The 112842-nt window shown below is 72.1% G+C and carries 100 protein-coding genes, 3 pseudogenes and 1 riboswitch (2 of these 104 only partly in view); of the genes and pseudogenes, 48 read left to right on the plus strand and 55 right to left on the minus strand.

From position 1 onward, the window contains the following. Nucleotides 1-176: the 3' end of a ketopantoate reductase family protein gene (locus LIV37_RS06100; protein WP_020866223.1), read on the plus strand. It extends 763 nt beyond the left edge of the window; 176 of the gene's 939 nt are visible here — the last part of the coding sequence; its start codon lies beyond the left edge, outside the window; its stop codon occupies nucleotides 174-176. Between the two features lie 46 nt (nucleotides 177-222). Here the strand turns inward: LIV37_RS06100 and LIV37_RS06105 are convergent, their stop codons facing one another. Then, complete coding sequence (locus LIV37_RS06105) at nucleotides 223-687, minus strand: DUF2000 domain-containing protein (protein WP_020866224.1); 465 nt, start codon at nucleotides 685-687, stop codon at nucleotides 223-225. A 99-nt stretch (nucleotides 688-786) separates the two neighbouring features. Between LIV37_RS06105 and LIV37_RS06110 the strand changes: the two genes are divergently transcribed. Beyond that, nucleotides 787-1281 carry an Lrp/AsnC family transcriptional regulator gene (locus tag LIV37_RS06110; RefSeq protein WP_020866225.1) on the plus strand — a complete coding sequence of 165 codons (495 nt, stop codon included), beginning with the start codon at nucleotides 787-789 and terminating at the stop codon, nucleotides 1279-1281. A gap of 80 nt (nucleotides 1282-1361) precedes the next feature. Here the strand turns inward: LIV37_RS06110 and LIV37_RS06115 are convergent, their stop codons facing one another. Both LIV37_RS06115 and LIV37_RS06120 read right to left on the minus strand, forming a co-directional pair. After that, complete coding sequence (locus tag LIV37_RS06115) at nucleotides 1362-2789, minus strand: purine-cytosine permease family protein (RefSeq protein ID WP_020866226.1); 1428 nt, start codon at nucleotides 2787-2789, stop codon at nucleotides 1362-1364. An 81-nt stretch (nucleotides 2790-2870) separates the two neighbouring features. Continuing rightward, nucleotides 2871-3788 (minus strand): flavin reductase, encoded by a 918-nt coding sequence (locus LIV37_RS06120; protein WP_020866227.1) that lies wholly within the window; start codon nucleotides 3786-3788, stop codon nucleotides 2871-2873. 181 nt (nucleotides 3789-3969) lie between these two features. Between LIV37_RS06120 and LIV37_RS06125 the strand changes: the two genes are divergently transcribed. The 13 genes from LIV37_RS06125 (at nucleotide 3970) to LIV37_RS06185 (ending at nucleotide 17216) form a co-directional block, all read left to right on the plus strand. Then, nucleotides 3970-5148 (plus strand): LLM class flavin-dependent oxidoreductase, encoded by a 1179-nt coding sequence (locus LIV37_RS06125; protein WP_185057949.1) that lies wholly within the window; start codon nucleotides 3970-3972, stop codon nucleotides 5146-5148. Next, nucleotides 5141-5749 carry an amino acid synthesis family protein gene (locus tag LIV37_RS06130; RefSeq protein ID WP_121826209.1) on the plus strand — a complete coding sequence of 203 codons (609 nt, stop codon included), beginning with the start codon at nucleotides 5141-5143 and terminating at the stop codon, nucleotides 5747-5749. Before LIV37_RS06125 ends, LIV37_RS06130 begins: the two co-directional genes overlap by 8 nt. Further along, nucleotides 5746-6297: an amino acid synthesis family protein gene (locus tag LIV37_RS06135; RefSeq protein WP_020866230.1), complete on the plus strand. Its 552-nt coding sequence runs from the start codon at nucleotides 5746-5748 to the stop codon at nucleotides 6295-6297. Before LIV37_RS06130 ends, LIV37_RS06135 begins: the two co-directional genes overlap by 4 nt. A 16-nt stretch (nucleotides 6298-6313) precedes the next feature. Continuing rightward, entirely contained in the window at nucleotides 6314-7243 is a 930-nt protein-coding gene (locus LIV37_RS06140) for an alpha/beta fold hydrolase (protein ID WP_020866231.1), read from the plus strand. Further along, nucleotides 7240-8727 (plus strand): aldehyde dehydrogenase, encoded by a 1488-nt coding sequence (locus tag LIV37_RS06145; protein WP_020866232.1) that lies wholly within the window; start codon nucleotides 7240-7242, stop codon nucleotides 8725-8727. Before LIV37_RS06140 ends, LIV37_RS06145 begins: the two co-directional genes overlap by 4 nt. A 117-nt stretch (nucleotides 8728-8844) precedes the next feature. Beyond that, entirely contained in the window at nucleotides 8845-9525 is a 681-nt protein-coding gene (locus tag LIV37_RS06150) for a GntR family transcriptional regulator (protein WP_086883139.1), read from the plus strand. Nucleotides 9526-9739: 214 nt separating this feature from the next. Then, nucleotides 9740-12025 carry a beta-glucosidase BglX gene (bglX, locus tag LIV37_RS06155; protein ID WP_020866234.1) on the plus strand — a complete coding sequence of 762 codons (2286 nt, stop codon included), beginning with the start codon at nucleotides 9740-9742 and terminating at the stop codon, nucleotides 12023-12025. 193 nt (nucleotides 12026-12218) lie between these two features. Beyond that, nucleotides 12219-13139 (plus strand): AEC family transporter, encoded by a 921-nt coding sequence (locus LIV37_RS06160; protein WP_020866235.1) that lies wholly within the window; start codon nucleotides 12219-12221, stop codon nucleotides 13137-13139. A gap of 190 nt (nucleotides 13140-13329) precedes the next feature. After that, nucleotides 13330-14148, plus strand: coding sequence for a SigB/SigF/SigG family RNA polymerase sigma factor (locus tag LIV37_RS06165; RefSeq protein WP_020866236.1), 819 nt, complete (start codon nucleotides 13330-13332; stop codon nucleotides 14146-14148). A 139-nt stretch (nucleotides 14149-14287) separates the two neighbouring features. Then, on the plus strand, nucleotides 14288-15127 hold the full coding sequence (locus LIV37_RS06170) for an SDR family oxidoreductase (protein ID WP_020866237.1): 840 nt from the start codon (nucleotides 14288-14290) through the stop codon (nucleotides 15125-15127). 46 nt (nucleotides 15128-15173) lie between these two features. Beyond that, the gene (locus tag LIV37_RS06175; protein WP_020866238.1) at nucleotides 15174-15815 is read left to right on the plus strand and encodes a C39 family peptidase; all 642 of its coding nucleotides are present in this window, start codon (nucleotides 15174-15176) and stop codon (nucleotides 15813-15815) included. Between the two features lie 125 nt (nucleotides 15816-15940). Next, nucleotides 15941-16768, plus strand: coding sequence for an LLM class F420-dependent oxidoreductase (locus LIV37_RS06180; protein WP_020866239.1), 828 nt, complete (start codon nucleotides 15941-15943; stop codon nucleotides 16766-16768). A 16-nt stretch (nucleotides 16769-16784) separates the two neighbouring features. After that, nucleotides 16785-17216, plus strand: a complete 432-nt coding sequence (locus LIV37_RS06185) for a TIGR03668 family PPOX class F420-dependent oxidoreductase (RefSeq protein ID WP_020866240.1) — start codon at nucleotides 16785-16787, stop codon at nucleotides 17214-17216. Between the two features lie 20 nt (nucleotides 17217-17236). Here the strand turns inward: LIV37_RS06185 and LIV37_RS06190 are convergent, their stop codons facing one another. After that, the gene (locus LIV37_RS06190) at nucleotides 17237-17614 is read right to left on the minus strand and encodes a DUF2267 domain-containing protein (RefSeq protein ID WP_020866241.1); all 378 of its coding nucleotides are present in this window, start codon (nucleotides 17612-17614) and stop codon (nucleotides 17237-17239) included. 148 nt (nucleotides 17615-17762) lie between these two features. Here LIV37_RS06190 and LIV37_RS06195 point away from each other — a divergent pair, with 148 nt between their 5' ends. Beyond that, nucleotides 17763-18479 (plus strand): HdeD family acid-resistance protein, encoded by a 717-nt coding sequence (locus tag LIV37_RS06195; RefSeq protein ID WP_020866242.1) that lies wholly within the window; start codon nucleotides 17763-17765, stop codon nucleotides 18477-18479. A 115-nt stretch (nucleotides 18480-18594) separates the two neighbouring features. Here the strand turns inward: LIV37_RS06195 and LIV37_RS06200 are convergent, their stop codons facing one another. The 3 genes from LIV37_RS06200 to LIV37_RS06210 form a co-directional block, all read right to left on the minus strand. Further along, entirely contained in the window at nucleotides 18595-18753 is a 159-nt protein-coding gene (locus tag LIV37_RS06200; protein ID WP_164502469.1) for a hypothetical protein, read from the minus strand. A 147-nt stretch (nucleotides 18754-18900) separates the two neighbouring features. Next, entirely contained in the window at nucleotides 18901-21666 is a 2766-nt protein-coding gene (locus tag LIV37_RS06205) for a glycoside hydrolase family 2 protein (RefSeq protein ID WP_020866243.1), read from the minus strand. Nucleotides 21667-22080: 414 nt separating this feature from the next. Next, nucleotides 22081-23175 carry a baeRF2 domain-containing protein gene (locus LIV37_RS06210; RefSeq protein ID WP_243146395.1) on the minus strand — a complete coding sequence of 365 codons (1095 nt, stop codon included), beginning with the start codon at nucleotides 23173-23175 and terminating at the stop codon, nucleotides 22081-22083. Between the two features lie 191 nt (nucleotides 23176-23366). Between LIV37_RS06210 and polX the strand changes: the two genes are divergently transcribed. Next, nucleotides 23367-25112, plus strand: a complete 1746-nt coding sequence (gene polX, locus LIV37_RS06215; protein WP_020866245.1) for a DNA polymerase/3'-5' exonuclease PolX — start codon at nucleotides 23367-23369, stop codon at nucleotides 25110-25112. After that, the gene (locus tag LIV37_RS06220; protein ID WP_020866246.1) at nucleotides 25109-25873 is read left to right on the plus strand and encodes a uracil-DNA glycosylase; all 765 of its coding nucleotides are present in this window, start codon (nucleotides 25109-25111) and stop codon (nucleotides 25871-25873) included. The genes polX and LIV37_RS06220 overlap by 4 nt, the downstream gene beginning before the upstream one ends. Before the next feature lie 86 nt (nucleotides 25874-25959). Here LIV37_RS06220 and LIV37_RS06225 read toward each other — a convergent pair whose 3' ends face one another. The 7 genes from LIV37_RS06225 to LIV37_RS06255 form a co-directional block, all read right to left on the minus strand. Further along, on the minus strand, nucleotides 25960-27546 hold the full coding sequence (locus LIV37_RS06225; protein WP_020866247.1) for a S1 family peptidase: 1587 nt from the start codon (nucleotides 27544-27546) through the stop codon (nucleotides 25960-25962). Between the two features lie 342 nt (nucleotides 27547-27888). After that, the gene (locus tag LIV37_RS06230) at nucleotides 27889-28260 is read right to left on the minus strand and encodes an L-rhamnose mutarotase (RefSeq protein ID WP_020866248.1); all 372 of its coding nucleotides are present in this window, start codon (nucleotides 28258-28260) and stop codon (nucleotides 27889-27891) included. Between the two features lie 88 nt (nucleotides 28261-28348). Beyond that, nucleotides 28349-30241 (minus strand): discoidin domain-containing protein, encoded by a 1893-nt coding sequence (locus LIV37_RS06235; protein ID WP_020866249.1) that lies wholly within the window; start codon nucleotides 30239-30241, stop codon nucleotides 28349-28351. A gap of 935 nt (nucleotides 30242-31176) precedes the next feature. Then, a complete protein-coding gene (locus LIV37_RS06240; RefSeq protein WP_020866250.1) occupies nucleotides 31177-32541 on the minus strand; it encodes a GH1 family beta-glucosidase in 1365 nt (454 codons plus the stop codon). A gap of 89 nt (nucleotides 32542-32630) precedes the next feature. Then, nucleotides 32631-33518, minus strand: coding sequence for a carbohydrate ABC transporter permease (locus LIV37_RS06245; protein ID WP_020866251.1), 888 nt, complete (start codon nucleotides 33516-33518; stop codon nucleotides 32631-32633). Beyond that, on the minus strand, nucleotides 33511-34509 hold the full coding sequence (locus LIV37_RS06250; RefSeq protein ID WP_020866252.1) for a carbohydrate ABC transporter permease: 999 nt from the start codon (nucleotides 34507-34509) through the stop codon (nucleotides 33511-33513). The genes LIV37_RS06245 and LIV37_RS06250 overlap by 8 nt, the downstream gene beginning before the upstream one ends. A gap of 13 nt (nucleotides 34510-34522) precedes the next feature. Next, complete coding sequence (locus LIV37_RS06255; protein ID WP_020866253.1) at nucleotides 34523-35845, minus strand: ABC transporter substrate-binding protein; 1323 nt, start codon at nucleotides 35843-35845, stop codon at nucleotides 34523-34525. Nucleotides 35846-36027: 182 nt separating this feature from the next. Between LIV37_RS06255 and LIV37_RS06260 the strand changes: the two genes are divergently transcribed. After that, the gene (locus LIV37_RS06260) at nucleotides 36028-37335 is read left to right on the plus strand and encodes an ROK family protein (protein WP_020866254.1); all 1308 of its coding nucleotides are present in this window, start codon (nucleotides 36028-36030) and stop codon (nucleotides 37333-37335) included. Nucleotides 37336-37467: 132 nt separating this feature from the next. On the opposite strand, the gene LIV37_RS06265 is transcribed toward LIV37_RS06260, so the two are convergent. The 3 genes from LIV37_RS06265 to LIV37_RS06275 form a co-directional block, all read right to left on the minus strand. Further along, complete coding sequence (locus LIV37_RS06265; protein WP_020866255.1) at nucleotides 37468-38508, minus strand: LacI family DNA-binding transcriptional regulator; 1041 nt, start codon at nucleotides 38506-38508, stop codon at nucleotides 37468-37470. 53 nt (nucleotides 38509-38561) lie between these two features. Continuing rightward, complete coding sequence (locus LIV37_RS06270; RefSeq protein WP_020866256.1) at nucleotides 38562-40310, minus strand: discoidin domain-containing protein; 1749 nt, start codon at nucleotides 40308-40310, stop codon at nucleotides 38562-38564. 166 nt (nucleotides 40311-40476) lie between these two features. Further along, nucleotides 40477-41595, minus strand: coding sequence for a DUF1996 domain-containing protein (locus tag LIV37_RS06275; RefSeq protein ID WP_020866257.1), 1119 nt, complete (start codon nucleotides 41593-41595; stop codon nucleotides 40477-40479). Between the two features lie 442 nt (nucleotides 41596-42037). Here LIV37_RS06275 and LIV37_RS06280 point away from each other — a divergent pair, with 442 nt between their 5' ends. Both LIV37_RS06280 and aroQ read left to right on the plus strand, forming a co-directional pair. Then, nucleotides 42038-43843, plus strand: a complete 1806-nt coding sequence (locus tag LIV37_RS06280) for a hypothetical protein (RefSeq protein ID WP_020866258.1) — start codon at nucleotides 42038-42040, stop codon at nucleotides 43841-43843. Nucleotides 43844-43920: 77 nt separating this feature from the next. Further along, the gene (aroQ, locus tag LIV37_RS06285; RefSeq protein ID WP_020866259.1) at nucleotides 43921-44394 is read left to right on the plus strand and encodes a type II 3-dehydroquinate dehydratase; all 474 of its coding nucleotides are present in this window, start codon (nucleotides 43921-43923) and stop codon (nucleotides 44392-44394) included. 36 nt (nucleotides 44395-44430) lie between these two features. Here aroQ and LIV37_RS06290 read toward each other — a convergent pair whose 3' ends face one another. After that, nucleotides 44431-45216: a DeoR/GlpR family DNA-binding transcription regulator gene (locus tag LIV37_RS06290; RefSeq protein ID WP_121826208.1), complete on the minus strand. Its 786-nt coding sequence runs from the start codon at nucleotides 45214-45216 to the stop codon at nucleotides 44431-44433. Between the two features lie 134 nt (nucleotides 45217-45350). Here LIV37_RS06290 and LIV37_RS06295 point away from each other — a divergent pair, with 134 nt between their 5' ends. The 4 genes from LIV37_RS06295 (at nucleotide 45351) to LIV37_RS06310 (ending at nucleotide 48620) form a co-directional block, all read left to right on the plus strand. Then, nucleotides 45351-46244 (plus strand): SIS domain-containing protein, encoded by an 894-nt coding sequence (locus LIV37_RS06295; RefSeq protein ID WP_020866261.1) that lies wholly within the window; start codon nucleotides 45351-45353, stop codon nucleotides 46242-46244. A gap of 106 nt (nucleotides 46245-46350) precedes the next feature. After that, the gene (locus LIV37_RS06300) at nucleotides 46351-47190 is read left to right on the plus strand and encodes a class II fructose-bisphosphate aldolase (protein WP_020866262.1); all 840 of its coding nucleotides are present in this window, start codon (nucleotides 46351-46353) and stop codon (nucleotides 47188-47190) included. Nucleotides 47191-47396: 206 nt separating this feature from the next. Then, a complete protein-coding gene (locus LIV37_RS06305; RefSeq protein ID WP_020866263.1) occupies nucleotides 47397-48098 on the plus strand; it encodes a glycoside hydrolase family 75 protein in 702 nt (233 codons plus the stop codon). A gap of 132 nt (nucleotides 48099-48230) precedes the next feature. Further along, nucleotides 48231-48620 (plus strand): STAS domain-containing protein, encoded by a 390-nt coding sequence (locus LIV37_RS06310; RefSeq protein WP_121826207.1) that lies wholly within the window; start codon nucleotides 48231-48233, stop codon nucleotides 48618-48620. Here LIV37_RS06310 and LIV37_RS06315 read toward each other — a convergent pair. The 4 genes from LIV37_RS06315 to LIV37_RS06330 all read right to left on the minus strand — a co-directional run bounded on the left by LIV37_RS06315 (nucleotide 48519) and on the right by LIV37_RS06330 (nucleotide 54847). Then, complete coding sequence (locus tag LIV37_RS06315) at nucleotides 48519-49520, minus strand: sigma-70 family RNA polymerase sigma factor (RefSeq protein ID WP_020866264.1); 1002 nt, start codon at nucleotides 49518-49520, stop codon at nucleotides 48519-48521. The genes LIV37_RS06310 and LIV37_RS06315 overlap by 102 nt on opposite strands. 123 nt (nucleotides 49521-49643) lie before the next feature. Then, nucleotides 49644-49883: a DUF6296 family protein gene (locus tag LIV37_RS06320; RefSeq protein ID WP_020866265.1), complete on the minus strand. Its 240-nt coding sequence runs from the start codon at nucleotides 49881-49883 to the stop codon at nucleotides 49644-49646. A 92-nt stretch (nucleotides 49884-49975) separates the two neighbouring features. Then, nucleotides 49976-54481 (minus strand): cation-translocating P-type ATPase, encoded by a 4506-nt coding sequence (locus tag LIV37_RS06325; RefSeq protein ID WP_243146393.1) that lies wholly within the window; start codon nucleotides 54479-54481, stop codon nucleotides 49976-49978. Between the two features lie 72 nt (nucleotides 54482-54553). Continuing rightward, nucleotides 54554-54847: a hypothetical protein gene (locus LIV37_RS06330; protein WP_148717869.1), complete on the minus strand. Its 294-nt coding sequence runs from the start codon at nucleotides 54845-54847 to the stop codon at nucleotides 54554-54556. On the opposite strand from LIV37_RS06330, the gene LIV37_RS06335 reads away from it, so the two are divergent. The 6 genes from LIV37_RS06335 (at nucleotide 54846) to LIV37_RS06360 (ending at nucleotide 61315) form a co-directional block, all read left to right on the plus strand. After that, complete coding sequence (locus LIV37_RS06335) at nucleotides 54846-55277, plus strand: hypothetical protein (RefSeq protein ID WP_148717868.1); 432 nt, start codon at nucleotides 54846-54848, stop codon at nucleotides 55275-55277. The genes LIV37_RS06330 and LIV37_RS06335 overlap by 2 nt on opposite strands. Nucleotides 55278-55574: 297 nt before the next feature. Further along, nucleotides 55575-56195, plus strand: coding sequence for a LuxR C-terminal-related transcriptional regulator (locus LIV37_RS06340; RefSeq protein WP_243146392.1), 621 nt, complete (start codon nucleotides 55575-55577; stop codon nucleotides 56193-56195). A 193-nt stretch (nucleotides 56196-56388) separates the two neighbouring features. Continuing rightward, entirely contained in the window at nucleotides 56389-57225 is an 837-nt protein-coding gene (locus LIV37_RS06345; protein WP_020866269.1) for a hypothetical protein, read from the plus strand. Then, nucleotides 57222-57983, plus strand: a complete 762-nt coding sequence (cseB, locus tag LIV37_RS06350) for a two-component system response regulator CseB (protein WP_020866270.1) — start codon at nucleotides 57222-57224, stop codon at nucleotides 57981-57983. Before LIV37_RS06345 ends, cseB begins: the two co-directional genes overlap by 4 nt. A 2-nt stretch (nucleotides 57984-57985) precedes the next feature. Beyond that, on the plus strand, nucleotides 57986-59296 hold the full coding sequence (locus LIV37_RS06355; RefSeq protein WP_020866271.1) for a sensor histidine kinase: 1311 nt from the start codon (nucleotides 57986-57988) through the stop codon (nucleotides 59294-59296). Nucleotides 59297-59434: 138 nt separating this feature from the next. Continuing rightward, nucleotides 59435-61315 carry a transglycosylase domain-containing protein gene (locus LIV37_RS06360; protein ID WP_020866272.1) on the plus strand — a complete coding sequence of 627 codons (1881 nt, stop codon included), beginning with the start codon at nucleotides 59435-59437 and terminating at the stop codon, nucleotides 61313-61315. Here LIV37_RS06360 and LIV37_RS06365 read toward each other — a convergent pair. Next, on the minus strand, nucleotides 61302-61649 hold the full coding sequence (locus LIV37_RS06365; RefSeq protein WP_020866273.1) for a hypothetical protein: 348 nt from the start codon (nucleotides 61647-61649) through the stop codon (nucleotides 61302-61304). The two genes, LIV37_RS06360 and LIV37_RS06365, sit on opposite strands and share 14 nt — an antisense overlap. A gap of 2 nt (nucleotides 61650-61651) precedes the next feature. Beyond that, on the minus strand, nucleotides 61652-63316 hold the full coding sequence (gene ctaD / locus LIV37_RS06370; RefSeq protein ID WP_020866274.1) for an aa3-type cytochrome oxidase subunit I: 1665 nt from the start codon (nucleotides 63314-63316) through the stop codon (nucleotides 61652-61654). A 104-nt stretch (nucleotides 63317-63420) separates the two neighbouring features. Between ctaD and LIV37_RS06375 the strand changes: the two genes are divergently transcribed. Next, the gene (locus LIV37_RS06375; RefSeq protein ID WP_020866275.1) at nucleotides 63421-64017 is read left to right on the plus strand and encodes an RNA polymerase sigma factor; all 597 of its coding nucleotides are present in this window, start codon (nucleotides 63421-63423) and stop codon (nucleotides 64015-64017) included. Then, nucleotides 64014-64991: a CU044_5270 family protein gene (locus LIV37_RS06380; RefSeq protein WP_020866276.1), complete on the plus strand. Its 978-nt coding sequence runs from the start codon at nucleotides 64014-64016 to the stop codon at nucleotides 64989-64991. The genes LIV37_RS06375 and LIV37_RS06380 overlap by 4 nt, the downstream gene beginning before the upstream one ends. 82 nt (nucleotides 64992-65073) lie before the next feature. On the opposite strand, the gene LIV37_RS06385 is transcribed toward LIV37_RS06380, so the two are convergent. Then, the gene (locus LIV37_RS06385; protein ID WP_020866277.1) at nucleotides 65074-65862 is read right to left on the minus strand and encodes an Fpg/Nei family DNA glycosylase; all 789 of its coding nucleotides are present in this window, start codon (nucleotides 65860-65862) and stop codon (nucleotides 65074-65076) included. Nucleotides 65863-65947: 85 nt separating this feature from the next. Between LIV37_RS06385 and LIV37_RS06390 the strand changes: the two genes are divergently transcribed. Together LIV37_RS06390 and LIV37_RS06395 are read left to right on the plus strand one after the other, a co-directional pair. Then, nucleotides 65948-67093, plus strand: coding sequence for a PP2C family protein-serine/threonine phosphatase (locus tag LIV37_RS06390; RefSeq protein ID WP_020866278.1), 1146 nt, complete (start codon nucleotides 65948-65950; stop codon nucleotides 67091-67093). A gap of 125 nt (nucleotides 67094-67218) precedes the next feature. Continuing rightward, nucleotides 67219-67365, plus strand: a riboswitch (SAM riboswitch). Between the two features lie 347 nt (nucleotides 67366-67712). After that, a complete protein-coding gene (locus LIV37_RS06395) occupies nucleotides 67713-68558 on the plus strand; it encodes a glutathione S-transferase C-terminal domain-containing protein (protein WP_020866280.1) in 846 nt (281 codons plus the stop codon). 62 nt (nucleotides 68559-68620) lie between these two features. On the opposite strand, the gene LIV37_RS06400 is transcribed toward LIV37_RS06395, so the two are convergent. Beyond that, nucleotides 68621-69562, minus strand: coding sequence for a LysR family transcriptional regulator (locus LIV37_RS06400; RefSeq protein WP_243146391.1), 942 nt, complete (start codon nucleotides 69560-69562; stop codon nucleotides 68621-68623). A 73-nt stretch (nucleotides 69563-69635) separates the two neighbouring features. Here LIV37_RS06400 and LIV37_RS06405 point away from each other — a divergent pair, with 73 nt between their 5' ends. Then, nucleotides 69636-69809, plus strand: coding sequence for a hypothetical protein (locus LIV37_RS06405; protein ID WP_020866282.1), 174 nt, complete (start codon nucleotides 69636-69638; stop codon nucleotides 69807-69809). 34 nt (nucleotides 69810-69843) lie between these two features. On the opposite strand, the gene LIV37_RS06410 is transcribed toward LIV37_RS06405, so the two are convergent. The 8 genes and pseudogenes from LIV37_RS06410 to LIV37_RS06445 all read right to left on the minus strand — a co-directional run. Continuing rightward, nucleotides 69844-70587, minus strand: coding sequence for a Mut7-C RNAse domain-containing protein (locus LIV37_RS06410; RefSeq protein ID WP_020866283.1), 744 nt, complete (start codon nucleotides 70585-70587; stop codon nucleotides 69844-69846). A gap of 93 nt (nucleotides 70588-70680) precedes the next feature. Further along, nucleotides 70681-71550 carry a YihY/virulence factor BrkB family protein gene (locus tag LIV37_RS06415; RefSeq protein ID WP_020866284.1) on the minus strand — a complete coding sequence of 290 codons (870 nt, stop codon included), beginning with the start codon at nucleotides 71548-71550 and terminating at the stop codon, nucleotides 70681-70683. A 138-nt stretch (nucleotides 71551-71688) separates the two neighbouring features. Beyond that, entirely contained in the window at nucleotides 71689-72549 is an 861-nt protein-coding gene (locus tag LIV37_RS06420) for a MauE/DoxX family redox-associated membrane protein (protein WP_121825763.1), read from the minus strand. Continuing rightward, nucleotides 72546-73181 carry a hypothetical protein gene (locus tag LIV37_RS06425; protein ID WP_020866286.1) on the minus strand — a complete coding sequence of 212 codons (636 nt, stop codon included), beginning with the start codon at nucleotides 73179-73181 and terminating at the stop codon, nucleotides 72546-72548. Before LIV37_RS06425 ends, LIV37_RS06420 begins: the two co-directional genes overlap by 4 nt. Nucleotides 73182-73194: 13 nt before the next feature. Beyond that, complete coding sequence (locus LIV37_RS06430; RefSeq protein ID WP_020866287.1) at nucleotides 73195-73617, minus strand: septal ring lytic transglycosylase RlpA family protein; 423 nt, start codon at nucleotides 73615-73617, stop codon at nucleotides 73195-73197. 152 nt (nucleotides 73618-73769) lie between these two features. Next, nucleotides 73770-74927: an acetyl-CoA C-acetyltransferase gene (locus LIV37_RS06435; RefSeq protein ID WP_020866288.1), complete on the minus strand. Its 1158-nt coding sequence runs from the start codon at nucleotides 74925-74927 to the stop codon at nucleotides 73770-73772. A gap of 35 nt (nucleotides 74928-74962) precedes the next feature. Next, a complete protein-coding gene (locus LIV37_RS06440; RefSeq protein WP_121825762.1) occupies nucleotides 74963-75598 on the minus strand; it encodes a TetR/AcrR family transcriptional regulator in 636 nt (211 codons plus the stop codon). Nucleotides 75599-75682: 84 nt separating this feature from the next. Further along, a pseudogene (locus LIV37_RS06445) lies at nucleotides 75683-76201 on the minus strand (SDR family oxidoreductase); the annotation flags it as partial. Between LIV37_RS06445 and LIV37_RS06450 the strand changes: the two are divergent. The 3 genes and pseudogenes from LIV37_RS06450 (at nucleotide 76143) to LIV37_RS06460 (ending at nucleotide 79389) form a co-directional block, all read left to right on the plus strand. Beyond that, nucleotides 76143-77179: pseudogene (locus LIV37_RS06450) on the plus strand (acyl-CoA dehydrogenase family protein). The pseudogenes LIV37_RS06445 and LIV37_RS06450 sit on opposite strands and share 59 nt — an antisense overlap. An 82-nt stretch (nucleotides 77180-77261) precedes the next feature. Further along, nucleotides 77262-78326 carry an acyl-CoA dehydrogenase family protein gene (locus LIV37_RS06455; RefSeq protein WP_121825760.1) on the plus strand — a complete coding sequence of 355 codons (1065 nt, stop codon included), beginning with the start codon at nucleotides 77262-77264 and terminating at the stop codon, nucleotides 78324-78326. Nucleotides 78327-78384: 58 nt separating this feature from the next. Further along, nucleotides 78385-79389: a LacI family DNA-binding transcriptional regulator gene (locus LIV37_RS06460; RefSeq protein WP_020866292.1), complete on the plus strand. Its 1005-nt coding sequence runs from the start codon at nucleotides 78385-78387 to the stop codon at nucleotides 79387-79389. Nucleotides 79390-79432: 43 nt separating this feature from the next. Here the strand turns inward: LIV37_RS06460 and LIV37_RS06465 are convergent, their stop codons facing one another. Continuing rightward, nucleotides 79433-80176: a PaaX family transcriptional regulator C-terminal domain-containing protein gene (locus tag LIV37_RS06465; protein ID WP_020866293.1), complete on the minus strand. Its 744-nt coding sequence runs from the start codon at nucleotides 80174-80176 to the stop codon at nucleotides 79433-79435. Between the two features lie 118 nt (nucleotides 80177-80294). Here LIV37_RS06465 and LIV37_RS06470 point away from each other — a divergent pair, with 118 nt between their 5' ends. The 5 genes from LIV37_RS06470 (at nucleotide 80295) to LIV37_RS06490 (ending at nucleotide 84507) form a co-directional block, all read left to right on the plus strand. Then, nucleotides 80295-81941, plus strand: a complete 1647-nt coding sequence (locus LIV37_RS06470; RefSeq protein ID WP_020866294.1) for an acyl-CoA dehydrogenase family protein — start codon at nucleotides 80295-80297, stop codon at nucleotides 81939-81941. Continuing rightward, entirely contained in the window at nucleotides 81938-82765 is an 828-nt protein-coding gene (locus LIV37_RS06475) for a crotonase/enoyl-CoA hydratase family protein (RefSeq protein WP_020866295.1), read from the plus strand. Before LIV37_RS06470 ends, LIV37_RS06475 begins: the two co-directional genes overlap by 4 nt. Nucleotides 82766-83206: 441 nt before the next feature. After that, nucleotides 83207-83563, plus strand: a complete 357-nt coding sequence (locus LIV37_RS06480; protein WP_020866296.1) for a hypothetical protein — start codon at nucleotides 83207-83209, stop codon at nucleotides 83561-83563. Further along, a complete protein-coding gene (locus LIV37_RS06485; RefSeq protein WP_020866297.1) occupies nucleotides 83550-83702 on the plus strand; it encodes a hypothetical protein in 153 nt (50 codons plus the stop codon). Before LIV37_RS06480 ends, LIV37_RS06485 begins: the two co-directional genes overlap by 14 nt. A 34-nt stretch (nucleotides 83703-83736) precedes the next feature. Further along, on the plus strand, nucleotides 83737-84507 hold the full coding sequence (locus tag LIV37_RS06490) for a bestrophin-like domain (RefSeq protein ID WP_020866298.1): 771 nt from the start codon (nucleotides 83737-83739) through the stop codon (nucleotides 84505-84507). On the opposite strand, the gene LIV37_RS06495 is transcribed toward LIV37_RS06490, so the two are convergent. Both LIV37_RS06495 and LIV37_RS06500 read right to left on the minus strand, forming a co-directional pair. Beyond that, the gene (locus LIV37_RS06495) at nucleotides 84470-85762 is read right to left on the minus strand and encodes a cytochrome P450 (protein ID WP_020866299.1); all 1293 of its coding nucleotides are present in this window, start codon (nucleotides 85760-85762) and stop codon (nucleotides 84470-84472) included. The genes LIV37_RS06490 and LIV37_RS06495 overlap by 38 nt on opposite strands. A gap of 72 nt (nucleotides 85763-85834) precedes the next feature. Beyond that, on the minus strand, nucleotides 85835-86686 hold the full coding sequence (locus tag LIV37_RS06500) for a metallophosphoesterase family protein (RefSeq protein WP_020866300.1): 852 nt from the start codon (nucleotides 86684-86686) through the stop codon (nucleotides 85835-85837). Between the two features lie 106 nt (nucleotides 86687-86792). Here LIV37_RS06500 and LIV37_RS06505 point away from each other — a divergent pair, with 106 nt between their 5' ends. Together LIV37_RS06505 and LIV37_RS06510 are read left to right on the plus strand one after the other, a co-directional pair. Continuing rightward, a complete protein-coding gene (locus LIV37_RS06505; RefSeq protein WP_121825759.1) occupies nucleotides 86793-87254 on the plus strand; it encodes a universal stress protein in 462 nt (153 codons plus the stop codon). Nucleotides 87255-87341: 87 nt separating this feature from the next. Next, nucleotides 87342-87578, plus strand: a complete 237-nt coding sequence (locus LIV37_RS06510) for a dodecin (RefSeq protein WP_020866302.1) — start codon at nucleotides 87342-87344, stop codon at nucleotides 87576-87578. A 7-nt stretch (nucleotides 87579-87585) separates the two neighbouring features. Here LIV37_RS06510 and LIV37_RS06515 read toward each other — a convergent pair whose 3' ends face one another. The 6 genes from LIV37_RS06515 to LIV37_RS06540 all read right to left on the minus strand — a co-directional run bounded on the left by LIV37_RS06515 (nucleotide 87586) and on the right by LIV37_RS06540 (nucleotide 95591). Continuing rightward, nucleotides 87586-88653 (minus strand): phosphatidylinositol-specific phospholipase C domain-containing protein, encoded by a 1068-nt coding sequence (locus LIV37_RS06515; protein ID WP_121825758.1) that lies wholly within the window; start codon nucleotides 88651-88653, stop codon nucleotides 87586-87588. A gap of 188 nt (nucleotides 88654-88841) precedes the next feature. Beyond that, complete coding sequence (locus LIV37_RS06520; protein ID WP_020866304.1) at nucleotides 88842-89930, minus strand: NAD-dependent epimerase/dehydratase family protein; 1089 nt, start codon at nucleotides 89928-89930, stop codon at nucleotides 88842-88844. A 98-nt stretch (nucleotides 89931-90028) separates the two neighbouring features. Next, a complete protein-coding gene (locus LIV37_RS06525; protein ID WP_020866305.1) occupies nucleotides 90029-91864 on the minus strand; it encodes a transketolase in 1836 nt (611 codons plus the stop codon). Nucleotides 91865-91881: 17 nt separating this feature from the next. Beyond that, nucleotides 91882-93207, minus strand: coding sequence for an NAD(P)/FAD-dependent oxidoreductase (locus LIV37_RS06530; protein ID WP_121825757.1), 1326 nt, complete (start codon nucleotides 93205-93207; stop codon nucleotides 91882-91884). Between the two features lie 165 nt (nucleotides 93208-93372). Further along, nucleotides 93373-94584, minus strand: a complete 1212-nt coding sequence (locus tag LIV37_RS06535; protein WP_020866307.1) for an FAD-dependent monooxygenase — start codon at nucleotides 94582-94584, stop codon at nucleotides 93373-93375. Between the two features lie 140 nt (nucleotides 94585-94724). Further along, nucleotides 94725-95591: an Fpg/Nei family DNA glycosylase gene (locus LIV37_RS06540; RefSeq protein ID WP_121826205.1), complete on the minus strand. Its 867-nt coding sequence runs from the start codon at nucleotides 95589-95591 to the stop codon at nucleotides 94725-94727. Between the two features lie 160 nt (nucleotides 95592-95751). Between LIV37_RS06540 and LIV37_RS06545 the strand changes: the two genes are divergently transcribed. Next, nucleotides 95752-98547: a peroxidase family protein gene (locus tag LIV37_RS06545; protein WP_020866309.1), complete on the plus strand. Its 2796-nt coding sequence runs from the start codon at nucleotides 95752-95754 to the stop codon at nucleotides 98545-98547. Between the two features lie 106 nt (nucleotides 98548-98653). Further along, nucleotides 98654-99435 (plus strand): annotated as a pseudogene (locus LIV37_RS06550) (LacI family DNA-binding transcriptional regulator). Between the two features lie 94 nt (nucleotides 99436-99529). On the opposite strand, the gene ccrA reads toward LIV37_RS06550, so the two are convergent. The 12 genes from ccrA to LIV37_RS06610 all read right to left on the minus strand — a co-directional run. Further along, nucleotides 99530-100870: a crotonyl-CoA carboxylase/reductase gene (ccrA, locus tag LIV37_RS06555; RefSeq protein ID WP_020866310.1), complete on the minus strand. Its 1341-nt coding sequence runs from the start codon at nucleotides 100868-100870 to the stop codon at nucleotides 99530-99532. 112 nt (nucleotides 100871-100982) lie between these two features. Beyond that, complete coding sequence (locus LIV37_RS06560) at nucleotides 100983-102392, minus strand: NDP-hexose 2,3-dehydratase family protein (protein WP_121826204.1); 1410 nt, start codon at nucleotides 102390-102392, stop codon at nucleotides 100983-100985. After that, a complete protein-coding gene (locus LIV37_RS06565) occupies nucleotides 102386-103372 on the minus strand; it encodes an aldo/keto reductase (protein ID WP_121826203.1) in 987 nt (328 codons plus the stop codon). Before LIV37_RS06565 ends, LIV37_RS06560 begins: the two co-directional genes overlap by 7 nt. After that, on the minus strand, nucleotides 103372-104337 hold the full coding sequence (locus LIV37_RS06570; RefSeq protein WP_020866313.1) for an NAD-dependent epimerase/dehydratase family protein: 966 nt from the start codon (nucleotides 104335-104337) through the stop codon (nucleotides 103372-103374). The genes LIV37_RS06565 and LIV37_RS06570 overlap by 1 nt, the downstream gene beginning before the upstream one ends. A gap of 92 nt (nucleotides 104338-104429) precedes the next feature. After that, nucleotides 104430-105092 carry a response regulator gene (locus tag LIV37_RS06575; protein WP_020866314.1) on the minus strand — a complete coding sequence of 221 codons (663 nt, stop codon included), beginning with the start codon at nucleotides 105090-105092 and terminating at the stop codon, nucleotides 104430-104432. Further along, nucleotides 105089-106351, minus strand: a complete 1263-nt coding sequence (locus tag LIV37_RS06580; RefSeq protein ID WP_020866315.1) for a sensor histidine kinase — start codon at nucleotides 106349-106351, stop codon at nucleotides 105089-105091. Before LIV37_RS06580 ends, LIV37_RS06575 begins: the two co-directional genes overlap by 4 nt. A 1-nt stretch (nucleotide 106352) precedes the next feature. Further along, nucleotides 106353-107090 (minus strand): ABC transporter permease, encoded by a 738-nt coding sequence (locus LIV37_RS06585; protein ID WP_020866316.1) that lies wholly within the window; start codon nucleotides 107088-107090, stop codon nucleotides 106353-106355. Between the two features lie 22 nt (nucleotides 107091-107112). Continuing rightward, nucleotides 107113-108027 carry an ABC transporter ATP-binding protein gene (locus LIV37_RS06590; RefSeq protein WP_020866317.1) on the minus strand — a complete coding sequence of 305 codons (915 nt, stop codon included), beginning with the start codon at nucleotides 108025-108027 and terminating at the stop codon, nucleotides 107113-107115. Between the two features lie 163 nt (nucleotides 108028-108190). Further along, the gene (locus tag LIV37_RS06595; protein ID WP_020866318.1) at nucleotides 108191-108787 is read right to left on the minus strand and encodes a dTDP-4-dehydrorhamnose 3,5-epimerase family protein; all 597 of its coding nucleotides are present in this window, start codon (nucleotides 108785-108787) and stop codon (nucleotides 108191-108193) included. Continuing rightward, nucleotides 108784-110016 (minus strand): activator-dependent family glycosyltransferase, encoded by a 1233-nt coding sequence (locus tag LIV37_RS06600; protein ID WP_202979653.1) that lies wholly within the window; start codon nucleotides 110014-110016, stop codon nucleotides 108784-108786. Before LIV37_RS06600 ends, LIV37_RS06595 begins: the two co-directional genes overlap by 4 nt. 35 nt (nucleotides 110017-110051) lie before the next feature. Next, a complete protein-coding gene (locus tag LIV37_RS06605; RefSeq protein WP_121825756.1) occupies nucleotides 110052-110837 on the minus strand; it encodes a thioesterase II family protein in 786 nt (261 codons plus the stop codon). A 12-nt stretch (nucleotides 110838-110849) separates the two neighbouring features. Then, nucleotides 110850-112842 carry the end of a type I polyketide synthase gene (locus tag LIV37_RS06610; protein WP_020866321.1) on the minus strand. The gene runs 4358 nt beyond the window's last position, so the window shows 1993 of its 6351 coding nt (coding positions 4359-6351); its start codon lies beyond the right edge, outside the window; it ends in the stop codon at nucleotides 110850-110852.

A 112842-nucleotide genomic window follows, 5' to 3' on the forward strand; every position in this document is an offset into this window, starting at 1 on the left:
CGTCCTCGATGCACAACGACCTCCTGCGCGGCAACCGCCTGGAACTGAGCTGGCTCAGCGGGGCCGTGGCCGGTCTCGGCGCCGAACTGGGGGTCGCCACCCCGCGCAACCGGGCCATCGCCGACATCCTCGCCCCCTACGCGCTGGGCGATCCGGCCGAGACGGGCGGCGCGTAGCTCAGAGCCTGTGTCATATCCCCAGCCGGGGATATGACACAGGCTCTCAGCGCAGCAGGGGGAGCTTCCCGATGAGCCTGCTCACCTTGTTCCGCGGGCCGACGATGCTGACCGCGAGACAGTCGAGATCCTCGGTCTTGGTGCCTGCCAGGCTGTCGAGGTACTCGTCGTAGACCCGTGAGGTCTGGGCCTGTCCGGGCATGTCGACGAGGAACAGGTCGTCCTTCTCGGCGGCCTTGGCCCGCAGCTCGCGCAGCGCCGCCGGCTCGGCCGCCAGGATCGAGCAGCCGGCCCACGGCAGCCCCGGGTGGCCGGCGCCGGAGCCGTCCGTGCCGTCCGGCCCCAGCAGCTCCGGCATCGCCCGGCCGACGGCGGCGGCCATGCAGGCCGCGGCGTTCACCGCCCGGCCCGCGGGCAGCTCCTCGTTCACGACGATCACCCACTTGAGCTTCGCCTGCCGGGTGGACTGATCGGTGCGTACGTCCTCGTCGGACAGCTGGGGAACGGACACGAGCGGTACTCCTTGTCGATGGCTAATGTGGTGGACGGTACCCATCCATCCGAGCCGGAGCACGGCTAGCCGAATTTCCTCAGGCAAGGGAGCGCTTTCGTGGAACTTGATGCACTCGACCGTGCTCTTCTGCGGGAGCTGCAGAACGATGCACGGCAGACCAATCGCGAGCTGGCCCTGCGCACGGGGGTCTCGCCGTCGACCTCCCTGGAGCGGGTCCGGGCGCTGCGGGAGCGCGGCATCATCAGCGGCTATCACGCCGCCGTCGACCTGGAGGCGGTCGGCCGCCCCGTGCAGGCGCTGATCTCGGTGCGGATCCGCCCGCCGTCCCGGCCGGTCATCGAGGGGTTCCGGGAATGGGCCGCCCAGCTGCCGGAGACCATCGGGCTGTTCGTCACCTCCGGCCCCCATGACTTCCTCATCCATGTGGCGGTGCCGGACACCAACGGACTCTACGCGTTCGTCATCGACCGCCTCACCGAGCGCCGTGAGGTGGCGGACGTGCAGAGCACGATGGTGTACGAACACGCCCAGCCGCGCTGTATCGACCCCGCCCCCGCCGAGCGCCCCGCGTCCTCCCGACGGAGGCGATGACGGGGAAAGGGCCAGGCGCGCCGAAGGGCGGGCGGCGTCGCCGTTCGCGACACCGCCCGCCCCGGTTCATCGACGCGGTGTCAGGAGCCCGCCACCGCCGCCGTCTTCTCCTGCTGGGGCTCGGCCGTGCCGGGGGTGTCCCGCGCCCACAGCGGCCGCAGCCGGTAGGTCAGCAGATACAGCACCGCCGAGGCGCCCGCCGCGACGAACATGCTCAGATCGCCCGCGTGCGGATACGCCGAGGCGAACGCCCCGGTGTAGAGGTCGGACTGCCAAAACGGCACCGAGGCCAGCACCCCGCCGACCCAGGCGACGAAGCCCCAGGAGAGCACCCGCCCGCGGTCGTACAGCTCGGCGATCCGGCTGCGGTCGGAGCGGCCGCCCAGGTGGTAGTCGAGCAGCAGCACGGTGGCGAACGGCGCGATGAAGTACGCGGTGAGGTTGAGGAACACCGAGAACTTGTCCTCGACCCCGGAGTGTCCCCACAGGCTGATCCCATACGCCAGCGCGCAGATGAGCGTGACGGCCTGGGTCCGGGTGACCGGCACCTTCAGCGTCTGGACGGAGATCGCGCCGCCGTAGACGTTGAGGAAGTTCTGCGCGAGCGCGGAGAGCCCGATGGCGATCAGCGCGGGGATGGCGAACGGCCCGGTCAGCTGGTGCAGGGCGGTGATGGAGTCGGTGCTGGTGGCGTTGGAGCCGAGCAGCACACCGAGGATGCCGAGCCAGCAGATGGTGACGAAGTTGCCGAGCCTGGTGAACCAGGCGGTGCGCTTCACCACGCTCGGCGAGTCGGGCAGATAGCGCGAGTAGTCCGAGGCGAACGGGGCCCAGGCGACGAGGAAGGAGAGGAACCAGCCGCCGAAGGTGATCCAGCCGCCGGTGGAGCCGACGAAGTCCGCCGCCTTCGGATCGGCGTCGAAGGTGCCCGCGCCCCGTACCAGGGCCACCACCGTGATCATCACGAACAGCGGGGTGAGGACGTAGGTCAGCACCCGCTGCAGGAAATTGATCATGTTGTAGCCGTAGATGGACACCACCAGCTCGACCAGGGTGAGTGCCAGTCCGCAGACCCAGAAGGGCAGATGGGTCAGCTCGGCGATGGCCTTGCCGCCGAGGATCACGGTCACGGCGGCCCAGCCGACCCCGGCGAACACGTTGATGTACGCCACCGGCAGGAAGTTGCCGAAGAAGCCGAGCGGGCCCCGCGCCTGGATCTGCTGGGGCACCCCCAGCCGTACGCCCATCCGGGACATCACGGCCATCAGCAGCGAGCCGAGACCCGCGCCGACCACGATGGCGGCGACGGCGGCGCCGAAGCTCAGGCCCAGCCCGACCGCGCTGAACCCGAGCAGGATGATGGGGAAGTTGAGACCGGCGGCGAACCAGACGAAGAACTGCGAACTGGGCTTGCCGTGCCGCTCGTTGTCGGGGATGTGGTCGACCCCGAAGGGCTCCACCTTGGTGACCGCGCTGCCGTACACCGGCGCCGTGTCATCGTGGGTCATGGGCGTGCTCCTGGGACGGGAGGAGTGGGCGTCAGGGGGTGACGGGGGGCCGGTGGCGCCGCGGATCGGGGCGGCGGTGTCTCACCACGGCAGCGGCGCGGTCTGGGAGATGTCGAAGAAGCCACCGCCGCTGTAGACCAGCGGGGCCAGCTCCTCATGGCGGGCGGACACCACCCGGCCGGTGAAGACGGTGTGGCTGCCGGCCTCCAGCCGCTCGCCGATCTCCACCTCGAGCTGGGCGCAGGACCGGTCGAGCAGCGGGACGCCGAACTCGCCGGGGGTCCAGGACAGCCCGGCGAACTTGTCGTCCGCCTTGGAGGCGAAGGTCTTGGCCACATCGAGCTGGCCGGCGGCGAGGATGTTGATCCCCAGATGGCTCGCCCGGTGCAGCGCGGGATGGGTCGTGGAGCTGCGCTGCACGCAGACCAGCACCATCGGTGGATCCAGCGAGATGCTGGCGAACGCGTTCACCGCCAGCCCCCGGGGTTTGCCGTCGTCGTCGCAGGTCACGACGGTGACTCCGGTGATGAACTTGCGGTGCACGCCACGGACCACATCGGCGTCCACGGCCGCCTGCTGGGTGGTGGTGATGATCCCGAGCGCCTCCAGCAGCTGGCGCGGGTCCCAGGTCACCCACTCCTCGCTGACCACACCGTGGTCGAAGCGGGTGAAGGTGGCGCCGGAGACCTCGACCGGCCTGCCGGTGGCCGGGACCCCGAGGAAGTCACCGGTGTGGCTGCCGGTGCTGCGCCAGCGGATCGCCAGCGATTCGCCGTCCTCGACGATCTCCTCGATCTCGGTGCGGAGATCGGGAAACGCCCGGCGGATGGCGCGGATGGACTCCTTGAACTGCTCCCGGTCCTGGGGGGCCGCGGCGGGCCCGCGGCGGCGTACATAGGCGGGGCCGAGCAGCTGGTCGAGCGCGTCGACCTCGCCCCGGTCCCAGACCGCCTGCCAGGTGGAGCGGAGGCGGGCGGTGCGGTCAAGAGTGTGCGTCATGACGTCTTCCCTCAGTCAGCTCTTGTATGGCAGAGGACCGTAGAAAGGCCATCGACGACTGTCAACACCCTGGGACAGATGAGCCGAGAAAGTTCCGGGTGCCCACTAAAGCCACAGGTCAAGGTTGTTTTCCTGAGGCCGGCCCTTGACGGGCCCGATATGGACTCCTAGCCTCCCTGCCATGGCACAGCGTGAGCCGGAAGAACAGGACGGACGCTGCATGCGCTTTTCGATATTCCACAACCTCGGTGCCCCGGGCCGTCTCGGTGAGTACGCCGAAGTCATGGACGAAGCCCGCGAGTTCGCGGTCACCGCGGACCGGGCGGGCTTCTGGTCCACCTGGTACACCGAACACCACTTCGGGCACGAGGCGATCGAGATCACCCCGAACCCGGTGCTGATGGGGGCGGACATCGCCGCCCGTACCGAACACATCCGGATCGGCCAGGCGGCCTCGATCGCCACCTTCTGGCATCCGCTGCGGCTCGCCGAGGACATCGCGATGCTCGACCAGCTCTCGGGGGGCCGGGTCGAGGTCGGCCTCGGCCGGGGGCTGTACGGCCGTGAGGCGCTCAACCTCAACGCCCTGGCCGATCCGCGCGACCAGGAGCAGAACCGCGCCCTGTACGACGAGACCGTGGAGGTCCTGCGCAAGGCGTGGAGCGGCGAGTTCTTCTCGCACCAGGGCCGGTTCTACGAGTTCCCCTCCCCCGGGGTGAAGTGGAACCACCCCCTCTCCCCCGCCACCCCGGAGTACACCGACGCGGGTGTCATCACGAAGATGCAGGTCACGCCGTTTCCTTTGCAGCGGCCGCACCCTCCGCTGTGGCAGGTGATCGACAGCCCCCGCTCGATCAAGTCCGCCGCGGCCGACGGTGTCCAGGGGCTCTTCTGGCTCCCTCCGGTCTCCGCGCTCAAGGAACGGTTCGAGCTCTACCGGGACACCGCGAGCCAGGCGTCCGGGCGCGAGTACGCGCTGGGCGAGGGCATCGGCCTGGTGCGCGATGTGTATGTCGCCGACACCATGGAGCAGGCACGCGCCGAATTCGAAGAGGCGGTGATGACCACCTACCGGTGGATCATGCACTGGCGGGGGCTGTCCAACCTCATGGAGGCGGGCGAGGAGCTCACCGACGCCCATGAGCTGTCCTTCGACTTCCTCCAGGGGCGCAATCTGCTGGTCGGCACCCCCGAGTATGTCTCGGAGAAGATCGCCGAGCTGCGCGACGAGGTGGGCCTGGAACATCTGCTGCTGTGGACCACCCACCCCGGTCTGCCGCACCGCAACGCCATGCGCAGCCTGGAGCTGTTCGCCGAGAAGGTCATGCCGCAGTTCACCACCGGTGGCGGTCATGGCTGAGGCACAGCTGCGCAAGGTCGTCACCGTCGCCGATGAGCTGCTGCTGGAGCTCGGCCGCCCGGTCGCGGCGCCGGTGCGCCGGGTCGCGGCGGCCGCGGTGATCAGCAACCCCTGGGCCGGCGGCGGCTTCGTCGCCGACCTGGGGCCCGAGGTCGAGCGGATCGCACCGGGGCTGGCCCGGCTGCTCACCGACCGGATCAGCGAGGCGCTGGGCGGGGTCGACCGGATCGAGTCCTTCGGCAAGGCCGCGATCGTCGGTCTGGACGGGGAGATCGAGCACGGCGGCGCGCTGATCCACACCCCGTTCTTCGGCAATGTCTTCCGCGAGCTGACCGAGGGCACCTCGATCATCGTCTTCAGCGACGACCGGCTTCCGGCCGGTGAACCGCTGACCGTGCCGCTGTGGCACAAGACCGCGGCCGCGACCCGCTCGCACTACCAGACCTGCCAGATCCGTATCCCCGACGCGCCCCGCCCGGACGAGATCGTCGTCATCGCGGCGGGGGCGTCCGGCCCCCGCCCGAACGCCCGAATCGGGGACCGCGCCACCGACCCCCTCATCCGCCTCGCCGATCTGGACGACCTGGAGACCGTGACATGAACATCCGCAAGATCATCACCTTCACCGAGGACATCCACAGCGAGGGCGGCCGCCCGGTGGACCCGCCCGCCCGTACGGCCGTGGTGCTCGCCGTCATCGAGAACCCCTGGGCCGGTCAGGGCTTCGTGGCGGATCTGCTGCCCGGGATCGACGAGGTGGCGCCGAAGCTGGGCGAGCTGCTGGCGCCCCGCGTGGTCGAGGCCCTGGGCGCGCCGGTGGAGGCGTACGGGAAGGCCGCGATCGTGGGTCTCGACGGGGAGGTCGAGCATGGCTCCGCGCTGATCCACACCCTCAAGTTCGGCGACCACTTCCGCCGCGCGGCGAACGCCACCACGCTGCTCCCGGCCGTGGAGAAGCGGGCCGCCGCGGGCACGGTCTTCGACATCCCGCTCAAGCACATCACCGACGCCACCATCCGCTCGCACCACCAGAGCATCGAGGTGCGGGTGGCGGACGGGCCGCGCGCCGACGAGATCGTCGTCGGGCTGGCGGCGGCCGCCCAGGGCCGCCCGCAGGCCCGGCTGGCGCCACTGTCGACGGAGCGGTGAGCAGGCGGTGAGTGACATGGGCAGGTCCGAGGCGGGTGCCCCGGCGCGCGTCCCGGCCTCCCGGGCCGGGGCCCCGGTGGCGCTGAGCCACGAAGCGCACGGCGACGGCCCGGAGCTGGTGTTGCTGCACGGCGTCGGCCTCGACCGCCGGATGTGGGACCGGTGCCTCCCGGCCCTCGCCGCCCGGCACCGGGTGACGCTGGTCGATCTGCGCGGCCACGGCGCCTCCCCGGCCGCGGCGGCCGGGGTGTCGCTCGCCGAGCTGGCCGCCGATGTCGGGGCGCTGCTGAGCGGCCCCACACATGTGGTCGGCTTCTCGCTCGGCGCCCTGGTCGCCCAGCGGCTGGGTCTCGACCGGCCGGAGCTCACCGCCTCGCTCACCCTGGTCAGCTCGGTCGCGGGCCGGTCGGAGGAGGAACGGGCGGCGGTGGCCCGCCGCCAGGAGCTGGCCGCCCAGGACTTCGGGGCGGCCGCGTGGGCGGCGGTCGACCGCTGGTTCTCGCCCGCCTGGCGGGCCCAGGACCCCGAGCCGGCGCGGCAGGTGCTCGATACGCTGCTGGCCAACGACCGGGCCTCCTACCTGGCCTGTTACCGGATCTTCGCGACCGCCGACACCGCGCTGTGGCGGTGGCTGCCCCGGATCGCCGCGCCCACCGTGGCGGTGACCGGTGAGCGGGATCCCGGCTCGACCCCGGCCATGTCGCACCGGCTGGCCGAGCGGATCCCGGGCGCCCGGGCGGTGATCGTGCCCGGCGCCCGCCATCTGCTGCCGCTGGAATGCCCCCGGGAACTCGCCGACGTGATCCTCGCCCAGACCGGAGGCCACGCGGAAAACCACGCCGGAAACCGGACCGGAAGCCACGCCGGAAACCACATCGGAACCCACGGAAGCCATACCGGAACCCACCCCGGAACCCCCACCGGACAGGAGTCCCACCGCTCATGAACCCCCTGCCGCGCCATGACCACTACATCGCGGGCGAGTGGACCGCCCCCGCCGAAGGCGGCTACTTCGCGAGCGTCAACCCGGCCACCGCCGAGCCCTGGTACGAGGCGGCGCGCGGCACCGCCGCCGATGTGGACCGTGCGGTGGGCGCCGCCCGCACCGCCTTCGAGGATCCGCGCTGGCGCGATCTGAGCCAGACCCGGCGCGGCCGGCTGCTGCGGAACCTGGGCGATCTGATCGGTGAGCACGCGGAGCGGCTGGCCCGTACCGAAACCCTCGACAACGGCAAGCTGCTGCGCGAGATGCGGGCCCAACTCGCCGGGCTGCCCGAGTACTTCCACTACTACGCGGGACTCGCCGACAAGATCCAGGGCGAGGTGATCCCCGGGGCCGGCCGCGAGCTGCTCAACTACACCCTGCGCGAACCGGTGGGCGTGGTCGGCGCCATCACCCCCTGGAACTCCCCGCTGCTGCTCACCACCACCAAGCTGGCCCCGGCCCTGGCCGCGGGGAACACGGTGGTGGTCAAGCCCTCGGAGCACACCTCGGCCTCGCTGCTGGCGCTCGCGCCGCTCTTCGAGGAGGCGGGGTTCCCGCCGGGAGTGGTCAATGTGGTCACCGGGTACGGGCCGGAGGCGGGCGGGCCGCTGACCGAGCACGACGGCGTGTCCAAGGTGACCTTCACCGGCTCCAGCGGGACCGGCCGCCGGATCGCCCGCATCTGCGCCGACCGGCTGATCGGCTGCACCCTGGAGCTCGGCGGGAAGTCGCCCAACATCATCTTCCCGGACGCCGACCTGGGCTCGGCCGCCATGGGCGTGATCGCGGGCATCTTCGCGGCCGCGGGCCAGACCTGTGTGGCGGGCAGCCGGGTGCTGGTGCACCGGGAGGTGTACGACGAGATCCTGGAGCGGGTGACGGCGCGGGCGGCCACGATCCGCATCGGCGATCCGCTGGCGGAGACCACCGAGCTCGGCCCGCTCGCCATCGCCGAACAGCTGGAGAAGGTCGAGTCGTACGTCGAGCTGGGGCAGGCCGAGGGCGGAAAGGTGGTCTGCGGCGGCAGGCGTCCCGAGACCGGTCTCGACGGGTACTTCTACTCCCCCACCGTCTTCACCGGCACCGACAACGGGATGCGGATCTGCCAGGAGGAGATCTTCGGGCCGGTCGCGACCGTCATGCCCTTCGGCTCCGAGGAGGAGGCGCTGGCCATCGCCAACGACTCCGCGTACGGCCTGGCGGCGGGCGTGTGGACCCGCGATGTGAACCGGGTGCACCGGATGGCCGCGCGGCTGGAGGCCGGGACGGTGTGGGCCAACACCTATCGCTCGATGTCGCCGATGTCGCCCCGGGCCGGGTTCAAGACCAGCGGGATGGGGACCGAGCACGGCACGGAGGTCATCCGGGAGTACACCCGGCTGAAGAGCGTCTGGATCAACACCAGCGAGGAGCCCGCCGGGGATCCGTTCATCCTGAGGTCCTGAACTCCTGAGCTCCTGAGATCCCCGGCCCCTGGACCGAGGAAGGGTTGTTGTATGGCACAACATATCTGCGTTCCCGCAGTTGACGGGAGGCAATGGCCACACCTAGGGTCCCGTGCCATGCAACGACCCACAGGGAAGCGGCTTCAGCAGACCAGCATGCAGGCGAGGGTCGCCGAAGAGCTGCGGCAGATGATCATCAGTGGTGAGCTGCCGCCCCGCTCCAGCCTCTCCGAGATGGCGCTGTCCGAGACCTTCGGCGTCAGCCGGACGCCCATCCGCGAGGCCCTCAAACAGCTCCAGATCGAGGGCTTGGTCGAGGTGCGGCCACGGGTCGGCACATTCGTCGCCGTACCGTCCCGGCGCGAGCTCACCGAGCTGTTCCAGATGAAGGAGCTGCTGGAGGGCGCCGCCGCCCGGCTGCTCGCCTTCCGCGGGAACGTACCGGAAGTGGAGCGGCTCGAGGCCAATATGAAGGCGGCCGACGCGTCCGTCCGGGACGGCGACGCCGAGCAGTACGCGGCGCTGGTCCACGAGTTCCACGATCTGATCGTGGTGGGCGCGGACAACAGCAAGCTGGAGGCGCACTACCGCACCCTGATGAACCAGCTGGCCTACGCCCGGCTGGTGCGCACCTCGCTGTCCCGGCCCGGTCGGCTGGACGAGTCCGACGACGAGCACCATCGCGTCCTCAATCTGATCCAGGCCAAGGACGGCGACGGCGCGGAGCGGGTGATGCGGGAGCATGTGCGGATGAGCCACCAGGCCCTGATGGCGGGCATGGACGAGCGCCGGGCCTGACAGGGCGGTTCACTCGTGGGTGCCGGAGCGCAGCCGTCCGGACACACTGAGCACACACGGCCCCGGGACCTACCGGGGGCCCGGACGGCGATCCTGTCGTACGTTGGCAGAAGACCCAGATGGCGGCCCACATCCCGCGCGGGGTCGTGACCGGCATGGTCTTGAGGAAACCGGGCTCGGGGAGAACCGATCGCCGAAGACCAGGACGAAGACCATGAACGATGTGCGCAGACGTACGGTGCTCGCCGCCGCCGGGGGGACGGCCATCGCGGGCAAGGCCGCGGCCGCCCATGCCCATGCCCCGCCCGCCCCCTCCGCCGACCGGGCCCGGCCGGGGCGGGAGCCCGGCCCGTACGAGACCAGGATCCAGGCCCTGATGGCGCGGATGTCCGTCGACGAGAAGCTCGGCCAGCTCCAGCAGCTCGCCTGGACCGGCGCCACCGGGCCGGGTGGCGGGCAGACCGCCGCCGCGGAGAAGGCTGCCCGCAGGGGCAGGCTCGGCTCCGTGCTCAACATCTACGGGGCCCGTACCACCAACACGCTGCAGCGGATGGCCGTCGAGGAGTCCCGGCTGGGCATTCCGCTGATCTTCGGGCTCGATGTCATCCACGGCATGTGGACCACCTTTCCCATCCCCCTCGCCCAGGCCGCCGCCTTCGATCCCGCGGTGGCCGAGTGGGACGCGGAGGTGTCGGCGCGGGAGGCCCGCTCCAACGGGGTGCACTGGGCGTTCTCGCCGATGATGGACGTCACCCATGAACCGCGCTGGGGGCGGATCGCCGAGGGGGACGGCGAGGACCCGTATCTGGCGGCGCGGCTCGCGGCCGCCAAGACCCGCGCCTACCAGGGCGACGACCTGCGCTCCCGGCGCCACCTCGCGACCTGCGCCAAGCACATGATCGCCTACGGGGGCGTCGAGGGCGGCCGCGACTACAACACGGTGGATGTCTCCGAGGCCCGGCTGCGCAACTTCTACCTCCCCCCGTTCCGGGCGGCCCTGGACGCCGGGGTGGCCACGGTCATGGCGAGCTTCAACACCGTCAGCGGGGTCCCCGCCCACGGCTACCGGCATGCGCTGACCGAGATCCTCAAGGAGGAGTGGGACTTCGGCGGCTTCGTCGTCAGCGACTACAACGGCGTTCAGGAAATGATCGTCCACGGCTACGCCGCCGACCGCTCCGACGCCGCCCGGCTGGCCTTCAACGCCGGGATCGACATGGAGATGGCCAGCACCACCATCAACGAGTACGGCAAGCGGCTGCTGCGCAGAGGTGAGATCACCACCGAGCGGCTGGACGACGCGGTGGCCCGCATCCTGCGGCTGAAGTTCCGGCTCGGGCTCTTCGAGCACCCCTACGCGGACGAGGACACGGCGATCGCCGGGCCCACGAAGGCGTCCCGGGCGGCGGCCCGCGAGGCGGCCGGCCGCACCATGGTGCTGCTCAAGAACGAGAAGTCCACGCTCCCGCTGGACAGATCGGGCTCCATCGCCGTCGTCGGCCCCTTCGCCGACTCCACCGATCTGCGCGGCTCCTGGGCCGGGACCTGGGCCGAGAAGTTCCGCCCGGTCACCGTGCTGGACGCGGTGAAGGACGCGGCGCCGAAGGCCCGGATCAGCCATGTCGAGGGCGTGGACGCGTCCGGCCGGAACACCCGGGGCATCGCGCGGGCGGCCTCGGCGGCGAGAGCGACCGATGTGACCGTGGTGGTGGTCGGGGAGGCGGCGACGCTCAGCGGGGAGGCGTCCGTACGCAGCGACCTGGGGCTGCCCGGCCGTCAGGAGCGACTGATCTCCGCGATCGCGGACACCGGCGCGCCGTTCGTGGTGGTGCTGCTCAGCGGACGTCCGCTGACGATGGCGGGCTGGCTGGACCGCACACCCGCCGTGCTGCAGGCGTGGCATCCGGGGATCGAGGGCGGCAACGCCGTCGCGGATGTGCTCTTCGGCACCGTGAACCCCGGTGGCAAGCTGCCCGTGACCTTCCCGCGCACGGTCGGGCAGATCCCCGTCTACTACAACCACGAGAACACCGGACGCCCCTACGACCGGGCCAACCACTACACCTCCAAGTACCTCGACCTGGCCAACGGGCCCCAGTTCCCCTTCGGCCACGGCCTCAGCTACACCACCTTCGACATCGGCGAACCCCGGCTCAGCGTCAGCCGCGTCCGGGCCGAGGCGCTGCGCAAGGGCGACACCGTCGAGGTCGCGGTGGCGGTGCGCAACACCGGGCGGCGCAAGGGCGATGAGGTGGTGCAGCTGTACATCCGCGATCCGGTGGCGAGCATCGTGCAACCGGTGCGCAGGCTCAGTGGCTTCCGCCGGGTCAGCCTCGGCCCCGGCAGGGCCACCACGGTCAGGTTCCGGCTGAGCGCCGAGGAGCTGGGTTTCTGGACCCAGGATCCGCACGGCCGGTTCCTGCTCCAGAAGGGCGAGATCCGGGTCTTCGCGGGCAACAGCTCCCTGGCCGAGCGGGGCCGCACCCTCACCATCACCTGAGCCCGGATACCCCCGCCCGTCAGCGACGTCACAGCGCCGCGGCCGAATTACTTGTAGGGTGCATGCTGACCCTACGCACCCGGAAGACGCCCTTGATGACCGCCGCGCCCTGGCCCTCGACCACCACGACGAGCGGACGAGACCCCGTGGCACCCCGCACACCCGGCTCCGGCCACGGTGGGGTGGAGGCCCAGTGGGCGGTGTGATCACCGGCTTCGGTGTCATCGCGACCATCATCGTCACCGGCTATGTCATCGGGCGCCGCCGCTCCTTGGGCGCCCACGGCCGCGACGTGCTCACCAAGCTCTCCTTCGATGTGGCCTCCCCCGCGCTGCTGTTCACCACGCTCTCCAAGGCCGACCTCTCCGTCGTCGTCTCCACACCGCTGCTGGTGACGGCCCTGTCCACCTTCGTGGTCGCGGGCACGTTCGTGGCCGTCGGCGCCGTACGGCGGTGGAGCGTCGGCCGGACGACGATCGGCGCGCTGTGCGCGAGCTACGTGAACGCGGGCAACCTCGGCATCCCCATCGCGATGTACGTCCTGGGCGACGCGAGCCTGATCGCGCCGGTGCTGCTCTTCCAGCAGCTCGTCATGACCCCGATCGCCCTGACGGTCATCGACCTCTCCCGCCCCGATACGCGCCCCTCGCTGATCCGCAGGCTGACCAGCCCGTTCCGGAACCCCATCGTGATCGGCTCGCTGTCGGGCGTCCTGGTGTCCGCCACCGGCTGGCGGGTCCCCGGGCCCGTCGTGGAACCGCTCTCGCTGCTGGGCGGCATGGCCGTGCCCGCCGTGCTGCTGGCCTTCGGGATCTCGCTGCCGGGCAGTCAGCTCCCCGGGCGCGGCGAGGAGCGCGGGCCGGTGCTGCTGTCGGTGGCGCTGAAGTCCTTCGCCCAGCCGGTGGTGGCGTGGGCCATCGCGGCGGGTGTGTTCCGGCTGAGCGGCCCGGCGCTGTTCGCCGCCGTCGTCACCTCCGCGCTACCGGCGGCTCAGAACCTGTTCACGTACGCCACCCGGTATCAGACCGCCACCGTCCTGGCCCGTGAGTCGATCCTGCTGTCCACGCTGCTCGCACCGCCGGTGCTGATGACGGTGGCCGCGCTGCTCGGCTGAAGAACTTTGTTTGCCCCTGGAGGCCCAGGGCAGGCGGATATTCGTGCTTCGGACCGTAGGCACGCACCGCGGGAGCAGTCTGCAATGCTCCAGACCGCGGCGGCGCGCCGGTCCGCACGTCCCCGTGAACCTCCCGCGATGCACTCCCGGTCCCAGGTGACCCGTCAGCCCATCGCAGGAGGTGTGTTCCATGACGACCGCGACGCAGGACATGACACGGCCCCGGACCGGCCCCACGAAGCACCCGCACGACGACGCGCCGGACACCAGCACCGAGTTCGCGGAAATGGCCCGGCTCCCCGACGGCCCGGAGAAGGAGGCGCTGTGCCGCCGGGTCGTGGAGGCGTGGATGCCGATGGCCGAACGGCTGGCCCGGCAGTACCGCAACCGCGGCGAATCCCTGGAGGATCTGCAGCAGGTGGCCGCGCTCGGCCTGGTGAAGGCCGTCAAGCGGTACGACCCGGAACACGGCACCGCCTTCGCCGGGTTCGCGGTGCCCACGATCGTCGGCGAGATCAAGCGCCACTTCCGGGACCATCTGTGGGTGCTGCATGTCCCCCGCCGGGTCCAGGATCTGCGCAACCGGGTGCGGGCCGCCCACCGCGAGCTGTCCCACGGGGTGGACGACCGGCCGCCGCGGGCCCAGGAGATCGCCGAGCGCACCGGGCTGACCGAGAAGGAGGTGCGCGCCGGCATGGAGGCCATGGGCAGCTACACCCCGCTCTCCCTGGACGCCCAGCCGACCGGCGCAGACGACGGCTACTCGCTGGCCGACACGCTCGGCGCCCAGGAGCCCGCGTACGATCGGGTGGTGGACCGCGAGGCAGTGCGCCCCGGTCTCAGCCGGCTCCCCGACCGGGAGCGGCAGATCCTTTACATGCGTTTCTTCTGCGATATGACACAGAGCCGGATCGCCGAGCAGCTGGGCATCTCCCAGATGCACGTCTCACGGCTCATCAACCGCACCTGCTCCACCCTGCGCGCACAGGCGCTCGCCGAGGCCAACTGAGCCGGTCGCCACGTTGCGCCGCTGGAACGATGTGCATCGCCTTAGCGGGTGACCGTGGCGCCGTGGGGGGCTACGGCTCCCCCGGCGGGCTGCGAGGGTCGGGGCGGCGGGTGACGGACCAACGAAGGAGACCGAGCCAGTGAACAGCAATCCCGATCGTCCTCCTCCGGTGCACGTCCCGGAACTCCTCAAGGGGCAGAAGGCGCTGGTCACCGGGGCGAACTCGGGGATCGGAAAGGCCACCGCGATCGCGCTGGGGCGCTCCGGCGCCGATGTGGTGGTCAACTACGCCAGTGACCGGCCGGCCGCCGAGGCCGTCGTCGCCGAGATCCAGAGCCACGGTGTGCGGGCCTACGCCCATCAGGCGGATGTGTCCCAGGAGGACCAGGTCGTCGACCTGGTGTCCACCATGGTCGACCGTCTGGGCACCATCGACATCCTCGTCGCCAACGCGGGGCTCCAGCGGGACGCGCCCACCACCGAGATGACGCTCGAACAGTGGCAGAAGGTCATCTCCGTCAACCTCACCGGCCAGTTCCTGTGCGCCCGGGAGGCCATCAAGGAGTTCCTGCGGCGCGGTGTGGTCCCGGAGGTGTCGCGGGCGGCCGGGAAGGTCATCTGCATGAGCTCGGTGCACCAGACCATCCCCTGGGCCGGCCATGTGAACTACGCGTCGTCCAAGGGCGGCGTGGCGATGCTGACGCAGACCCTGGCCCAGGAGTTCGCACCCCATAAGATCCGGGTGAACGCGATCGCGCCGGGCGCCGTCAAGACCCCGATCAACCGCGGCGCCTGGCAGACCCCCGAGGCACGCGACTCCCTCCTGCGGCTCATCCCGTACGGCCGCGTGGGCGACACCCTGGACATCGCCAACGCCGCCGTCGTCCTGGCCTCCGACCTGTGCGACTACGTGGTGGGCACCACCCTCTACGTCGACGGCGGCATGACCCTCTTCCCGGGCTTCGCCACGGGTGGCTGAGCGGGGGCCGGGGCTCGGCGGGCGGAATTCGGGAAGACTGGCACGCATGCCCGAGGCCCCGGTTTCCCTCATCCACCCCGTGCCCTACTACGCCCAGTGGGAGTCGCCCGCCCTGGTGCCCGACATCATCGCGGGCACCCTGTCGGCGGCCGACGATCCGCTGTGGCAGAAGTCCGGGGCCGCGAGCCCGGAGGAGTACGCGTTCTGGTCGTGGCGGCTGTGCGGGATGGCATGTCTGCGCATGGCGCTGGACCACTGGCGCGGCACCGCGCCACCCGCGGTGACACTCGCCGAGGAGTGTGTCGAGGCGGGGGCGTATGTGCGCCACCCGGACCGGGTGGACGGGCTCGTCTACGCCCCGTTCGCCGACTACGCGCGGCGGCGCTGGGAGCTGTTCGCCGAGTCCCGGCCGCGGCTTCCGGCCGAGGAGCTGCCGGGACATCTCGCGGCCGGGCGGCTCGCGATGCTGTCCGTCCACCCCTCCCTCCGCACCCTGGACCCGCGGCCGCCGCACCGGGGCGGCCATCTGGTGCTGGCCGTCGGCGCCACCCCGGACCATCTCCTCGTACACAATCCATCGGGCTTCCCGGACGGCTCCCAGCGCTTCGCCGAGGTCCCCTGGGACGACCTCGGGCGGTTCTACGCGGGGCGTGGTGTCCTGCTCGGTCCGGGCGAGCCCCGGTCGTAGGGCTCGCGCCGCCCGGCCCGCCCGCCACCCGGCCGTCTCACTCGTGCGCACCGTTGTGGTTTCCGCGCGGCCGGGTACCCATGTGGTTCCCGTAGATCATCCACGCACCGTCCCAGGGAGCCGCAGTGAAGTTCGGCGTATCCACGTTCGTCACCGACCAGGGCATCCGGCCCGCCCCCTTGGGGCGGGCTCTGGAGGAGCGCGGTTTCGACGCGCTCTTCATCGCGGAGCACAGCCATATCCCGGTGGACCGCCGTACCCCCTATCCGGGTGGCGGGGACCTGCCGGAGGTCTACTACCGCACCCTGGACCCGTTCGTGACGCTGGCCGCGGTCGCCACGGTCACCCGGCGTCTGCTGCTGGGGACCGGTATCGCCCTGGTGGTGCAGCGGGATCCGATCACCACCGCCAACGAAGTGGCCTCCCTCGACCTGATCTCGGAGGGACGGGCCGCGTTCGGGGTCGGCGCGGGCTGGAACCGCGAGGAGATGGAGAACCACGGCACCGATCCGTCCACCCGGGGCCGGCTGATGGACGAGCGGCTGCGGGCCATCCGCGAGCTGTGGACGAAGGAGAAGGCCGAGTTCCACGGGGAGTTCGTGAACTTCGACCCCGTCTTCCAGTGGCCCAAGCCGGTCCAGCGACCGCATCCGCCGATCTATGTGGGCGGTGCCGGCGACGCCGCGTTCCGGCGGATCGCCGCCGTCGGCGACGCCTGGCTGGCCAACAGCGGATCCCCCGAGGAACTGCGCCCGCAGATCGAGCGGATGCGCGAGGTGGCCGGCCGCGAGGTGCCGGTGACGCTGTACGCGATGCCCGAGGACGCCGACGTGACCGAGGGGTATCAGCGCATCGGTGTGGAGCGGGCGCTGTTCTATCTGCCGACGATGCCGGAGGCGGAGACGATCGCACGGCTGGACTCGATGGCCCGGATCGCCGCCCGGTTCCAGTGAGGTGCCGGGGGTCTCGATGCCGCAGCTGACGGGCGCGCAGGCGCGGGAGCGCTTCGCACGGGCCAGGCTGGCCCGGCTGGCCACCGTCGGCGCCGAGGACCGCCCGCATCTGGTGCCGGTGGTCTTCGCGCTGACCGGTGACACGGTGGTGACGGCCGTCGACCACAAGCCGAAGCGGACGACACGGCTGAAACGCCTGGACAACATCCGCGCCCACCCCGCCGTGTGCCTCCTGGTCGACGACTACGACGAGAACTGGGACCACCTGTGGTGGGCGCGCGCCGACGGCACGGCCCGCGTCCTGCCACCGGCCGACGAGTCGCCGGTGGCCGCGGACCACGTCCGGCTACTCGTGGACACCTACCCGGCCCAGTACCGGGACCGGCCGCCGCGCGGGCCGGTCGTGGAGATCACCGTCGACCGGTGGAGCGGCTGGCGGGCCGACTGAGCCCACCGTCCGTGGGCGGGTCAGCGCACGGACTCCGCCATCCTCGCGAACTCGCCGCCCAGCTGGGACATGGCGTGGCCGTACTCCTCGGCGGAGACGGCCTCCCGGAGCGTGGCGAGGACCGCCCGGACACCCCGGTCGGCCTCCGGCTCGGACAGCCCGGTGCGCAGGTGCACCCTGCGGACCGACTCCTCGGGGTCGAAGATCTCCATCTCCTCCGGCCCGCGCCGAAGGGACTCCCGGAGGTGTCCGGGCAGCTCCTGGGCGAGGTCGCGGGCCTCGCCCGCGCTCAGGCGGGCCGCCAGGGTCTCGAGCGTGGCGCGGGTGACGTCGGCCGCCTCCTGCCGTGACAGCTGAGTGCGCTCCGCCACCGTCTGGAAGAACTCCCGGTCGTCCATGCGGGCCTCCCTATGACGCGCACCAGGACACGGCCTCACCACCACCTTGCCACGCGGGTCCACCGCCCGCGAGGCGCTGGAACCGGCGCGGAGGGACGATGGATCTGTGGGCTACGGCCATCGTGTCCCCCCGAGGAGGTGGACGACCATGACTTACTCCTCCGACAGTCCGCATGGTGCCGGGCAGCCGAGAGAGGAACCCTACGGCCGGCCGGGAGAGCGGCCCGCCGATGAAGGCAACCCCTACGCCACGATGCAGAACATGCTGTCCAACACCACCTGGCAGGTCATGGTGACCGCGGGTCTGGTGGCGATCGCGCTCGGTATCATGGTGCTGGCGTGGCCGGGTCCCTCCCTGGTGGTGATCGGCGTCCTGTTCGGCGCGTATCTGCTGATCAGCGGGATCTTCCAACTGGCCGGGGCCTTCGGTTCGCATGTCCCGAGGACTCTGCGGGTGCTGAGTTTCGTCACCGGCGCGCTGAGTGTGCTGCTGGGACTGCTCTGCTTCCGGGGTCCGGCCCAGTCGATCCTGCTGCTCGCGCTGTGGATCGGCTTCGCCTGGCTGATCCGGGGCGTGATGATGACCGCCATGGCGATCTCCGGTGAGGGCATGCCCGCCCGGGGCTGGCAGGTGTTCCTCGGCCTGCTCACCATCCTGGGCGGGATCATCCTGATCGTGGCGCCCTTCGGCTCGATCACCGCGCTCACCGTGGTGGCCGGTATCTGGCTGCTCGCGCTGGGCATCATCGAGATCATGCACGGCATCCAGCTGCGCACCAGTCTCGGCGGACCCGGCGCCCCGCGCGCCGAGCACCGGGGGGCGCACTTCCCCCGCTTCCGCTCGCAGCCGCATCCTCAGGCGTAGCCCGGCCGCCGCGACGGCCGTGAGTGGCCGTCGCGGCGGACCGCGGACGATCAGGGTCAGGGGCTCCGGCTCCGGACGGGATGGCGGGGCGGGGTGTGTCAGCGGGTCCGCACCGTCAGCGGGTCTGCACCCACCACGCCATCAGACCGATGGCCGCGGTGCCGCACGCGTACGAGGCACCCCGGACGAAGTTGGCGGCGGCGAGTCGGCCGTATCGACGCCATCTGCTGCTGGAACGGCTGGGTACCGGCGGGCGAACCTCCATGGTGTGCATATGGAGCCCCTTTCGTGAGCGTACGGACAGTGACTGTCCGACACGAGGGAACGACGCGCTGGAGAAAGCATACAAAAGTGTGAACTTGCTCCATGCATCGGACTCGCCGAAAAAATTCCTTTCGACACGATTTCAGGACATGGGCGGTCAGCGGGCCTTGGCGGTCGCGGGGACGGTGCGGGTGGCGGTGTTCCAGCCCGAGATCCGCACCGAGGGAGCCGAACCGCCCAGATCCGCCGTGCGATAGGTGGCGCTGAGCGTCACCGACTCACCCGGCCACAGGCTCACCTCGTTGTCCGACCAGCGAACGGGCAGGACCGGCTTGCCCGAGCCGTTCACCAGATGGGCGTCCACGAGCAGTGCCGGTGTGCGTCCGCTCCCGGTGTTGCGCAGGGTGACGGTCGTGGTGGCGGTGGAGTCCGGTCCGCCGGTCGTGGTGGCGGTGGCGGACACCGGCGCCTCGGCCATGTCGTCGAGCCCGGTCAGATCCGCGTACGAGGTGGTGGGGGTGTAGTACCAGTCGGTGTTGTCCCAGTCGAGCACGTCCTTGTCGGTGGAGAGCCAGTACACATTGCGGCTGACCTCCTTGCCCGCGCCATCGGTGAGCTGGAGCTTGACCAGATACGCGCCGGACAGCCCGCTCACATCGGCCGGGACGGTGAGCGCGGTGGCCTTGCCACCGTCGCCCGGCACCCGGAGCCCGGTGGCGCTCTTGTCGAACTTCCGGGTGCCGTCGGGGGTGTAGAGGCTGACCCGGGCGGTGAGACCGGTGGCGGCGGTGTGCTCGCTGTTGACCACGACCACCGAGCGGGAGTCGTAGGAGTACTGGATGTGCAGCGGCTCATTGGCCTTCTTGGCGCCGTAGTATGCCCCGCCCTGGTCCGAAAAGCGGTCGAAGAGCTGCCAGTGGAGCGAGGTCCAGCCGCTGTTGAGCATCCAGTGGACGACGCCGGTGGCGGGCCGGGAGGTGTCGGAGAAGTTGCGCGCGTACGCCTCGAACTGGGCGCGCACCGCCTCGTACCGCGCCAGCCCGGCCTTGCGCACGTAGTCCGTCAGCCCGGTCGGCTTTCCGTAGCGGCCGATCAACGCGTTGTCGAACAGCTTGAGGTCACCGAAGGTGGCAGACGGGGAACGGTGGTACTGCTTGGCCGACGGGTTCCGCCACAGGGTTTCCAGTTCGCTCGGGGACATCATGCGGCGGAGCGTGTCCAGGGTGGGGATGTCGGGTCCGGCGCTGGTCTCGGAGTTGAAGCCGGTGGCGCCGCCCTCGCGCTTGGCGTACCAGTAGTCCGGCGGCACCCAGTCGTAGGGGCCGGTCATCTTCATGCCGGACTTCCCCAGTCGCGGTGAGGACTTGGCGGAGGCGGCGGGGATCACCGGGTTCGGCCAGTCGGCGGCCTCGAGGGCGTCCAGGTAGTTCTTCTCGATGGTGGCGTCGGGCGCGAAGTCGCTGCCGATGAGGAAGGAGATGACGCTGGGGTGGTCGCGCAGCCGCGCGGCCTCGGCGGCCATCGAATCCTTGGCGACCGGGTAGTCGGCCGGGGTCCACTTCTCCCCCGTCTCATCGCCGTTGACCTGGCCCTCCCACTTGTCACAGCACTCCCAGCCGGGGAGGGTCAGGATGCCGTAGCGGTCGGCGAGGTCGAAGAACTCGTCCGGCTCGACATGGCCTTCGAGGCGGACGGTGTTCAGCCCCAGGTCGAGGGTGTACTTCAGCCGGTCCTCCACCGAGCGGGCGTCCCAGCGCAGAAACACATCGGGGGACCAGCCGCCCGCCTTGATCAGCAGCGGGCGCCCGTTGATGCGGTACTGGCGGGCACCGTCGGCGTTGAGCGGCGCCTTGACATCGCGGATGCCGAAGCTGTGGTGGGCGGTGTCGGAGGGGGTGCCCGAGACGGTGGCGGTGAGGTCGAGGTCGTACAGCGGCTGGTCGCCCATCCCGGCGGGCCACCACACCTTGGGCCGGTCCAGGCGCAGTTGGGGGAAGTCGGCGGGGGTGAAGGTGACGGCCTTGGACTCGTGCGGGGCGAGCGAAACCGCGCGGCTGACGGCCGCGGGGCCGGCCGTGCCGGAGACCGTGGCGGTGACCGCCGAGGCGGAGTCGTTGCGGACCCGCGCCTTGACGGTGAGCTCGGCGGAGGCGAGCGATTCGGTGTCCAGCCGGGTCGTCACATGTGCGTCGCGCAGGGCCACCGGGCCGCCGCGGCGGACCAGCACATCGCGGACGATGCCCATGTTCTCGTCGGGCGGGGGCTGCAGCCAGTCGATCCAGCCCATCGTGAGGTTCTTGCGCGGATCGTTGGGCTGGACGCGGAACGCCACCGTATTGGTCCCCGCCCTGACCAGGTCGGTGACGTCCAGCTCATGCTGGGTGTACGCACCGGCGATCCGGTCCTTGGTGGCCACCTGGACGCCGTTGACGTACACATCGGCGGCGGACACCACACCGCTGACGTCCAGATAGGTGCGGCGGGAGGGGTCGGCCACGGTGAAGTCGCCGCGGTACCACCAGGGGACGGCGAAGTCGGCCGCGGGAATCTTGTCGAGGTTGGTCGAGTAGAACGGATCCGGGTACGCACCGGCCGCGAGCAGCCCGGCGAGCACCGTCGACCGGGGCCCCACCGAGTGCCAGCCGGACGCGGGGTAGCCGGGGGTGGAGATGGCCGCGGGGGTGTCGGACACCTTGGCCGAGGACTGCGTGGCGAAACCCGCGAGCGGGGTCGCGGTGCCGGGAGCCGCGCCCACCCGGGTCACCGGGGTCGGACCGCCCGCCACCGGTCCGCTGCGCGGGGGCGCGGCGCCGGTGGTGAGGGAGACGGTGAGGAGCAGGCCGCCGACCGCGAGCGAGGCGGTCAGAACGCGCCGGACGCGGGCTCGCGCCCGCCGCCGGAATGGTGCCGGACGGAGGACCACGGATGTCTCCCTGAGGGCAGGCAGCACATTGGTTAAGTAGGTTTCCTAACAACCAACGGACCGTAGAGAGCTGAGCGAGCCATGTCAACCAGCCCCGCCGAGAATGCCCTTCCGGCGGATAGCCCGAGTGAGGCCGGAGCCACGGGCACGCGCGGTCACGCGCGGGGCGGTCAGCCCAGGACAGGCGCGGCGCACGCGCGGGGCGGTCGGCCTGGCCAGGCGCGGCGGCGCGGCCGGGCGGGGCCAGGACACGCGCGGCACCGACGGCGCGGCCAGGCACGGAGCAGCCGACACGGCGCGGCCAAGCGCGGCACGGTCGTCGCAGCCAGGCGCGGCACGGTCAGGCGCGGAGCGCTGGCGCTCCGCGCCTGACCGCCGTGCCCTCGTTCAGACGTGCCAGCGCAGTGCCATCGTTCAGGCGTGCCAGCGCAGCACCGCACCCAGGCCTCCGGCCGGTCCCCGGAGTCCCTCGGGTACCACCAGCACCTCGGTGTCGGCCACCGTCGCGGACCGCATCAGCGCGTCGTCCGCGCGGGCGGGCTCGGGTGCTCTGACGCCCATGGCGCGCGCCTGGGAGCGCTGCACGGCCACCTGATCGGCGTCCGGCCCGATCCACACCTCGTGGCGCATATCGCCCCCCGCGTGCCCCAGCAGCAGCGTGGCCGCCTGGTGGCGGCGCATGGCCTCCACCACCGCCGGTACGCCCTCCGCCGCCCCGCTGCTCGGCGGCCCGGTGCCGTCGTGGCCGGCCAGGGCCGGTCCGCCGGGGCGGCCGCGCCCGGCGCGGAAGAGGTCGAGGACCGTCTCCAGATGGGCGCGGGCGTACTCCGCCCGGGCGTGGTCGATCTCCGCGTTCAGCTGCTCGGAGCAGCCGGCGGCCCTGCTGCCGTGGCGGGTCTCCTCCGTCTTGGCCCGCAGCGGCTCGGGCAGCCGGTCGCGTACGGCCCGGCGCTCGCGCGGATCGCCGGACAGGATCAGCAGGTCGGCGTCGGTGTCCGTCCACTGCCGCATCAGCTCGTCGGCCACGCGGTCGGCGGTCTGCTCCCAGCTGTTCCCGACCCGGTTGCGGTAGTGCCACTCGAAGCGGTCGGCGGGCACCGACCGATGGCCCCGGCCATGCGCTCTTCGGCCCCCGGCGCGCCCCGCCGGGCGGGCGCCGGTGTCGTCCCGCAGTTCCAGATCGGCCCCCGCCTGGTCGACGAAGGCCACCAGACAGGCCGGCCACTCACCGCGGAACGCGGCCAGCGGCGCCACTCGCGGCAGCATCGACCAGGACGTCACCACGTCGATCGGGGACGTGGCCAGCGGCAGGTCGAGCACCACTTCGCCGTCCGCGGCGAACAGCGCCCGCCCCGCGGACACCCTGGCCCATTGCTCACCGGCCAGCCGCTCGATCACCGCGTCACAGGTGGCGCGGTCGGCGCCCTGGCCGGTCAGCTGATCCGCCACGAACCGCTCCCGCAGCCTGCGCCGCCTGGGCGCGTCCTCCGTGCTGCGGGAAGTGTCCATGTACACGCCCGCCCATGGACCGGGGCGATCGAACAACGGCTTCAGGAATCCAACGTCCATGACCTCCCCCAAACCCGGGGAAACATACGGAAGAAACCGGTCGACCCGACTCGCGCGGATCGCCGTTTCGCTCCTGACACCAGCATCCCTCCACCTCACCGGGATCGCCAGAGCCGACTAAAATCGCTCTCATGGCTCGCTCCAACGAGGAGGTCGAAGCCCTCCTGCGCGAATACGCCGATCTGCTCCTGATCACGGGCGGGGACGCGTTCCGGGCGCGTGCGTACGAGAAGGCCGCCCGGGCGATCGGCGGCCACGCGGCCGACATCTCGCAGTTCGACGCGAAGGCGCTGCGGGACATCCCCAATGTGGGCCGGTCGATCGCCGACAAGGTGGTCGAGTATCTGCACACCGGGACCATGCCCGCCGTCGAGGAGGCGCGCGCCGCCATCCCGGCCGGGGTGCGGGAGCTGACCGCCATCCCGGCGCTCGGGCCGAAGAAGGCCATGATCCTCTACGAGGAGCTGGAGATCTCCTCGATCGACCAGCTGGCCCAGGCCATCGAGGACCACCAGCTGCGCGACCTCAAGGGCTTCGGGCCAAAGTCCGAGGAGAACATCCTGCACGGCATCGGGCTGATGCGTGCCGCGGGCAACCGCATCCCGCTCGACGAGGCCATGGACGTGGCCGATGACATCGTCTCCGCCCTGTCCAAGGTGCCCGGCTGCCGGCGGTGTGCGTACGCCGGGTCGCTGCGCCGGATGAGGGAGACCGTGGGCGATGTGGACATCCTGGTGGCGGCGGAGGAATCCTGCCCGTTCATGGAGGCGTTCACCCGGCTGCCGCTCACCTCCGAGGTGATCGCCCACGGCCAGAAGAAGACCTCGATCCGCACCACGAAGGGGCTCCAGGTGGATCTGCGAGTACTGCCGCTGGACTCCTGGGGCGCGGGACTGCTCTACTTCACCGGCTCCAAGGCGCACAACATCCGCATCCGCGCGATCGCGGTGCGCCATGGCCTCAAGCTCTCCGAGTACGGCCTCTTCGAGACCAAGAGCGGCAAGACCATCGCCTCACGGAGCGAGGAGGACGTCTACGCCCGGCTCGGCATGGACTGGATCCCGCCGGCGCTGCGCGAGGACCGGGGCGAGGTCAAGGCGGCCCTCGAAGGCCAACTCCCCCGGCTGGTCGAGGAGTCCGACCTCCGGGGCGATCTGCACACCCACACCAACCTCACCGACGGGCTGGAACCGCTGGCGGACATGATCGCCAAGGCGGAGCGGCGCGGCTACGCGTACTACGCCATCACCGATCACGCGCCCAAGCTGTACATGCAGCAGATGACCGAGGAGAAGATGCTGGCCCAGCGGGAGCGGGTGCGCGCACTCGACCGGGGGCGCGGCCGTGGGGACACCCGGCTGCTGCACGGTGTGGAGCTGAACATCGACGTCGACGGTGACGTGGACTGGCCGCCCGAGTTCCTCGAGGACTTCGATCTGTGCGTGGCCTCGGTGCACACCCAGTTCGGCCTGGACCGCAAGGCCATGACCCGGCGGCTGGTGAGGGCCTGCGAGAACCCGCATGTGCATATCATCGGCCATCCGACCACCCGGCTGATCGGCAAACGGCCCGGTATCGACGCCGACTTGGACGAGGTGTTCGCCGCCTGCGCCCGTACCGGCACCGCGCTGGAGATCAACGCACATCCGGACCGGCTCGATCTGTCGGACGAGAACATCCTGCGGGCCAAGTCGCACGGGGTGATGTTCGCCCTGGACAGCGACGCCCACTCGACCCGGGATCTGGACAATATGCGGTACGGGGTGGGCATGGCCCAGCGGGGCTGGCTGACCCCGGACGATGTCATCAACACCTGGTCGCTCACCCGGCTGCGGCGTTTCCTGCGCAAGGACACGGGGCACCAGCCCCCAACATGACCACTTCCGGATCCGACCGCTCCTACCCCGCCCGTCAGGCCCCCGGCGCCGAAACCCTCGCCGAGCTGGACGCACGGGTCGTCGACTGCCGTGCCTGCCCCCGGCTGGTCCAGTGGCGGGAGGAGGCCGCCCGCACCAAGCGCCGGGCCTACGCCGACTGGGAGTACTGGGGGCGACCGGTGCCCGGGTTCGGACCACCGGACGCCGGGGTGGCGATCGTGGGGCTCGCACCGGCCGCCCACGGTGGAAACCGCACGGGCCGGATGTTCACCGGCGACCGCGCCGGCGACTTCCTGTACGCGGCGCTGTACGACCTGGGGCTGGCCAGCCGGCCGACCGCCACCCACCGCGGCGACGGCCTGGAGCTGTACGGGGTCAGGATCACCTCGCCGGTGCACTGCGCCCCGCCCGCCAACCGGCCCACCCCCGAGGAGCGGGACACCTGCCGCTCGTGGCTGGCCCGGGAGCTGCGGCTGCTGCGGCCGACGCTGCGGACCGCGGTGGTGCTCGGAGCGTTCGGCTGGCAGGCCGTGATGCCCGCCCTGGAGGCCGCCGGATGGACCGTGCCCCGGCCCCGGCCGGTATTCGGACACGGCGCGCGGGCCACACTGCGGGCGGCCGACGGCGGGCCGCCGCTCACCCTCTTCGGCTGCTACCACGTGAGCCAGCAGAACACCTTCACCGGGCGGCTCACCCCGGCCATGCTGCGCGAGGTGCTCGGCGCGGCGGCGGGGGCGGCGGGGCTTCCGGTCTCCGGCTAGGGCCGGGAGGGCAGTCGTGGAGAAGGGGAGGCCCCGGGCACTGGGGCAGGAGGGCGCCCGGGACCTCGTTCATGGGGTGGGCCGGATCAGTTGAGACCCTGGCCCGCGACGCTGCCGGTGTCACCGGCCCCGGCGGCCGCGCCCGCGTCACCGGCACCCGCGTTGCCCGCGCCTGCGTCATCGGCACCACCGGCCGCGTCACCGGCTCCGGCGTTGCCCGCGCCTGCGGCGTCACCGGCGCCGCCCGCCGCATCACCGGCACCACCGGCCGCATCACCGGCACCGCCCGCCGCGTCACCAGCACCACCAGCCGCGTCACCGGCGCCGCCGCCGTCCGCGCCGATGACCGCTCCGGTGGCCTCCAGCGCGGCGGTCACCGGCTGGAAGAACGTCTCGCCGCCCTGGGTGCAGTCGCCGCTGCCGCCGGACGTCAGCCCGACCGCCGCGTCCTCGGCGAACATCGCGCCACCGCTGTCGCCGGGCTCGGCGCACACATCGGTCTGGATGAGGCCGTTGACGATATCGCCGTTGCCGTAGTTCACCGTGGCGTTGAGGCCGGTGACCGTGCCGTCGGTGACCCCGGTCGTGGAGCCGGAGCGCTGCACCTTCAGGCCTACGCTCGCCTCGACGGCGCGCCCGATCTCCTGGGTGTTGCCGTTCTGGAGGTCGACCGTGCTGGACGGCTGGGTGGTGGCGTCGTCGTACATCACTAGCGCGAAGTCGTTCTCGGGGAACTTGGAGTCCTGCACCGTGCCCACCTGCTGGGCCCCGGCCTCGTCCGAGGTCCAGGTCTGGGATTCGTTGCCGCAGTGGCCCGCGGTCAGGAAGCCCGGCGCGCCGTCGACGCTGACGTTGAAGCCGAGGGAACAGCGGGCGCCACCGCCGAAGATGGCATCGCCGCCGTCGAGCCCACCGGCCGCGGCGTCCCCACCGCCCCCGGCGTCACCCGCACCACCAGCGGCATCACCGGCGCCACCAGCGGCATCGCCCGCACCACCCGCGGCGTCCCCGGCGCCACCCGCGCCGGCGTCATCCGCACCACCGGCGCCCGCGTCGCCCGCACCACCCGCCGTTCCGGCGGCGTCCCCGGCACCCGCGTCACCCGCGTCACCCGCCGCGTCCCCGGCGCCCGCGCCGCCGTTGTCGCCGGGCTGGGCCGCCTCCTCGCCGTCGAACTTCTTGAACTCACCCTGGCTGCGCTTGACGCTGACCGTGTCCGCCATCTGGCCCGTGGACTTGGTCAGCGTGTCCCACTTCGTACCGGTCACCGTCCGGTCGGCCGTCACCTGGACCTTGTTGGTGACCGGGTCGATCGACCAGGCGGTGCCGGGCACCGACGCGTCGCTGCTCAGCGTCTGGGTGGCGGCCTTCAGATCGGCCATGCTGTTCTGGACGACCTTCGCCACGGCGCCCTTGGCCCGCACGGACTCGGCGGAGTCCTCGTCCACCACGTTCATGACCAGCTGGCGGTTGCCGTTGTCGTAGTACCAGCCCGCGCCGTTGTCACCGAGGTCCGAGGCGAGACTCCTCGCGAGCTTCACCGCGGCCGGGGACGAGAAGGTCTTGGCGCCCGACGTCTCGTCCGGGTTCGCGTTCGCGTTGGGCAGCAGAATGGCGGCTGCCCCGAGCGCGGTGATGGCGGCTCCGGAAATGGCGAGGGTCCGCTTGTTCACACGTCGGTGGCTCAACTCACTGACCTCCAGTCGGGGATGCGCGGCAGGCGTGTGCGGAACGCTTGCCGCGTTCCACCACGCCCCCGCGCGGGGCCACCACGTCGTACGTGGACGCGTTCGCCCCGCTCTCACCCGTACTCAAGGTCTGATGAATGGCTGCGCCGAACGATCCGGATCGGTAAGCTCCGCCGGTTCGGCCGATCGTCCCGGCTGTTCCGCCCGGCGGTTCTTTCCCCTACCCGCCCCTTCCCGTTACCAGGGGCTTCGCCCCTGGACCCAGACCCCGGGTCTGGGGCGGAGCCCCAGTTGAGGGAAGGGGCGGGGAACAGCCCGCCGCAGGCGTCACGATCCGCCGGACACCCCTTGACCGCGCTCGGCGGCCTCGGCCTGGGCCCGCAGCTCCCACACCTCGCCGAGCGACATCCGCTCCGCCTCGGCGGGGGAACCGCCGGTGTCCTCGAAGTGGTCGACGTACGCGCCGATGAACTCCTGCCAGCGCTGGTTGGCCGGGTCCTCGTCCAGCGCCGCCATCGCGGCCGCGAAGTCCTCGCAGTCCACGAGGTGGAAGAGATGGCGTCCACTGCGCCAGATCCGCCAGTTGGTGATCCCGGCCCGGCGCAGCGCCGCCAGCAGGTCCTCCGGGACCGTGGCGTGCTCCCGCTCATAACCGGACTCCTGGCCCTCCTTGAGAACCGAGTGCAACGCCACCCGCATCGGCGCTCCTCCTTCTTCTTCTTCTTCCGCTGCTTCCCAAAGCCGGGCGGCCACGGCGGCCGCCCGGCAACGATCCATGATGCAGCGCTCACCCTTTCTGTTCGACGCGCACCCAGTCCACCTCCGCCTGCACTCCCCCGGACGCGATCCGGTCGACGCTGGACTGCGGCAGGCCCCAGTAGGGGGTGGTGACCTTGTTCCACCCGGCCGGGTACGCCCCGCCCAGGGCGAGATTGAGGATCACGTACTGGTTGTGGCCGAAGACCCACTGGCCACGGGTGGACTCGAGCTTGTTGCGGCTCGTCTCCTGGACCACCCGGTCGTCGACGAGGAAGCGCATCCCGGTGGGTGTCCACTCCACCGCGTAGGTGTGCCACTGGTCGGCGCGGCCGCCGCCCGGGTAGGTCTGGCGGGCGCCGATGTTGCCGTCCGCCGAATAGCCGGGGCCGTGCAGGGCGGTGCTGGTCCAGTCGGCGTAGCCGATGTTCTCCATGATGTCGGTCTCACCGGAGGAGGGCCAGGACACCGAGGGATCGTCCACATCGCTGCCCAGCAGCCAGAACGCGGGCCAGTAGCCGTCGCCGACCGGCAGCTTCATCCGGGCGCTGACCCGCCCGTAGGTGAAGTCCAGCTTGATGTGGGTGTCGATGCGTCCAGAGGTGAAGTCGTACGTGCCGCCGCCCGCCTGGGTGCAGCCCTTGCAGTACTTCGCCCTGAGGACGAGATTGCCGTTCTCGGTGCGGATGTTGTCGGAGGAGTCGGCATACGCCTGAGACTCGCCGTTGACCGATCCCATCTCCTGGCCGGTCCGCACCACACGCCACTTCGAGCGGTCGAGGGAGGCGCCGGTGAAGTCGTCGAAGAACGTCGTCTTGTACGCCCCGGACTGTTCACCGGGGAGGGCCGGGTACGCGGCGGAGGCGCTCCCACCCGTGCCCCAGACCTGGAACTCGTAGAGGGAGTAGCCGAATTGGGCGGTGGCCGGGGCCGGGTTGTAGAAGGAGCGGCGCTCCTTCCCCAGCATCCGCACATAGCGGCCCGTGGCGGGCTGCGACAGCCTCACGGTGTCATGGCGGCCCACCGCGTCCGCGGGGGACTTCACATCCGCGCGGCGGGCGGCCACCTCGGCGGCGGAGGGCTGGTGGACCGTGCGCCATGTGCGGTTGTCGTCGGATACCTGCACCTGGTAGTCGACGGCGTAGGCGGCCTCCCAGTAGAGGTCGACGGTGTCGATCGTGGAGGTCGCGCCGAGGTCCACCGAGACCCAGCGGTCGGCGTTCCAGTCGCTGGACCAGCGGGTCTGGTCGTCCTTGAGGTTGGCGGGCCAGCCGCCGTCGGTCACGAAGGCGGGCGAGTTGCCCGCGTGCTGGTAGTAGTTGGAGTAGGCGGGGTGGTTCAGGGCGAGATTGGTGCGGGTCGTGGACGCCGGGGCGGGCTCACCGCCGTACACCTTGAACGAGTACAGCGAATAGCCGTGCGGTGTGCCGCGCTCGATGCCACGCATCCGTACGTAGCGGCCGACGACGTCCTGCGGATGGGTGTGGGCGGTGATGGATCCTCCGGTACCGGCGTCCTCGGTGTAGAAGGGGGTCCAGTCGGTGCCGTTCTTGGACACCTCCAGGACGTACTTCTTGCCGTAGGCGGCCTCCCAGTCCAGGACGACCCGGTCGATCCGGATGGTGGCGCCGAGGTCGACGCGTATCCACGCGTTGTCGGTGAACGGGCTGGACCAGCGCGTCGACCCGTTGCCGTCGAAGGCCAGGCCGGGCGCGGTGCCGTCGTTCTCGCTGCCGGACGCGGTGACGGCGCCGTGGTCCGCGGCGTACGCGGCCGCCGCCCGGTCGGTGTCCCACGTCGCCTGGGCGGCGGTCGCGGTGGAGTGCGAGGTGGGTGTGGCGAGGGCCGGGCCCGTGGTCAGCACCGCCACCGTGGCCAGGGTGGCGAGGGCGCTCAGCAGAATGCGGGGGGTACGGGATGGCATGCGGCTCTCCTCGATGGGGTCGTGGGGGTGCACGTGTGATGCCGATGGGTGTTCGTACCGATGTGCCGATGTGCCGATGTGCCGTCGTGCCGAGGTGCTGTGCGTCGTGGCTGTGTGCCGGGGGCGGATCTTCCCCTCCCCGCCCCTTCCCGATACCAGGGGCTCCGCCCCTGGACCCCGAGGTCTGGGGCAGAGCCCCGCCACGCGGCGGAGCCGCGTACCGATGCTGTGGGAAGGGGCGAAGCCCCCGGCCCGGGGCCTGGGACAGAGCCCCTGGCCCGGGATCCGGGGCGGAACCCCCTGGCCCAGGGTCTGGAGCGAAGCCCCTGGCCCAGGGTCTGGGACGGAGCCCCCGGACCGGTGCCTGGGGCGCAGCCCCAGGCCCGGATCTGGAGCGGAACCCTCGAACCGGAATCCGAGACCGAGCCCCCGGACCGGGGTCTGGGACCGAGCCCCTGGACCGGGGTCTGGAGCGGAACCCCCAAACCGGAATCCGAGGCCGAACCCCCGAACCGGAATCCGGGATGGAACCCCCAAACCGGGGCCTGGGACCGAGCCCCCGGACCGGAATCCGAGGCCGAACCCCCGAACCAGAATCCGGGATGGAACCCCCAAACCGGGGCCTGGGACCGAGCCCCCGCACCGGAATCCGAGGCCGAACCCCCGAACCAGAATCCGGGATGGAACCCCCAAACCGGGGCCTGGGACCGAGCCCCCGCACCGGAATCCGAGGCCGAACCCCCGAACCAGAATCCGGGATGGAACCCCCAAACCGGGGCCTGGGACCGAGCCCCCGGACCGGAATCTGGAGCGGAACCCCCAAACCGGGGTCTGGGGCGGAGCCCCTGGTCCGGGGTCTGGGGCGGAGCCCCGGTTCGGGAAGGGGCGGGGAGGGGAACAAGCCCGCCGCAGGCGTCAAGCCCCCTCGCACACCCCTAGGCGGCGCGGCGGGCCCGGCCCCGCTGGTCACGGATGATCTCCGCGTAGCGGTGGCCGGTTCCCTTGATGGTGCGGACCTGGGTGCGGTAGTCGACGTGGACGAGGCCGAAGCGCTTGTCGTAGCCGTAGGCCCACTCGAAGTTGTCCAGCAGCGACCAGGCGAAGTACCCGGCCAGCGGGGCGCCCTTGCGGACCGCCGAGGCGCAGGCCGCGAGGTGCTGGACGAGGTAGTCCTGGCGCTCGGGGTCGTCCACGGTCCCGTCCGGCCGTACGACATCGGGGTAGGCGGAGCCGTTCTCGGTGACGTACAGCTTGCGGGCGCCGTATTCGCCGGTCAGGCGCAGCAGCAGGCTTTCGATACCATCGGCGTCGACCTCCCAGTCCATGCCCGTGCGGGGGACGTCCGGGCGGCGGACGGCGCGGGCGTGGGGGGCCGGGCCGGTGGGGTCGTCGGTGACGGTGGCCGGGAAGTAGTAGTTCAGGCCCAGCCAGTCCAGGGGTGCGGCGATGGTGTCCAGGTCGCCGGGGCGCTCCGGCAGTTCGACCCCGTACACCTCGCGCATGTCGGCGGGGAAGCCACGGCCGTGCACCGGGTCCAGCCACCAGCGGTTGGTGTGGCCGTCCATGCGCCGCGCGGCGGCCTGGTCCTCCGGCCGGTCGGTGGCCGCCTGCACGGTGTTGAGGTTGTTGACGATGCCGACCTCGGCGCGTGGCGCGGCGGCCCGGATCGCCTGGGCGGCGAGGCCGTGGCCGAGCAGCAGGTGGTACGAGGCGCGGACCGCCGCGGTCAGATCGGTGAGCCCGGGCGCCATCACGCCCTCGAGGTGGCCGATCCAGGCCGAGCACAGCGGCTCGTTGAGGGTGGTCCAGTGGTGCACCCGGTCGCCGAGGCGGTCGGCCACCACCGAGGCGTACGCGGCGAAGTGCTCCGCGGTGTCGCGCTCGGGCCAGCCGCCCCGGTCCTGGAGCACCTGGGGCAGGTCCCAGTGGTACAGGGTGACGGACGGGGTGATGCCCGCCTCCAGCAGGCCGTCGATCAGCTCGTCGTAGAAGGCCAGGCCCTTGGCGTTGACCGGGCCGTCGCCGCCCGGCATCACGCGTGGCCAGGCGATGGACAGCCGGTAGGCGTTGGTGCCCAGCCGCTTCATCAGCCCGATGTCCTGGCGCCAGCGGTGGTAGTGGTCGCAGGCCACGTCGCCGTGGTCGTCGCCCGCCACCTTGCCGGGGGTGTGCGAGAAGGTGTCCCAGATCGAGGGCGACCGTCCGTCCTCGGCGACGGCTCCCTCGACCTGGTAGGCGGAGGTGGCCGTGCCCCACAGGAAGTCGTGCGGGAAGGCTGTGAGGTCCAGGAGCTCGGACACGTACGTCCTTTCAGAGGCGGGAAGGTCAGAGGCGGGAAGGTCAGACGTGGGAAGGTCAGACGTGGGAAGGTCAGACGTGGGAAGGCCGGTCACTTCACGGCTCCGGCGGTGAGTCCGGCCACGAGATAGCGCTGCAGCAGCAGGAAGCCCGCGACCACGGGGACGCTGACGACGAGCGAGGCGGCCATGACCTGGTTCCAGTACACCTCGGTCTGGGTGGCGTAGCCCTGGAGGCCCACGGCGAGGGTGCGGGTGGTGTCGTTGGTCATCACCGACGCGAAGAGCACCTCGCCCCAGGCGGTCATGAACGCGTAGACGGCGACGGCGACGATGCCGGGAATCGCGGCCGGGACGACGACCCGGAACAGCGCGCCCAGCGGTCCGCAGCCGTCCACCAGCGCCGCCTCGTCCAGATCGCGTGGCACCGAGTCGAAGTACCCGATGAGCATCCAGATCGAGAACGGCAGCGAGAAGGTGAGATAGGTGAGGATGAGCCCGCCCCGGGAGCCGAAGAGGGCGATGCCGGTGGCGTTGCCGATGTTCACGTAGATGAGGAACAGCGGCAGCAGGAAGAGGATCCCGGGGAACATCTGGGTGGACAGGACGGTGACGGTGAACACCCGCTTGCCCCGGAACCGGTACCGGCTGACCGCGTACGCGGCGAACACGGCGATCACCACCGAGCAGACGGTCGCCGCGCCCGCCACGATGGCCGAGTTCATGAAGTACTCGGCGAGCGGCACGGTCGACCAGATGTCGATGTAGGGGCGGATGGTCAGTCCGCTCGGCAGCCAGCGGAACGTCCCCGAGACGTCCTCCAGTGGCTTCAGGGAGCTGGAGACCATGACGTACACCGGCAGCAGGACGAACCCGGTGAGCAGGGTGAGGAAGATCCGGCGGGCCCAGAGGAAGGACCGGGGGGCGGCCATCGGTGAGCGGGGCCGCGCCGGGGAGGTGCCCGGGGAGGTGCTAGACATCGGCCGTCTTCCTTCGTCGGGAGGTCAGCAGCAGGTACAGGCCCGTCACCACGAGCAGGAAGAGCAGCAGCAGGACGGACATGGCGGACCCGGTGCCGAAGTTCCAGGTGGCGAACGTCGTCTGGTAGACGTGGATCGAGATGAGGTCCGCGGCCTCCGGCGCTGCCTTGCCGAACAGCACATACGGGGTGTTGAAGTCGTTGAACGTCCACAGGAACAGCACCAGCACCAGCACCTGGTTGACCGGGCGCAGCGAGGGCAGGGTGATGCGGCGGATCTGCTGCCACATCCCGGCGCCGTCGAGGGCGGCCGCCTCGTAGAGCTCCTTGGGGATGTTCTGGAGACCCGCCATGACGATGAGGAACGCGAACGGCCAGCCCTTCCACACCGAGACGGTGAGCAGGGCGATGAAGCTGTTGTCGCCGATGAGCCAGAACGAGGGCTTGTCGGTGAGGCCCAGCTGATCGTGGAGGACGTGGTTCACCAGCCCGTTGTCGTGCTGGAACATGAACGCCCAGGTGATGACGGCCGTGTAGACGGGCAGCGCGTACGGGACCAGGAACAGGGTGCGCAGCACGCCCCGGCCGCGGAAGGTGTCCTGGAGGAAGATGGCGGTGGCGGTGCCCAGCAGCCAGCACAGCCCGACCGACAGCACGGTGAAGCCGCAGGTGACCCAGAACGAGTGGAGCAGCGCCTCACCGGCCGGCGCGTTGATGTCGACCGAGATCTTGTAGTTGTCGAAGCCGGACCAGGGGGCGGCGCTCCAGTCCCGGATGGAGAACCGGGTGAGCGCCTTGAAGCTCATCAGGATGCCCATCACCATCGGCACCAGATGGACCAGGAGCTCGAGGACCAGGGCGGGCAGGAGCAGCAGATACGGCAGTCCGATGCGGCGGATCCGCCCGGGGCGGCGCGGGCCTCGCGCCGCCCCGGGGGTGCTCCCCGACACGGTCCGCCGGTCTGCCTCGGCGGTGGCGGTCGTGGTGGTCATGAGGTGTCCGCGCTCACTTCGCCGGCATCTGCTGCTGGGCCTTCTCCAGCTTGGCCGTCACCGATGCGGTGGTCACCGGGCGTCCGGCGGCGGCGTCCGCGAACAGTTCCTTGACGGCCGTGCCCACGGACGTCTCGAACTGCGACTCGTCCGCCACCTGCGGCAGCGCCTCCGCGCTCTTGGCGAGGGTGTCCCGCAGGGCGGCCGTCGCCTGGGTGTTGAACGCGGGGTCGGACTGGGCGGCCTTGACCGGCGGGATGGAGCCGTACGCCTTGTTGAGGATCTTCTGCTCCGGGTCGCTGGTCATGAACTTCACGAACTTCAGGGCGCCGTCGTGGTTGTCGGTGTTCTTGAAGACGGCCAGGTTGATGCCGGCGACCATCGAGTTGACGGCGGTGCCGGTGCCGGGGGTGCCGGAGCGTACGGGCGCCGGGGCCACGCCCCACTCGTCGTCCTTCATGCCCAGGGAGGCGAAGGTGGCGGAGGCGGTCTGCCACAGGACCATGGCCGTCTTGCCCTTGGCGAAGTCGCTGAGGGACTGGTTCTGCGCGTATTCGGCGTTGCCCGGGGCGATGATCTTGTCCTTCGCCATCAGGTCGACATACTGCTTGATCGCGGAGACCGCGCCGTCCGAGGTGAAGTCGGGCTTGCCGGCGGCGGTGAAGAAGTCCGCGCCATGCTGCTTGGCGAAGACGAACACCTGGTGGATGTTCTCCGAGAGGTTCGCGCCCTCGGCGCCGAGGCCCCACTTGCCGTCCTTGGAGAGCTTCTTGCCGTCGGCGACGATGTCGTCCCAGGTGGCGGGCGGCTTGGAGATGCCCGCGTCGGCGAACATCTTCTTGTTGTAGTAGAGCGCGTACGCCATCGAGTACAGCGGCACCGCGGCCGGGTCCTCGCCCTTCACCCCGGTAGAGCCGAGGGCGGAGTCCACGAAGCGGTCCTTGCCGCCGATGCCGCCGAAGTTCTTGTCGTCCCACGACAGCAGCGCCCCGGACGCCTGGAGTGAGGCGCTCCAGGTGTTGCCGATGTTCAGCACGTCGGGGCCCTGGCCGGAGGTGGTGGCGGTGAGGATCCGGTTCAGCAGCTCGGACCAGGGGATGACCTCGAGTTTCACTCTGATCCCGGTCTGTTTCTCGAACTTGTCGAGCTCGGGCTTCAGGACCTTCTTGTCCACCGCGATGCTGGCGCCCTGGTTCGAGGCCCAGTACGTGAGCGTCTTGGGCGAGTCGTTGGATCCTTCGCCGCCGGCCGTCGAGGAACCGCCTCCGCAGGCCGAGACGGCGAGGGCGAGTGACAAGGTGACGGCGCCTATGGCCGCGACTCGGATGCTGCGCATGGCTCCTGGTGTCCCTTCCGGGAGTGGTCAATGCCAAGAAGGGCCCGGGTACGCCACCGCGTTCAACTCCCGAAGCCTCTCACGGCTTAATTTAGGACGTGAGTTAAACCTCAAGAGAAGGTCGCGTCAAGAGATCCGGCGGAGGTATCTTGCGGCGCGTAGTCCGGAGTTGAGGAGGCCAGGTGACGGCGAACAACGGCCGTACGGTTCGTGACCTGCGGCGGGAGAACCGTGCCGCCGTGCTGCGCCGGTTGTACTTCGACGGGCCGATGAGCCGCTATTCGCTGGCCCCCGCGACCGGGCTGAGTTCAGGTTCCATCAGCAATGTGGTCGCCGAACTGCTCGCCGAGGAGCTGGTGGAGGAGGCCGGGAGCGTGGACTCCGACGGCGGCCGCCCCCGCACCCTGCTGCGGATCGCCCCGCACAGCGGCCACATGATCGGGGTGGACGTCGGCGAGACCCGGGTCCGCGTCGAGCTGTTCGACCTCGCGCTGGCCGAACGGGCCCATGCGGACCGGCCGTTGCCCACGCGCGGCCCCGGGCACCAGGACCGCTACGACAGCGAGCTGATCGCGGGCCATATCCGCGACGGCATCGCCGAGGTCCTGGCGGCGGCCGGGCTCGCCCCCGATCGGCTCCTCGGCGTCGGCATCGGCGTCCCCGGCATCGTGGAACACTCCGAGGAGCGCGGTGCGGTGGTGCACTGCCAGCCGATCGGCTGGGAGGCGGTCCCGCTGGAGCGGATGCTGCGCGGACCGGACCATCTCCCCCAGGAGGTCCCGTACTTCATCGAGAACGGCGCCAAGACGCTGGGGCAGGCCGAGATGTGGTTCGGCGCCGGGCGCGGTGCGCGCAACGCGGTGGTCGTGCTCTTCGGATCGGGCGTCGGCGCCTGTGTCGTCACCGAGGACGTCGAGCACGGCCGGGCGGTGGAGTGGGGCCATCTCACGGTACGGGTGCGGGGCCGCCGGTGCCGCTGCGGGGCGCTGGGCTGCCTGGAGGCGTACGCGGGTGCGGAAGCGCTGCTGGAGCGCTGGCAGGAGGCTGGCGGGCAACCGCCGTCCGACACCGACGAGGAGACCGCCCTGACGGCGATGCTGGCCGCCGCCTACCCCGAGGACGGTGGCGACCCGGACCCGGTGGCGGCCGGCGTCCTCGCCGAGACGGCGGAGTACCTGGGCGCGGGTCTTTCCGACCTGATCAACCTCTTCCAGCCCGAGCGCATCCTGGTCGGCGGCTGGGCCGGGCTCCAGCTCGGCGCGCGCTTCCTGGACTCGGTGCGCCGCCACGCGCTCTCGTACGCGCTGCCGTACCCGTCCGGACGCGTCGGCATCGACCTGGGGGCGCTGGGGCCGGACGCGGTGACGGTGGGCGCCGCGATCCTGCCGCTCGCCGACTTCTTCGCCCGCGGCGGGCGCCGCCTGCCCGCCGGGCCCTCACCGGAGCCGTCCCCCGCGTGGCGCACCACCCTGGGCACGCGGCTGGCGTAGGGGCGGGGCGGGCGCTGCGCACCTGGCGCGGGAATCGCGTAGGGGCGGGGCGGGCGCTGCGCACCTGGCGCGGGGATCGCGCGCACACGCTGCGCCCACGTCCGGCGCGGGGCTGCGCCGACTCCCGTGCCGCTACGCCGACTCCCGTACCACCAGCTCAGGTTCGAAGAGGACCGCGACCGGATCGGTGCGCAGCCCCCGGACGTGCTCGTCGAGCAGCCGGGCCATCGCCGCCGCCATGTCCTCCACCGGCTGGCGCACCGTGGTCAGCGGCGGGCGACAGGTGGCGGCCACGCTGGAGTCGTCGAAGCCGACGACCGCGACATCGTCGGGCACCCGCCGGCCGCGCTCCCTCAACACCTGGCAGACCCCCCGGGCCATCAGGTCGTTGGCCGCGAACACCCCTTCCACATCGGGGTGTTCGGCGAGCAGCGTGGTCATCGCGGCCACCCCGCTGTCCAGCGTGAAGCCGCCCTCGGCCACCGGAACGTACGGGTGGCCGCCGCGGGCCATGGTGTCGCGGAACCCGGCGAGCCGCTCCTGGCTCGCCGCCACCGCCCACGGCCCCGACACGGTGGCCACCTTCCGGCACCCCCGGGCCAGCAGGCGCTCGGCGGCGATGCGGCCACCGTCCCAGTGCGCCAGGTCGACATGGCTGAGCGCCACCGGCCGCACGGGCCGGGCGAACAGCACGGCGGGCAGTCCTGCCTCGGCGAGCAGCGCGGGCAGTGGATCGTCGGGGTGGGTGGACACCACGAGGGCCCCGTCGGCGTTCCCCTGCCGCAGGTACCTCACCACCTCCTGCCGGGCCCCGGGGGACTCGGCGAACATCAGCACCGGGTGCGTCGAGCGCGGCCGCAGGAATCCCACCACGCCACCGACCACCCGGCCGAAGAACGGGTCCGAGAACACCCGGGCGGCGAAGGCGTTCTGCTCCTCCTCCGAGGTGTCCCCGGCCCCGGAGACGACGAGCGCCACGGTGCCGGTGCGCCGGGTCACCAGCGATCTCGCCGCCCGGTTGGGCGCGTAGCCGGTCCTCTCGATCGCCAGCCGGACCAGGTCCTGGATGGCCGGATCCACATTGCGGACGCCATTGACGACCCGGGACACGGTCGCCCGGGAGACACCGGCCTCCCGGGCGACATCCTCCAAGGTCGGGGCCTGTCGGTTCATGTCCGCACCCTAGTGGCAGCGTGTCCCGGGGGCATAGAGCGCTCTCCCGTCGCTCAGCGGTAGACGCCGAACTCGTAGAGGGAGTAGCCGTAGCCGGTGCCACGGGCCGTGCCGTGGACGCGGACGTAGCGCCCGGTACCGGAGACGTCGAAGTCGTCCACACCGCCGTTGCCGTCGGTCACCTCTCGGACGGTGCGCCAGCTGTTGCCGTCGTCGGAGGTCTGGATGGTGTACGCCTTGGCGTAGGCCGACTCCCACACCAGCTGGACGTGGGTGAAGGAGGTGGACGCGCCGAGGTCCACCTGGAGCCACTGCGGATCGCTCCAGTCGGTGGCCCAGCGGGTGTCCGCCCTGCCGTCCACGGCGTTGGCCGGGGTGCAGGGGCAGTCGCCGCCACCGGTCTGGTACGAGGAGGCGGTGGCGGGCCTGCCGAGGGCCGCGTTGGTGCCGTTCACGGCGGGCGGGACGACCCGTACGGAACGGGTCTCGATGCCGACGTTGCCCTTGCCGTCGGTGGCCTTGACGTACACCTTCCACACGCCGGGGCGGTCCGGCGCGGTGACCCTCAGCCGGCCGCCGCCGAGGTCGGTGGCGGGCAGCGGGATGAGCCTCTTGTCCTTGTCGAGGTACATCGTGCCGCCCAGCACCTGGTAGGAAATGGCATCGCCGTCGGGGTCGGTGGCCCTGACCGCGAGGGTCAGGTCGCGGCCCGCCTCCACCTTGGCGGCATCGCCCTCCACGGCCAGCGAGGAGACGACCGGCGGTGAGTTGTCGCGCGAGGTGTCCGCGCCGTAGGCCTTCTTCACCGCGTAGTACGACAGCCGCTTCTGTCCGCCGGGCAGCAGATTGAACCAGACACCACCGAAGTCGTCCTCGGTGCCGTAGTGGAACATCGTGGCGCCGAGCGCGACGCCCTCGTGGCCGGTGACGCAGTTCCACGCCTTGGCGTAGCCCGCGGCCTTGGCCTGGTCGGTGGGCTCCTCCGGCACCCCGTTGGAGTCGTCGGGCACCTCCCACTCCCCCGCCGGGCCGGTCTCGGTGACGATGTACGGCTTGGTGTAACCGCCCTGCTCCCAGGTGGCCTTGATATCGCACACGGCGTTGTAGGAGTTGACGGCGTACAGATCGAGGTCGGGGGCGTTCCTCCGGTAGTACGGCCACGCGCCGGTCCAGGCATCCGTGGAGGTCACCGGATGGCCGGGGTCGATGGCATGGACCTTCTTGGCGATGTCGTTGACGAACGTGGTGTAGGCGTCCCGCTGCCGCTCCAGCTCATCGCCGCTGTAGCAGTTCTGGAGGCCGAGCACCGACTCGTTGCCCACGTTCCACATCAGCACGCCCGGGTGGTCCTTGTAGGCGGAGACCCACTTGGTGAACTCGGCGGCCATCTGATCCTTGTAGGCGGTGTCCGTCCGGTAGTTCACGCAACCGCCGCTGCCCGGTCCGCCACCGGGCTGCAGCCAGAATCCGGCGATCACCTTGATGCCGTGGGCGGCCGCGGAGTCGAAGAGGGGTTCGCTGGTGGCGTCGGTTCCCCAGGTGCGGATGGTGTTCACGCCCATCGACCGCAGATCGGGGAGGTAGCGTTCGGCGTCCGCGATGGCGGGGCCCCAGGTCAGGCCCTTGATCTGATACGGCTGGCCGTCCACGGTCAGCCGCCAGTCGCCCTGGGTGCCGGCGACCTCGACGACGCTTCCGGCGGCGTGTGCCCGCTGGCCGGGCAGCGCGAGGGCACCGGCGGCCAGCAGACCGGCGGCGAGGGGCGCCGCGATACGGCGTGGTGCGGTACGGATCCGGGTCATGGTGATGTCTTTCGGTGTGTCGGAAGGGGGCGAGTGTCGGAGGGGAAGTCGAGTGCGGACGGCCCGGCCGCGACGGGGTGCCCCGCGAGCGGCCGGGCCGCGAGGCCACGGCGGCTACGGCGGTCGCTGTGCTACGGCGGCTACGGCGGTCGCTGTGCCACGACGGCTACGGCAGCTCGTAGTTCTCGTCGAGGGCCGCTCCGGCCTCGGGGTGGGTCTGGTCATAGCCGCGGGCGTCGCACTGCAGCGCCCCGACCACACAGTGGTCGACCAGCGCCTTGAGCGTGGGCGCGTCCCAGGCGTTGAAGAAGTCGTAGTGGAACGACCAGCTCGGACCGCTGGCCAGCCTCGCCCGGGAGAGGTCGCCGTTGACCGGGAAGGCCATCTTGAACTCGATCATCGGCAGCGCCACCGGGTGGTCGGCGGGGCACACGTTGTTGTTCGTGCCGGGGTTGACCACCGGGTAGGCCATGTGGCTGCGGTGGCCGGGGGTGTCCAGGTACTTCCCGTCCCAGCAACTGGACGCCTGGAAGCGGATGTTGAGCTGGACCTCGGGACGGCTCGGGCAGTCCTTGGGGAATTCGACGTTGAAGAAGCTGTCACCGCATTCCCAGCCCTCCACGAAGCCGGGGTGACGGCGGAACTCCTCGGCGGTCTGCATCGGGTCGCCCACCACGAACCGCAGCCCCTTGGGGAACGGCCGCACACTGGTGTAGTCGGTCACGCCCGCCTTGTAGTAGATGGTCTGCGGGCCGGTGGGCAGCACCGGCTTGTCGCCGTTGAACAGCGTGGGCATCCAGTAGCCCGACTTGTCCCCCGGTGCCTTGCAGGTGGTGCGGCCGGCGTCGAGGGAGGCCGTGGTGCTGGCCGCGTCGGTCGTGGTGTTGCCCATGAAGGTGTGGTCATGGGACGCGCCCGGCTGCTGCGGATACACGATGGGGTCGTCCGGCCTGGTGTGGCTCACCGAGCAGTTGGCCTGGAACTCGTGGAAGTAGCGGTGAGGCGGTTCCTTCGTGGACGGGGTGACGCCGGTGACCGGCGGGTTCGCGGGAATGTAGCCGTCGCCGTCCGGGTCCTCGGGCGAGGAGGCGGACGACGCCGCCATGGTGTGCCCCGTGTGGGCCACCTGCCCCGCATGGGCCGCGTGGGCCGCCGTGACACCGCCGCCTGCGGACTTCGCCGCGGGCGTCTCGGCGCTCATCGCGATACCGCCGAGCCCGAGGGTGGTCAGCAGCAGCGCGCCCGCGATCAGGGTGGATGAAACGATCTTCGATCTCCGTGCCATGGGGACTCCTGCCACATGGAGAGAGGGTGAGGGTGGCCGGGCGGCCCTCGCACGGCGAGGACTCGCGACGCCGTGGGTGCGGACCGAGCCGTCCGCATGACGGGCCGTCACCGGCCCGCGACAACAATGGGAGAGCGCTCTCCGATATGGGAGTGTCCGGGCGGGAGTGCGAAGGTGTCAAGGCGTCGAGCGGAAAGGATCAGACGCCGGTCCTCCTTTCCCTCTTGAACACAACGGCCAGAGCCGCGCCGACCACAAATCTCCCCAAGTTCGCCCGAAGCAGGGGATCCACCAGGGCAGTTGACGTTCAAAAAGCAACAACATGTAAGGACTGCGGTCACAACTCTTGACGAGTCATTCACATGGATGAAGCATGCGACGGCAAGAGAGCGCTCCCTCACCCCCCATCCCGTTCATTTACTGAACCAGGAGAGACGCCCCCATGACGCCTTCCCCCACGTCTTCCTCCTCCGGCCGCTCCGCGGTCGGCCGCCGGGCGGTACTCGGCGCCGCGGCCGCCGTGGCATCGGTCCCCGCCCTCGGCGGCCTGGCCACTTCCGCGGCCGCCGCCCCCTCGGGCCGGGGCAGAAGCCCCAAGGCCCTGCCCGGCGGCGGCGACCTCGGCCCGAACGTGATCGTCTTCGATCCGGCCACGCCCGGCATCCAGGGCAAGCTGGACGAGGTGTTCAAGAAGCAGGAGTCGGCGCAGTTCGGCACCGGGCGCTACGCCCTGCTGTTCAAGCCCGGCAGCTACAGCGGGCTCAACGCGCAGATCGGCTTCTACACCTCCATCGCCGGGCTGGGGCTGTCCCCCGACGACACGACCATCAACGGCGACATCACGGTGGACGCCGGGTGGTTCAACGGCAATGCCACCCAGAACTTCTGGCGTTCGGCGGAGAACCTCGCGGTCGTACCGGTCAACGGCACCAACCGCTGGGCCGTGGCACAGGCGGCCCCCTTCCGGCGGATGCACGTCCGCGGCGGGCTCAACCTCGCCCCCGACGGCTACGGCTGGGCGAGTGGCGGCTACATCGCGGACAGCCGCATCGACGGCCAGGTCGGACCGTACTCCCAGCAGCAGTGGTACACCCGCGACAGCGCGATCGGCGGCTGGCTCAACGGCGTGTGGAACATGGTGTTCTCCGGTGTGGAGGGCGCGCCCGGGCAGAGCTTCCCCAACCCGCCGTACACCACGCTCAACACCACCCCGGTCTCCCGGGAGAAGCCCTTCCTGTACCTCGACGGCAGCGAGTACCGGGTCTTCCTGCCCGAGAAGCGCACCAACGCCCGCGGGGTCACCTGGGGCAACGGCACCCCCAGGGGCACCTCGCTGCCGCTGTCGCAGTTCTACGTGGCCAAGCCCGGCGTCACCGCGGCCACCCTCAACGAGGCGCTCACCCAGGGGCTGCATCTGCTGCTCACCCCGGGGATCTACCACCTCGACCGGCCGGTCCAGGTGAACCGCGCCAACACCGTCGTCCTGGGGCTCGGCTACGCCACGCTCATCCCCGACAACGGCGTCACCGCGCTGAAGGTCGCCGATGTCGACGGGGTGCGGCTGGCCGGTTTCCTCATCGACGCCGGACCGGTGAACTCAGCCACGCTGCTGGAAGTCGGTCCACAAGGTGCCTCCGCCGACCACTCGGCCAACCCCACCACCGTCCAGGACGTGTTCATCCGCATCGGTGGCGCGGGCCCCGGCAAGGCCACTACCAGCATGGTGATCAACAGCCGGCACACCATCGTCGACCACACCTGGGTCTGGCGCGCCGACCACGGTGACGGGGTGGGCTGGGAGACCAACCGCGCCGACTACGGCGTCCGGGTCAACGGCGACGACGTGCTGGCCACGGGGCTCTTCGTGGAGCACTTCAACAAGTACGACGTACAGTGGTTCGGGCAGCGGGGCCGGACCATCTTCTTCCAGAACGAGAAGGCGTACGACGCCCCGAACCAGGCGGCCATCCAGAACGGCTCCATCAAGGGCTACGCCGCCTACAAGGTGGCCGATTCGGTGACCACGCACGAGGGATGGGGGCTCGGCAGCTACTGCTACTACAACGTCGACCCGAGCATCGTGCAGCACCACGGCTTCGCCGCGCCGAACGCGTCGGGGGTGAAGTTCCACAATCTGCTGGTCGTCTCGCTCGGCGGGCAAGGCCAGTACGAGCGCGTCATCAATGACACCGGATCTCCCACCTCGGGCACCTCCACCGTGCCGTCCACCGTGGTGTCATATCCCTGATCTACGATGCCTCGCGGGTCGGTGCCCCCGGTGAACCGCCCCTCGAAGTGCCGACCGCCCAGGAAGGACCACACGCCATGACCATCACCCCCGTGCGCGACCGCTCCACGATCATGGTGCTCAACGGACCGAACCTGAACCTCCTGGGCCGCCGGCAACCCGAGATCTACGGCACCGACACCCTGGCCGACATCGAGAAGCTGGTGGCCGAGACCGCCGCGCCGCACGGTCTGACGACCGACTGCCGGCAGAGCAACCACGAGGGCCAGCTGATCGACTGGATCCATGAGGCCCGGGAGCGCCACGCGGCGGTCATCATCAACCCCGCGGGGTACTCCCACACCTCCGTCGCCCTGCGCGACGCCCTGGCCACCTGCGACGGTCTGCCGATCGTGGAGGTGCACATCTCCAACATCCACCAGCGGGAGACCTTCCGGCACCACTCCTATGTCTCCGCGCTGGCCAGCGGGGTGATCGCCGGATGCGGTGTGCAGGGATACGCGTTCGCCGTCGAGCGGGTGGCGGCCCTGCTGGCCGCCGCCAGGGCGTAGGCGCAGGCGTGCGACACCGCAGGCCCTGATCAGACCTCAGGCCCTGATCACACGGACACCGGCCTCGGTGTACGGAGCGACCAGTTCCTCATCGGCGCCGGTGTCCGTGATCAGCACATCGATCTCGTCCAGTGCGCAGATCCGGGCGAACGCCCGGCGTCCCAGCTTGGAGCTGTCGGCCACGACCACCACCCGGGTGGCCCGGCCGGCCATGAGGTGGTTGATGCTGGCCTCGCCCTCATGGTGGGCGGTCGCGCCCTGGACCGTGTCCAGCGCGTCCACACCGAGGATCGCCAGATCCAGCGACACCTGGTCCAGCACTCCGGTGGCCAGCGGCCCCATCAGCTCGAAGGACTGCGGACGGGCCACCCCACCGGTGAGCACGATCTTCACCTGGGGGCGCACCGCCAGCTCATTGGCGATGTTCAGGGCGTTGGTGACGACCGTGACGGCCGGGCCGCCGCCCGATGTGGAGAGGTCACCGCGCGTGGAGAGGGCGCGGGCCACCTCGGTGGTGGTCGTCCCGCCGTTGAGCCCCACGATCGAGCCCGGTTCGGCCATCCGGGCCGCGGCCGCGGCGATGCGCTGCTTCTCCGAGGCGCGCCGGGCGGTCTTGTAGCGCAGCGGTAGGTCGTACGAGAGGTTGTGCGCGACCGCGCCGCCGCGGGTGCGCGTCAGCATCTGCTGCTGGGCGAGTTCATCCAGGTCGCGCCGGATGGTCGCGGCGGACACCGCCAGCTCGGCGGCCGCCTCTTCGACATCGACTCTGCCGTCCCTGGCCAGCAGATCCAGCAGGGCGTTCCACCGCTCGGGCCGTTTCACGCCGATCACCCTACCCCGCTCCCCGCATGCATCGGCTCTGGACTTCCGTGCGTGATTCTGCGCATTATCAGCCCGTACGAAACAACTCCGCGCATCCATAGCGCTCGGGTCATCCGTGCGACGAGGGGAGTCCCATGAGCCACACCGAGGCCGAGATCGCGAGTCAGCCCGACTGCTGGCGGCGTGCCATCGCCCTGGCCCGGGATCCGGAAGGGCCCGTACGGGCGGCGCTGCCCCGGGCGGGTGAGCGGGTCGCCGTCGTCGGCTGCGGCACCTCGTGGTTCATCGCCCAGTCGTACGCGGCGCTGCGCGAGGCGGCGGGCCAGGGCGAGACGGACGCGTTCGCGGCGTCGGAGACGCCGCTCGGCCGCGCCTACGACCGGGTGGTCGCGCTGTCCCGGTCCGGCACCACGACCGAGGTGCTGGAGCTGCTCGGCGCGGTGCGCGGCCGGGTGCCCACCACCGTCGTCACGGCGGTCCCCGACTCACCCGTCGTGGGCGCCGCGGACGCCGCGGTGGTGCTCGACTTCGCCGATGAGCGGTCGGTGGTGCAGACCCGCTGGGCCACCACCGAACTCGCCCTGCTCCGCGCCCACTTGGGAGCCTCCCTGGACCACCTGGAGGCGGACGGGGAGGCGGCGCTCGCCGAGCCGCTGCCCGGGCCGCTCGTGGACGCCGGACAGTTCACCTTCCTCGGGCGGGGCTGGACCTACGGGGTCGCGCAGGAGGCCGCGCTCAAGATGCGCGAGGCGGCGGGGGCGTGGACCGAGGCGTATCCGGCCAAGGAGTACCGGCACGGCCCGATCAGCGTGACCGGCCCGCGGAGCGTGGTGTGGTGGCTGGGCGAGGGCGCGTCGGATGTGGCGGACGAGGAGATCACCCGCACCGGTGGCCGGGTCGCCGGCCACGGCCGCGACCCGCTGGCCGAACTGGTGGTGGTGCAGCGGCTCGCGGTCGCGATCGCGGCGGCGCGCGGGCTCGACCCCGACGAGCCGCGCCATCTCACCCGCTCGGTGATCCTCGGCTGAGCGGGGACGGGCGCGGCCGCGAGGCCGAGCGGTCCGCGCGGGTATGAGCGGATCGCGGGATACGGGACAGGACCGGAACACGGGAACGGGTGGAAGGAGCCGGTAGATGCCCCTGGTGGCCACCGGAGAGATCGTCGGGGCGGCCGCGCGGGCCGGGCTCGGCGCGGGTGCGTTCAATGTCATCCAGATCGAGCACGCCCAGGCCATCGTGGCCGGGGCTGAGGCGGCGGGCGCGCCGGTGATCCTCCAGATCAGCGAGAACGCGGTGCGGTATCACGGCGCCCTGGCCGCCATCGGGCGGGCGACCGTGGAGGTGGCCCGCGCGGCGCGGGTGCCGGTGGCCGTGCATCTGGACCACGCCACCGGGCCGGAGCTGGTGCGGGAGGCGGTGGGCCTCGGCTTCGGCTCGGTGATGTTCGACGCCTCGGCCCTGCCTTACGACGGCAATGTGGCGGCGACCGCCGAGGTGGCGGCCGACTGCCATGCCCACGGGGTGTGGGTGGAGGCCGAGTTGGGCGAGGTGGGCGGCAAGGACGGCGTCCACGCGCCGGGCGCCAGGACCGAACCGGCCGAGGCCGCCGCCTATGTGTCGGCCACGGGAGTGGACGCGCTCGCGGTCGCGGTGGGCACCTCGCACGCGATGGTCGTCAAGGCCGCGGTGGTGGATCTGCCGCTGGTGGCGGCGCTGCGCGCGGCCGTGCCGGTACCGCTGGTGCTGCACGGCTCCTCCGGGGTGCCCGAGGCGGATCTGACCCGGGCGGTGGAGGCGGGGCTGACGAAGGTGAACATCGCCACCCATCTGAACGTGGCCTACACCCGGGCGATCCGCGACCATCTGGCCGGTCACCCCGAGGTGGTCGACCCGCGCAGGTATGTCGCGGCCGCGCGGGACGCGGTGGCGCGCGAGGTGACGCGGCTGCTGAAGCTGGTGCGGGCCACGCCCTGAGGGGCACGCGGGGGAGCCACGCGCCGGGCATTGCGCGCCCGCGGATCACACGCCGAGAGCGCCTGCGAGAAGCTGCTGCGAACGCCGCCGATTCGCGCGGCAATACGCATCGGCTTCCGCGGCGCCAACGTATTGACATGAGCTTATCAACTCGCCCAAGATGCCCCAGTCGAGGTTAGGAAAGGTTCCTAACAAAGGGGTGTCCTATGCGCAAGCGTTTCGCGTTCGTGATCGCCACGGCCGGTCTGCTGGCCGGCTCCGTCACCGCCGGCGCCCACGCCAACACCCGGGGCCCCGCACCGGCCCCCGCGTCCACCAAGGAGGGCACGGTCACCGCTGCGCAGCTGCTCGCCAAGGTGCAGAGCTGTTCCCAGATATCCAGTGGCAAGTACCGCACCGACGAGGAGACATCGGCCACCGTCCCGGTCTGCGGTGCCAATGGGGCGGTCTTCTGGAAGGCCGACATGGACGTCGACTGCGATGGCCAGGTGACCTCCCGGTGCAACGAGGACACCGACCCGTGGTTCCAGGACGACACCGCCTTCCACCAGTCGGACGGCAAGCCCCTCGTCGCCGACAAGCTGCCGTATGTCGTGGTGCCGAGCCCGAGCTCCACCTGGGACTACCGGCAGGCCGGCATCAAGGGCGGCGGTGTGGTCGCGGTCATCTACAACAACAAGGTCGAGTACGCGGTGGTGGGCGACACCGGGCCGAACAAGATCATCGGTGAGGCGTCCTATGCCACGGCCAACGCGCTCGGCATCGACCCCGACCCGGAGACCGGCGGCGCCGAGTCGGGGGTGACGTACATCCTCTTCAAGAACTCCTCCGTCTCCCCCATCGAGAACCACGACAAGGCCGTGTCGGTCGGCGACGGCCTGGCGAAGCAGTTCGTCCAGAACAACTGACCCGCCATCGTCGGGGAACGTGCGGCACCGCCGCGCGTTCCCCGATGATTTTTCCCGGGCCGGGCGGTCTGCACCGGTGAACGCCGCGACAGGAGGTGGACGTTGACCGGTCCCGAGCCCGAGAAGCCGCCCATGCCGTCCCCAGCCGTGCTGGTGCTGGTCCAGCCGGTCACCCGCACCGAGGTGACACGGCTGTGCGAACGGCTGACCGCGCTGGCGCGCCGGGCCGGACCGGGGCCGGTCACCGTGGACGTGGGCGGGGTGGGACGGCCGGACCTGGCCGTGGTCGAGGCCCTGGCCCGGCTGCGGCTGACCGCCGGCCGGCTGGGGCGCGGGATCCAGCTCCGCAACGCCCGCGGCGAGCTGCGACGCCTGCTCGCCTGGACGGGGCTGGACGAGGCCCTGCCGGCCCCCGCGCCGTTAGGCCATGCCCTCGGGCCCGAGCCAGGCGGGGAGGCCGAACAGCGGGAACAGGCGCTCGGTGTCCAGGAAGGAGTTGAGCCCGGTGATCCGGCCCCCTGATATCTCCAGGACCTGGAGCGCCCAGGGCTCATGGCGGCCGTCGGCGCCACCCGGGCGGTACTGGCCGAAGGCGGGCATGCCGTTGGCCACGGTCGGCACCAGACGGGAGCCGCGGCAGCCGATGCCATGGCCCAGCAGCCACTGGCGGATGTCCTCGTGGCCGCGCAGCCACAGCTCGTACGGCGGCATGGAGAGCGTGGCGTCCTCGTGCAGCAGGGCGGTGAGGGAGTCCAGGTCATAGCGCTCGAAGGCGTCCACATAGCGGGCCAGCAGCGCGCGCTGCTCCTCGTCCAGCGGCTTGACCGGATCGGAGTCGCTGATCTGGCTCGCGGCGAGGGTGGCCCGGGCGCGCTGCAGCGCGCTGTTGACCGACGCGACGGTGGTGCCCAGCAGCTCGGCGACCTCGCTCGCCTTCCAGGCCAGCACCTCGCGCAGGATCAGCACCGCCCGCTGGCGGGGCGCCAGATGCTGGAGCGCGGCGATGAACGCGAGCCGCACCGCGTCCCGCTGGGCCGCGACCTCGGCGGGGTCTCCCCCGTCCGGCAGCACCTGGCCGTCCGGGACCGGCCCGATCCAGGTGGCCTCCGGCTGCTCGGCGAGCGTGGCCGGGAAGGGGGTGGCCGCGGAGGTCAGATCCATGGGCCGGGCCCGCCGCTTGCTCCCGCTGAGCATGTCCAGGCAGACATTGGTGGCGATGCGGTAGAGCCACGACCGCAGCGCGGACCGGCCCTCGAAGCGGTCCAGGCCCCGCCAGGCGCGCACCATCGTCTCCTGGACGGCGTCCTCGGCCTCGAAGGCCGAGCCCAGCATCCGATAGCAGTAACCGGTCAGCTGCGTGCGGTACGGCTCCAACTGGAGCTCGACACCGGTCGCGCCGTCCACCGCCGCCACATCACTCATCGCCGCACCTCGATCGCTTCGATCGCTCTTCGGACTCCCATCGGCGCCAAACCTAGCGGGCCCCACTGACAACGGCGCCGACCTGCGCAAACGACAGACGGCTCGGGGCGCCGGACGGGTGACTCAGGACACCGGGCGGGCACTGACCGCGGCGGCGTGCACCTGATGACCGCCGCTGGCCATCATCCGTACCTCCGCGCGGTCGCTGATCTCCGCCCGCACGATGCCGGTGTCGTCCACGTACACGGGGTGACCGCCCGGACCGCTGCTCTCCGTACGGTGCACCACCACGACGTCCTCGGCTCCCGGGTCCGGGGCGGTCGTATCCAGGAAGACCAGCTCATACCTCTCTCGGCTCCGCATCACGCCCTCCTCCGCACCGACCCGCCCCCGCCATCTCAAACCGGGACATTCAACACTATCGCTCGGGCCGGGCGGCGCAAGAGGTTCGGTGCTCACCGCGGTGCGGCGGCCGCCGGCCCGTCCTCGGCGTCCGTGCGCTCCTCCGCCGCCGCCTCCCCGGGCGGCGTCGTGTCGAGGTGCAGCATCGGCGCGAGGACGGGGCCGAACAGGGTGGCCACGGTGATCGAGCCCAGGGTGATGGCCCAGGCGAACGGGCCGAGCGGGGCGCAGTCGAAGAACTGGCTGACGCCCGGGGTCTGGATGATGGCGGCGAGCACCGCGGCGGAGCCCAGGCCGGCGATCAGGACGTGCCGGTCCAGGCCGCCCGTCGTCAGCGTCTGCGCCAGCTGGGTGCCGACCAGGGCGGCGAGCGCCACCGTACTGGCCCGGCGGCCCCGGCCGGTGAGCCGGGCGCCGGTCCACGCCAGTCCGGCCCCGGCGGCCGTGATGACGCCCCGCAGCAGCATCTCCTTGGTGAGCGCCACGCCCAGCGAGCGGCTGGGGCCCTCCTTGAGCAGCCGTTCGCCGGTGTGCCCGGTGGGCTCGCGCACCGCGATGGCGAGCGCGGGCGCGAGGTCGGTCAGCAGGTTGACCAGCATGATCTGACGCGCGCTCAGGGGCGTGGTGCCGGTCAGGGCGGAGGCCGCCACGCTGAAGGTGACCTCGCCGAAGTTGCCGCCGATGAGGATGGCCAGGGCGGCCCGGACCGAGGCCCACATGGCCCGCCCCTCCATCAGGGCCGAGACGATGGTCTCCAGGCGGTCGTCGGTGACGACCAGGTCCGCCGCGGCGGTCGCGGCGGGGGTGCCCCGCCGGCCGAGGGCGATCCCGACGTCCGCGAGCCGGATCGCGGGGGCGTCGTTGGCGCCGTCGCCGGTCATGGCCACCACCCGGCCGAGGCGCTGATACGCCTGGACGATGCGGACCTTGTGGTGCGGGCTGCACCGGGCGATCACGTCCACCGTGGGCAGCAGCTCGTCCAGCCGCTCGTCGTCCATCTCGTCCAGCTCCGGACCGGTGCTCACCTTGGGCTCGGAGACATCCATGACGGTGGCCGCGATGGCGTCCGCGGTGGCGGGGTGGTCGCCGGTGAGCATCACCGTCTGCACCCCGGCCTCGCGAAGCCGCTCGGTGGCCGGGCCGGCGCTGGTGCGGACGGGGTCGGCGAGCGCGATGAAGCCGAGGAAGTCCAGGTCCCGCACGGTGCCGTCGGTAAGGTCCTCGCCCGCCCGCATCGGGCGCTCGGCCACCGCCAGCACCCGCCGCCCCGCTCCGGCCAGCTCCTCGGCGGCGTCGGCCAGCTTCTTGATGTCCTCCGCGTCCAGTGGGGTGGCCCGGCCGGTGCCCGGTGTGCGCCGCCGGGCGACCCGCTCCAGGACGCCCTCGGGCGCTCCCTTGACGCTGAGGAGCGCGCCGTGCGGGGTGCGCCCGGCGGTGGCGTGGTAGGCGCGGGAGGGTTCGAAGGGCAGCGAGTCGGTACGGCGCCAGCGGGGCGCACCGCGCCGCACCCCGACCCCGGCCCGGCGCGCCCCGACGCTCACCGCGCGGTCGGTCCGGTGCGCCATGGGCTCGGCCTGGCGGGCCGGCGGGGTCGCGCGCAGGGCGGCGGCGAGCACGGCCTTACGGGGCGCGTCGAGCCGGTCGGCGGGGAGCGGGCCGCCGCCGTCGCTGACGGCCGCGAGCTGGAGGGTGCCCTCGGTGAGGGTCCCGGTCTTGTCGAAGCACAGCACGTCGGCGCGGCCGAGCGCCTCGATGGTGCGGGGGTTGCGGACCAGGGCGCCGAGGTCGGCCAGCCGCCGGGCGGCGGCCAGCTGGGCGGCGTTGACCAGGAACGGGAGCCCCTCGGGGACGGACGCCACGGCGAGGTTGACGGCGGAGGCGAGGTTTTCGGTGGGCGGCAGGCCGTGCAGCAGTCCGGCGCCGGCGACCGCGGCGGCGGACCCGACCGCGATGGGCACGCTGGAGCGGGTGAGCGCGGTCAGCCGGGCCTCGACACCGGTGACGGGGGCGGCCTGGCGGGCGGTGGCCAGGCTGCGGCCGACCTCGGTGGCCGGTCCGGTGGCCACGACGACGGCCTCCGCCCGCCCCGCGGAGACCGTGGTGCCCTCGTAGAGCATCGACCGGCGCTGGGTGATGTGGGCGCCGACGACCGGCGCCGGGGACTTGTGCACGGGGAGGGACTCGCCGGTCAGCGAGGACTCGTCGACCTCGAGCCCCTCGGCCTCCAGCACCCGGCAGTCGGCGGGCACCACGTCCTCCGGGCCGAGCACGACGATGTCGCCGGGGACCAGGTCCCCGGCGGTCACCAGGCGTTCCGTACCGCCCCTGCGGACCCGGGCGCCGATCGCCGAGCGGGCGAACAGCTCGGACAGCGCCCGCTCGGTCCTGACCCGCTGGAATCCGCCGACGAGCGCGGAGATGCCGGTGATGGCGGCCACCAGCGCGGCGTCGGTGCGCGAGCCCACGGCGGCGGCCAGGGCGGCCCCGGCGGCCAGGACCGGGGTGAGCGGGTTGGCGAGCTCCTCGATGAACGCGGCGGGCAGGGTGGTGCCGGTGGGCTCGCCCCGGCGCGGCCCCTGCGCGGTGCGGGACGCCGCCTCCTCCGGGGTCAGCCCGCCGGGCCCGGTGCGCAGCCGCTCCAGCACCCGGGGGACGGGCATCAGATACCAGGGGGTGGTGGTCACCGGCGGGTCCATGGGGCGGGCGAGGAGCTGGCGGGCCCGCCAGTTGCCCAGGGCGAAGGCCAGGGTCCCCGCGGTGGTGCCCGACGCCGCGCCGCGCGCGGTGGCCTGGTCCGGGGGCGCCTGGAGGGCGGCCACCGCGCCGATGGCGCTGCCGCCGGCCGACAGCAGGGCGCTCTCCCGGTCGACCCGCGCGGCCACGCCGACGGCGTCCACGATCAGCCCGGCCGACTCCAGGTCGGCGCCGACGAGCAGATGGGCGCCCCAGGCGGGGGGCTCACCGTCGCGGTGCACCCCGATGCCGCAGTCGGCGGCGCCCAGGGCCCGGCGGTTGCCGGAGAGCAGCAGCACCACGGCGCCGTCGGCCTGGAGGGAGCGTACGGAGGCCACCAGGCGGCCGCCGGAGGGCACCACCGCGTCGGCGAAGGTGATGTCCGCGGGCTGCTGCCGGTCGGTGGCCAGGACGATGCGGGACCCCGCCCGCCGGGCGGCGGCCGCCACGGCCTCGGCGCCGGGCACGGCCTGCGGGGCGAGGCCCACCACCGCCTGGAGCTTGCTTCCCCGGGCCAGGCCGAGCACCCGCTCGCTGCCCCTGCGGCGGAGCCTCGCCGCGGTCTGCTGCCCGGTGCGGCCCGTCAGCTCCAGCGTGTCCAGGGCGCCGAGCACCCATCCGCCTGCGCGGCGGGTCTCCAGGGGCTCATCGGAGTCGAAGAGGTCGAAGAGCCGCTCGGCGGTCCGCTCGGGGTCGGCGCCGCCGAGGAGTTCCAGGTCGATGGGCTCGTAGCGGTCGCCGCGCAGCGCCGCCTCGTCCAGCACAACGGTGTCGACCTGGCCCAGCCGCCGCAGCGAGCTGCGGTCCATGGCCAGGACGCCGCGCAGCGCCAGGAACCGGCCGAGGCTGGTCGCGAACCCCTCCCGGCCCGCCCCCGGCGCCTTGGGTACGGAGGAGAACCCGACGGCGAACCCGCGGCGCGGGCCGGCGAAGGGGGCGGTGAGGACGCCGGCCACGGCCCCGGCGGCCATGGAGCGCTCCGCGAAGCGCTCCACGGCGTCCTTGGGGGGCGGCCCGGGCCGTTCGACCACGATGGGCTCGGCCACCACGTCCTGGGGGCCGTGCACCAGTTGCGGCTCCATCGCGGCCCAGGCCCGGCCCTCCGCCTCCGCCTCCCGCCACAGGGCCATCCGCTGGATGAGGTCGAGCGCGAGCCCCCCGCCCCGGGTGGCCACGCCCTGGGTCAGCGCGCTCAGCACCGGCAGCGTCGATTCGGTCGGCCGGCCCCGGGTGATGGCCAGGGCGAGGCGCCGCAGGCGGGGGTGGTTCTGGATGACGGACATGGCGGCGGCCACCTCGGTGGGCAGCTTCAGCCAGGGGACCAGGCGCAGGGCGGTGGCCACGCTCAGGCCCACGACGTCCGCGGCCATGACGGCCAGCGACTGGGCCTCCCTGGCACCGCCGGAGGGGTGGCGTGGTTCGGGGGCCCATTCGTCGAACTCCTCGGCGGGCCCGGCGGGCTCCTGGATCTCCGCGCGCTCGATCCGGGCGATCAGGTCGAGTTCGGACGGGGGCGGCTTGCCCACGGCCACCACGACCCGCTCGGAGGGCGCGTTCACACGGGCCCACCGCACCCGCGGATGCTCCTCGAGCGCCCGCTCCACCCGGCGGGCCACCTGCTCGCCGCCGATGCCGTGCACCCCGCGGACCTCGATGTAGTACCGCCCCGGGTAGGACCAGATCCCGCGCTCGGAGGGCCGGACCAGCCGTCCGACGGCTCCGGCGGCATCCCGCACGCCCGCGGCCACGCCGCTCTTGATGGGCGCGAGCAGCAGCGAGGGCGGCAGGGGCAGGCGCAGTGCTGACAGCGACGGCAGCGGTGACATCGAGGGACCTCCGCTCTCCGGGCGGCCTGCCCGGTTCATCCCGATTACCCTGAAAGGGGAAGAAGATTCCGATCACCGTGTGGACGTGAGACCAGTGACCACTCCCGCTACTTCACGCAAGCGCAGTTCCTCGACCGCCGCGAAGAAGACGGCATCACCGGCACGCGGCGGCAAGTCGACGACGAAGTCCCAGACCACGCCGACCACCTCGAAGCCCTCGCAGGCCAAGAGGACGACGAAGTCCACCAGGCCGTCGAAGACCACCCAGCGGCAGCGGACGGCGAAGGCCGCGAAGGGCCCCATGGAGACATCGCGCAGCGACGGCAGGCGCCGTCTGACCGTCACGGTGCCCACGTTCGATGCCATGGGCCATGCCACGAAGGAGGGGTTCGACACCGTCGGCCACGCCACCAGGGAAACCCTCGACACCGTGGGCCACGCCACGATGGAGACCTTCGGGACGGTCGGCCACGCCACCACCCGTGCGACCGGTGGTGCGGCCAAGGTGGCGATGATGCCGATCGAGATGGCCCGCCGGGTGCTGCCCGCCAAGGGCGGGCTCCCGCTGTACGTGGGGCTCGGGGCGCTGGGCGCCGTGGAGGTCATCGAATGGCCGGTGGCCCTCGGCATCGGGGTCGGTTACGCGGTGCTGCGCAAGGGCGGCATCATGGCCGAGCCGTCCGAGCGGCGCGGCACGGCCCGCGGCGGGGGCCGTACGGCGGGCCGCTCGAGTTCGAAGAGCGCCCGTTCCGGGAGCCGTTCGCAAACGCGTAGGTCCGCGAAGGCCGCGGCGTAACGCTTCGACCAGCGGCTTCGCGCCGCATCAACTCCGTCCGCAAAGCGGTCAAAAAACGGGCACAACTCTGTTGGAAACGGGCACCCCACAGTCACCGTAGCGTTGGTATACACCAGGAAGCGGGCCTAACACCCGTCACTGAATTCCCCCTGGGGTCCGGCGCATTGCGTGGCCGCGATGCGCCGACCCTCCGTCACCTGGGGGTTCACCCGAGACGGACTGACCACTCCGTCACGAACCGACCGAAAGCGGTGACTCCTCTTGGCCCTCCCCCACAGCGCTCAGAGTGCCCCTCGAGTGCCCGGACAGGCAGTGTCCGCCGCCTCGCGGCACGCCACCGGAATGGCCACGCTCGCCCCTGACCTCCATGTGGTGGCCGGGGACGAGGACTTCTTCCGACACTTCGGCGCCTCGTCCGCCGAGTTGTGCGGCCGCAGCCTGTTCGACCTGCTGCACCCCAGCACCCCCTCCGTCCTGCGGGAACACTTCTCGCGGCTGCACGACGGGCGGCGCACCCGCTTCACCGAGCGCGTCCTCGGCTACCACTCACGGGGCAAGGTGTTCTCGGGCAAGCTCACCGGCACGGCCATCCAGGGCCGGTCCGACCGACTCGCGGCCATCGTCGTGATGGTCAAACCGGATGACGAACGACCAGAGGAGGAACCGACCCCCACCAGCCAGAAGCTGCTGTCGCCGCTGGAGGCCCGGATACTCGAGGGCGTGGCCACCGGCGCGTCGACCGTACAGATGGCCGCCAAGCTCTATCTCAGCAGACAGGGCGTCGAATACCACGTGGGATCCATGTTGCGGAAGATGAAGGCACCCAACCGGGCGGCCTTGGTCTCGCGCGCCTACGCGGCGGGCATGCTGACCGTCGGCACCTGGCCGGCCCGCGTTCGCCCGGAATTCATCAAGTGACGCAAATCATGTGACGCCGCGTCATACGGAACAGGCCCGGGGCAGTGCCGCCCCGGGCCTGTCGTCTTCGGCGGCCCGGCCGATACGTCATGACTCCCGCGGCCCGGCCGGTACCTGACGATTCCCGCGGCCCGGCCGATACCTCACGGGTCCCGCGTGGCACGCCTCCGTCGCTCAGTAGGCTGAGACGGCCATGCGTTCACTCCCCACCGGATCGCGCACCGCGCGACGACGCCCCCGCCCCGGGCTGCCCCGCGCCCTCCTGCCCGCCGTGGTGGCCGCCTGCGCCGCCGTGACCGCCGCGGGGTGCGCGGCCCAGGCGGGGGTGCGGGACGACGGCGCGGCGCCCTCGCTCTCGGCACCGGCCAGCGCGGTTCCGCTGTGGCCCCGGTACACCCCCTCGGCCGTGACCACGCCCCGCGAGAAGCCCGACTTCGCCCGCTACCTTCCGGTGGACAAGGTCAAGGTGCCCTCGGGCGGACTGGCCGCCCTGTCCGCGAAGAACCTGCTGCTCCACGACCCCAATGTGCCTGCGGTGGTGCAGAAGGAGGTCTCGCTGTGCCCGGACGGCGGCTACTGCCCGCTGCGGGACACCGTCCACCGCGATCTGACCGGTGACGGCCGGGACGAACTGGTGGTGGCGGCCGATCTGCCGGCGTTCGAGCGGACGCTGCTTCAGGTCTACACCGCCCCGGGCCGCACGGTCCGTCCCGTGCTGATCTACTGGGGCCCGCCCGGGCTCACCGGCGAAACCTTCGGCCGTGATCTGCTGATCTCCGCGATCGGCGGAGACGGCCGGGTCACCACCCGCTTCCGCTGGAACGGCACCGTCATGGCGGCCGTGACACCCGAGGACGGCACGGCCACCCGGACCCCGCTCCCGGACGGCGCGGCCACCGGGCCCCCCGTCCCGGGTGAGGGCGCGGCCGCCCGGACCGCCGACCCCGGCGCCGCACCGGAGGCCGTGCCGAGCAGCACCGGCGCAGCCGCGGACACGGGTACCCGTACGGAGACGAGGACGACGCGATGACCACCGCCTTCACCCCGCCCGGCCCGGGCTCCCCGACCGAGGCGCATCTGCTGCTCGTCGAGGACGACGAGGTGATCCGCAATACGGTGCGGATGGCCCTGGAGCGGTACGGCTTCACCGTGTCCACCGCGGGCGACGGCCTCACCGGGCTGGAGATCTTCCGGGAGAGGCAGCCCGATCTGCTGCTGCTGGATGTGATGCTGCCCGAACTGGACGGCATCGGACTGTGCCGCCGGGTCCGCGAGTTCAGCCTGGCGCCGATCCTGATGATGTCCGCGCGCGGTGACTCCCTGGACGTGGTCTCCGGTCTCGAGGCGGGCGCCGACGATTATGTGATCAAGCCGTGCGAGAGCGCGGTCCTGGTGGCCCGTATCCGCTCGCTGCTGCGCCGCGCCTCCTTCACCCCCGTGGCCCGCGCCTCGCGCGCCGAGGCGCGCGGCGGGGCTCCGGAGGCGGATGGCGCGGCCGGTCCCGACACCCTCGTCTTCGGCGATCTGACCATCGACACCCGCGGGATGGAGGTGCGCCGCGCCGGAGAGCCGCTGGCCCTGACCCCCACCGAACTGCGGATGCTGCTGGAGTTCGCCGGCTCGCCCGGTGTGGTGCTGGAGCGCCGTACGCTGCTCAGCCGGGTCTGGGACCACGCGTGGCAGGGCGACACCCGTGTGGTCGACCTCCATGTGCAGCGGCTGCGGGCCAAGATAGGCGCCGAACGGATCGAGACGGTCCGCGGCTTCGGCTACAAGCTGCGGCGCTGACGATGACGCTGAGATGGCGGATAGTCGCCCTGGTCGCGGCGGCGACCTGTGCCGCCGCGGCCGCGGTGGGCGTGCTGGTGCACCACGCCTCGCGCGACCGCGAACTGTCCCAGGCGCGTGACGGGGCGCGGACCACGCTCGACCGCGCCGCGGTCATCTACGCCCGCACCGGCGCCGTCCAGGGCTCCGGGGCGGTGCTGGACGCGCCCGGGCTCCCCGGGGATCTGCGGCGCCTGGTGGAAAAGGGCCACCAGGGCACCGAGTTCACCACCGGCCCGGGCGGGCCCGCGATGTGGGCGGCCCGGCCCGCCGATGACCAAGTCCTGTCCGTACGCCTCGACATGAGCACCACGATGCGCGACATCGGCGCGCTGGACACCAACATCATCCTGGCCGGGCTGATGACCACCGCCGTGGTGCTGCCGCTGGGGGTGCTGACCGCCGAGCGGATGAGCCGGCGGCTGCGGCTGGCGGCGGCCACCGCGCGGCGGATCGCGGCCGGGGACCTGGACGCCCGGATCTCCCCCGCCACCCGCCCGCACGACGAGATCGCCGAGATCTCCGGGGCCGTGGACTCGATGGCCGCCGCGCTGCAGGAGCGGCTGCTCGACGAGCAGCGGTTCACCGCCGATGTGGCGCATGAGCTGCGTACTCCGCTGATGGGTCTGGTCACCGCCGCCGAGTTGCTCCCACCGGGCGAGGCGGCCGGGTATGTGCGCGACCGCGTGCGGGTGCTGAGCACGCTGGTCGAGGATCTGCTGGAGATCTCCCGGCTGGACGCGGGGGCGGAGGAGGCCGATCTGTCTCCCTGCCCACTGGGGCCGGTGCTCGAGGAGGCCATCGCGGGCACCGGGCTGCCGGCGCGGCTGCGGACGGGCGCGGCGGAGGACACCGGGCAGCGGGACTGCGAGGACACCGGGCAGCGGGACGTCGCGGACGGCCCGAAGGTGTGGACGGACCCCCGCAGGCTGACCCGTATCGTCGCCAATCTCGTGGTCAACGCCCATCGCCACGGCCGCGAACCGGTCGAGGTGACGGTGGCGGCGGACGGCCGTACCGTGACGGTCCACGACCACGGCACCGGCTTTCCGGACGATCTGCTGGAGAAGGGCCCGCAGCGGTTCCGCACCGGGGTCCGGGAGCGGGGCCGGGGCCACGGCCTCGGGCTGACCATCGCGGCCGGCCAGGCTCAGGTCATCGGCGCCACGCTGGAGTTCGGCAACGCGCCGGACGGCGGGGCGGTCGCCACACTGCGCCTGCCCGAGCGGCCCGAGCGGCCCGAACCGCCGGAGCCCGGACCGATACACGGCTGATACACCGTCGAGCGGAAGTCGAGACCCGGCCGAGTCCCCGCCGAGACCGCCCGTTGCGGTTCCGAAGATCTTCGCTGAGGAGGATGGCGCCGACCCGCGCGAAACCTCGCGGACGGGATCGACGGAGGAGCAATCGGCATGGCAGGTCCCCTGACGGCACTACGCGTACGGTTCACACCGGACTCGGAGCAGACGCCGCGGGACACCAGACCCCCGGGCCGGCGGCGCGGAGCGAGGGGACGCGGCAAGCGGAAGCGCACCGGCATCCGGCGGTTCTTCACCTGGCGGAAGCTGCTCGCCTATGTGGCCGGCCTGTGCGCGCTGCTGACCGGGGCGTTCACGGTGCTCTACTACTCGATCGACATCCCCAAGGCCAACGCCCAGGCGAAGGCGCAGAGCAACGTCTACAAGTTCAGCGACGGCAAGATCCTCGCCCGCACCGGCGAGATCAACCGAGAGATGGTCACCCTCGACCGGGTGCCCACCGGTGTGCAGCACGCGTTCGTGGCGGCCGAGAACAAGTCCTTCTACAAGGACTCCGGCGTGGACCCGATGGGCATCCTGCGGGGGCTGGTCAACACCGCGACGGGCAAGGGCACTCAGGGCGGCTCGACCATCACCCAGCAGTACGTCAAGAACTACTACCTGAGCCAGGAGCAGACCGCCACGCGCAAGATCAAGGAGCTGGTGATCTCCCTCAAGGTCGACCAGCGCAACTCCAAGGAGGACATCCTCGCGGGGTATCTGAACACCAGCTACTTCGGCCGCGTCGCCTACGGCGTCCAGGCCGCCGCCCGCGCGTACTACGACAAGGACGTGGACGACCTCACCGTCGAGGAGGGCGCGTACCTCGCGGCGCTGGTGCAGGCCCCCAGCCAGTACGACTGGGCCGTCGCGAGCCCCAAGGCGAAGCGCCTGGTCACCCGGCGCTGGAACTACGTCCTGGACAACATGGTGGACATGCACTGGCTGGACCCCGCGGAGCGGAAGCGGATGCGCTTCCCCGTGCCGGTGGCCCCCGAGCCCGCCCCCGGTCTCGGCGGACAGGCCGGGTATCTCGTGGACGCGGCCCGCAACGAGCTGATCGCCTCGGGCGTCAGCGAGCAGGAGCTCGCCGCGGGCGGCTGGACCATCACCCTCAATGTCGATCCGGCCAAACAGCGGGCGCTGGAGGAGACGATGCACCAGGGCCTCGACGGCTCCGCCAAGGGCAAGCGGGCCCGTGCGGACGCGGCCGCCACCCAGGGCGGCGCGGTGTCGGTGGACCCGAGGAACGGGCGGATCGTCGCGCTCTACGGCGGCCGTGACTACACCCGGCACTATCTGTCCAACGCGACCCGCGGCGACTACCAGGTGGGCCCCGTCTTCGAACCGGTCTCCACCGCCGCGTCCCTGGACGCCAAGATGCGGGACGGGGCCACCGCCGGGGGGCTGCCGGAGGTCAAGCGCACCGCCGGGGCGCTGGGCATGGAGACCGACGGCGGCGGCTTCGCCACCAAGGAGTCGGTGGGGCTCGGGCTGATGGGTTCGAGCCCGCTGAGGATGGCCGGTGTCTACGCCTCGTTCGACCACGAGGGCAAGCGGGTCACCCCGAGCATCGTGAAGTCCGCGCGGCGCGGCGACGAGACGGCCGGGCCGCCGAAGGCGGTGGGCGACCGGGCGATCGCCCCCGCGGCCGCCCAGCTGATCACCCGGAGCCTCATCGAGGACGGCGGAGCGACCGCGGTACGCGCCGTCAAACGGCCCTCGGCGGGCAAGGGCGGGATCTCCGACGACAAGAGGGCGGCCTGGTACGTCGGTTACACCCCGGATCTGGTCACCGCGGTCGCCCTCTTCGGCGAGGACGCCAAGAAGCGGAAGCAGATCCCCTTGACGGACGCCCGTGTCCAGCGGGTCGCCGAACTCTGGAGCCACTACACCGGCCAGGCGCTGGGCGACGCGCCCCCGGCCTGGTTCGACTTCGGCCCCGGGCCGGGGGCGGTTCCGGTCCCGAGGCAGACGGGGCCTACCGGACGGTGAGGGCGGCGGCGAGGCCGCCGGAGAGGGCCGCGGCCCCGAGGAGGCAGGTCAGCAGCAGCCGGCGGCGCAGCGTCCGGTAGACCTCCTGGTACTCGGCCCGCAGCTGCTCGCAGCGCCGCACCACCGTGCGCAGGGTCTGCTCGGTGACGGCCAGCTGGTCCTGGAGGTAGACCCGCTCGACCTCCGCCCGCTGGGCGGAGGTCAGCCAGTCGAGCCGCCCGGTGAGGCGGCGGGCCCGCTCCCGGGCCGCGTCCCGCTCGCCCTGCAGCAGCAGATAGCCCTCGATCTGGTTGATTCCGGCGGCGATACCGGGGGGCTCGGCGGCTCTGGCCATACTCACGCCACACTCTCCTTCTGGCCGACATCGGGATGGTGCAGATCGAACGCGGGGGATTCGGAACGGATCTTCGGCAGGCTGACGAAGTTATGGCGCGGCGGCGGGCAGGAGGTCGCCCATTCCAGCGAACGTCCATAGCCCCAGGGATCGTCGGTGACGACCTTCTCGCCGTACTTGGCAGTCTTCCAGACGTTGTAGAGGAACGGCAGGAACGACAGGCCGAGAACGAAGGAGCTGATGGTCGAGATGGTGTTCAGGGTGGTGAAGCCGTCGGCCGCCAGGTAGTCGGGAATTCTGCGGAGCATTCCCTCGGCGCCGAGCCAGTGTTGCACCAGGAACGTGCCGTGGAAGCCGAGGAAGAGGGTCCAGAAGGTGATCTTTCCCAGCCGTTCGTCGAGCATCTTGCCGGTGAACTTGGGCCACCAGAAGTGGAATCCGGCGAACATGGCGAAGACCACGGTGCCGAAGATGACGTAGTGGAAGTGGGCGACCACGAAGTAGGTGTCCGAGACATGGAAGTCCATCGGCGGCGAGGCCAGGATCACGCCGGTCAGACCGCCGAAGACAAAGGTGATCAGGAAGCCGACCGCCCAGAGCATCGGGGTCTCGAAGCTCAGCGACCCCTTCCACATCGTGCCGATCCAGTTGAAGAACTTGATGCCGGTCGGCACGGCGATCAGGAACGTCATGAAGGAGAAGAACGGCAGCAGCACGCCGCCGGTGACATACATGTGGTGCGCCCAGACGGTGACCGAAAGGCCCGCGATGGAAATCGTCGCGGCGATGAGCGAGATATAGCCGAACATCGGCTTCCGGGAGAACACCGGAATGACCTCGGAGATGATGCCGAAGAACGGCAGCGCGATGATATAGACCTCCGGATGGCCGAAGAACCAGAAGAGATGCTGCCAGAGCAGCGCCCCGCCATTGGCCGCGTCGAAGACATGCGCCCCGAATTGGCGGTCCGCCTCCAGGGCGAACAGTGCCGCCGCGAGCACCGGAAAGGCCAGCAGCACCAGCACACCGGTCAGCAGCACATTCCAGGTGAAGATGGGCATGCGGAACATCGTCATGCCCGGGGCGCGCATACAGATGATCGTGGTGATGAAGTTGACCGAGCCGAGGATGGTGCCGAAGCCGGACAGGGCCAGACCCATGATCCACATGTCCGCGCCGACACCCGGCGAGCGGACCGCGTCCGACAGCGGTGAGTAGGCGAACCAGCCGAAGTCGGCCGCGCCCTGCGGAGTCAGGAACCCGCCCACCGCGATCAGCGAACCGAAGAGATACAGCCAGTACGCCAGCATGTTCAGCCGCGGGAACGCCACATCGGGCGCACCGATCTGCAGCGGCATGATCCAGTTGGCGAACCCGGCGAACAGCGGGGTGGCGAACATCAGCAGCATGATCGTGCCATGCATGGTGAACGCCTGGTTGAACTGCTCGTTCGACATGATCTGGATGCCCGGCCGGGCCAGTTCGGCGCGCATCAGCAGCGCCATCACCCCGCCGATGCAGAAGAAGGCGAACGAGGTGATCAGGTAGAGCGTGCCGATCGTCTTGTGATCGGTGGTGGTCAGCCATTTCACGGCCGTGGCCCCCGGCCCGGGGCGGCGCGACGGCGGGGCGGCAGGCGCCGCCGCGACAACGGTGTTGTTCCTCATGATCCAAAGGTGTCCGGCACCCCGTGGATCGTCACTCCGACGGCCGGTCAAGATTTCCCGCTCCGGGGTGTGATGATCTGAGGCGTGCCGGACACCTTCGGATCATGAGCACCGACGACGCCTTCGACGACGCCTACCGTGAGCATTACTGGGCGGTCAGCCGTTTCGTGGCACGGCGGCTGGACGGCCAGGCATGGGAGGTCGAGGAAGTGGTCGCCGAGGTGTTCTCGGTGGCCTGGCGGCGCCGGGCCGAACTGCCCGAGTCACCCCTGCCGTGGCTGTACGGGGTGGCCCGGCACTGTCTGGCCAACGCCGTGCGCGGCAAGGGCCGTTACCGCAGACTGCTGGCCAAGCTGGGCCATCACGAGGTGACGCGCGATGGGCGCACCGTGGCGAGCCCGGACGCGGAGCGGCCGGGCTCCTGGGTGCTGGAGGCGCTGTCCCGGCTCGCCGAGGCCGACCAGGAGGTGCTGCGGCTGACGACATGGGAGGAGCTGACCGTCGAAGAGCTCGGCACCGTGCTGGGGTGCGGCCGGTCCGCCGCGGCGATGCGGCTGCACCGGGCACGGCGGCGGCTTCGGGAGCAGATAGAGACCCTGCGCCGGGACGACCGGGTCTCAGCGGGGTGCACGAGCGGCAAGGGCGACAAGGCCCGTAGCGCTGACGGGGCCGGCAAGGCCCACGAGGATGGACACGCATGACCGACGAACTGGATCTGCTCCGCGAGGCCAACCCCGTGTCCGCCGGCACCGGCCCCTGGCGGGACCGGCCGCTGGACGCGCGCGCCGAGCTGCTGCTGCGGCGGCTGCCGTCCCGGGACCGGGGGCGCCGGACCGTCCGACGCGTGATCTGGAGCCTGGAGGCCGTGGCGGCCGCGACGGTCCTCGCCCTCGCGCTGACCGTCTCGGGCACCCCTTCCTCCGCGGTGGCCGCGTCCAGACCAGTGCCGCTGGTGGCGCACGCCTCCCGGGCGGACGTATCGCTCGCCGAGATCGTCCGACGGGCGCGGACGGCGGCCGCGGAGTCCCCGGGGAAGAGCGAGCGGGGCAGCCATGTCCAGAGCTGGGCGCTGAGCATGAAGTCGGGCGAGGACCCGGTGACGCTGCCCCGGGAGTCGCTGACCAAGTGGAACGCGGACGGCAGCGGTTTCACGCTGGAGGTGGCCACCGATCCGCGCCATCCGGGCCGCCCGGTGATCGAGGACGGTCCGCCGCCGCGCACCGTCCACGAGGGCAAGGTGCTGAGCGAGGTGCGCTATCCCCCCGGTATCAACGGCGCCAACCAGAGCTACTTCGAGGATCCCCCGGCCGGTGCCTCCGCACTGCGCGAGTATCTCGCCGTCTGGTCCCCGGGCGCCGACCGTGACCCGGAAGAGCTGCTCTCGGCCATCGGGTCCTTCCGCTCGGTGTGGACCCCGGGTCCGCGCCACAGGGCGGACATCGTCACGCTGCTCTCCGGGATCGAGGGGCTTCGCCCGGCGGGCAGGGTCACCGACCGGCTCGGCCGGGAGGGGCAGGGGTTCCGGTTCACCAGCACCCCCGGGGCCCGCTACCTGATCGTCCTCGACCCGGACGACGGCGGGGTGCTGGACATCGAGGAGACCTTCTCCCAGGACGATCCCGAGTACCGGGTGAAAGCGGGCGACGTGATGTCCTACACGGCCTACATCTCCTGACCACCGGCCACGGCGGGAGGGACGGGCAGGAGGGACGCGGGCAGGAGGGACGCGGCCGGGGTACCGGTGGCCCGGTCGGCCGTCAGGGGTCCTCACGCTGGCAGTGGGGGCACCACAGGCTGGTCCGCCCGGAGATCCGGCCGCGGCGCAGCGGATTGCCGCAGCGGGGGCAGTGCGGATCCGGATCGTCGCGCCGCCCGGTGAGCCAGTCCGGGTCGTCCGGCACCCGCCCCGCCCGTACCGAGGCGCGCAGCACCTCGCGCAGCGCGCTGTGCAGCTCATCGCGCTCGTCGTCGGTCAGCGCGTTCACCGGCCGCCGCGGATGGATCCGGGCGTGCCACAGGATCTCGTCGCCGAGCAGATTGCCGAGTCCGGCGATCACGGCCTGGTCGGTCAGGGTGGCCTTGACGCGTCCGCGCCGCCCTTCCAGCAGCCGGTCCAGATCGGCCCGGCTCAGCGAGAGCGCGTCCGGGCCCTGGTCGCCGATGATCCGGTCGATGTCGTCGTCGGTGGCGGCGAGCCAGATGCCCTGGAGTTTGCGCTGGTCCTCGTAGCCGAGGCGGTGGCCGTCGTCGAGGTCGAAGGCGACGCGCTGGAACCGGCCGGCCGGTTCGGAGTCCGCCCCGCAGACCAGCCGCCCGGTCATCCCGAAGTGGAGCACGACGGTGGGCCCGTCGGTGGGGGCGATCAGCCACTTGCCGTGGCGGCGCGGTGCCGCGAAGCGGCGGCCCTTGAGGTCGCGCTTCAGCCGCTGCGCGGTCACCCCGTGCAGCACCCCCGGATCGGCCACCTCCGCCCGCTCTACGCGGTGGCCCTGGGCGCAGGAGGCGAGCGTCCGCCGGAACCCCTCGACGTCCGGAAGCTCGGGCATAGCGTCAGGCTACGCCCGGGGCTTCCGTAGCGCGTTGTGGAGACCACCCCCGTTCGGGGGTCTTCATCGGATAAAGTACCCAATTATGCGATTCATGCGCGCCGCCCCGGGGGTGAGCGGTCGCAGCCAGACGCTGTTCGCGATCACACGGTGTCTGCCGTTCCTGGTCCTGGCCGCGGTACTCAGCATCGAGCTCTCCCCCGCGCACACCCTCTACACCGGCCCGCTGCTCTCCCCGGCGCCGGCGCTGGCGGCGGTGACCATGGGGCCGGTCGGCACCGTCGGGGTGGCGGTGCTGGCGGGCGTGGTCAGCGCGATCACCGCCATCCACAACGACGCCTGGGACACCCCGCAGGTGTACACGAATCTGCTGGCCCTGCTGGTGGTGGCGGTGGCGAGCGTGGCGACCAGCGCGGTGCGGGTGCGCCGGGACCGCGAGCTGGCCCATATCCGCCGGATCGCCGAGGTGTCCCAGAACGTGGTGCTGCGGCCGCTGCCCGCCCGGATGGGCGTGGTCAACACCGCCAGCGTCTATCTGGCGGCCGAGCGCGGTGCGCAGATCGGCGGGGACCTCTACGAGGCGATGTGCACCCGCTACGGAGTGCGGCTGATCGTCGGCGATGTGCGGGGAAAGGGGCTGGCCGCGGTGCGGTCCGCCGCGGCCGTCGTGGGCGCCTTCCGGGAGGCGGTGCACTACGAGCGGGACCTCGCCGAGGTGATGCACCGCTGTGCGGCCGCGCTGGCGCGCGAGTACGAGTTGCTTGACCGCTCCCAGCTGCAGGATCCGCAGGAGCTCGAGGAGCAGTTCGTCACCGTGCTCCTCGCCCAGGTGACGGACGAGTCGCTGATCCAGCTGATCAACCGCGGCCATCCGCCGCCCCTGGTGATGCGCGGGCGCGAGGTGCGCTCCCTGGACCCGGCGCGCCCGCTGCCGCCGCTCGGCCTCGAGGAGTTCCTCCGCCCGCCCGCGATCGGCGTCGAGGCCTTTCCGTTCCTGCCCGGTGACCGGCTGTTGCTGCACACCGACGGGGTGGTCGAGGCCCGCAACAACGACAACGAGTTCTTTCCGCTGCACCGGACCATGGAGTCGCTGGACTGCGCCACCCCGTCCGAGTACCTGGACGGGCTGCGCCACGCCCTGGTCCAGCACACCGAGGGACGGCTGGCGGACGACGCGGCCATGGTCCTCATCGAGCGGGACGTCGGCGGCCCGGACCGGCCGTTCCGCTGAGCCGGTCGCGCCACCCGCCGAGCCGGTCGTGCCAGGGCGCCGTACATCCGCCGTACCGTCCGCCGGTGTTGGCCGCTTCGGCATGGGTTGACGCCCTCGCGGAGCGCGACGAGACTGTCAGGGACGGTCACGATTGTCAGCGCCCACCGTGCGGAACCCCCGCTCAGATGGGTCATCGGCCCCGGCTCGTTGACAGGCAACCCTTCTCCCGCGACGGGGTGCCCCCGGGTGACGACCAGGTTCCGTCGGCGTGGACGGGACAAGCGCGGTCTCGCTGCCTCGCGAGCCCCCGATGATGGGATCGGTGGAGATGCCCAGGACCGACAGCCACGGGGACGGCGCCCTCCGGCGTCCCCGTCCGTTGTCCCCGCTCCGCCGGCTCCACCTCCTGACCAGACGGCTGCACATCGATCTGCTGCGCATCTGCAGCGCCTCCAGTCCAGCTCTCTGAGTCGGCTCGAGTCGACACGGTCACCGAGCGCGGTCCCGCGCCGCCGGGGGCCGGGTGTGTCCCGGCACCGTCCCGGCTGGCGCCCCGCGCGGGCTTCCCTTCCGTCGCGCCATCGGCGCCGCCCCGACCGGCGGTGGCCGGGGCTTTTCGTCACTGCCTTGGAGAGCCATGTCCGAGACGTTTCCGGTCAGTTCAGGTCCTGCCGCTCTTCTCGACCCCGACCCCTGCTCGCCCCGACCCCTACTCGCCCCGCCCGCGCCACCGCACCGCTTCCGCAGCCGCATCGGCGTCGACCTCGCCGGTGGCTTCTATCCGGTGCCGCATCGCTATCGGCTCTATCTCTCCGCGAGCTGTCCGCTCTCACTGCGCGTCTCCATCACCCTCGATCTGCTCGGGCTGCGGGACACCGTGGCCACCACCCTCGTCGGGCTCCCGGACGACACCCCCGAGGCGTACGCCGCGCTGCGCGGGGCCTACGAGGCCACCTGGCACCGCTACGGCGGACCGGTGGACGCGCCCGCGCTGTGCGACCGCTGGACCGGACGTGTCGTCAGCAATCACACGCCCGACATCCTGCGCGACCTCGCCGGCCATCTGAGCGACGACCACGGAACCGGAGGCCCCGCGCTGCGCCCGGCGGCCCTCGCTACCGACATCGACGCCCTCCGGGACCTCATCGACGCGGACATCATCCACGCCGCCCGGCAGGCGGGGACGGCAGCCGGGGTGGAGTGCCGGGAGGCGGCGCTGGAGCGGCTGCTGACCGCCCTCGGCCGGTTCGACCGCGGGCTGACGGCCGCGCCGTACGCCCTGGGCGAGGAGCTGACCGCCGCCGATGTGGACCTGTGGGTGGCCCTGGTACAGCTGGACACCGAGCACCGGCTCCTCCTGGACGCCGACGCGGCCGACCGGGTCTCCCGCCATGGGCAGCTGCGCGCCTATGTACGGCGGCTGCACGCCCACCCGGCCTTCCACACCACGCTTCCGGAGGCCCTCCAGGACGAGATGTCCTGAGCGGGCGCCGAGGTGCCCGGAGAGGACGTCCAGGTGTCCTGAGAGGACGTCATGGCGAGCCGTCAGGCGGCGGCTCGGGGCCAGTCGTCCAGGCTCTGGTGGTGGCGCACCGCCTCTGCCAGCGCCCCCATCCCGAGGTCGATCAGCGGGTTCCGCAGGCTGCCCCGGCGTACGCAGGTGAGGATCCGCCGCGTCGGCATGTTCTCGCCCGCCACCGGCACCCGCGCCACCTCCTGGCCCGCCGGGCCCTCGGCCAGCCGTGGGATGAGCGACACGCCCAGCCCGTTCCCGACCAGCGACCAGACCGCCGACCAGTGGGTGGCGGCGTGCACGATCCGCGGTGAGAACCCGGCCGCCGCGCACAGCATCCGCACCCGCTGGGCGTGGTCGCAGGTGCCCGGGTCGGCGACGATCCAGTCCTCGGCCGCCGCGTCCTCCAGCCGCACCGACACCGCCCCCGCCAGCCGGTGGTCGGCGGGCACGAGCATGATGTGCGGCTCCTCCAGCAGGGGGGTCTGCTCGAACCGCGCGTCATCCGGCGGCGGCCCACCCTCGATGGGTTCCACGACCGCGAGATCCACCTCGCCCGCCACCAGCAGGTCCATGCTCTCCTCGGTGTCGCACTCGCGCACCTGCACCAGCAGGTCGGGGTGGCTGCGCCGCAGCCGCCCGGCCGCCGGGGCGATCAGGCCGCTGATCGCGGTGGTGAAGCCCGCGATGCGCAGCGGTCCGGTCATGCCCGCCCGGTAGGACTCCAGCTCCGCCTGCGCCTCCTCCCACCGGGCCAGCAGCGCGTCGGCGTGCTCGATGAGCAGGCGCCCGGCCGGGGTCAGCCGGACGCCGCGGCCGTGCGGCTCCAGGAGCGGGACCCTGAGCTCGCGCGCGAGTTCGCGCATGTGGTGGGAGACCGCGGACGGGGTGAGGTGCAGGGCCTCGGCGGCCGCGGTGACCGTGCCCTGTTGGCGCACCACCCGGAGCATATGAAGCCGGCGCAGGTCAATCATGAAATTATTTTGCACACATGACCCGGAAAACGTGCAATAGACCTCAACGGTCGTCCGGCGTCATCCTGCTGCCATGAACACCGACACGCACACCATCGTTTCCCGGCACACCACCAGCGAGGGCATCGTGGTCTGGAGCCGCTGCGCCTGCGGACGGCTCCAGATGGTCCTGGTCCCCTACGGCACCGGCGGCAAGGGAATCGCCGCGGGCGGACATGACTTCCAGTGCCCCCGCTGCGGCCGTTAGCGCCGCTCGGCGCCGCGGTGGCGCGGCCCGGCGCTCAGGAGAGCGCGGCCCGCGCGTCGCCGAACTCGCCCATCGCCCCGGCCACGATGGCCTCCAGGCGGGCGTGGTGGGCACCGCGCCAGTAGACCCGCTCACAGACCGTGCAGCGAGCGAAGACGTCGTACGTACGCCGGGTGCCGTGCCGCAGCTCCTCCCGGACCGACTCCTTGTCGGCGTCCTCCAGCGGGCCGTTGCAGGCGGTGCAGCGGGTCCAGGGAGCCAGGCTGGGGGTGAACCGGCCGAGGACGTCGCGCAGTTGTTCATCCGGGCGGTCGCTGTAGACATACGCCCCGGCCCACAGCTCGCGGCGGCGCAGCAGCCCCCGGTCGCGGGAGAGCAGCACCCGGTGCTGGGCGGCGGAGCGCGCGGCCAGCTCGGGGTCGCCGATGTCCTCGCTCTCGTACGCGGCGTCCACGCCCAGCAGCCGCAGCCGCCGCGCGAGCGTGCCCAGGTGCACATCGAGCAGGAAGCGCAGCGGCGCGCCCGGCACCCGCTGCGGGCGGACGACCGGCTGGACCTCCACGGTCTCCCCCGCGCCCGGCACATGCGAGACGGCCGTCTCCTCGCCGTTCACCAGCAGCCTGCCCACCTCGGTGAGCGGCACCCCCAGCGACTCGACCACATGGCCGAGGGTGGAGACGCCGTCGGTGGCGACGGCCGTCCGGGGGCGGCGCCGCTCGGGAACGGCGAAGAATCGCAGTTCGGGGGCGAGGCTGAGATGGATCTCGGGTCCATTCACACCGCCAGCATGCCAGGCGGCCCCGGCCCGGGGCGACGGCCATTCGGGACCACGTGGCCGGCTCGGGAAGGAGCGGGCGGGCGGGCCGGGGCGTCACTCCTGCGGTTCGGCCGCCTTCGCCCGGTCGCGGTGCCGCTTGCGGCGCCAGGCCACCATCCGCAGATAGTCCTCGTGCAGCACCCGCCCGACGAGCGCACCGCCGAAGACCACGAAGCCGACGCCGACCAGCCAGGACTGGACGACCAGGACGGTACCGACCGGGCCGTAGGAGACCGTGCTGGAGGCGATCAGCGGGGAGAACACCAGCTGGGAGAAGACCCGCAGCCCCAGCAGCCCGATGCTGGTGGCCAGCGCGCCGGGCAGCAGGGCGCCCCAGCTGATCCGCCCGCCGAGCAGCAGCCGCTGCGACCACCAGAAGAACAGCACCGTGCCCAGCACCGCCACGAGCACCCGGGAGACGCCGGGCTCCAGATGGGCGGAGAGCAGCAGATAGCAGATCAGCACCACGAGCCACACCAGATGGCGCCAGACGGTGTGCCAGCGGCCGGCCGGCAGCTCCCACACCTTCTCGTAGCCGACCTGGAGCACCGTGCCGAAGCGCAGTCCGAAGATGGCGAGCGTGGCCAGACCGAAGGCGGTGGTGGACTCCAGCGCCTGCTTGGGCGGGGCGAACAGCCGCTGCACCTCGTCCCGCGAGGTCGAGGTGAGCCCGAGGCCCTCGGCCAGCCACTGGGCGAAGCCGAGCCGGTTCACCGGATCGGCCGCGGCGACCACGATCAGCAGGGGCACCAGGGTGAGAAAGCCCAGGGCGGCGAAGCCCATCGCGCGGTGCAGCAGCTCGAATTCGCTGCCCCGGCGCCATCCGCGTCCGATCGCGGACCGGTCGAAGGCGTCCTCCAGCCGCTGCCACCAGGACCAGGACCTGGGCCCTCGGGAGCCGGACGCGGTCCGATTCTCGGACATACCCACTCCCCTACTCGCGCCACCGGCTCGACCTGGGCAGTGCCGTCCAGGCTACTCGGGGTGGTGACGTTCCGCCGGGACTCCCCCCGGAACGGGTGTGCGGCGCCGGGGCCGCCGCCGGTGCCCGCTCGGCGGGCCTCACGCCGTGGCCATGACCGGGGCCCCGCTGTCCGCGTCGATGACGCTGACCCGGACGGCGGGCTCAGGCACCGTGTCCAGGCTGGCCCCGGCGTCCACCGCGAAGAGCACCAGCACCGGCCGCGCGGCCGGGCCGCCCCCGTACACCCCGGCGAACTGCAGGATGCGCCAGCCGCCGTCGTCCCAGTGGTCCAGCAGCGCGGAGCGCACCACACGGGAGACGCTCTGCCAGGCGCGCGAACGCTCCAGCAGTTCGACCGTCGCGGCGACCGGGACCGCCGTCCGCGCTCCGGTCGCGGCGAGCGGATGCCCGGTGAACCGCAGCCGCAGCCGGCGCAGCGGCATCCGCCAGCGGCGGTCGGGATCGGCGGAGAGGGCCGTCAGGGCCGCCGCCGCGGCCAGGACCAGGCACAGCGCCGCGGCCGGACGGCGGCCCGCCGCGGTCCACCAGGGCTGCTGGGCCAGGGCCGCCGCGACCCCGCCCGCGAGGACCGCGGCGGCCCGGACGAAGGCGCGCCAGGTGAGGGGGGCGTCCGGCCGCGCCGTACAGCCGCAGGAGGAGCCGGGCGCGGCGGCGCGGGCGTAGCCGAGGTAGCCGAGGAAGCCCGCGCCGAGGAGGGTGGCCGCCGCCCCCGGGAGCCAGGTGAGGGGCGGTGCCAGCAGCGCGGCGGCGAGGAGGAGTTCGACCGCGCCGAGGACGCGGAGGGCGAGCGCGGCCCGGCCGCCGTCACGCAGCAGCCGCGCGAGCGCGGTACGCGGCGCCTGCCGGGCGGCGCCCCGGCCGAACAGCTTGCTCGCACCGGCCGGCCCGAGCACCCCGGCGAGCACCAGCGGGGCGAGGTCGCGGACCAGGGCGCTCACCGCCGCCTCCCGGCGCCGGGGGCGACCGCGACCCGGACCAGGTCCACGGAGCCGTCGGACGGCCGCCACGCGCCCAGCACCTGGGCGCTCTGCCCGATGGTGAGCCGGGACAGATCGGCGGTGGGCGAGGCGGTGCCGTACGCGGCGCTGGTGGTCTCCGCCATGAGGTTGCCGACGATCTCGTGCTGCCCGTGGGCGAGGTGCAGCCGGGTCTTCTCGATGCCGCGGATGGTGGCGTGGAGGTTCACGATGTTGACCCACACCGCGTCGGCGGCGAGGGTGCCGTCGGGCAGGGGGACGCCGCGGGCGTAGAGGCCGTCGCCGGTCTCGATGTCGGCCGCGGTGGTGGCCCGGGCCTTCCAGACACTGGTGGCGCCCGTGACCCGCACCCGGGAGTGGTCGCCGTAGGAGCCCGCGACCGCCAGGACATCGTCGTTGATCGCGGTGATCCGCCCCTCGGCGAAGGCGCTCTCGGCGACCGCGGGGTCCAGGGGGCGTATGGGCGCGGCGAAGGCGGCGTCGGCGTCCACGGCGCCCAGGGCGGTCGCCCCGACGACGGTGGCGCCGTGGAGGGCGGCGGTGGTGAGGAAGCGACGGCGGTCGAGGGGATCGCCGGTTCGGTACGCGCTCATGGCCGGGCCCGCCTCATTCGAAGATGGAGACCGGCAGGGTGCCGGAGCTCAGGCTGCCGATGGCGGAGAAGGCGGCGGGGGTGAGGTCGATGACCCGGTTGGTGCGGCAGACCCCGTCGCAGCAGGTGGACTCGGAGCAGAAGCCTCGGGTGCGGGGGCCGCAGTCGCTGACGGTGACACAGACGCTCGCGCCCGAGCAGTCATGGCGCACCTTCATCACCGAGCCGCAGCCGCGCCGGGGTATGTCCTCGCCGCACAGGTCCGGCCGGGTGATGTCCCAGCACGCCTTGGAGGCGTTGGGCCAGGCGGCCTGAAGGGCGCTGGACCGGCAGGTGCCGCACGCGCCGCCGCCCGCGGAGGCGCACGGACCCCAGGCGCTGCCACAACAGAACCAGGTGGCCTCGCCGTTCCAGAGCTTGGTCGATCCGCACGCCATGGCACTGTCCTCCCGGCCTCGGTCCCGCCCTCGGAGCAGCACCATCATCCGCGGGGCCGGGCGCGGTCGCCACGGGAAGGCGTCCGGTCGGAGTCCTCACAACCGCTCGGCGATGCGCCGGACTCCGTCCGTCGAGGCGACCGTCGCGGTCCTCACAACCGCTCGACGATCGTGACGTTCGCCTGACCGCCCCCCTCACACATCGTCTGCAGGCCGTAGCGGCCTCCGGTGCGCTCCAGTTCGTGCAGGAGGGTCGTCATCAGCTTGGCGCCGGTGGCGCCGAGCGGGTGGCCCAGGGCGATGGCGCCGCCGTTGACGTTGACCCGCCCGGGGTCGGCTCCGGTCTCCTTCAGCCAGGCCAGGACGACGGGGGCGAACGCCTCGTTGATCTCGACCAGGTCGATGTCGCCGATGGTCAGCCCGGTCTTCTTCAGCGCGTGCGCGGTCGCCGGTATGGGCGCGGACAGCATCCGGATCGGGTCCTCGCCGCGCACCGACAGATGGTGCACCCGGGCGCGCGGGGTCAAGCCGTGCTCCCGTACGGCCTGTTCGGAGGCGAGCAGCAGGGCCGCGGCGCCGTCGGAGACCTGGGAGGAGAGCGCGGCGGTGAGCCGCCCGCCCTCGATGAGCGGCTTGAGCGCGGCCATCTTCTCCAGGCTGGTGTCCCGGCGCGGTCCCTCGTCCACCGCGACGTCCCGGAACGGGACGGTCTCGCGGTCGAAGCGGCCCTCGTCGATGGCGCGCAGCGCCCGCTGGTGCGAGGCCAGCGCGAACTCCTCCATGGCCTCGCGGCTGATGCCCCACTTCTCGGCGATCAGCTCGGCGCCGTAGAACTGGCTGACCGGCCGGTCGCCGTAGCGCGCCCGCCATCCCTCCGAGCCCGCGAAGGGTCCTTCGGTCAGCCCCAGGGGCGCGCTGGCCTTGCCGCTGGCGAAGCCGATGGGCACCATCGACATGTTCTGCACGCCGCCCGCGACCACCAGGTCCTGGGTGCCGGAGAGCACCGCCTGGGCGGCGAAGTGCAGGGCCTGCTGCGAGGAGCCGCACTGCCGGTCGACGGTCACGCCCGGGACCTCCTCCGGGAGCCCGGCGGCCAGCCAGCAGGTGCGCGCGATGTCCCCGGCCTGTGGGCCCACGGTGTCCAGACAGCCGAAGACGACGTCCTCGACGGCGGCCGGGTCGGCGCCCGAGCGCTCCATCAGCGTGCGCAGGACATGGGCGCCGAGATCGGCGGGGTGGACGGAGGCGAACCCGCCCTTCCGCCGCCCCACCGGCGTCCTTACCGCTTCCACGATGTATGCCTCGGGCATGGCAGCTCCTTGAGGTCCCTCAGGTCATGACGGTCTTACGGCCTTTGTGTCTTTCGTTGTGCGGTCTCGACGTGTCTGTTCTGTCCTTCTCGCGGAGTGATGCCGTCCAGGACCATCGACAGATACTGGCGGGCGATCTCCTCGGGGCTGTGCCGGCCGCCCGGCCGGTACCAGGAGGCGGCGACCCACACCGTGTCGCGCAGGAACCGGTACGCCAGCCGGACGTCGAGGTCGGCGCGGAAGGCCCCCTCGGCCACCCCGCGCTCGAGCGCGCCCAGCCATGCCCGCTCGAATCTCCCCTGCGAGTCGGCGAGATAGCGGAAGCGCGGCTGAGTGGACAGGTGTTTGGACTCCTTCTGGTAGATCTCGACGGCGGCGCGGTGCCGGTCGATCTCCCGGAAGGACTCGGTGACGAGTGCCTCGACGGTCTCCCGGGGGCCGAGTCCGGCGCCGAGCACCTCGTCGTACCCGGTCCAGAGCTCGTTCAGGAAGGTGGAGAGGATCTCGTCGACCATCGACTCCTTGGAGTCGAAGTGGTAGTAGAGGCTGCCCGCGAGCATGCCCGCCTCGTCCGCGATCCGGCGGACGGTGGTCGCGTTGTACCCCTGGGCGGCGAAGACCTCCGCCGCGGTCGAGAGCAGTTCGCGCCGTCGCTCGGGGGACGGGGTCACGGTCGTCTTCTTCTCGCTGTTCTTCGCACTGTTTCCGGTGGAAGCGCGGTTCCTGGTGGAATTCGGCACGTTCCCATTCTCGCCTCATGGGTGCTGGCTGCTCACGGACACCGTCCCGCCCGTCATGTACGACGAGTAGCCGCTGGCCAGGAAGACGATGACGTTGGCCACCTCCCAGGGCTCGGCGTACCGGCCGAAGGCCTCGCGCTCGGTGAGCTCGGCCAGCAGTTCGGGGGTGGTGACCTTCACCAGATGCGGATGCATGGCCAGGCTCGGCGAGACCGCGTTGACCCACACCCGGTACGCGGCGGCCTCGACCGCGGCGCAGCGGGTGAGCGCCATGACGCCCGCCTTGGCCGCCGCGTAGTGGGCCTGACCGGCCTGGGCGCGCCAGCCGACGACCGAGGCGTTGTTGACCACGACCCCGCCGTGGCCGTCGGCCTTCATCCGGCGCAGCGCGGCGCGGGCGCAGCGGAAGGTGCCGTTCAGGGTGACGTCGATGACCTTGTCCCACTGTTCGTCGGTCATCTCCGTCAGCAGGGCGGTGCCACCGAGCCCGGCGTTGTTGACCACCGCGTCCAGCCGTCCGTGGCGACGGTGGCTGGCCGCGCACACACCCGCCGCGCCCCTCCCCTCCCTGGAGACCGCCGAGGGTTTCGCGGCGCACCGCGCCTGGGAGCGCGCCCTCGCGGCCGGCCGCTGGTCGGCGGTGACCTGGCTCGAGGAGTACGGCGGCCGGGGCGCGTCGGTGATCGAGAGGCTGCTGTTCGAGGAGGAGTACTACGCGGCGGGCGCGCCCGGCCGGGTGAGCCAGAACGGGATCAGCCTGCTCGCCCCCACCCTCTTCGAGCACGGCAGCGCCGAGCAGCGCGCCCGGATCCTGCCGCCGATGGCGCGCGGCGAGACGATCTGGGCCCAGGCGTGGTCCGAACCCGAGTCGGGCTCCGACCTCGCCTCGCTGCGCTCCACCGCCCGCCGCGCCGACGGCGGCTGGCGCCTGAGCGGACAGAAGACCTGGTCGTCCCGGGCGGCCTTCGCGGACCGGGCCTTCGGCCTGTTCCGCAGCGACCCGGCGGCGGACGCACCGCACCGGGGGCTGACGTATCTGATGTTCGCCCTGGACGCGCCCGGTGTGACCGTGCGCCCCATCGGCCGCCTCGACGGCAAGCCCGCCTTCGCGGAGCTCTTCCTGGACGAGGTGTTCGTCCCCGACGAGGACGTCATCGGCGAGCCGGGGCAGGGCTGGCGCATCGCGATGGGCACGGCGGGCAACGAGCGCGGGCTGACCCTGCGCAGCCCCGGCCGGTTCACCGCGGCGGCGCGGCGCCTGGTGGCGCTGTGGCGGGAACGGGCGGACGAGGCCGGGAGCGAGCCGGGGATCGAGGCGGCCGCGCGACGGCCCTGGACCTGCTGGGCCCCCACGGCGAACTGTCCGATGCCGCCGACGACCCGGACGCGCCCGGCCCGTGGTCCGACGGCTACACCTTCGCCCTGGCGGGCCCGATCTCCGCGGGCACGAACGAGATCCAGCGCGGCATCATCGCCGAGCGGCTGCTGGGCCTGCCGAAGGGGCGCCGGTGAGGGTGACGGGTCCGTGGCCGCGGCCGAGGCGGTGCGCCCCGTGGCGGGTGACGAGCCCATTGGCCGACGAGAGGGCGCTCGGATGAGGTTCATGCTGGATCAGGCGCAGACGGACTTCGGCCGCACCGTGGACCGGATGCTCGGCGGCGCCGACACGCCGCACGCCATCCGGGCCTGGGGGCGCGGCGAGCACGCGCCGGGGCGCGCGGTGTGGGGGCGGCTCGCCAACACCGGGGTGACCGGGCTGGCCGTACCGGAGGCGTACGAGGGCGTCGGGCCACTGCCCGTCGAGCTGGGCGTGGCGTATGTCGCGGCGGGGCGGCACGCCGTGCCGGGGCCCCTGGCCGAGACGGCCGCCGCCGCGGTGCTGCTGGCCGCGCTCGCCGAGGGCGGCACGGCGCGGACCGGTCAGGTGGCCGAGGGCTGGCTGCCCCGGATCGCCGACGGGCGGGCGCCGGTGACGCTCGCGGCGGCCGACGGCGGGCCGTACGCGCTGGACGCGGACGCCGCCGACGCCGTCTTCGCCGTCGCGGGCGAGGAGCTGTGGCTGGCCCCGGGGCACGGGCCGGTCCAGCCCTCGTTCGACCCGGCCCGCCGGCTGGCCCGGCCGCTGCCCGGCGGTGAGTTGCTCGCCCGGGGCCCGGCCGTGGCCGCGGCCGCCGCGCGCGCCGCGGACTGGGCCGCCTTCGCCACGGCCGCGCTGTCGCTCGGCACCGGGCTCGCGCTGGTGGAGCGCACCGCGGCGTACGTCGGGCAGCGCATCCAGTTCGGCCGCCCGATCGGCTCGTTCCAGGCGGTGAAGCACCGGCTGGCGGACGCGCTCATCGGCCTGGAGTTCGCCCGGCCGCTGCTGTACGGGGCCGCGGTGGCGCTCGCGTCGGGGTCCACGGGCGGCGCGCTCGTGTCGGGACCCGCGGGCGGCGCGCTCGCGTCAGGGTCCACGAGCGACGCCCGGGCGGAGGTCGCCGCGGCGAAGGTGGCCACCGGCGCCGCCGCGTACGCGGCGGCGCGCACCGCCCTCCAACTGCACGGCGCGCTCGGCTGCACCGACGAGTACGACCTCTCGCTGTGGATCCGCAGGGCCCGCGCCCTGCGCTCCGCCTGGGGCTCCCCGTCGGTTTGCCGCGCCCGCGTCCTCGCGCCCTGACCGGTCTTGATCCATGCTGTATCGACCCGTCAGTGAGCGAACAGCGAGGTATGCGCGGATGCACCGGCCCCGGCCCACCCTGGAGAGCGTGGCGCGGCGCGCGGGTGTCTCGCGCGCCACCGTCTCCCGTGTCGTCAACGGCTCGACCAAGGTCGGTGAGGACAGCCGTGAGGCGGTCCTGAGCGCCATCCAGGAGCTGGGCTACATCCCCAACCAGGCGGCCCGCAGCCTGGTCACCCAGCGCACCGACTCCTTCGCGCTGGTGCTCCCCGAGGAGCCGGGCCGGGTCTTCTCCGACGACCGGTTCTTCCCGGGCGTGGTGCGCGGGGTGAGCCAGGAACTGGAGGCCGCGGACAAGCAGCTGGTGCTGATGATGGCCCGCTCCGCCGCCAGCCGCGACCGCATCGAGCGCTTCGCGCTGGCCCGCCATGTGGACGGGGTCATGGTCGCGTCGATGCACGGCGCCGATCCGCTGCCCGCCGCGCTGGCCCGGATGGGCATCCCGGTGGTCTGCAACGAACGGGTGCCGGGCCCGGCGTCGCCGCCGTACGTGGGGGTGGACAACGCGGCGGGCGCGGCGCTGGCCGTTGAGCATCTGATCCGCTCCGGGCGCACCCGCGTCGCCACGGTCGCGGGCCCGCAGGACATGGTGGCCGGGATGGACCGGCTGTCGGGCTACCGGGCGGCGCTGGACGGGGCGCGGCTGGCGGCGCATGTCGCGGTCGGGGACTTCACCCAGGAGTCGGGGGCGGTCGCGATGCGGGAGCTGCTGGACCGGGAGCCCCGGCTGGACGGGGTGTTCGTGGCCTCCGACCTGATGGCGATCGGGGTGCTGCGGGCGCTGCGCCTGGCGGGCCGGCGGGTGCCGGACGACGTGGCGGTGGTCGGCTTCGACGACATAGAGCCCGCGCGCTACACCGAACCCCCGCTGACCACCGTGCGCCAGCCGATAGGCGGCATCGGCCGTCGGCTGGCCCGCCAACTGCTGCGCCTGACCGCTGGAGAGAGCATCGAACCGGCGCTGGTCCTCCCCACGGAGCTGGTGATCCGCGAATCGGCGTAGCCGGGCGCGGGGCGGCGTCTCCGGCTGAGGGACGCCGCCGGGGTCAGCCGCCGCCCGCGTACCGCGGCAGCCACGCCCGGAAGTCGCGTTCGAAGGCGTCGTAGCGGCGGCGCAGCTCCGCACCCGGCCAGCCCTCCGGCAGGAGCCGGCCGGGGAGGACGGGGTCGGCGAGGAGGTGGCGGAGGGCGGCGGCCGCGACGGTGAAGCGGTCGGCCGGTTCCGCCGCGCCGTCCAGCGCCGCGCCGAGCAGCCGGGCCTGGTGTGCCCAGCCGTCCAGGTCCCACAGGCGCGCGGCGAGCTCGGCCGGATCGCCCTCCGGCGCGCCGGTGAACCAGCCGCACTGCCCGGCGGCGACGTCCGGGCGCGGGTGGACGAGATTGGCGGGGCGCATCCAGGTGCCCTCGCGCAGCTCGGCCAGGCGCAGGGTGGCCATGGCCTGGCGGAGGGCGGCGCGCTCGGCCGCCTCGCGCCGGTCGGAGGTGACGATCGCGATCTCCCAGGCGCCGTCCCAGCGGCGGGTGCGGGGGGCGCGGCTCTCGTCCTGTCGCGCCTGGCGGGCCAGCAGCCGGTCGGTGAGCCGGTAGGTGCCGCCGCTCTGCTCCAGGTCACCGGCGGCGACCATGCGGGTGAGCGCGACCCGGATGGTGCCCTCGGCGGTGCCGAAGAGCGCGCCGACGCGCACCAGGGCGCGGGCGGGCAGCTGGGGCGGGTGCAGGCCCAGCAGGGTGCTGAGCACGACCGAGCGCGCGGTCAGCGGCCGCAGGGTGAGGGTTCCGGTGTCGTCCATGGTTACGCGAAACCCTATCCATTACAGTTCTTCGTCGCGCATAATAGAAGTGTAAGGCCCTGGGGATGTGAGCCCCGGTCGGGCCCGGGAGACCACCGCGAACGAGGAGATGTCTGCCATGAGCGCTACGCACGAGGTCCTCAACCAGGCCCCGCCGCTCATCGGCTTCAGCACCGCGGACGACCCCGCCCTGCTGGAGGCCCTGCGGCGGCACGGCGGCGGCTGGGGCGAACAGGAGGTGCGGGACCTGGGCGCGCGGGCAGGTTCCGCCGAGGTGCAGGACTGGGCGCGGATGGCCGAGGAGCACCCCCCGGTGCTGCACACCCACGACCGCTTCGGCCACCGCGTCGACGAGGTCGAGTACCACCCCGCCTACCACCAGCTGATGGGCGTCGCCGTGGAGAGCGGCCAGCACGCGGCGGCGTGGAGCGAGACCCGCCCCGGCGCCCATCTGGTGCGCGCGGCCAAGTTCTACGCCTTCGCACAGGCCGAGCCCGGCCATGGCTGCCCGATCTCCATGACGTACGCGGCGGTCCCGGCGCTGCGCGCCGAGCCGGAGCTCGCCGCCGGGTACGAACCGCTGCTGACCGCCCGCACCTACGACTTCGGGCTGCGCCCGCCGCTCGGCAAGCGGGGCCTGATCGCGGGAATGTCGATGACGGAGAAGCAGGGCGGCTCGGACGTCCGCGCCAACACCACCCGGGCCGTCCCGGACGGCGAGGGCCGATACGTGCTCACCGGCCACAAGTGGTTCACCTCCGCGCCGATGAGCGATGTCTTCCTGACGCTGGCCCGGACGGAGGAGGGGGTCACCTGCTTCCTGGTGCCCCGGGTGCTGCCGGACGGCAGCCGCAACCCGCTGCGGCTGATGCGGCTCAAGAACAAGCTGGGCAACCGGTCCAACGCGTCGGCCGAGATCGAGTACGAGTCCGCCCTGGCCTGGCGGGTCGGCGAACCGGGCCGCGGGGTGCGGACCATCGTGGAGATGGTCAACGTCACCCGGCTGGACTGCGTCATCGGCTCGGCGGCGGGCATGCGGGCCGGGCTGCGGCAGGCGCTGCACCACGCCGAGCACCGCCGGGCGTTCGGCGCCGAGCTGGTCGACCAGCCGCTGATGCGCAATGTGCTCGCCGATCTGGCGGTCGAGTCGGAGGCGGCCACCACGCTCGCGATGCGGCTCGCGTCCGCTCTGGACCGCGCCGAGGACGGGGACGAGAGTGAGGCGGCGCTGCGCAGGCTGGGGCTCGCGGTGAGCAAGTACTGGGTGTGCAAGCGCGGCGCCACCCACGCCGCCGAGGCCCTGGAGTGCCTGGGCGGCAACGGCTACGTGGAGGAGTCCGGGATGCCCCGCCTGTATCGAGAGGCGCCCCTGCTGTCGATCTGGGAGGGCTCGGGGAACGTCGCCGCGCTCGACGTGCTGCGCGCGCTGGGCCGGGAGAACGGCGCCCTGGAGGCGTTCCTGGCCGAGGTCGACGCCGCGGCCGGGGCGGACGCCCGGCTGGACGCGGCCGTGGACCGGCTGCGCGGGCTGCTGCCGCAGCTCACCGACCCCGAGCGGGCGCAGCTGCTGGCGCGCCGGCTGGCCGAGCAGATGACGCTGGTGCTGCAGGGCAGCCTGCTGGTGCGGTACAGCCATCCGGCGGTCGCCGACGCGTTCTGCGCCTCGCGGCTCGACGGGGACTGGGGGCACGCCTTCGGCACCCTGCCGCCCGGCACCGACACCGGCCCGATCCTGGAGCGGGCCCGCCCGAAGGACGCGCGGTGACGCCCGCGGACGGCCCGGCCGGTCCACGAGAGGAAGCGGAGGACGCGGCCGGTGCGCGCCTTACGGTTCGCACGGAGCGGGCGGGCCCGGTCACCACGGTCGTGCTCTCCCGCCCCGAGGCGCGCAACGCCGTCGACGGCACGACCGCCCGGGCGCTGGCCGACGCCTTCCGCGCCTTCGACGCCGATCCCGAGGCGCGGGTCGCGGTGTTGTGGGGCGAGGGCGGCACCTTCTGCTCCGGGGCCGATCTGAAGGCGGTCGGCACACCGCGCGGCAACCGGGTGGCCGAGGACGGCGACGGCCCGATGGGGCCCACCCGGCTGCGGCTGGCCAAGCCGGTGATCGCGGCGGTCAGTGGCCACGCGGTGGCGGGCGGGCTGGAGTTGGCGCTCTGGTGCGATCTGCGCGTCGCCGAGGAGGACGCGGTCTTCGGGGTGTTCTGCCGCCGCTGGGGCGTCCCGCTGATCGACGGTGGAACAGTAAGGCTGCCACGGCTGATCGGCGCCGGCCGGGCGATGGACCTGGTGCTGACGGGACGGCCGGTGCCGGCCGACGAGGCATACGCCATCGGGCTCGCCAACCGCGTCGTACCCCCGGGGCGGGCGCGCGCGGAGGCAGAGCGGCTGGCGGCCGGGATCGCCCGCTTCCCGCAGACGTGTCTGCGCTCGGACCGGGCCTCGCTGCTGGAGCAGGAGGGGCTGCCGGAGGACGAGGCCATGGCGCGGGAGCTGCGCCACGGTCAGGCGGCGCTGGCCGAGGGGCTGGACGGCGCGGCGCGGTTCGCCGCGGGCGCGGGACGGCATGGGAGCTTCGGCGGGCCGTGACCGGGGTGCTCGGCTGACCGGGGCGGGCCGCGCCCGGTCAGCCGAGCGCGCTTGAGGGGAATGTCCTCGGCTAAATCTCGATGCGCCAATGTCAGCACTGCCCATTCCCCTATTCGAGGGAATTCCGGTAGTCACACGGCTGGCGGGCGCCCGTTCGGCCGAATATCTCCTCGTGAAGCGATGGCAGCGCGTATGGCGTGCGGGGGTCCTGGCCACTGCCCTTGTCCTCACCTCGGCGGGGGCGACAGCCCTGGCCGACGAGGACGGTGACGGTCCGGCGACAGCGCCCGCCTCCCCTCGGCCGACGGCCGACACCCGGTCCCGGGCCGGGGGCCCGGACGACGGACCGCTCGCCTGGGTGCGGATCCGGATCGGTCCCGGCCTGTGTGTGTGCGTCGCCGCCTCGGCGGGCCCGGTCGGCCTCGTCGCCCGATACGGCTGGTGTCCCAAACCCCCCAAGCCGACTCCGACGCCGACCCCCACGCCCACGCCCACACCGACCACCCCTACGCCCACACCCACGCCGTCGCCGACTCCTACGCCCACCCCGACGCCGACGCCGTCCTCGACGCCCGCCCCCAGTCCGTCCGCCACGCCGAGCCGTACGCCCACACCGACCCCCACCCCCACGCCGCGGGCCCCCTCCCCCACGCCCGCTCCGCGGCTCCCCGCGCCGGGGCCCACCCGCGCGCCCGCGCTGCCGCCGCCCCCGCCCTCGCGCACCCAGCCTCCGGCCTCACCCCCCGCGCCGGTTCCCGCACCGACCAGGACCCGTGCCGTCGAGATGCACGCGTATGAGAAGCCCGCGCGCAAGAAGCCCGACGACGGGACCTCCTTGGTCACCTTCACTCTGCTGCTCACCGCGCCCGCGGTCCTCGCGGCCGCCGCTCTCCGTCCGCGTTCGCGCTCCGGCGCGCGCGGCGGGCGGCGCGGCTGACGGCCCACCGCCGAACCGCTTGGGAGGTTCACCCATGCCCGAATGGCTGATTATGACCCTGGTGATGGCCGGGACTTGCGCGGTCGTGGTGACCGGGGCGGTCCTCAACTCCCGCAGACTCGGGGAGGATGACGATCCGGACGAGACCCCCGATGTCCTCGACTACATGATCATGATGATCGGCGTGGTCTACGCGATCGTGCTGGGCCTGGCCATCGCCGGTGTCTGGGAGGCGCGCTCCGCCGCGCAGGACGGGGTCCGTACCGAGGCGCAGGCGCTGCACGAGGTGGCCGAGCGGGCGAGCGTCTACCCCCGCCCGGTGCGCGACCGCATCCGCGACGACGTGGACACGTATGTGGACCATGTGGTGCACACCGAGTGGAAGGTGATGCTCGACAAGGGCGAGCTCACCGACCGCGGCACCGAGCTGCTGACCACCCTGCGCCGCGATGTCACCCTCGCGGCCCCGCACAACGACCTCCAGTCGCAGGCGTATCAGCCGATGGTGGATCAGGTGGCCGCCGTGGACGACGCGCGCGGCGCCCGGCAGCAGAGCGCGGGGTCCACCATGCCCCCGCTGGTCTGGTTCGGCCTGGTGCTCGGCGCGGCGCTGGTGATCGGGCTGGTCTTCACCCTGCAGATCCGCCGCTCGCCCCGGGAGCTGATGCTCGCGGTGATGTTCACCGCGCTCATCGTCTTCCTGCTCTTCCTGGTGTGGGACTTCGACGAGCCCTTCGGACGGTCGGTCGGCGACTCGACGACGGCCTTCACCGATCTGTTCCCCAGCGCACGGGGAGAGTCTTGAGCCCGTTCTGGAAGTTGGAGGTGAGCCGCACCGGTTCACCGGCCCGGCGCAGCCCCGGCAGCCGGTCCAGGGCGGCGCGCAGCATGGCCCGCATCTGGACCCGGGCCAGATGCGCGCCCAGGCAGACATGCGGCCCGAAGCCGAAACTCAGATGGTCGTTGGGGGCGCGGGTGACGTCGAACCGGTCGGGGTCGGTGAAGACCGTCTCGTCGCGGTTGGCCGAGGCGTGGAAGACCACGACCTTCGCACCGCGCCGGATGAGCTGTCCGCCGAGCTCCACATCGCGGGTGGCGGTGCGCCGGAAGTCGATGACGGGCGGCCAGTAGCGCAGCATCTCCTCCACCGCGGAGCCGGTCAGCTCGGGCCGGTCGAGCAGCAGCCGCAGGCTCTCGGGGTGGTCGAGCAGGGTGAGCAGCCCGCCCGGGATGCCGTTGCGCAGCGTCTCGTTGCCCGCCACGGCGAAGAGGAAGAACATGTTCTCGAACTCGTCCCGGCTCAGCCCGCCCTCCCGCATCCGCGCCATCACACTGCCCGGCCGGGGCCGCTCGGCGAGTGCGTGGGCGTACGCGAACATATCGGCCAGGGCCTCGCGGGAGCGCGGGTTCATCGGCCGGCCGTCCGGGCGGCGCGGCGCCGAGGACGGCCGGTGGGCGAGGGCGGCGCGCCCGATGGGGCTCAGCTCCTCGCGGGCCGCGGTGGACAGTCCGGCGTAGTCGGCGTCCTGGTAGCCGATGACCCTGCCGGCCCAGTCGAACAGCAGCCGCCGGTCGCCCTCGGGGACGCCCATCACCTGGGCGAGGGTCCAGACCGGCAGATCGGCGGCGAGCTCCACGAAGTCGGCCTCACCGCGCCCGGCCACGGAGTCCACGAGCGCCACCGCGCGCTCCTCGATGGCCGCCTCCAGCTCCCGTACGGCGCGCGGGGTGAAGGCCGCGGCGACGATACGGCGGCTGCGGGAGTGGTCGGGCGGGTCCTGGTTGAGCATCATCGCCCGCACGAACTCCAGGTCGGCGGGCGTGTCGGGGTCGCGGATCTGGGTGGCCCCGAGGTGGGAGGAGAAGACCTCGGGGGTGCGCAGGACGTGTTTGACGTCGGCGTGCCGGAACACCGCCCAGAAGCCGGGGCCGGCCGGCCAGGCCCCGACCGCGGGCTCGTCGATCCGGCAGACGGGGCGGGTGGCCCGCAATTCGCCGAACAGGGCGTACGGGACACCGGCGGTGTAGGTCTCGGGGAGGAACGCCTCGACAGGGTTCACAGCCGAGACCGTACGGCGCCGCCCTCCGGCCCCGTCAAGACACCCCGCGCCGCCCCTTTGCCACCGGCACCCCTACGCCACCGGCACCGGGAGGATCCGGCGCAGCGGGTCCTCGGGCAGCCGGCCGTGGGCCTTCCACTCCCGGGGGTAGCCGACCGAGACCTCCTGGAACTTCACCCCGTCCTCCACCGTCGTCCGGGGGATGTGCAGATGGCCGTAGACGACCGTCTCGGCCCGGAACCGCACATGCCAGTCGGCGGTCAGCTCGGTGCCGCACCACAGCGCGAAGTCGGGGTAGCGCAGCACCCGGGTGGGCAGCCGGGTCATCGGCCAGTGGTTGATGAGCACGGTCCGCAGCTCCGGGTCGACGGCCGCCAGCCGCGCCTCGGTCTCGGCGACCCGGGCCCGGCACCACGCGTCCCGGGTGGGGTAGGGGTCGGGGTGCAGGAAGTGCTCGTCGGTGCAGACCACCCCCGCCTCATGGGCGTGGGCCAGCGCGGCCTCCTTGGTGGCCAGGCCGTCGAGGCGGAAGGTGTAGTCGTAGAGCAGGAACAGCGGGGCGATGACCAGCGGCCCGCCGATGCCCTCCCAGAGCGGGTAGGGGTCCTCGGGCGTGACGATGCCCTTCGCCCGGCACATCTCCACCAGCGCCTCGTAGCGCGCCACCCCCCTGACTTCCAATGGGTCCTTGGGATGGGTCCACAGCTCGTGGTTCCCGGGTGACCAGATGACTTTGGCGAAGCGCTCGCTCAGCAGGCCGAGGACCTCCTCGATCTCGGAGAAAACCTCGCCGACGTCCCCCGCGACGATCAGCCAGTCGTCGTCGGAGCCGGGCCGCAGCCGCTCCACGATCGCCCGGTTCTCCGGATAGGCCACATGAAGGTCGCTGATGGCGAGGAGTTCGCCCCCGTGGGTGCCGCTCATTGTCTCTCCTGTCGTACGGTGGCGCTCATGTCGCGGTCGCGGTGTCCTGGCACCGCGGTACGGGCCGGGTGATCACCGGACCGTCCCTGGCGCTAGCCTCGCAGATGTGGTGGACAAACTCCCTCCGTCTTTTGAACGGGGAACCGACGGACCGAAGGTCATCGTGGCCGGACTGGACGGTTCCGAATCCTCCTGGCGCGCCACGGCCTACGCCGCCGGGCTGGCCAGACGCCAGAAGGCGCTGCTGGTCGTGGTCTACATCCAGCCGGTGCTGGCCGCGGGGGCGGCGCTCGGTGCCTCGGTGGCCGACACCACAGGTGAGGTGGCCGAGGAGCTGATGCGGGAGATGCGGGAGGCCACCGAGCGGCTGCGCGGGGTCTTCGAGGTGCGCTGGGAGTTCCACACCTTCCGGGGCGATCCGTACAACGGCCTGGCCCAGGCGGCCGATGAGCTGAAGGCCGACGCCGTGGTGGTGGGCGCGTCCGAGCAGGCCGGGCACCGTTTCGTCGGCTCGGTGGCCGTACGGCTGGTCAAGGCCGGGCGCTGGCCGGTCACCGTGGTGCCGTAGGGGCCGCCCGTCCGGCTCGCGGAGCCCGGCGCGGTGAGGCACCGTGGGAGAAGCGAACGGACCACCCCACGGACCGGGGAGACTGCGATGGCCCACACCTACCGGGTGACCGAGATCGTCGGCTCGTCCTCCGAGAGCGTCGACGACGCGATCCGCTGCGCCATCGGCCGTGCCTCGAAGACGCTCCGGAATCTTGATTGGTTCGAGGTCGGCCAGGTGCGCGGGCATATCGAGAACGGCCGGATCGCGCACTACCAGGTCGGGCTGAAGGTCGGATTCCGGCTCGAGGACCCCGACGCCGGCTCCGGGGACCGGACCGGCTGACCCCGGCTCAGCCACGGGGCACGACGGTGGACAGCACGGACGGCAGCGGATACCAGTCGGCGGTCGCGAAGCTGGCGTGCCGGGCGGCGAGTTCGGACACCCGGTCCCGTGCCTGGGTCTCGGTGGGGTTGGTGCCGTCGATCGGGGGCGCCACGTTGTGCGCGTCCGTCATGATCAGCAGGTAGTGGCGGTCGTCGTACCAGGCGGTGTCGATACCGCTGGCGACATACGTGGACGCGTCACCGTCGAAGAGCGCGAACCACGGCCGGAGGGCGGCGTCGGTGTAGCGGGTGCGCGGGTCGCCCGGGGCGGCGCCGTGGACGGCGGGGAAGGCGGCGGCCTGGCCGAGCTTCCCGGCGGCGGACAGGTCCCGCAGATGGGTGGCGTATTCGCGGTCGGTCCACAGCGTGTCGAGGGGGTTGTTCTCCTCGACCGTGCCGGGTATCAGCTCGACGATGAACTTGCCCGCGAGCGCCGAGCGGGACGGCCAGCCGCCCGCCCGGACCGCCTCGTCGAGGGTGGCGTGGCCGCCCACCACATCCGCCGGGCGCAGCACCGCGTCGCCCAGGGTGGCGCCGAGGAGGGCGTCGAGGTCGGCCGGGCCGCGCGCCTTCTTGCCGTTGAAGCCGTCCTTCATCTCCACCTTGACGAGGATGGGACGGTGCCCCGGATGGGCCTGGTGCCAGGCCCGCATGTCGGCGAGGCAGCCGGCCAGGCTCTGGTCGCGGGGCTTGGTGCGCAGCTCGTCCGGGCCCGCGGCGTTCTCGCAGTTGTTGTCGTTGCCGAGCGGGTTGGAGTGCGAGACCCGCCAGCCGGCGCCGAAGGCGTTGGTCCACACATCGAGTTCCAGGAGCGAGGCTCCGGAGTCCAGCGCGTCGGCGAGGTAGGGGTACTTGGCCTTCTCGTAGGCGTTGTGCACGCCCACCGAGGTGGTGGCGGAGTAGGACGGATCGTCCGTGGTGGCGGGCCGGGCCTCGGCCGGTGCCGTCAGACACAGTGCGGCGGCCGCCGCGGCGACCGCCACCGTTCCCGTGCGCCGGGCATGACCGCGCGCCGGACTCCCCACCCTGCCCATGTGTCCCCACCCTCGTCGATGTCCCGGCCAACTGGGCAGAAGCGTACGGGAGTCGCGTCATGGGTTACGAGCGGACATGGGTCACAGCGGTACGGGCCCGGCGGCGTGCTGCCGCTGGGCCCGTCTCATGTGCCGCGTCTCACACGGCTGGGCGTCCGAGGTCGTTCGGGGGCAAGGGGCGGGCCCCGTCAGGGCCGCTCCCCCACGCCGGTCGTCGCGGCCTCGCGCGCCCGTCCGCCGGGCAGCTTGGGGGCCAGCGGCGCGGTCTGGTCCATCCCGGTGCCGCGCCGCAGCCCGGTGAGGAACTCGTGGAGCGTCTCGACGGCGGTGTGCCGGGGCCGCCAGCCCAGTTCCTCCTGGGCGCGGGTGGTGTCCATCAGCGGGAGCCGCAGGGCGGCGTCGAACAGCTGGGGCGAGGGCGGCAGCAGATGCAGATGCCAGGCCGTGGCCATGGCCGAGCGGGCGGCGAAGCGCGGGATCCGCATCGTCCGCGCGTCGAGCAGCCCGGCCAGCGTCTCGCCGTCCACCGGCGGTTCGGCCGCGAGGTTGAAGGCGCCGCGCACCTGACGGCCGAGCGCCAGCCGGTACGCCTCGGCGGCGTCGTCGGTGTGCAGCACCTGGAGCCGCAGTCCGGGCAGGTCGAAGACGGCGGGCAGGAAGGTGGAGCGGACCAGCCGCCGGGGCACGAACGGGCCCATGAACAGCCGGCGCTGCTCGGCCGCCGCCTCCTCCTTGAAGAGGAAGCCGGGCCGCATCCGTACCACCCGGACCTGCGGATGCTCCCGTTCGAAGGCGTCCAGCATCCGCTCCACATACGCCTTCTCACGGCAGTACGCGGCCTCCGGCCAGCCGTCGGTGGGCCAGGACTCGTCCACCGGGCGGCCGTCCTCGGGGCCGGGCGAGTAGGCGCCCACCGAGGAGGCGTACACCAGTACCGGCACCTCGGCCCGTGCCACCGCCTCGAAGACCCGCTTGCTGCCGAGGACATTGGTGTCCCAGGTGACGGCGGGCCGGTGGCTGGGCTGGATCAGCCAGGCGAGGTGGATGACCGCGTCGGCGCCCTCGAAGTGCCGTACGAGGTCGGCCTCCTCACCCGCGTCCCGCCCGATGTCCGCCCGTACCCAGGTGGTCTTCGGCGGCGACCAGCTGGGCACCCTGCGGGCGACGCCCACGATGGACTCGATGTCCGGGGCCTCGCCGAGCGCGCGGACGACGCTCGTACCGGCGTTGCCGGTGGCCCCGACCACCACCACGCGCATTCCGTGCTTGACACCCATGAGTCCGCTCCTTCCGGCAGTGTCGTGTCCTCAGCCGTCCCGGTCTCAGCCCTGGTCCGGCCCTGGTTCCGGTCCCGGTCCTGGTCCCGGTCCTGGTTTCAGCCCTTGCCGATCAGCTGCCGCGCGGCCGTGACGATCGCGTCCGCGTCGATTCCCGCGTCGCTCAACTGCTCCTCGGGGGTCGAGGAGGCCGGCATCATGCGCACCGCGAGCCGGATCATCCGGGGCACCGGACGGCCGTCGCCAAACGCCTCGAGCACCGCGTCGCCCAGTCCGCCCTCGGGGTGGTGGTCCTCCACGGTGACCAGCCGGCCCGTCGCCTCGGCGGCGGCGCGCAGCGTCTCGGCGTCCACCGGCTTGAGCGAGTACAGGTCGATGACGCGGGCCGGGATGCCCTCCTGGGCCAGCCGGTCGGCGGCCTCGACGGCCTCGTGCAGGGTGACCCCGGCGCCGACCAGGGTGACCCGGTCGTCGTCGCCGGCGCGCACCACCTTGGAGCCGCCGATGGGGAAGCTCTCGGTGGGCGGGTAGATGACCGGCGTTCCGCCGCGGGTGGTGCGCAGATAGCGGATGCCGGACTGCTCCGCCATGGCCGCGGTCAGCTGGGCGGTCTGGTTGGCGTCACACGGGTAGAGCACCGTGCTGCCGTGCACCGCCCGCATGGCGGCCAGGTCCTCCAGGCCCATCTGCGAGGGTCCGTCCTCACCGATGGCCACCCCGGCGTGGGAGCCGATGAGGTTGAGGTCGGCGTCGCTGATGGAGGCCATCCGGATGAAGTCGTAGGCCCGGGCGAAGAAGGCCGCGAAGGTGGAGACGTACGGGTTCCAGCCGCGGGTCTGCATGCCGACGGCCGCGGCCACCAGTTGCTGCTCGGCGATGAAGAACTCGAAGTACCGCTCGGGGTGCTCCTTGTGGAAGTACTCCAGCCGGGTGGAGTCGCCCACCTCGCCGTCGAGCGCCACCACATCGCCGCGGGCGGTGCCGACGGCGGCCACCGCCTCGCCGAACGCGTCACGGCTGGGCACCGAGTCGCCGGTGTTGTAGCGCGGCAGCGCCAGCGGGCCCTCGGACGCGGGCCGGGTGGGGGTCACCGAGGGCGGGCCGAGCACCGGTACGGCCATGTTGCGTACGCCGCCGAGCTCGGCGATGGCCTCGTCCGCGTTCTTCAGCGGCTTGCCGTGCATGCCCTCGCGGTTCTCCACCGAGGCCACGCCACGGCCCTTCATAGTGCGGGCGATGATGGCGGTGGGGCGGCCGACGGTGGACAGCGCCTCGGCGTAGGCGCGGTCGATGGCCTCGATGTCATGGCCGTCGATCTCGATGGTGTGCCAGTCGAAGGCGCGGATGCGCCGGGCGTAGGCGTCCAGGTCCCATTCGTGGCGGGTGGGCCCGCGCTGGCCGAGCCGGTTCACATCGATGATGGCGGTGAGGTTGTCCAGCCGCTCGTAGCCCGCGTGCTCGAACGCCTCCCACATCGAGCCCTCGGCCATCTCGCTGTCGCCGCACAGCACCCAGACGCGGTAGGGCACATGGTCCAGCCGCTTGCCGCTCATCGCCGTGCCCACGCCGTACGGCAGGCCCTGTCCGAGCGATCCGGTGGCCACGTCCACCCACGGCAGCCGGGGGGTGGGGTGGCCCTCCAGCCTGCTGCCGCGCTTGCGGAAGGTGATGAACTCCTCGTCGCGGAGCGCCCCGGCCGCCTTGTACACCGAGTACAGCAGCGGGGAGGCATGGCCCTTGGAGAAGATCAGGTGGTCATTGCCCGGGTGTTCGGGCTGCTCGAAGTCATAGCGCAGATGGTTTCCCATCAGGACGGCCAACAGGTCCGCCGCCGACATCGACGACGTGGGATGGCCGGACCCGGCGGCCGCGGCGGCGCGCACCGAGTCCACACGGAGCTGCTGCCCGAGCTCGCTGAGCTGTTCGTGTCGCATTGTTCTCCTTCCAGGTTCTACCGGCGGTCGGCCGCCGCCCGGGCGGTCTGCGCGACTTCGGGCGACTCGGTGTCCAGCGGCACCGCCCAGGGCGGGACCATCCCGAGCTGTACCCCCTGGCGTGGCAGCACCGCGTCGAGCAGCCAGTCGGCGGCGACCCGGACCCGGTTCCCCGGCATCGCCATCAGGTGGTAGCCGCGGGTGACCGCGTTGGCGACCGGCCCGGACAGCGGGATGTGCAGCGGGTCCGCGGCCGCCTGCACCCCGCCGAGGTCGACGGTGAACCCGAGGTCGTGGTGTTTGTACGGCTTGGCGGTGCCGCGCCCGAGGGACGCCAGGACGTTGTGGCCGGCGACCTTCCCCTGCCGCTGGGCGTGCTGCGCGGTCATCGGGGTGAACTGGCCCGGCCGGGTCAGATCGGGCACCGCGGCGGCGTCCCCGCAGGCCAGCACGTCGGGATAGCCGGGCACGGCCAGATACTGGTCGGCCCTCAGCCGGCCGCGTTCGGTCGGCACCCCGAGCTGCTCCACCAGCGGGTCGGGGCGCACCCCGACACACCAGATCAGCGACCGGGTGTCGACGAACTCGCCGTCGTCCAGCAGCACCCCCTCCGAAGTGGCCTCCTTGACCGAGGTGCGGGTGCGGACCTCCACACCCCGTTTGCGCAGCACCCGGTCGGCCGTGCGGGACAGCTTCTCGTCCAGCTCGGGAAGGACCCGGGGGGCGATGTCGAGCAGCATCCAGCGGGGCCGCGGCGCATCGCGCAGCGAGGTGTTCTTCCGCGCGAGCGAGTCGGTGAAGAGCACCCCGTGGGCGGCCACCTCGGTGCCGGTGTAACCGGCGCCGACCACCACGAAGGTGCGGCGGGCCGCCCGCTCCCGGGGGTCGGCGGCGGTGCCGGACATCTCGATCTGCCGGGTCATGTGGTCGCGCAGGTAGAGCGCCTCGGGCATGCCGCGGAAGCCGTGGGCGTGCTCGGCCACTCCGGGAATCGGCAGCAGTTTGTTGACGCTGCCCACGGAGAGGACGAGCCGGTCGTAATCCATCTCGCCGGACCGTCCGTCCGGGTCCCGCCAGGCGATCTTGCGGGCGTCCAGGTCGACGCCGTGCACCTCGCCCAGCACCAGCCGGACGTGCGGCAGGGTGCCGGTGAGGGAGACCGAGACACGCCGGGGTTCCAGGATCCCGGCCGCCACTTCGGGCAGCAGGGGCAGATACAGGAAGTAGTCATTGGGATTGATCAGGACGATGTCCGCCGCGCCGCGCAGGGTGCGGGAGAGCGTACGGGCTGCCTGATAACCGGCGAATCCGGCACCGACGATCACTATGCGTACTGGGCTCACACGAATCTCCCGGGCATACGGGGCCAGGGAGCTCCAAGTGCCCGTGAGAGTCCGGACCAAACGTGGGGCCCGGCCGGCCCCGCCCCCGGGGCCGTGTTCCGGGGGCGGTTCCCGGCGGCGGTTCCCGGGGCGTCGGGGCGCGTGGGCCCCAGTGGCGCGGGTGCGTCAGCGGCGCCGGCGGGCCGTCTGCGCGTCGATCCGCTCGTCCCAGTCGATGCGGTAGCCGGTCAGCCAGTCCGAGGAGCCGTTGCCCGCCCGGTCCAGCTTGCGCGGCATGGTGACATCGCGCAGGGCGCGTGCCACGGGCCCCGGCGCCGTGCGGCGGGCCATGCCCGCGCCGGCCGCCGCGACCTTCTCGACCCGCTCCCGGCGCAGCGCCTCGTACGCGGCGAAGGCCGACTGGGGCGTGCGCAGATCGCGCAGGCATTTGGCGAGTACGACACCGTCCTCGATGGCCATCGAGGCGCCCTGTGCGGCGTTGGGCGCGCAGGCGTGCGCGGCGTCGCCGACGATGACCATGGCCTCCTCGGACCAGGTGGGGGTGGAGACGATGTCGTAGGCGGCGGTGGCCACGATGGTGTCGCCGGTGGCGCGCACCAGGTCGGCCGCGGGGGTGTTGTCCTCGGCGAAGAGCGTCAGCAGCCGCTCCCGCCACTGCTCGGAGGTGACGGCGGCGAGCTCGGCCTTGGACATCTCCTCGGCCGGGGCGTTGCAGAACCACCAGACCTCGCCGTCCGGGGCGGTGGTGCAGCCGAAGAACGCCTGCTTGCCGAAGATCATCGTGTAGGCGTCGGGGTCCGGGGGCGAGTCGGCGTCGCGGGTGTAGCCGCAGACGGTGTGCTGTCCGGTGTAGCGGGGCCGGGGCGCGGCCGCGTCGATGAGCCTGCGGACGAGCGAGTGGATGCCGTCGGCGCCGATCAGCATGTCGCCGACGGCGCGGCCGCCGTCCGCGAAGGAGCCGACGATCCGGCCGTCGGGGCTGGTGTGGGCGGCGAGCAGCCGCTTGCCGCCCTCGACGCGGACTCCGCGGCGCACCGCCTCCTCGCGCAGCACCCGGGCCAGGGTGGCGCGTTTGAGTGTCACGGAGCCGAGGCCACCGTCCTGCGATCCGGACATGGGGCGGTTGCCGAGCCGCTTGCCGGTGTTGCTGATGAAGTCGACGCGGCCGGCCGGGAAGGAGTTCTTCAGCACGGGTTCATGGGCGTCGATGGTGCGCAGTGCCTCCAGGCCGTTGGCTGCGACGACGAGGAACGCACCGGCGTCGACGGCGTCCGTGGGGTACGTCTCGTAGACGACCGCTTCGATGCCGGCTTTCCGCAGGGCCATCGCGGTCACCGTGCCGGCGATGCCGCCACCGATGATCAGGGCTGTGGTCATGGTGCTCCGTGACGTGGCGTGAGGTGTCGTGTCGTGGGGTTGCGACAGCACCATATGGCGGCCCGGAGCTCCCCGGGTCAAGAGCGGCACTTCAACTAACGGGCGCCGGGCGGCATTTGGGGCTGAACCCGGCAGCTAAGCTACTTGAGCAGCCGGGACAGCCGCCGGTCGGCGAGCGGCTTGCCGCCGGTCTGGCAGGTGGGGCAGTACTGCAGCGCGGAGTCGCGGAAGGACACCTCGCGGACGGTGTCCCCGCACACCGGGCACGGCTGCCCGGCGCGGCCGTGCACCCGCATACCGCCGCGCTTCTCCCCCTTGAGGTCGGTGGCGGCCAGGCCGCGGGAGCGCTCGACGGCGGAGCGCAGCGTGGTGCCCATCGCCTCGTACACCCCGGCGATCTCCGCTTCGGTGAGGTCCGAGGCGAGCCGGTAGGGCGACATCCGGGCGGCGTGCAGGATCTCGTCGGAGTAGGCGTTGCCGATCCCGGCGATGACGCTCTGGTCGCGCAGCACCCCCTTGATCCGGTGGCGCACACCGCGCAGCAGCCCGGCGAACGCCTCCAGGGTGAAGGAGTCGTCCAGCGGGTCCGGGCCCAGCCGGGCGATCCCGGGGACCTCCCGCGGGTCACCGACCACGTACACCGCGAGCCCCTTGCGCGTCCCGGCCTCGGTGAGGTCGAAGCCGGAGCGCTCAGGACCGGCCAGGAGCAGCCGCAGCGCGAGCGGGCCCCTGCCGGGCCGGGGCGGGGCCTCGGGGAGCCCGTCCCGCCAGCGCAGCCAGCCCGCCTTGGCGAGGTGGACCACCAGATGGGGGCCGTCGGTTGCCAGGTCGAGGAACTTGCCGTGGCGGGACGCGGCCGTGACGGTGCGGCCCTCCAGCGCGCTCAGCGGCGGGGCGTAGGTCTTCAGGACGCTCACCGCGACGGGGAGGACGCGGGCGACCTCCCGGCCGGCGGCACGCTCGGCCAGGATCGCGCTGAGGGCCTCCACCTCGGGCAGCTCCGGCATGCCACCAGTGTGCCGCAGGCCGGAGCGGAACCACCCGGAGCGGTGCACCGGGTGACCGATTCCCCCCGGTGCACCGCTCCGGGCTGCGGCCCCGCACACCCTCACTTAGCGTCTCATTTGTTCCTTATCGTCCCTGCCTGCCCCGTACGGAGCGTTCCCCATGGTCGACACCGGACAGCAGTCCGTACGCAGCGAGGCGGCACGCGGCGGTGAGGTACGCCTGGGCGAGGCGGCGCGCGTGGACGAGACTGCGCGCCTGGGCGGGACGGCACGGCACGAGGTGGCGGGCGAGGCCGGAGACGCGGCGTACGAGGGCTATGAGGCATACGAGGGCGGCAGCCCCGAGGCCGAGTGGCTGCGCTTCCAGAAGCTGACACACGAGCTGATGCGGATGCGGCGGTACTCCGACGGCACGGACGGCTCGGGCGCCCCGCGGCCGCCGCTCGCCTTCCGCGGCGAGGCCGCGCTGGGCGTGGAGAACGCCCGGCTGCGGTTCCGTGACGACCTTCCACCGGAGCTGTGCGTGGGGTACGCCCGGCCGGGCGCCGAGTACCCGGCCGTGGTGCGGCTGGCCAGCGCGAGCGGCTCCGAGGGGTACGGCGCCACGCCCGATCTGCGCCGGCTGGCGGTGCGGGTCCAGGCCGGTCCGGAGGAGACCCACGATCTGCTGGCCACCAGCTTCCCGGTGTCCCACGCCGCCGACGCGCATGAGTTCGTCGCCTTCGCCAAGGCCACGGCGGGCGCCGGGAGCACCGTGGAGAAGGCGTTCGGGCTCTTCGTCCGGCTGCCGCTGGCCGTCGGCTGGGCCACCGCCGACCGGATGCGCCGCAATATGCGGATCGCCACCCGCCACACGGTGGGTTCGCTGGCCCGCGAGACCTTCTGGAGCCGGGGCGCGATCCTGTGGGGCCCGGCCGGTCCGGTGCGCTACCAGCTGCGTCCGGCGCCCGGCGGCACCCCCGCGCCCCCGCCCGACGGCGGCGACCCCGAATATCTCCACCGAGAGCTGGCGATGCGGCTGTCCACCGGCGACATCGCCTTCGAGCTGTGCGTACAGCGCTATCTGGACGACCGCCGGACCCCCGTCGAGGACGGTTCGGTGGAGTGGCGGGAGAGCGACGCGCCGGTCGTCCCGGTCGCGGTGCTCACCGTGCCGTGCCAGGACCTGGACAGCGCCCGGGCCCGGTCGGCGGCCCGCCGGGTCGAACAGCTGGCGTTCAACCCCTGGCACACCACCGAGGAGTTCCGTCCGCTCGGCAACCTCAACCGGGCCCGCAAGGCCGCGTACGAGGCCGCCGCGGCGCACCGGCTCGGCGTGCGCGCCCCCGCCGCCGAGCGGCGTCCCACCGCGCTGCTGCCCGTCCCGGTGCGCGCCGCCTTCGACCTGCCGGTGCGGGCGGCCTTCGGCCTGGTCGACCGCTGTGTGCCCTGGCATCGGCTGCCGGCGCCGCTGGGGCTGCTCAACCCGGCCGCGCTGGGCCGGACACTGCGCCGGTTCGGCCTCGTCGAGAGGGACGACGCACCCGGGGCGCCGCAACGCCCCGCCGCGGCCGGGGAGAGACCGACGGTGGCGCGCTCGTACGACGGCCCGACGGGCGATCCCGGCGTGGCGCGGAGGGACGTGGCCGGGGCCGCCTCCGGCCGTGGTCCCGCGCCGTTCCACCGGCCCGATCTGATCCATGTGCCGCACCCCGCCACGGTCGCCGGAGAGCTGCTGCACCGGGACCGCTTCCGGCCCGCCACCTCACTCAATGTCCTGTCCGCCGCCTGGCTCCACTTCCAGTCCCCCGACTGGGTGGACGGCGCCTGCCACCGGTGGGACGGCTCGCGGACGTACGGCGGCGGGCCGCGCCTGGAGGACGGCCATCTGCCGCTGGGCCCGGGCGGGGTGCCGCCGATCGGTGCGCCCGGCGGCTGGTGGCTGGGGCTCGGCGCCATGCACACGCTCTTCGCCCGTGAGCATGACGCGGTCCGCGAGGCGCTGCGCCGTACCCACCCCTCGATGAGCGGGGAGTCGGCGCACCACACGGCCCGGCTGGTGGTCTCCGCGCTGATCACCAAGATCCATACGGTGGAGTGGATCCCGGCGATCCTCGCCACCGGGATGAGCGACATCGGCTCGAAGACCAACTGGCAGGGACCGCCCGCCCATTGGCTGTCCCGGCTCGGCCTGTGGCTGTTCGAGGCGAGCGCGTCGGCGGGTCTACCCCGTGGCGTACCGGACCGCCCCGAGATGCCGTTCGCGCTCGCCGAGGAGTTCCTGGCGGTCTACCGGACGCATCCGCTGCTCCCGGACGACGTCGAGCTGTGCGACCACCGCCTCGGGCGGCGGACCCGGGCGCTCGGGTTCGACGAGGTGCGGGGCCCGGCGGCCGAGGCGGTGCTGCGCAAGACGGGGCTCGCCGACACCCTGTACTCCTTCGGCATCGCCCATCCGGGCGCGATCACCCTCAACAACTACCCGTACGCACTGCGGCGCTTCGAGCGGGACGGCGAGCTCGTCGATCTGCCGGTGGTGGACCTGACGCGGGCCCGGCGGCGGGGCGTGCCCCGGTACAACGACTTCCGGGCCCGGCTGGGCACCCCCCGGATCCGCTCCTTCGAGGAGGTGTCCCCCGATCCGGACACGGTCGCGCGGCTCGAAGCGGTCTATGGCTCGGTCAGTCAGATCGACACCACGGTGGGGCTGTACGCGGAGAACGAACCCGAGAGGTCCGGCTTCAGCGAGACGGCGTTCCGTGTGCTGCTGCTCATGGCCACCCGGCGGATCCAGAACGACCGCCTCCTGACCGTGGACTTCCGGCCCGAGGTGTATACGCGGCTGGGGCTGGACTGGGTGGCGAAGTCCAGCATGACCTCGGTGATCCTGCGGCACTGCCCGGAGCTGGCCGGGGTGCTGCCGCGCGGGGCGGGTCCGTTCGCGCCCTGGCGGCCGGTGGCGCCGTCCCTGCCCTGACCGCCGCACCCGGGCTCTTGGCGCGGACCGCACCCGACTGGACCGGTTTACCGACGCGCTATCGTGTGGCGGTCCACAGGGGACGGACACGGCGGGGAGCGGTGGCATGGGCAGCGAGGCCGGGACGGAGCCGCCGCGGCGCGTCACCATCCGGGATGTGGCGGCACGGGCCGGGGTGTCCAAGGGCGCGGTCTCGCTGACCTTCAACGACCGGCCCGGGGTCTCCCGCGCCACCCGGGACCGCATCTTCGCCGCCGCCCGGGAACTCGGCTGGTCCCCCCATCTCTCCGCCCGGTCGCTGTCCAGCTCCCGCGTGGACACGGTCGGTCTGGCCATCGCCCGCCCGGCCCGGACACTGGGCCTCGAGCCGTGGTCCATGGAGTTCGTCTCGGGCATCGAGAGCGTGCTGGTCGAGCGGTCCTGCTCGCTGCTGCTGCGGCTGGTCCGGGATGTGCGCGAGGAGATCGCGGTCCAGGAGGCGTGGTGGCGGGGGCGGCAGATCGGCGGGTCCATCCTGGCCGATCTGCGGGACGGCGACCACGCGGTGCGCTATCTGGTGGCGCTGGGCCACCGCCGGATCGCCCGGGTGGGCGGCGCCCCCGGGCTCGGGCACACCACGATCCGCAAGGCCGCGTTCGAGGCCGCCATACGGGAGGCGGGGCCGGGCGGGGGCCGCACGGTGGCCACGGACTTCTCGGGCGAGGAGGGGGCGCGGGCCACCCGCGCCCTGCTGGCCTCGGCGGACCGGCCCACTTCGGCTACGGGGCCCAGGTGGCGCACCGCCTCTTCGAGGTCCTGGACCAGGCGGCCCCCCGCGCCCATCAGGCCCCCACCCCGGCGCTCACTCCGCGGGGCAGCACGGCCCCGCCGCGTCGGCGCGAGCCGTGACGCCCGTTGGCCACGGCCCGAACCACGACCCGTGAACGACGGCCCGAACCACGACCCGTGAACGACGGCCTGTGCACCGACCCGGTGAACCGGTTCAGTCCTGCCGAAAGCGGTTGATGGCCGGGAGATGGCGCTCGCGCAGCTCCGGGTCGCGTACCCCCAGCCCCGCCTCCGGGGCCAGGCACAGCACGCCGACCTTCCCGGAGTGGCGGTTGCGGTGGACGTCCTGGGTGGCCGTGCCGACCGCCTCGAGCGGATAGACCCTGGAGAGCGTGGGGTGCACCATCCCCTTCTCGATCAGCCGGTTGGCCGCCCATGCCTCCCGGTAGTTGGCGAAGTGGGTGCCGATGATGCGCTTGAGCGCCATCCACAGATAGCGGTTGTCGTACTCATGGCGGTAGCCGGACGTCGAGGCGCAGGTGACGATCGTTCCGCCGCGCCGCGCCACGTACACACTGGCGCCGAAGGTCTCCCGGCCGGGGTGCTCGACGACGATGTCCGGGTCGTCGCCGCCGGTGAGTTCGCGGATCCGGGACCCGAAGCGCTTCCACTCCTTGGGGTCGGGCGTGGTCGCGTCCTTCCAGAAGCGATAGCCCTCCTCGGCCCGGTCGATGACCAGCTCGGCCCCCATGGAGCGGACGAGTTCGGCCTTGCGCCGTCCGGAGACCACGCACACCGGGATCGCCCCGCCGTTGACGGCCAGCTGGGTCGCGTACGAGCCGAGGCCACCGGCCGCGCCCCAGATGAGGGTCACATCGCCCTGCTTCATCTGGGCGCCGTTGCGGGAGACGAGCTGCCGGTACGCGGTGGAGTTGACCAGGCCGGAGGACGCGGCCTCCTCCCAGGTCAGGTGGGCGGGCATCGGCATCAGCTGGTTGGCCTTGACCAGCGAGAGCTCGGCGAGCCCGCCGTAGTTGGTCTCGAAGCCCCAGATGCGCTGCTCGGGGTCGAGCATGGAGTCGTCATGGCCGTCCGGTGAGCGCAGTTCGATGGACAGGCAGTGGGCCACCACCCGGTCGCCCGGCTTCCAGTGGCGCACCCCGGGTCCGGTGCGCAGCACCACACCGGCCAGGTCGGAGCCGAGCACGTGGTAGGGCTGGTCGTGGCGGGCCGCTCCGGGGTCGTCGGTGCGTGCGTAGCGCTCCAGGAAGCCGAAGGTCGGCAGCGGCTCGAAGATGGCGCTCCAGACGGTGTTGTAGTTGATCGCGCTGGCCATGACCGCGATCACCGCCTCGCCCGGGCCCGGTTCGGGTGTGGGCACTTCGCGGATGTGGAGCGACTTCTGGGGGTCCTTGTCCTTGGTGGCCATGCCCTCGAACATCTCGGATTCCTCTTTGAGGATCACCGCGCCCCGATAGGACTCGGGAAGGTCCAAGGCGGCGAAGTCCGCGGCCACCGCGTTTTCTGCCAGCACGGCGCTGATGATGTCCTGCATGACATGTCCTCCGATGTACCGCTCCGGGCACTCTGTGTCCCGGAGGCTATGGCAGCGGCCACGATCCGAATAACCCCTAGCTCCGCCCGGGTCGGCCCCCCTAGGTGCCCCCCTATACGGCCAGGGAGTGCAGACAGGCGATGAGCGTGCGGGCCTCGATGTTGACGTAATGGCTGTGGCGGATCAGGTCGAGCAGCTGGCGCACGGCCATCCAGCGGTAGTGCGGCGGCTCCTCGGGGACGGCGCTCATCTCCGTCTCCACGACCAGATAGCGGTTGAAGGCGTGGAAGAAGCGGCCGCCCTCCTCGGAGAGCACGGTGTCGAACCGCACCCGCTCGGCCGGTGCCTCCACCACCTCCTTGAGGAACGGCGGCGTGGCACCCTCGGGCAGGTGGGTGTAGTTGCGCGGGGTGCACTGCACGGTGGGGGCCAGCTCCACCACGTCCGTGTAGCCGGGTTCGGCGCGGGCCTGGACCAGCACATGCGGCACCTTGTCGGCGTGGGCCAGCAGAAAGGCCGCCACGCCCGGTCCATGGGGCTCGATCATGGGCTGGGTCCAGCCGCCGACCTCACGGCCGCCCGCCGTCACGTCCACGGCCATCACGCTGAAGAAGCGTCCGCTCTCATGGGAGATGCGGTGGGCGTTGCGGTGCCAGCCGGTGGCCTCCCGCAGCGGTATCCGCTCGGTGGACACCTCGCGCTCGGTGCGCAGTCCGGTGATCCAGCTGAGGATGTCGGCGTCGCGGTGGAGCGTGTGCCGCCGCTGCCGCTCCGGCTCCGCCGTCCCGGGTGATCCGGCGGCCGGGAAGGTCTCCCCGGGGTCCAGCGGGGAGTGCGGCAGGCAGGCCAGGACGCTGCGCGCGTCCATGTTCACCAGGTCCTCCACGGCCAGCAGATGGTGCAGCTGGCCCAGCGTCAGCCAGCGGAACCCGTCGCGCACCTCGACGTCCGTCTCCGGCGCCACCTCGACCAGTATGTTGCGGTTGCGCTTGCGGAAGAACCAGCTGCCCTGCTCCGACTGGCGGACGTCGGCGAGCACCCGGTGCCGTTCCGTCCGCTGGAAGTACTCCAGATACGGCACCGCCCGGCCCTTGTGCACCCGGGTGTAGTTGCTGCGGGTGGCCTGGACGGTGGGCGACAGCTGGAGCCCGCCGTGATTGCCCGGCTCCATCTTGGCCTGCATCAGGAAGTGCGGTACGCCGTCGAAGTCCTTGACCAGGATGCCCAGGATGCCGATCTCCGGCTGGTGGAGGATCGGCTGGCGCCACTCCTCCACGGGCGCCCCCGGCATCCGCACCCGGATGCCCTCGACGGTGAAGAACCGGCCGGTCTCATGGACGAGGTTGTGGGTGTCCGGCGCGAAGTCCCAGCCGCGCATAGCCTCGAACGGGATGATCTCGATCCGGGACTCGTCGGCGTCGACGCGCTCGCGGAACCAGCGCTGGAAGTCGGCGAGCAGGGTCACCGAGCTGTCGACGGTGGCGGCGGAGCGGACCAGCCGCTGCTGGAGCGTGCTCACCACGCCCACGCCTCCGGTCCGGGGCCGCCGTTGCCGATCGGCGGGAACAGCCCGTCCAGTTCGGCCAGCACCTCGTCGGACAGCGTCAGCTCCATGGCCTTGAAGGCCCCCGTCAGCTGGTCCAGGCTGCGCGGCCCGATGACCGGCGCGGTGATGCCGGGGCGCCCCATCACCCAGGCAAGACCCACCTCGGCCGGGTCGGCGCCGAGGCCGTCGCACAGCTTCTCGTACGCGGCGACGGCGTCCCGGTGGACCTCCAGCGCCTGGGCGGCCCGGCCCTGCGCGGTCTTCATCGCGGTGCCCTCGGCCAGCTTGCGCAGCGCCCCGCTGAGCAGCCCGCCGTGCAGCGGCGACCAGGCGAGCACCCCGACCCCGTACCGCTGGGCGGCGGGGATCAGCTCCAGTTCGACATGGCGGGTGACGAGGTTGTACACGCTCTGCTCGGAGACGATGCCGAGGAAGTGGCGGCGGGCCGCGGCCTCCTGGGCCTCGGCGATGTGCCAGCCGGCGAAGTTGGACGAGCCGACGTAGCGCACCTTGCCCTGCCGGGTCAGTGTCTCCATCGCCTGCCACACCTCCTCCCACGGGGCGTGGCGGTCGATGTGGTGCATCTGGAACAGGTCGATCCAGTCGGTGCCCATCCGGCGCAGCGAGTCCTCGCAGGAGGCGATGATGTGCCGGGCGGACAGCCCCGAGTCATTGGGCCAGTCGGTCATCGGGTTGAAGACCTTGGTGCCCAGTACGACCTTCTCGCGCCGGCCGCCGCCTTGGGCGAACCAGCCGCCGAGGAACTCCTCGGTGTAGCCCTTGTGTTTCTGCCAGCCGTACTGGTTGGCGGTGTCGATGAAGTTGACCCCGCGGTCCAGGGCGGTGTCCAGGATCGCGTGGCTCTCCTCGTCGCTCGCCCTGACCCCGAGGTTCAGGGTGCCCAGGCACAGTCGGCTCACCTTGAGGGCGGTGCGGCCGAGATAGGTGTACTGCATCAGTGTCCTTCGGTACGGGCCGCCGCGGCAGCCGGTCGGCTCGAGGTGGCGGAGGCGGCCCACAGGTCGTGGAGGGATTCCTTGAGGGCCACCTTCGGCGACCAGCCCATGAGCCGCCGGGCGAGGCGGATGTCGGCCTGGGTCCAGCTGCCGCCCTTGCTGAGCACGGCGCCGCTCTCCTCGCGCACCAGGCCGGCGGGGACCTGGGAGGCGGCGATCAGCAGCCAGGCCAGTTCGCGCATGCTGAGGGCGTCGCCCTGCCCGATGTTGAGCACCCGGCCGGTCACCGGGCTGCTCGCGGCCAGCACCACGGCCTCGGCGACATCGCGGACGTCGACGAAGTCGCGCCGGTCGTCGACGAGGGTGACGGCGAGCGGAGCGTCCTCGGTGGTGTGGCGCAGCCGGTGGGCGAGCCCGCCGAGGAAGCTGCCCCGTGGGGTGCCGGGTCCGCACACGTTGGTGACGCGCAGCACGCAGCCGTCGATACGGCCCGCGTCGGCGGCGCCGAGGACGATCCGGCTGCCGACGAGCTTGGTGCGGGCGTAGGGGGTGCGGGGGGCGGTGGGGTGGTCCTCGGCGATGGCCGTGCCGTCGGGGACGGGGCCGTACTCGTGCACCGAGCCCAGATGGACCAGGCGCGGCCGTCCGGGGAGGGCCGCGACGGCGTCCACCAGCCGGTCCACGAGCGGGATGTGCGAGGCCGTCATGCTCGCCTCGTCGCCCTCCCAGCTGTCGCCCGCGGCGTTGACGACGAGATCGGCGGACTGTGCTGCCCGGACGATGTCCTCGCTCGGCGCGGATACCGCGTCAAGTGCCGAAAAGACGACTCCGGGAATGGGTTCGGCGGGTTTTCTCGCGATTGCCAGGACTTCATATCCGCGCTTGGCGAGAGCTCTGCAGATATGTCGCCCGATGAATCCGGTGCCGCCGATGACAACGGCCTGCCGATCTCGGATGTGGCCCATATCGCCACCGTATTGGCGCCGCTTCGAGCGGAACAACCCCTACCCTCGTCCACCCCTATCGGGCACCCCTATCACGGCCGCGACCTGCGGTGTCATTCGAATAGATGTCGTTTATGGGCCTCGCTGACCGCTGCCGCGCGATCCTTCACCCCGAGTTTCTCGTAGACATGCAGAAGATGCGTCTTGACGGTCGCCTGGCTGATGAACAATGCCGCCGCGGCCTGTCGATTCGTGGCCCCGTCCGCGATAAGCCGGAGCACTTGGAGTTCACGGTCACTCAGCGGGCCCTGGGTCGGTTTGCGGACCTGGCCGAGAACGCGTCCGGTGACCGCGGGCGAGAGGACGGACTGGCCCGAGGAGGCGGACCGCACGGCGCGGGTCAGCTCCTCGCGCGGGGTGTCCTTGAGGAGGTAGCCGGTCGCCCCGGCGGCCAGGGCGCCCATGACGTCGCCGTCGGTGTCGTAGGTGGTCAGCACCAGGATCCGGGCCTCCGGGTCGCGGCGCAGCAGCCGTTTGATGGCCTCCACCCCGCCCATCCGGGGCATGCGCAGATCCATCAGGACCACATCGGCCGGCTGCCGCTCGTACAGTTCGACGGCCTCGGCACCGTCACCGGCCTCGCCGGTCACCGTGAAGTCGGGGTCCCGCTCCAGCACCCCGCGCAGCCCGTCGCGGACCACGGGGTGGTCGTCGACGATCAGGATACGGATGGGGCTGGGGCCGGGGGTGTCGCCGCCATGGGTGTTTCCGCTCATGCACCGGCTTCCTGGGGGATCACGGGGACGGCCGCGCTGATGGCGGTGCCCTCGCCACGGGCGCTTTCGATGTCCAACGTACCGGCGACCCGGCCCAGCCGGCGCCGCATCGCCACCAGCCCGAGGCCGTGGCCACCGGAGGTACCGGCCTCGGCCTCCGCGGCCGCGGGGTCGAATCCGACGCCGTCGTCGAGTACGTCGAGGACCACCACGTCCTCCATGTACGACAGGGTGATGCCCACCTTCGACGCCCGGGCGTGCTTGGCGATGTTGGCGAGGGCCTCCTGCGCCACCCGGTAGAGCGTGGCCTCCAGTTCGGCGTGGAGCGGGATGGCGGTCCCGGTCGTCGCGAACGCGACCTTCGGCTCCCGCTCCTGCGACCACCCCTCGACCAGCGACTCCAGGGCGTCCGGCAGGGTCCGGGACTCCAGTTGCTCGGGGCGGAGCGCCTGGACCGAGCGGCGCGCCTCGGCGAGGCTGTCCCGGGCCAGGTTCTTGGCGGTGACGAGATGGCGGCGCCACACCTCGCGGTCGCCCCCGGCGTGTTCGGCGGCCTCCAACTGCCGGATGATGCCGGCCAGCCCCTGGGCGAGGGTGTCGTGGATCTCCCCCGCCATCCGCTGGCGCTCGTCGAGCACTCCGGCCTCCCGCGCCTGGGTGATCAGCTGGGCGTGGAGTCCGGCGTTCTCGGTGAGCGCGGAGCGGAGTTCGGCCACGGTCCGTTTGCGCCGCTGGTGCTGTTCGTTGAGCCGGCTCGACAGCAGGTTGATCCAGCCGATCACCACGGTCTGGAAGGCGATGGCGGCGAGATAGCCGACCACCGCGCCGGTCGTGGGCCCGGGGAAGCCGTCCGGCACGGTGTTGACGACGAACGAGGTGGCCGCCACGGACACCAGCGCCCAGACGGTCGGCAGCAGCACCAGCGCCTGGAGGAACCCGGTGGCGGCGAACAGCATGAACACCTGGTCCCGCGCCATCAGCGCGGCGGAGAGGGCGAGCAGCCCGGCGAAGTAGACGGCGGTGCGCACCATGCCGTACGGCTGTCTGCTGCGGCGGCCCGTGGGCAGGGTGTAGGTGCCCAGGATCCAGGCGGCGGCCAGGACCGCGAGGCCGAGCGTGGTGAGCAGCCGCCGGGCCGGGGGCGGGCCGTGCACCAGGCTCAGGGCCGTGGACAGAAACAGCAGAAGGTAGGGCAGCCCTCCGAACAGGATGTCGGAGTGCCGCTCCCACCGTCCGCCGTCGTCCTTGGACGCGCTCACCTCACTCCCAGCGGAACAGCTTGGCCGCGGCCGCGGTGGCGGCCACCGCGATCACTCCGAGGACGGTCAGGTGCAGCGTCTGCGGCCACTGGTTCTCCCAGGAGTCGCGCAGCGCCTGGAGCGCGGCGCCCAGCGGGGTGTAGTCGCCGATGGTGGACACCGTCTCCGGCAGATCCTCCTTGGGGAGGAAGGCGCCGCCGAAGAAGAGGCTGGGGAAGAGCAGGGACAGGCCCATCGCGGTGGCGGACTTGCTGCTCGGCGCCACGGCCGCGATCACCAGGCCGATGGAGAACAGCGCCCAGGTGCCCAGGACGAAGCTCGCCAGGAAGGCGGGGACGTCGCCGGGCAGTTTGGTGTCGAAGGCGGTCTTGCCGACGATGAGCACCAGCACCGCGGAGACCGCCGCGGTGACCAGGTTGATGAAGAGCTGGGCGAGCAGCAGGTTCCCCGGGTGGATGGGGCTCGCGGCCATGCGCCGCAGGATGCCCTTCTCCCGGTAGGTCGCGAGGGTCGTGGGCAGCAGGTTGAGGGCCAGCATCGTCAGACACAGCGACATGGCCATCGCGGGGACGAACGCGGCCATCGACGCCTTGGTGGCGGCGTCGTCGTCGGACTTGGTGGTGACGAAGTGGAAGATGGCCAGCAGCATGATCGGCAGCGCGATGACGAAGAACACCGCGGTGGGATCGCGCAGGAACAGCTTGCTCTCGACGTAGGTGAGCTTGGTGCGCCCGGACATGGCAGAAGTCTCCTCGGCGGCTTTAGTTGGCGGGCTTGGAGCCGGTCAGGGCCACGAAGGCGTCATCGAGACTCGCCTGCTCCAGGCGGAGTTCGTTCGCCACGATCTGATTGCGGGCCAGGACGGAGATCACGGCGTAGACGACATTGCCCTTGCCGACCACCGTCACCTGGGACTTGGACCGGGTCACACTGCTCACCTCGGGCAGCGAGGTGAGCAGTTCGTCGTCCATCGGGACGGACGGTTTGAAGCGGATGATCTGCTGCTCGTCGACCCGGGAGACCAGGCCGGACGGGGTGTCGAGGGCGACGACCCGGCCGGATTCGATGATGGCGATCCGGTCGCAGAGCCGCTCGGCCTCCTCCATGAAGTGGGTGACCAGCAGTACGGTCACATCCTGCTCCCGGACCTTCTCGATCAGCTTCCAGGTCTCACGCCGGGCGTGCGGGTCGAGCGCGGTGGTCAGCTCGTCGAAGACGGCGATCCTGGGCTTGCCGACGAGGGCGAGCGCGATGGACAGCCGCTGCTGCTGGCCGCCGGACAGCGATCCGTACGCCGTGTCGGCCTTGCCGGACAGGCCCCAGTCCTTGATGAGCTCGCGCCAGTCGACGGGGTCGCGGTAGAAGGTGCTGTAGAGCTCGAGCGCCTCCCACACCTTCATCTTGGGGGGCAGTTCGCTCTGCTGGAGCTGGATGCCGATGGACTCGCGCAGTTCGGCGAGGTCCTTGTCCTTCAGCGGGTCGAGACCCATCACGGAGATCTCGCCGCCGTCGCGCTTGCGCATGCCCTCGATGCACTCCACAGCGGTGGTCTTGCCCGCGCCGTTGGGGCCGAGGATGCCGAAGATCTCGCCCTCCTCCACGGAGAAGGACACGTCCTGTACCGCCACGTGATTGCGGTACTCCTTGCGCAGGTTACTGACCTCGATCAGCGGCATCGGCCCGGGTCCTCCTCGCTTTTGTTCCTTCACTCTTCCACCGTAGGGAGCGGATATCCCCGGGGGATCGGCCCATCGGCCGCCCACCGGGCTGATCCTCCCTCCACCGACCGGCCGATCGGGCGCATCAACCGATCGGTGGATGGGAGTACGCCGGGCCGGGTCAGCCGCGCCGGGCGTGCGGCGCCCGGCAGACCTCGTAGGACGGCAGCAGACCGGCCCGTTCGGCCTCGGCCAGCCCGGGGGCGTTCCGGTCGCGCTCGGAGACCAGGTATTCCAGGTCCCTGGGCCAGGGCAGGCCGAGCGCGGGGTCGAAGGGGTCGATCTCGTGCTCGGCGCCCGGGTTGTACTCCTCCGAGTTGAGGTAGGCCGCCACGGTGTCGTCCCGCAGCGCGATGAACGCGTGGCCGAGGCCCTCCGCCAGATACACCGCCCGGTACGACACGGGGTCGAGACGCACACTGTCCCAGCGGCCGAAGGTGGGCGAGCCCACCCGCAAGTCGACCACCACATCGATGAGTTCGCCGCTGACACAGGTCACCATCTTGGCCTGGCCCGGGGGGACGTCCGCGTAGTGCACCCCGCGGACGGCGCCGCGCCGGGAGACGCTGTGGTGGTTCTGGCCCAGGCGCAGCGGATGGCCGACGGCCGCGGAGAAGGCCGATTCGGTGTAGTGGGCGACGAACGCGCCGCGTTCGTCGCGGTGGACGTCCGGGCTGAACTCGTAGGCGCCGGACACCGCCAGCTCGCGCACCTTCACCGGCCGTGCTCCGCGGTGAGCTCCTCCAGCACCGGCACCACATCGTGCGGGGTGGGGGTGCGCAGGTTCTCCTCGCGCAGCCGCTCGGCCGTCTCCTTGTACGACGCGTCCTTCAGCAGCCGTTCGACGCTCTCCCGCAGCACCTCGGCGGTCAGCTCCGAGGCGTGGACGACGAGTCCGGCACCGGCCTCGTGCAGCGTGGTCCCCTTGTTCCACCAGTCGGCGTAGCGGATGGTGGGGATGAACTGCGGTACGCCGCGCGCCAGTGCGGTGCCCCAGGAGCCGAAGCCGCCGTGGTGGATGAGGACCGAGGCGCCGGGCAGCAGGGCGTGCAGCGGAACGAAGTCGACGATACGGGTGTTGTCGGGGACCTTCTCCAGCGCCTCGACCTCCTCGGGCGGCAGCGCCGCCACCACGTCGATGTCCATGCTCCCCAGGGTGTCGATCATGTCGGCCACCGGCATGAAGGTGCCGCCCAGGGCCGCCCGCGCGGAGACCCCGGAGGTCAGCACGACCCGCGGCCGCCCGGGGGTCTCGCGCAGCCAGTCGGGGATGTCGGAGGGGCCGTTGTAGGGCAGATAGCGGACCGGGACCCGCCGGAGCGACAGCGGGAGCTGAAGGCTGGTGGGGATCTGGTCGATGGTCCACTGGCCGACCACGACCTCCTCGTCGAAGGTGCGGTCGTAGCGGGCGAGGATACCGCCGAGCCAGTCGGCCATCGGGTCCTCGCGGCGCTCCTCGGGCTGTTCGGCGAGGCGGGCCAGGAACACCTCGCGCATCTTCGCGTAGATGTCGACGCACCACAGCAGCCGGGCGTGGGCGGCGCCCACGACGCGGGCGGCCACCGGGCCCGCGTAGGTGACCGGGTCCCAGATGACCAGGTCGGGCTGCCAGTGGCGGGCGTAGTCCACCAGCTCGTGCACCATGCAGTCGTTGTAGGTCTGGTACGCGAACATCACGCTGATCTTGAACTTCATCAGCACCTGTTCCCAGGTGTGCTGATCGAGCTCGGGGGTGGACCAGTCGGAGAGCGGGTTCTCCAGCGACTCGCGGTTCTGCGTCAGCATCTCGTGGAGATTGTGGTCCTTGCCGACCGAGACGGCCGTCAGCCCGGTGCTCTTGATGGACTCGGTCAGCGCGGGGTTGCTGGCGACATGCACCTCGTGGCCGGCCGCGGCCAGCGACCAGGCGAGCGGGACCATGGTGAACAGGTGCGATTTCTCGGACACCGTCGCGAAAAGGATACGCATCGTCGGTTTCTCTCTCAGTCGATGGGTTGTCGGGGGCGGGCGGTGGCCGCCCGCAGGGTGTCCGTGATGACTCCGGCCACCGCCGCCTTCTGCTCACCCAGGTAGAAGTGGCCGCCGGAGAAGACCTCCAGCCGGAAGGAGCCCGAGGTGTGCTCCCGCCAGCCCGCCACCTCCGAGACGGTGACGCGGATGTCGCTGTCACCGGTGAGCCCCGCGATGTCGCAGGCCAGCCTGGCGCCGGGCCGGTATTCATAGGTCTCGGCCGCCTTGTAGTCGCTGCGGATGGCGGGCAGGGCCAGCCGCAGCAGTTCGGCGTCGCCGAGGATCCGGGAGTCGGTCCCGCTGACCAGCTGGAGCTCGGCGATGAGCCCGGCGTCGTCGCGCCGGTGGATGCCGAGGCTCCGGTGGTGGGAGGGCGCGGGCCGGCCCGAGGCGAAGAGCGCCACGGGCACGGTCCCCAGCTCTCCTTCGAGCAGCCGGGCCAGCTCGAACCCGATGCTCGCGCCCATGCTGTGGCCGAACAGCGCGATCGGCCGGTGTGCGGCGAGCGGCCGCAGCGCCTGGTAGATCTCGCGCGCCAGCTCGTGGATGTCCTCGATGGGCGCGTCATGGCGGCGGTCCTGCCGCCCCGGGTACTGGACGGCCAGCGCCTCCACGGTCGGCGGCAGCAGCTCGGAGATCGGGAAGTAGAAGCTGGCGGCTCCTCCCGCGTGCGGCAGGCAGACCAGGCCGACCTCGGCCTCCGGGCGCGGATGGAACCTGCGGAACCACAGGCTCTCATCGGTGACGGGCAACGCCATGGTCATCGTTCCTTACTCTGATGCGGGGAGGGCGCCTGAAGCGGGGTGTACGGGCTTGTACGGGCTCGGGTCAGACGCCGTCGCCGGCAGTCGCTCCAGCCAGTCCTCGATCGCCTGGGCGGTGGGGAGGGAGTGGTCCTCCATCATGGTGAAGTGGTTGCCGCGCACATCGACGATGTCGTGCGGCAGCTCCCAGAAGGACCGCCAGTCGGGCAGTTCCTCCAGCTTCAGCGATCCGGTGGACAGCGGCTCCAGCGCGCGCACCAGGAGGGTGGGGGTCTCGATCGGCTCGGGGTCCCAGCCGCCGAAGAGGTTGAGGTACCAGCCCATGGCCGACAGCCGGGCGTCGTCCATGGTGACGAACACGCCCTCGCGCTCGGTCATCCCGTCCATGAGCGAGAGCCCGAACTGGTTGAGGATGCTGCTCTTGGGCACGTAGGTGTCCACCAGGACCACCGCGGTCGGCCGGATGCCCATCCGCTCCAGGTGTCCCGCCGCCGCGTGGGCGAACCAGCCGCCCGCCGAGGAGCCCAGGAGCACGACGGGCTGCCCGTCGGCGGCCTTCGCCACCGCCTCGGCCTGCGCGGCGACCACCGCGTCCGCCGTCTCCGGGAGGGGTTCACCGCGGCCGAAGCCCGGCAGCGCGAGCGCCGACACATCGCGCCGGCCCCGCAGTGAGGCCGCGAACCGCGCGTACTGGTGGATGCCCGCGACCGCCAGGCACGAGGAGAAGCAGAACATGTGCTGCTCGGCCGGGCCCTTGCTGAGCCGGACCGGCATCGGCAGCTTCGCCAGCTCGGAGGTGGCGCTGAACCGGGGCCGCAGCGCCGCCGTGGCGTGCAGCAGGTCGAAGATTTCCTTCCATTTCCCGGTCTCGAACGCCTCGGTGTACAGCGTGCTCAGCGTGGTGGACTCCCCCGCCGCGGCGGGCGCCGCGCCCGCGGGCGTCTGCTCGGACGGGTCCGGCTGCCGGGCCGCGGCCAGTTCGGAGCGGAGCCGGGCGGCCAGATCGGTGGGCGTCTCGTGGTCGAAGGCGAGGGTGGCGGGCAGCCTCAGCCCGGTGGCCGCGTTCAGCCGGTTGCGCAGCTCGACCGCGGTGAGCGAGTCGAAGCCGGAGTCCACGAACTCATGGGCCGGGCCGATGGCGGACGGGTCCGGGTGGCCGAGCACGGTGGCCACCTGCGCGCACACCAACTCCACCAGCACGGCGTCCTGTTCGGCCTCGGGCAGCGCGGCGAGCCGTTCCCGCAGCGCGGAGCCGCCGCCCGGCGAGCCACCGCGTGTGGTCGCGCCCGCCCGGCGTGCCGGTGTCCGCACCAGCCCGCGCAGCAGCAGCGGCACCGAGCCGGATCCGGCGCCCGCTCGCAGCGCCGCGAGGTCGATCCGCATCGGGATCAGCAGTGGGGTGTCCAGGGCGAGGGCGGTGTCGAGCAGTTCCATGCCCTGTTCCGAGGAGAGCGCGGCCACGCCCGAGCGGGCGGCCCCGGCCGTGTCCGCCGTCGCGGTCATCGCGCCGGCCTGCGCCCACAGCCCCCAGGCGAGGGAGTGGGCGGGCAGCCCTTGCGCCCGGCGGGCCTGTGCGAAGGCGTCGAGGAAGCCGTTGGCGGCCGCGTAGTTGCCCTGGCCCGCGCCGCCGAGTACACCGGCCGCCGAGGAGAAGAGCACGAACGCGGCCAGATCCAGCTCCCGGGTGGCCTCGTGGAGGTGGAGCGCGGCGTCGACCTTGGGCCGCAGCACCGTGTCCATACGCTCGGGGGTGAGCGAGGAGATCACTCCGTCGTCCAGCACTCCGGCGGTGTGGAACACCCCGGTCAGCGGATGGCCGGCGGGCACCTGGGCCACCAGGGCGGCCACGGCGTCCCGGTCGGCGGTGTCGCACGCCGCCACGGTCACGGTCGCGCCGAGCTCGGTCAGCTCCTCGCGCAGCCGCCCGGCCCCCTCGGCGGCCGGTCCCCGACGGCTGGTCAGCAGCAGATGGCGGACCCCGTGGCGGGTCACCAAGTGG

The sequence above is a fragment of the Streptomyces rapamycinicus NRRL 5491 genome (assembly GCF_024298965.1).
In the GTDB taxonomy this organism is placed as follows: Bacteria; Actinomycetota; Actinomycetes; order Streptomycetales; family Streptomycetaceae; genus Streptomyces; species Streptomyces rapamycinicus.

What these genes read in the sequence shown, in the direction of transcription:
- LIV37_RS06320 (WP_020866265.1), bottom strand. Translation starts at nt 49,883, where the DNA reads ATGCGGAGCCGAGAGAGGTATGAGCTGGTCTTCCTGGATACGACCGCC.
- LIV37_RS06295 (WP_020866261.1), top strand. Translation starts at nt 45,351, where the DNA reads ATGAGCCACACCGAGGCCGAGATCGCGAGTCAGCCCGACTGCTGGCGG.
- LIV37_RS06195 (WP_020866242.1), top strand. Translation starts at nt 17,763, where the DNA reads ATGACTTACTCCTCCGACAGTCCGCATGGTGCCGGGCAGCCGAGAGAG.
- LIV37_RS06135 (WP_020866230.1), top strand. Translation starts at nt 5,746, where the DNA reads ATGAACATCCGCAAGATCATCACCTTCACCGAGGACATCCACAGCGAG.
- LIV37_RS06460 (WP_020866292.1), top strand. Translation starts at nt 78,385, where the DNA reads ATGCACCGGCCCCGGCCCACCCTGGAGAGCGTGGCGCGGCGCGCGGGT.
- LIV37_RS06175 (WP_020866238.1), top strand. Translation starts at nt 15,174, where the DNA reads ATGCCCGAGGCCCCGGTTTCCCTCATCCACCCCGTGCCCTACTACGCC.
- LIV37_RS06190 (WP_020866241.1), bottom strand. Translation starts at nt 17,614, where the DNA reads ATGGACGACCGGGAGTTCTTCCAGACGGTGGCGGAGCGCACTCAGCTG.
- LIV37_RS06535 (WP_020866307.1), bottom strand. Translation starts at nt 94,584, where the DNA reads ATGACCACAGCCCTGATCATCGGTGGCGGCATCGCCGGCACGGTGACC.
- LIV37_RS06245 (WP_020866251.1), bottom strand. Translation starts at nt 33,518, where the DNA reads ATGTCTAGCACCTCCCCGGGCACCTCCCCGGCGCGGCCCCGCTCACCG.
- LIV37_RS06330 (WP_148717869.1), bottom strand. Translation starts at nt 54,847, where the DNA reads ATGGCATCGAACGTGGGCACCGTGACGGTCAGACGGCGCCTGCCGTCG.
- LIV37_RS06210 (WP_243146395.1), bottom strand. Translation starts at nt 23,175, where the DNA reads ATGGACACTTCCCGCAGCACGGAGGACGCGCCCAGGCGGCGCAGGCTG.
- LIV37_RS06275 (WP_020866257.1), bottom strand. Translation starts at nt 41,595, where the DNA reads ATGGCACGGAGATCGAAGATCGTTTCATCCACCCTGATCGCGGGCGCG.
- LIV37_RS06395 (WP_020866280.1), top strand. Translation starts at nt 67,713, where the DNA reads ATGTCCGAGACGTTTCCGGTCAGTTCAGGTCCTGCCGCTCTTCTCGAC.
- bglX (WP_020866234.1), top strand. Translation starts at nt 9,740, where the DNA reads ATGAACGATGTGCGCAGACGTACGGTGCTCGCCGCCGCCGGGGGGACG.
- LIV37_RS06570 (WP_020866313.1), bottom strand. Translation starts at nt 104,337, where the DNA reads ATGGGCCACATCCGAGATCGGCAGGCCGTTGTCATCGGCGGCACCGGA.
- LIV37_RS06605 (WP_121825756.1), bottom strand. Translation starts at nt 110,837, where the DNA reads ATGGCGTTGCCCGTCACCGATGAGAGCCTGTGGTTCCGCAGGTTCCAT.
- LIV37_RS06230 (WP_020866248.1), bottom strand. Translation starts at nt 28,260, where the DNA reads ATGCGGGTGGCGTTGCACTCGGTTCTCAAGGAGGGCCAGGAGTCCGGT.
- ccrA (WP_020866310.1), bottom strand. Translation starts at nt 100,870, where the DNA reads ATGCAGGACATCATCAGCGCCGTGCTGGCAGAAAACGCGGTGGCCGCG.
- LIV37_RS06380 (WP_020866276.1), top strand. Translation starts at nt 64,014, where the DNA reads ATGACCGACGAACTGGATCTGCTCCGCGAGGCCAACCCCGTGTCCGCC.
- LIV37_RS06270 (WP_020866256.1), bottom strand. Translation starts at nt 40,310, where the DNA reads ATGACCCGGATCCGTACCGCACCACGCCGTATCGCGGCGCCCCTCGCC.
- LIV37_RS06310 (WP_121826207.1), top strand. Translation starts at nt 48,231, where the DNA reads ATGCCGTCCCCAGCCGTGCTGGTGCTGGTCCAGCCGGTCACCCGCACC.
- LIV37_RS06185 (WP_020866240.1), top strand. Translation starts at nt 16,785, where the DNA reads ATGCCGCAGCTGACGGGCGCGCAGGCGCGGGAGCGCTTCGCACGGGCC.
- LIV37_RS06385 (WP_020866277.1), bottom strand. Translation starts at nt 65,862, where the DNA reads ATGCCCGAGCTTCCGGACGTCGAGGGGTTCCGGCGGACGCTCGCCTCC.
- LIV37_RS06235 (WP_020866249.1), bottom strand. Translation starts at nt 30,241, where the DNA reads ATGCCATCCCGTACCCCCCGCATTCTGCTGAGCGCCCTCGCCACCCTG.
- LIV37_RS06165 (WP_020866236.1), top strand. Translation starts at nt 13,330, where the DNA reads ATGACGACCGCGACGCAGGACATGACACGGCCCCGGACCGGCCCCACG.
- LIV37_RS06345 (WP_020866269.1), top strand. Translation starts at nt 56,389, where the DNA reads ATGCGTTCACTCCCCACCGGATCGCGCACCGCGCGACGACGCCCCCGC.
- LIV37_RS06115 (WP_020866226.1), bottom strand. Translation starts at nt 2,789, where the DNA reads ATGACCCACGATGACACGGCGCCGGTGTACGGCAGCGCGGTCACCAAG.
- LIV37_RS06510 (WP_020866302.1), top strand. Translation starts at nt 87,342, where the DNA reads ATGGCCCACACCTACCGGGTGACCGAGATCGTCGGCTCGTCCTCCGAG.
- LIV37_RS06125 (WP_185057949.1), top strand. Translation starts at nt 3,970, where the DNA reads ATGGCACAGCGTGAGCCGGAAGAACAGGACGGACGCTGCATGCGCTTT.
- cseB (WP_020866270.1), top strand. Translation starts at nt 57,222, where the DNA reads ATGACCACCGCCTTCACCCCGCCCGGCCCGGGCTCCCCGACCGAGGCG.
- LIV37_RS06390 (WP_020866278.1), top strand. Translation starts at nt 65,948, where the DNA reads ATGCGATTCATGCGCGCCGCCCCGGGGGTGAGCGGTCGCAGCCAGACG.
- LIV37_RS06355 (WP_020866271.1), top strand. Translation starts at nt 57,986, where the DNA reads ATGACGCTGAGATGGCGGATAGTCGCCCTGGTCGCGGCGGCGACCTGT.
- LIV37_RS06120 (WP_020866227.1), bottom strand. Translation starts at nt 3,788, where the DNA reads ATGACGCACACTCTTGACCGCACCGCCCGCCTCCGCTCCACCTGGCAG.
- LIV37_RS06365 (WP_020866273.1), bottom strand. Translation starts at nt 61,649, where the DNA reads ATGGCCAGAGCCGCCGAGCCCCCCGGTATCGCCGCCGGAATCAACCAG.
- LIV37_RS06490 (WP_020866298.1), top strand. Translation starts at nt 83,737, where the DNA reads ATGCCCGAATGGCTGATTATGACCCTGGTGATGGCCGGGACTTGCGCG.
- LIV37_RS06465 (WP_020866293.1), bottom strand. Translation starts at nt 80,176, where the DNA reads ATGGACGACACCGGAACCCTCACCCTGCGGCCGCTGACCGCGCGCTCG.
- LIV37_RS06540 (WP_121826205.1), bottom strand. Translation starts at nt 95,591, where the DNA reads ATGCCGGAGCTGCCCGAGGTGGAGGCCCTCAGCGCGATCCTGGCCGAG.
- LIV37_RS06145 (WP_020866232.1), top strand. Translation starts at nt 7,240, where the DNA reads ATGAACCCCCTGCCGCGCCATGACCACTACATCGCGGGCGAGTGGACC.
- LIV37_RS06565 (WP_121826203.1), bottom strand. Translation starts at nt 103,372, where the DNA reads ATGCAGTACACCTATCTCGGCCGCACCGCCCTCAAGGTGAGCCGACTG.
- LIV37_RS06360 (WP_020866272.1), top strand. Translation starts at nt 59,435, where the DNA reads ATGGCAGGTCCCCTGACGGCACTACGCGTACGGTTCACACCGGACTCG.
- LIV37_RS06405 (WP_020866282.1), top strand. Translation starts at nt 69,636, where the DNA reads ATGAACACCGACACGCACACCATCGTTTCCCGGCACACCACCAGCGAG.
- LIV37_RS06545 (WP_020866309.1), top strand. Translation starts at nt 95,752, where the DNA reads ATGGTCGACACCGGACAGCAGTCCGTACGCAGCGAGGCGGCACGCGGC.
- LIV37_RS06335 (WP_148717868.1), top strand. Translation starts at nt 54,846, where the DNA reads ATGGGCCATGCCACGAAGGAGGGGTTCGACACCGTCGGCCACGCCACC.
- LIV37_RS06585 (WP_020866316.1), bottom strand. Translation starts at nt 107,090, where the DNA reads ATGTCCGGGCGCACCAAGCTCACCTACGTCGAGAGCAAGCTGTTCCTG.
- LIV37_RS06315 (WP_020866264.1), bottom strand. Translation starts at nt 49,520, where the DNA reads ATGAGTGATGTGGCGGCGGTGGACGGCGCGACCGGTGTCGAGCTCCAG.
- aroQ (WP_020866259.1), top strand. Translation starts at nt 43,921, where the DNA reads ATGACCATCACCCCCGTGCGCGACCGCTCCACGATCATGGTGCTCAAC.
- LIV37_RS06500 (WP_020866300.1), bottom strand. Translation starts at nt 86,686, where the DNA reads ATGAGCGGCACCCACGGGGGCGAACTCCTCGCCATCAGCGACCTTCAT.
- LIV37_RS06250 (WP_020866252.1), bottom strand. Translation starts at nt 34,509, where the DNA reads ATGACCACCACGACCGCCACCGCCGAGGCAGACCGGCGGACCGTGTCG.
- LIV37_RS06485 (WP_020866297.1), top strand. Translation starts at nt 83,550, where the DNA reads ATGCACGCGTATGAGAAGCCCGCGCGCAAGAAGCCCGACGACGGGACC.
- LIV37_RS06520 (WP_020866304.1), bottom strand. Translation starts at nt 89,930, where the DNA reads ATGGGTGTCAAGCACGGAATGCGCGTGGTGGTGGTCGGGGCCACCGGC.
- LIV37_RS06525 (WP_020866305.1), bottom strand. Translation starts at nt 91,864, where the DNA reads ATGCGACACGAACAGCTCAGCGAGCTCGGGCAGCAGCTCCGTGTGGAC.
- LIV37_RS06590 (WP_020866317.1), bottom strand. Translation starts at nt 108,027, where the DNA reads ATGCCGCTGATCGAGGTCAGTAACCTGCGCAAGGAGTACCGCAATCAC.
- LIV37_RS06375 (WP_020866275.1), top strand. Translation starts at nt 63,421, where the DNA reads ATGAGCACCGACGACGCCTTCGACGACGCCTACCGTGAGCATTACTGG.
- LIV37_RS06220 (WP_020866246.1), top strand. Translation starts at nt 25,109, where the DNA reads ATGACCACTTCCGGATCCGACCGCTCCTACCCCGCCCGTCAGGCCCCC.
- LIV37_RS06265 (WP_020866255.1), bottom strand. Translation starts at nt 38,508, where the DNA reads ATGAACCGACAGGCCCCGACCTTGGAGGATGTCGCCCGGGAGGCCGGT.
- LIV37_RS06150 (WP_086883139.1), top strand. Translation starts at nt 8,845, where the DNA reads ATGCAACGACCCACAGGGAAGCGGCTTCAGCAGACCAGCATGCAGGCG.
- LIV37_RS06575 (WP_020866314.1), bottom strand. Translation starts at nt 105,092, where the DNA reads ATGAGCGGAAACACCCATGGCGGCGACACCCCCGGCCCCAGCCCCATC.
- LIV37_RS06430 (WP_020866287.1), bottom strand. Translation starts at nt 73,617, where the DNA reads ATGGCGTGCGGATCGACCAAGCTCTGGAACGGCGAGGCCACCTGGTTC.
- LIV37_RS06400 (WP_243146391.1), bottom strand. Translation starts at nt 69,562, where the DNA reads ATGATTGACCTGCGCCGGCTTCATATGCTCCGGGTGGTGCGCCAACAG.
- LIV37_RS06415 (WP_020866284.1), bottom strand. Translation starts at nt 71,550, where the DNA reads ATGTCCGAGAATCGGACCGCGTCCGGCTCCCGAGGGCCCAGGTCCTGG.
- LIV37_RS06200 (WP_164502469.1), bottom strand. Translation starts at nt 18,753, where the DNA reads ATGCACACCATGGAGGTTCGCCCGCCGGTACCCAGCCGTTCCAGCAGC.
- LIV37_RS06140 (WP_020866231.1), top strand. Translation starts at nt 6,314, where the DNA reads ATGGGCAGGTCCGAGGCGGGTGCCCCGGCGCGCGTCCCGGCCTCCCGG.
- LIV37_RS06305 (WP_020866263.1), top strand. Translation starts at nt 47,397, where the DNA reads ATGCGCAAGCGTTTCGCGTTCGTGATCGCCACGGCCGGTCTGCTGGCC.
- LIV37_RS06280 (WP_020866258.1), top strand. Translation starts at nt 42,038, where the DNA reads ATGACGCCTTCCCCCACGTCTTCCTCCTCCGGCCGCTCCGCGGTCGGC.
- LIV37_RS06435 (WP_020866288.1), bottom strand. Translation starts at nt 74,927, where the DNA reads ATGCCCGAGGCATACATCGTGGAAGCGGTAAGGACGCCGGTGGGGCGG.
- polX (WP_020866245.1), top strand. Translation starts at nt 23,367, where the DNA reads ATGGCTCGCTCCAACGAGGAGGTCGAAGCCCTCCTGCGCGAATACGCC.
- LIV37_RS06300 (WP_020866262.1), top strand. Translation starts at nt 46,351, where the DNA reads ATGCCCCTGGTGGCCACCGGAGAGATCGTCGGGGCGGCCGCGCGGGCC.
- LIV37_RS06325 (WP_243146393.1), bottom strand. Translation starts at nt 54,481, where the DNA reads ATGTCACCGCTGCCGTCGCTGTCAGCACTGCGCCTGCCCCTGCCGCCC.
- LIV37_RS06425 (WP_020866286.1), bottom strand. Translation starts at nt 73,181, where the DNA reads ATGAGCGCGTACCGAACCGGCGATCCCCTCGACCGCCGTCGCTTCCTC.
- LIV37_RS06515 (WP_121825758.1), bottom strand. Translation starts at nt 88,653, where the DNA reads ATGGGCAGGGTGGGGAGTCCGGCGCGCGGTCATGCCCGGCGCACGGGA.
- LIV37_RS06255 (WP_020866253.1), bottom strand. Translation starts at nt 35,845, where the DNA reads ATGCGCAGCATCCGAGTCGCGGCCATAGGCGCCGTCACCTTGTCACTC.
- LIV37_RS06455 (WP_121825760.1), top strand. Translation starts at nt 77,262, where the DNA reads ATGAGGTTCATGCTGGATCAGGCGCAGACGGACTTCGGCCGCACCGTG.
- LIV37_RS06130 (WP_121826209.1), top strand. Translation starts at nt 5,141, where the DNA reads ATGGCTGAGGCACAGCTGCGCAAGGTCGTCACCGTCGCCGATGAGCTG.
- LIV37_RS06470 (WP_020866294.1), top strand. Translation starts at nt 80,295, where the DNA reads ATGAGCGCTACGCACGAGGTCCTCAACCAGGCCCCGCCGCTCATCGGC.
- ctaD (WP_020866274.1), bottom strand. Translation starts at nt 63,316, where the DNA reads ATGAGGAACAACACCGTTGTCGCGGCGGCGCCTGCCGCCCCGCCGTCG.